Annotated in this window: 104 protein-coding genes (1 of these 104 only partly in view); 61 read left to right on the top strand and 43 right to left on the bottom strand. The window is 61.8% G+C overall.

All coding sequences use genetic code 11. From position 1 onward, the window contains the following. The 30 genes from ACHPFG_RS22895 to yegS form a co-directional block, all read left to right on the top strand. On the top strand, window positions 1-321 hold the 3' end of the coding sequence (locus ACHPFG_RS22895) for an ATP-binding SpoIIE family protein phosphatase (protein ID WP_431700500.1). 1,398 nt of this gene lie to the left of the window's left edge; the window shows 321 of its 1,719 coding nt (coding positions 1,399-1,719); its start codon lies off the left edge, out of view; it ends in the stop codon at window positions 319-321. Between the two features lie 30 nt (window positions 322-351). Beyond that, window positions 352-696, top strand: a complete 345-nt coding sequence (locus ACHPFG_RS22890) for an Hpt domain-containing protein (protein WP_131698569.1) — start codon at window positions 352-354, stop codon at window positions 694-696. A gap of 86 nt (window positions 697-782) precedes the next feature. Next, window positions 783-2,099, top strand: a complete 1,317-nt coding sequence (locus ACHPFG_RS22885; protein WP_431700499.1) for a flagellar hook-length control protein FliK — start codon at window positions 783-785, stop codon at window positions 2,097-2,099. Window positions 2,100-2,259: 160 nt separating this feature from the next. Next, a complete protein-coding gene (gene fliL, locus ACHPFG_RS22880) occupies window positions 2,260-2,766 on the top strand; it encodes a flagellar basal body-associated protein FliL (protein ID WP_131698567.1) in 507 nt (168 codons plus the stop codon). A gap of 9 nt (window positions 2,767-2,775) precedes the next feature. Then, a complete protein-coding gene (fliM, locus tag ACHPFG_RS22875) occupies window positions 2,776-3,744 on the top strand; it encodes a flagellar motor switch protein FliM (RefSeq protein WP_431700498.1) in 969 nt (322 codons plus the stop codon). Window positions 3,745-3,800: 56 nt separating this feature from the next. Then, complete coding sequence (fliN, locus tag ACHPFG_RS22870; protein WP_027603860.1) at window positions 3,801-4,268, top strand: flagellar motor switch protein FliN; 468 nt, start codon at window positions 3,801-3,803, stop codon at window positions 4,266-4,268. A gap of 1 nt (window position 4,269) precedes the next feature. Continuing rightward, window positions 4,270-4,704 carry a flagellar biosynthetic protein FliO gene (gene fliO, locus ACHPFG_RS22865; protein ID WP_131698565.1) on the top strand — a complete coding sequence of 145 codons (435 nt, stop codon included), beginning with the start codon at window positions 4,270-4,272 and terminating at the stop codon, window positions 4,702-4,704. After that, window positions 4,704-5,447, top strand: a complete 744-nt coding sequence (gene fliP / locus ACHPFG_RS22860; protein ID WP_053133261.1) for a flagellar type III secretion system pore protein FliP — start codon at window positions 4,704-4,706, stop codon at window positions 5,445-5,447. Before fliO ends, fliP begins: the two co-directional genes overlap by 1 nt. Before the next feature lie 18 nt (window positions 5,448-5,465). Next, entirely contained in the window at window positions 5,466-5,735 is a 270-nt protein-coding gene (gene fliQ, locus ACHPFG_RS22855) for a flagellar biosynthesis protein FliQ (RefSeq protein WP_027603863.1), read from the top strand. Between the two features lie 4 nt (window positions 5,736-5,739). Then, entirely contained in the window at window positions 5,740-6,525 is a 786-nt protein-coding gene (gene fliR / locus ACHPFG_RS22850; RefSeq protein WP_027603864.1) for a flagellar biosynthetic protein FliR, read from the top strand. 3 nt (window positions 6,526-6,528) lie between these two features. Beyond that, window positions 6,529-7,665, top strand: coding sequence for a flagellar biosynthesis protein FlhB (flhB, locus tag ACHPFG_RS22845; RefSeq protein WP_141155693.1), 1,137 nt, complete (start codon window positions 6,529-6,531; stop codon window positions 7,663-7,665). Between the two features lie 117 nt (window positions 7,666-7,782). Beyond that, a complete protein-coding gene (locus ACHPFG_RS22840) occupies window positions 7,783-7,989 on the top strand; it encodes a cold-shock protein (protein ID WP_131698563.1) in 207 nt (68 codons plus the stop codon). Between the two features lie 236 nt (window positions 7,990-8,225). After that, window positions 8,226-10,340: a flagellar biosynthesis protein FlhA gene (gene flhA / locus ACHPFG_RS22835; RefSeq protein WP_371856044.1), complete on the top strand. Its 2,115-nt coding sequence runs from the start codon at window positions 8,226-8,228 to the stop codon at window positions 10,338-10,340. 12 nt (window positions 10,341-10,352) lie between these two features. Beyond that, a complete protein-coding gene (gene flhF / locus ACHPFG_RS22830; protein WP_131698561.1) occupies window positions 10,353-11,669 on the top strand; it encodes a flagellar biosynthesis protein FlhF in 1,317 nt (438 codons plus the stop codon). A 105-nt stretch (window positions 11,670-11,774) separates the two neighbouring features. Continuing rightward, window positions 11,775-12,608, top strand: coding sequence for a flagellar synthesis regulator FleN (gene fleN, locus ACHPFG_RS22825; RefSeq protein ID WP_003192912.1), 834 nt, complete (start codon window positions 11,775-11,777; stop codon window positions 12,606-12,608). Next, window positions 12,605-13,345 carry an RNA polymerase sigma factor FliA gene (gene fliA, locus ACHPFG_RS22820; protein WP_065924972.1) on the top strand — a complete coding sequence of 247 codons (741 nt, stop codon included), beginning with the start codon at window positions 12,605-12,607 and terminating at the stop codon, window positions 13,343-13,345. The genes fleN and fliA overlap by 4 nt, the downstream gene beginning before the upstream one ends. A 169-nt stretch (window positions 13,346-13,514) precedes the next feature. Beyond that, window positions 13,515-13,889: a chemotaxis response regulator CheY gene (locus tag ACHPFG_RS22815; RefSeq protein WP_160385018.1), complete on the top strand. Its 375-nt coding sequence runs from the start codon at window positions 13,515-13,517 to the stop codon at window positions 13,887-13,889. An 18-nt stretch (window positions 13,890-13,907) separates the two neighbouring features. Continuing rightward, window positions 13,908-14,696: a protein phosphatase CheZ gene (locus ACHPFG_RS22810; protein WP_090399987.1), complete on the top strand. Its 789-nt coding sequence runs from the start codon at window positions 13,908-13,910 to the stop codon at window positions 14,694-14,696. Window positions 14,697-14,707: 11 nt separating this feature from the next. Beyond that, a complete protein-coding gene (locus ACHPFG_RS22805; protein ID WP_431700497.1) occupies window positions 14,708-16,915 on the top strand; it encodes a chemotaxis protein CheA in 2,208 nt (735 codons plus the stop codon). A gap of 48 nt (window positions 16,916-16,963) precedes the next feature. Further along, complete coding sequence (locus ACHPFG_RS22800) at window positions 16,964-18,097, top strand: protein-glutamate methylesterase/protein-glutamine glutaminase (RefSeq protein ID WP_145336967.1); 1,134 nt, start codon at window positions 16,964-16,966, stop codon at window positions 18,095-18,097. After that, window positions 18,097-18,837, top strand: coding sequence for a flagellar motor protein (locus ACHPFG_RS22795; RefSeq protein ID WP_027603872.1), 741 nt, complete (start codon window positions 18,097-18,099; stop codon window positions 18,835-18,837). Before ACHPFG_RS22800 ends, ACHPFG_RS22795 begins: the two co-directional genes overlap by 1 nt. Before the next feature lie 15 nt (window positions 18,838-18,852). Beyond that, window positions 18,853-19,740: a flagellar motor protein MotD gene (gene motD / locus ACHPFG_RS22790; protein WP_131698558.1), complete on the top strand. Its 888-nt coding sequence runs from the start codon at window positions 18,853-18,855 to the stop codon at window positions 19,738-19,740. Between the two features lie 51 nt (window positions 19,741-19,791). Beyond that, a complete protein-coding gene (locus ACHPFG_RS22785; RefSeq protein ID WP_065924144.1) occupies window positions 19,792-20,580 on the top strand; it encodes a ParA family protein in 789 nt (262 codons plus the stop codon). A 2-nt stretch (window positions 20,581-20,582) separates the two neighbouring features. Next, window positions 20,583-21,389: a CheW domain-containing protein gene (locus tag ACHPFG_RS22780; protein ID WP_431700496.1), complete on the top strand. Its 807-nt coding sequence runs from the start codon at window positions 20,583-20,585 to the stop codon at window positions 21,387-21,389. Window positions 21,390-21,470: 81 nt separating this feature from the next. Next, complete coding sequence (locus ACHPFG_RS22775) at window positions 21,471-21,953, top strand: chemotaxis protein CheW (protein ID WP_005790025.1); 483 nt, start codon at window positions 21,471-21,473, stop codon at window positions 21,951-21,953. Then, window positions 21,954-22,346 (top strand): DUF2802 domain-containing protein, encoded by a 393-nt coding sequence (locus ACHPFG_RS22770; RefSeq protein WP_431700495.1) that lies wholly within the window; start codon window positions 21,954-21,956, stop codon window positions 22,344-22,346. 464 nt (window positions 22,347-22,810) lie between these two features. Further along, the gene (locus tag ACHPFG_RS22765) at window positions 22,811-23,122 is read left to right on the top strand and encodes a hypothetical protein (protein WP_431700494.1); all 312 of its coding nucleotides are present in this window, start codon (window positions 22,811-22,813) and stop codon (window positions 23,120-23,122) included. Window positions 23,123-23,146: 24 nt separating this feature from the next. After that, window positions 23,147-23,473 (top strand): hypothetical protein, encoded by a 327-nt coding sequence (locus ACHPFG_RS22760; protein WP_065940546.1) that lies wholly within the window; start codon window positions 23,147-23,149, stop codon window positions 23,471-23,473. 33 nt (window positions 23,474-23,506) lie between these two features. Continuing rightward, window positions 23,507-24,052: a hypothetical protein gene (locus ACHPFG_RS22755; protein ID WP_431700493.1), complete on the top strand. Its 546-nt coding sequence runs from the start codon at window positions 23,507-23,509 to the stop codon at window positions 24,050-24,052. 96 nt (window positions 24,053-24,148) lie between these two features. Next, window positions 24,149-25,069, top strand: coding sequence for a lipid kinase YegS (gene yegS / locus ACHPFG_RS22750; protein ID WP_431700492.1), 921 nt, complete (start codon window positions 24,149-24,151; stop codon window positions 25,067-25,069). On the opposite strand, the gene ACHPFG_RS22745 is transcribed toward yegS, so the two are convergent. The 3 genes from ACHPFG_RS22745 to ACHPFG_RS22735 all read right to left on the bottom strand — a co-directional run bounded on the left by ACHPFG_RS22745 (window position 25,028) and on the right by ACHPFG_RS22735 (window position 27,383). Continuing rightward, on the bottom strand, window positions 25,028-25,687 hold the full coding sequence (locus ACHPFG_RS22745; RefSeq protein ID WP_431700491.1) for a response regulator: 660 nt from the start codon (window positions 25,685-25,687) through the stop codon (window positions 25,028-25,030). The two genes, yegS and ACHPFG_RS22745, sit on opposite strands and share 42 nt — an antisense overlap. Further along, window positions 25,684-26,577 carry a sensor histidine kinase gene (locus ACHPFG_RS22740; RefSeq protein ID WP_431703512.1) on the bottom strand — a complete coding sequence of 298 codons (894 nt, stop codon included), beginning with the start codon at window positions 26,575-26,577 and terminating at the stop codon, window positions 25,684-25,686. Before ACHPFG_RS22740 ends, ACHPFG_RS22745 begins: the two co-directional genes overlap by 4 nt. Before the next feature lie 356 nt (window positions 26,578-26,933). Then, window positions 26,934-27,383, bottom strand: a complete 450-nt coding sequence (locus ACHPFG_RS22735; protein ID WP_431700490.1) for a hypothetical protein — start codon at window positions 27,381-27,383, stop codon at window positions 26,934-26,936. Window positions 27,384-27,933: 550 nt separating this feature from the next. On the opposite strand from ACHPFG_RS22735, the gene ACHPFG_RS22730 reads away from it, so the two are divergent. Together ACHPFG_RS22730 and ACHPFG_RS22725 are read left to right on the top strand one after the other, a co-directional pair. After that, a complete protein-coding gene (locus ACHPFG_RS22730) occupies window positions 27,934-28,869 on the top strand; it encodes a chemotaxis protein CheV (protein ID WP_027603884.1) in 936 nt (311 codons plus the stop codon). A 39-nt stretch (window positions 28,870-28,908) separates the two neighbouring features. Further along, the gene (locus ACHPFG_RS22725; protein WP_145336963.1) at window positions 28,909-29,715 is read left to right on the top strand and encodes an MOSC domain-containing protein; all 807 of its coding nucleotides are present in this window, start codon (window positions 28,909-28,911) and stop codon (window positions 29,713-29,715) included. Window positions 29,716-29,777: 62 nt separating this feature from the next. Here ACHPFG_RS22725 and ACHPFG_RS22720 read toward each other — a convergent pair whose 3' ends face one another. The 7 genes from ACHPFG_RS22720 to ACHPFG_RS22690 all read right to left on the bottom strand — a co-directional run bounded on the left by ACHPFG_RS22720 (window position 29,778) and on the right by ACHPFG_RS22690 (window position 38,840). Next, window positions 29,778-30,062 (bottom strand): pyrimidine/purine nucleoside phosphorylase, encoded by a 285-nt coding sequence (locus ACHPFG_RS22720; RefSeq protein ID WP_131698550.1) that lies wholly within the window; start codon window positions 30,060-30,062, stop codon window positions 29,778-29,780. Window positions 30,063-30,126: 64 nt separating this feature from the next. Next, window positions 30,127-30,669 carry an exonuclease domain-containing protein gene (locus tag ACHPFG_RS22715; RefSeq protein ID WP_431700489.1) on the bottom strand — a complete coding sequence of 181 codons (543 nt, stop codon included), beginning with the start codon at window positions 30,667-30,669 and terminating at the stop codon, window positions 30,127-30,129. A 74-nt stretch (window positions 30,670-30,743) separates the two neighbouring features. Further along, complete coding sequence (locus ACHPFG_RS22710) at window positions 30,744-32,627, bottom strand: acetyl-CoA carboxylase biotin carboxylase subunit (RefSeq protein WP_431700488.1); 1,884 nt, start codon at window positions 32,625-32,627, stop codon at window positions 30,744-30,746. A gap of 788 nt (window positions 32,628-33,415) precedes the next feature. Continuing rightward, window positions 33,416-34,177, bottom strand: a complete 762-nt coding sequence (locus ACHPFG_RS22705) for an enoyl-CoA hydratase/isomerase family protein (protein ID WP_431700487.1) — start codon at window positions 34,175-34,177, stop codon at window positions 33,416-33,418. Further along, on the bottom strand, window positions 34,174-35,331 hold the full coding sequence (gene atuD / locus ACHPFG_RS22700) for a citronellyl-CoA dehydrogenase (RefSeq protein WP_431700486.1): 1,158 nt from the start codon (window positions 35,329-35,331) through the stop codon (window positions 34,174-34,176). Before atuD ends, ACHPFG_RS22705 begins: the two co-directional genes overlap by 4 nt. Before the next feature lie 16 nt (window positions 35,332-35,347). Next, window positions 35,348-36,964, bottom strand: coding sequence for an acyl-CoA carboxylase subunit beta (locus tag ACHPFG_RS22695; RefSeq protein ID WP_431700485.1), 1,617 nt, complete (start codon window positions 36,962-36,964; stop codon window positions 35,348-35,350). 97 nt (window positions 36,965-37,061) lie between these two features. Next, on the bottom strand, window positions 37,062-38,840 hold the full coding sequence (locus ACHPFG_RS22690) for an acyclic terpene utilization AtuA family protein (protein WP_431700484.1): 1,779 nt from the start codon (window positions 38,838-38,840) through the stop codon (window positions 37,062-37,064). Window positions 38,841-38,993: 153 nt separating this feature from the next. Here ACHPFG_RS22690 and ACHPFG_RS22685 point away from each other — a divergent pair, with 153 nt between their 5' ends. Both ACHPFG_RS22685 and ACHPFG_RS22680 read left to right on the top strand, forming a co-directional pair. Beyond that, the gene (locus ACHPFG_RS22685; RefSeq protein ID WP_431700483.1) at window positions 38,994-39,617 is read left to right on the top strand and encodes a TetR/AcrR family transcriptional regulator; all 624 of its coding nucleotides are present in this window, start codon (window positions 38,994-38,996) and stop codon (window positions 39,615-39,617) included. A 93-nt stretch (window positions 39,618-39,710) separates the two neighbouring features. Further along, the gene (locus ACHPFG_RS22680) at window positions 39,711-40,499 is read left to right on the top strand and encodes a substrate-binding periplasmic protein (protein WP_431700482.1); all 789 of its coding nucleotides are present in this window, start codon (window positions 39,711-39,713) and stop codon (window positions 40,497-40,499) included. 2 nt (window positions 40,500-40,501) lie between these two features. Here ACHPFG_RS22680 and ACHPFG_RS22675 read toward each other — a convergent pair whose 3' ends face one another. Beyond that, window positions 40,502-41,053 (bottom strand): RNA polymerase factor sigma-70, encoded by a 552-nt coding sequence (locus ACHPFG_RS22675; RefSeq protein WP_027603895.1) that lies wholly within the window; start codon window positions 41,051-41,053, stop codon window positions 40,502-40,504. A 302-nt stretch (window positions 41,054-41,355) separates the two neighbouring features. Between ACHPFG_RS22675 and ACHPFG_RS22670 the strand changes: the two genes are divergently transcribed. Both ACHPFG_RS22670 and ACHPFG_RS22665 read left to right on the top strand, forming a co-directional pair. Then, the gene (locus ACHPFG_RS22670; RefSeq protein WP_131698541.1) at window positions 41,356-42,108 is read left to right on the top strand and encodes a thioesterase II family protein; all 753 of its coding nucleotides are present in this window, start codon (window positions 41,356-41,358) and stop codon (window positions 42,106-42,108) included. 51 nt (window positions 42,109-42,159) lie between these two features. Then, a complete protein-coding gene (locus ACHPFG_RS22665; protein ID WP_431700481.1) occupies window positions 42,160-55,056 on the top strand; it encodes a non-ribosomal peptide synthetase in 12,897 nt (4,298 codons plus the stop codon). A 515-nt stretch (window positions 55,057-55,571) separates the two neighbouring features. Here the strand turns inward: ACHPFG_RS22665 and dsbG are convergent. The 3 genes from dsbG to dsbD are packed head-to-tail and all read right to left on the bottom strand — an operon-like array spanning window position 55,572 to window position 58,887. After that, complete coding sequence (dsbG, locus tag ACHPFG_RS22660; protein ID WP_431700480.1) at window positions 55,572-56,333, bottom strand: thiol:disulfide interchange protein DsbG; 762 nt, start codon at window positions 56,331-56,333, stop codon at window positions 55,572-55,574. Continuing rightward, window positions 56,309-57,160 carry a prolipoprotein diacylglyceryl transferase family protein gene (locus ACHPFG_RS22655; RefSeq protein ID WP_431700479.1) on the bottom strand — a complete coding sequence of 284 codons (852 nt, stop codon included), beginning with the start codon at window positions 57,158-57,160 and terminating at the stop codon, window positions 56,309-56,311. The genes dsbG and ACHPFG_RS22655 overlap by 25 nt, the downstream gene beginning before the upstream one ends. After that, window positions 57,160-58,887: a protein-disulfide reductase DsbD gene (gene dsbD, locus ACHPFG_RS22650; RefSeq protein WP_131700350.1), complete on the bottom strand. Its 1,728-nt coding sequence runs from the start codon at window positions 58,885-58,887 to the stop codon at window positions 57,160-57,162. The genes ACHPFG_RS22655 and dsbD overlap by 1 nt, the downstream gene beginning before the upstream one ends. A 176-nt stretch (window positions 58,888-59,063) precedes the next feature. Here dsbD and ACHPFG_RS22645 point away from each other — a divergent pair, with 176 nt between their 5' ends. The 5 genes from ACHPFG_RS22645 to ACHPFG_RS22625 all read left to right on the top strand — a co-directional run bounded on the left by ACHPFG_RS22645 (window position 59,064) and on the right by ACHPFG_RS22625 (window position 63,802). Further along, the gene (locus tag ACHPFG_RS22645) at window positions 59,064-59,744 is read left to right on the top strand and encodes a response regulator (RefSeq protein WP_065927228.1); all 681 of its coding nucleotides are present in this window, start codon (window positions 59,064-59,066) and stop codon (window positions 59,742-59,744) included. Then, the gene (locus tag ACHPFG_RS22640) at window positions 59,741-61,063 is read left to right on the top strand and encodes an ATP-binding protein (RefSeq protein WP_184743510.1); all 1,323 of its coding nucleotides are present in this window, start codon (window positions 59,741-59,743) and stop codon (window positions 61,061-61,063) included. Before ACHPFG_RS22645 ends, ACHPFG_RS22640 begins: the two co-directional genes overlap by 4 nt. A gap of 123 nt (window positions 61,064-61,186) precedes the next feature. Next, on the top strand, window positions 61,187-61,954 hold the full coding sequence (locus ACHPFG_RS22635) for an N-acetylmuramoyl-L-alanine amidase (RefSeq protein ID WP_259244229.1): 768 nt from the start codon (window positions 61,187-61,189) through the stop codon (window positions 61,952-61,954). Between the two features lie 149 nt (window positions 61,955-62,103). Then, the gene (locus ACHPFG_RS22630; RefSeq protein ID WP_431700478.1) at window positions 62,104-63,498 is read left to right on the top strand and encodes an aspartate aminotransferase family protein; all 1,395 of its coding nucleotides are present in this window, start codon (window positions 62,104-62,106) and stop codon (window positions 63,496-63,498) included. A gap of 82 nt (window positions 63,499-63,580) precedes the next feature. After that, the gene (locus tag ACHPFG_RS22625; RefSeq protein ID WP_017527671.1) at window positions 63,581-63,802 is read left to right on the top strand and encodes an MbtH family protein; all 222 of its coding nucleotides are present in this window, start codon (window positions 63,581-63,583) and stop codon (window positions 63,800-63,802) included. A 93-nt stretch (window positions 63,803-63,895) separates the two neighbouring features. Here ACHPFG_RS22625 and ACHPFG_RS22620 read toward each other — a convergent pair whose 3' ends face one another. The 7 genes from ACHPFG_RS22620 to minC all read right to left on the bottom strand — a co-directional run bounded on the left by ACHPFG_RS22620 (window position 63,896) and on the right by minC (window position 70,534). Continuing rightward, window positions 63,896-66,061, bottom strand: a complete 2,166-nt coding sequence (locus tag ACHPFG_RS22620; RefSeq protein WP_431700477.1) for a mechanosensitive ion channel family protein — start codon at window positions 66,059-66,061, stop codon at window positions 63,896-63,898. A 52-nt stretch (window positions 66,062-66,113) separates the two neighbouring features. Next, complete coding sequence (locus tag ACHPFG_RS22615) at window positions 66,114-66,281, bottom strand: hypothetical protein (protein WP_431703546.1); 168 nt, start codon at window positions 66,279-66,281, stop codon at window positions 66,114-66,116. A gap of 135 nt (window positions 66,282-66,416) precedes the next feature. Further along, window positions 66,417-67,706 carry a M18 family aminopeptidase gene (locus tag ACHPFG_RS22610; protein WP_431700476.1) on the bottom strand — a complete coding sequence of 430 codons (1,290 nt, stop codon included), beginning with the start codon at window positions 67,704-67,706 and terminating at the stop codon, window positions 66,417-66,419. 86 nt (window positions 67,707-67,792) lie between these two features. Continuing rightward, window positions 67,793-68,428 carry an RluA family pseudouridine synthase gene (locus ACHPFG_RS22605; protein ID WP_027603908.1) on the bottom strand — a complete coding sequence of 212 codons (636 nt, stop codon included), beginning with the start codon at window positions 68,426-68,428 and terminating at the stop codon, window positions 67,793-67,795. A 96-nt stretch (window positions 68,429-68,524) separates the two neighbouring features. Next, a complete protein-coding gene (gene minE / locus ACHPFG_RS22600; RefSeq protein ID WP_003175252.1) occupies window positions 68,525-68,779 on the bottom strand; it encodes a cell division topological specificity factor MinE in 255 nt (84 codons plus the stop codon). Between the two features lie 3 nt (window positions 68,780-68,782). Next, window positions 68,783-69,595: a septum site-determining protein MinD gene (gene minD, locus ACHPFG_RS22595; protein ID WP_092486440.1), complete on the bottom strand. Its 813-nt coding sequence runs from the start codon at window positions 69,593-69,595 to the stop codon at window positions 68,783-68,785. Window positions 69,596-69,796: 201 nt separating this feature from the next. Continuing rightward, complete coding sequence (gene minC, locus ACHPFG_RS22590) at window positions 69,797-70,534, bottom strand: septum site-determining protein MinC (RefSeq protein ID WP_131700405.1); 738 nt, start codon at window positions 70,532-70,534, stop codon at window positions 69,797-69,799. Between the two features lie 119 nt (window positions 70,535-70,653). On the opposite strand from minC, the gene ACHPFG_RS22585 reads away from it, so the two are divergent. Beyond that, on the top strand, window positions 70,654-71,589 hold the full coding sequence (locus ACHPFG_RS22585) for a lipid A biosynthesis lauroyl acyltransferase (RefSeq protein ID WP_131700356.1): 936 nt from the start codon (window positions 70,654-70,656) through the stop codon (window positions 71,587-71,589). A 30-nt stretch (window positions 71,590-71,619) separates the two neighbouring features. Next, complete coding sequence (locus ACHPFG_RS22580) at window positions 71,620-72,768, top strand: patatin-like phospholipase family protein (RefSeq protein ID WP_184743495.1); 1,149 nt, start codon at window positions 71,620-71,622, stop codon at window positions 72,766-72,768. 109 nt (window positions 72,769-72,877) lie between these two features. On the opposite strand, the gene ACHPFG_RS22575 is transcribed toward ACHPFG_RS22580, so the two are convergent. The 7 genes from ACHPFG_RS22575 to puuE all read right to left on the bottom strand — a co-directional run bounded on the left by ACHPFG_RS22575 (window position 72,878) and on the right by puuE (window position 79,823). Beyond that, a complete protein-coding gene (locus ACHPFG_RS22575; protein ID WP_431700475.1) occupies window positions 72,878-73,663 on the bottom strand; it encodes an outer membrane protein OmpK in 786 nt (261 codons plus the stop codon). 231 nt (window positions 73,664-73,894) lie between these two features. Continuing rightward, on the bottom strand, window positions 73,895-75,244 hold the full coding sequence (locus tag ACHPFG_RS22570; RefSeq protein WP_431700474.1) for a nucleobase:cation symporter-2 family protein: 1,350 nt from the start codon (window positions 75,242-75,244) through the stop codon (window positions 73,895-73,897). Window positions 75,245-75,417: 173 nt separating this feature from the next. Next, complete coding sequence (locus ACHPFG_RS22565; RefSeq protein WP_053129242.1) at window positions 75,418-76,707, bottom strand: urate hydroxylase PuuD; 1,290 nt, start codon at window positions 76,705-76,707, stop codon at window positions 75,418-75,420. A gap of 51 nt (window positions 76,708-76,758) precedes the next feature. Then, window positions 76,759-77,262: an ureidoglycolate lyase gene (locus ACHPFG_RS22560; protein WP_027603915.1), complete on the bottom strand. Its 504-nt coding sequence runs from the start codon at window positions 77,260-77,262 to the stop codon at window positions 76,759-76,761. An 85-nt stretch (window positions 77,263-77,347) separates the two neighbouring features. Continuing rightward, window positions 77,348-78,343, bottom strand: coding sequence for an allantoicase (alc, locus tag ACHPFG_RS22555; RefSeq protein ID WP_092486418.1), 996 nt, complete (start codon window positions 78,341-78,343; stop codon window positions 77,348-77,350). Between the two features lie 41 nt (window positions 78,344-78,384). Continuing rightward, window positions 78,385-78,900, bottom strand: coding sequence for a 2-oxo-4-hydroxy-4-carboxy-5-ureidoimidazoline decarboxylase (uraD, locus tag ACHPFG_RS22550; RefSeq protein ID WP_431700473.1), 516 nt, complete (start codon window positions 78,898-78,900; stop codon window positions 78,385-78,387). Next, entirely contained in the window at window positions 78,897-79,823 is a 927-nt protein-coding gene (puuE, locus tag ACHPFG_RS22545) for an allantoinase PuuE (protein ID WP_339542770.1), read from the bottom strand. Before puuE ends, uraD begins: the two co-directional genes overlap by 4 nt. Window positions 79,824-80,202: 379 nt before the next feature. Here puuE and uraH point away from each other — a divergent pair, with 379 nt between their 5' ends. Next, window positions 80,203-80,556, top strand: a complete 354-nt coding sequence (uraH, locus tag ACHPFG_RS22540) for a hydroxyisourate hydrolase (protein WP_131700362.1) — start codon at window positions 80,203-80,205, stop codon at window positions 80,554-80,556. Between the two features lie 156 nt (window positions 80,557-80,712). Further along, the gene (locus ACHPFG_RS22535) at window positions 80,713-85,929 is read left to right on the top strand and encodes a dermonecrotic toxin domain-containing protein (protein ID WP_431700472.1); all 5,217 of its coding nucleotides are present in this window, start codon (window positions 80,713-80,715) and stop codon (window positions 85,927-85,929) included. Here the strand turns inward: ACHPFG_RS22535 and ACHPFG_RS22530 are convergent. The 3 genes from ACHPFG_RS22530 to ACHPFG_RS22520 all read right to left on the bottom strand — a co-directional run bounded on the left by ACHPFG_RS22530 (window position 85,910) and on the right by ACHPFG_RS22520 (window position 88,537). Beyond that, entirely contained in the window at window positions 85,910-86,551 is a 642-nt protein-coding gene (locus ACHPFG_RS22530) for a LysE family translocator (protein WP_167656436.1), read from the bottom strand. The genes ACHPFG_RS22535 and ACHPFG_RS22530 overlap by 20 nt on opposite strands. Before the next feature lie 14 nt (window positions 86,552-86,565). Then, a complete protein-coding gene (locus ACHPFG_RS22525) occupies window positions 86,566-87,912 on the bottom strand; it encodes an NCS2 family permease (RefSeq protein WP_145336497.1) in 1,347 nt (448 codons plus the stop codon). Between the two features lie 190 nt (window positions 87,913-88,102). After that, on the bottom strand, window positions 88,103-88,537 hold the full coding sequence (locus ACHPFG_RS22520; protein WP_145336495.1) for a MarR family winged helix-turn-helix transcriptional regulator: 435 nt from the start codon (window positions 88,535-88,537) through the stop codon (window positions 88,103-88,105). 81 nt (window positions 88,538-88,618) lie between these two features. Between ACHPFG_RS22520 and ACHPFG_RS22515 the strand changes: the two genes are divergently transcribed. Then, on the top strand, window positions 88,619-89,785 hold the full coding sequence (locus ACHPFG_RS22515; protein ID WP_431700471.1) for a PLP-dependent aminotransferase family protein: 1,167 nt from the start codon (window positions 88,619-88,621) through the stop codon (window positions 89,783-89,785). 10 nt (window positions 89,786-89,795) lie between these two features. After that, window positions 89,796-90,398: a glutathione S-transferase family protein gene (locus ACHPFG_RS22510; RefSeq protein ID WP_131700368.1), complete on the top strand. Its 603-nt coding sequence runs from the start codon at window positions 89,796-89,798 to the stop codon at window positions 90,396-90,398. 60 nt (window positions 90,399-90,458) lie between these two features. Here the strand turns inward: ACHPFG_RS22510 and ACHPFG_RS22505 are convergent, their stop codons facing one another. After that, the gene (locus ACHPFG_RS22505; RefSeq protein WP_431700470.1) at window positions 90,459-91,355 is read right to left on the bottom strand and encodes a LysR family transcriptional regulator; all 897 of its coding nucleotides are present in this window, start codon (window positions 91,353-91,355) and stop codon (window positions 90,459-90,461) included. 130 nt (window positions 91,356-91,485) lie between these two features. Here ACHPFG_RS22505 and ACHPFG_RS22500 point away from each other — a divergent pair, with 130 nt between their 5' ends. From ACHPFG_RS22500 to ACHPFG_RS22490, 3 genes are read left to right on the top strand one after another with little or no spacing between them, the layout of a single operon-like run. Beyond that, window positions 91,486-92,778, top strand: a complete 1,293-nt coding sequence (locus ACHPFG_RS22500; protein ID WP_065948608.1) for a CitMHS family transporter — start codon at window positions 91,486-91,488, stop codon at window positions 92,776-92,778. A gap of 1 nt (window position 92,779) precedes the next feature. Then, a complete protein-coding gene (locus ACHPFG_RS22495; RefSeq protein WP_431700469.1) occupies window positions 92,780-94,105 on the top strand; it encodes an acyclic terpene utilization AtuA family protein in 1,326 nt (441 codons plus the stop codon). After that, window positions 94,102-94,428, top strand: coding sequence for an AtuA-related protein (locus ACHPFG_RS22490; protein ID WP_431700468.1), 327 nt, complete (start codon window positions 94,102-94,104; stop codon window positions 94,426-94,428). Before ACHPFG_RS22495 ends, ACHPFG_RS22490 begins: the two co-directional genes overlap by 4 nt. A 48-nt stretch (window positions 94,429-94,476) precedes the next feature. Here the strand turns inward: ACHPFG_RS22490 and ACHPFG_RS22485 are convergent, their stop codons facing one another. The 5 genes from ACHPFG_RS22485 to ACHPFG_RS22465 all read right to left on the bottom strand — a co-directional run bounded on the left by ACHPFG_RS22485 (window position 94,477) and on the right by ACHPFG_RS22465 (window position 97,259). Continuing rightward, entirely contained in the window at window positions 94,477-94,848 is a 372-nt protein-coding gene (locus ACHPFG_RS22485) for a glutathione S-transferase N-terminal domain-containing protein (RefSeq protein WP_065926614.1), read from the bottom strand. 101 nt (window positions 94,849-94,949) lie between these two features. Continuing rightward, window positions 94,950-95,495 (bottom strand): GTP cyclohydrolase I FolE, encoded by a 546-nt coding sequence (gene folE, locus ACHPFG_RS22480; RefSeq protein WP_003442011.1) that lies wholly within the window; start codon window positions 95,493-95,495, stop codon window positions 94,950-94,952. Between the two features lie 78 nt (window positions 95,496-95,573). Continuing rightward, the gene (locus ACHPFG_RS22475; protein ID WP_053129354.1) at window positions 95,574-96,131 is read right to left on the bottom strand and encodes a Smr/MutS family protein; all 558 of its coding nucleotides are present in this window, start codon (window positions 96,129-96,131) and stop codon (window positions 95,574-95,576) included. Window positions 96,132-96,206: 75 nt separating this feature from the next. Then, complete coding sequence (locus ACHPFG_RS22470; RefSeq protein WP_131700373.1) at window positions 96,207-96,527, bottom strand: hypothetical protein; 321 nt, start codon at window positions 96,525-96,527, stop codon at window positions 96,207-96,209. Window positions 96,528-96,668: 141 nt separating this feature from the next. Beyond that, the gene (locus tag ACHPFG_RS22465) at window positions 96,669-97,259 is read right to left on the bottom strand and encodes a cysteine hydrolase family protein (protein ID WP_065926616.1); all 591 of its coding nucleotides are present in this window, start codon (window positions 97,257-97,259) and stop codon (window positions 96,669-96,671) included. A gap of 239 nt (window positions 97,260-97,498) precedes the next feature. Between ACHPFG_RS22465 and prmB the strand changes: the two genes are divergently transcribed. Continuing rightward, window positions 97,499-98,407, top strand: a complete 909-nt coding sequence (gene prmB / locus ACHPFG_RS22460; protein WP_065926617.1) for a 50S ribosomal protein L3 N(5)-glutamine methyltransferase — start codon at window positions 97,499-97,501, stop codon at window positions 98,405-98,407. Between the two features lie 67 nt (window positions 98,408-98,474). On the opposite strand, the gene ACHPFG_RS22455 is transcribed toward prmB, so the two are convergent. Further along, window positions 98,475-99,284, bottom strand: coding sequence for a hypothetical protein (locus ACHPFG_RS22455; protein WP_065940505.1), 810 nt, complete (start codon window positions 99,282-99,284; stop codon window positions 98,475-98,477). Between the two features lie 99 nt (window positions 99,285-99,383). Next, on the bottom strand, window positions 99,384-100,346 hold the full coding sequence (locus ACHPFG_RS22450; RefSeq protein ID WP_431700467.1) for an alpha/beta hydrolase: 963 nt from the start codon (window positions 100,344-100,346) through the stop codon (window positions 99,384-99,386). A 143-nt stretch (window positions 100,347-100,489) separates the two neighbouring features. Here ACHPFG_RS22450 and aroC point away from each other — a divergent pair, with 143 nt between their 5' ends. The 4 genes from aroC to ACHPFG_RS22430 all read left to right on the top strand — a co-directional run bounded on the left by aroC (window position 100,490) and on the right by ACHPFG_RS22430 (window position 103,759). Next, window positions 100,490-101,581, top strand: coding sequence for a chorismate synthase (aroC, locus tag ACHPFG_RS22445; RefSeq protein WP_027603936.1), 1,092 nt, complete (start codon window positions 100,490-100,492; stop codon window positions 101,579-101,581). A gap of 10 nt (window positions 101,582-101,591) precedes the next feature. Further along, the gene (locus ACHPFG_RS22440; protein ID WP_131700376.1) at window positions 101,592-102,752 is read left to right on the top strand and encodes an MFS transporter; all 1,161 of its coding nucleotides are present in this window, start codon (window positions 101,592-101,594) and stop codon (window positions 102,750-102,752) included. Next, a complete protein-coding gene (locus tag ACHPFG_RS22435) occupies window positions 102,749-103,279 on the top strand; it encodes a 1,2-dihydroxy-3-keto-5-methylthiopentene dioxygenase (protein ID WP_431700466.1) in 531 nt (176 codons plus the stop codon). Before ACHPFG_RS22440 ends, ACHPFG_RS22435 begins: the two co-directional genes overlap by 4 nt. 210 nt (window positions 103,280-103,489) lie before the next feature. Continuing rightward, window positions 103,490-103,759, top strand: coding sequence for a response regulator transcription factor (locus ACHPFG_RS22430; protein WP_431700465.1), 270 nt, complete (start codon window positions 103,490-103,492; stop codon window positions 103,757-103,759). 328 nt (window positions 103,760-104,087) lie between these two features. On the opposite strand, the gene ACHPFG_RS22425 is transcribed toward ACHPFG_RS22430, so the two are convergent. Both ACHPFG_RS22425 and ACHPFG_RS22420 read right to left on the bottom strand, forming a co-directional pair. Further along, a complete protein-coding gene (locus ACHPFG_RS22425; RefSeq protein ID WP_431700464.1) occupies window positions 104,088-104,759 on the bottom strand; it encodes a glutathione S-transferase family protein in 672 nt (223 codons plus the stop codon). A gap of 178 nt (window positions 104,760-104,937) precedes the next feature. After that, window positions 104,938-105,690, bottom strand: coding sequence for an SDR family oxidoreductase (locus ACHPFG_RS22420; protein ID WP_431700463.1), 753 nt, complete (start codon window positions 105,688-105,690; stop codon window positions 104,938-104,940). Window positions 105,691-105,817: 127 nt separating this feature from the next. On the opposite strand from ACHPFG_RS22420, the gene ACHPFG_RS22415 reads away from it, so the two are divergent. Next, window positions 105,818-106,726 carry a LysR family transcriptional regulator gene (locus ACHPFG_RS22415; RefSeq protein ID WP_431700462.1) on the top strand — a complete coding sequence of 303 codons (909 nt, stop codon included), beginning with the start codon at window positions 105,818-105,820 and terminating at the stop codon, window positions 106,724-106,726. A 160-nt stretch (window positions 106,727-106,886) separates the two neighbouring features. Here the strand turns inward: ACHPFG_RS22415 and ACHPFG_RS22410 are convergent, their stop codons facing one another. Further along, window positions 106,887-107,165 (bottom strand): DUF3509 domain-containing protein, encoded by a 279-nt coding sequence (locus tag ACHPFG_RS22410; protein WP_131700382.1) that lies wholly within the window; start codon window positions 107,163-107,165, stop codon window positions 106,887-106,889. A gap of 394 nt (window positions 107,166-107,559) precedes the next feature. Here ACHPFG_RS22410 and ACHPFG_RS22405 point away from each other — a divergent pair, with 394 nt between their 5' ends. The 5 genes from ACHPFG_RS22405 to ACHPFG_RS22385 all read left to right on the top strand — a co-directional run bounded on the left by ACHPFG_RS22405 (window position 107,560) and on the right by ACHPFG_RS22385 (window position 113,295). Then, window positions 107,560-109,386 (top strand): long-chain-acyl-CoA synthetase, encoded by a 1,827-nt coding sequence (locus ACHPFG_RS22405; protein WP_431700461.1) that lies wholly within the window; start codon window positions 107,560-107,562, stop codon window positions 109,384-109,386. Window positions 109,387-109,483: 97 nt separating this feature from the next. Beyond that, complete coding sequence (locus ACHPFG_RS22400; protein WP_131700384.1) at window positions 109,484-109,999, top strand: ankyrin repeat domain-containing protein; 516 nt, start codon at window positions 109,484-109,486, stop codon at window positions 109,997-109,999. 41 nt (window positions 110,000-110,040) lie between these two features. Continuing rightward, window positions 110,041-110,571: a hypothetical protein gene (locus ACHPFG_RS22395; protein ID WP_431700460.1), complete on the top strand. Its 531-nt coding sequence runs from the start codon at window positions 110,041-110,043 to the stop codon at window positions 110,569-110,571. A 67-nt stretch (window positions 110,572-110,638) separates the two neighbouring features. Continuing rightward, on the top strand, window positions 110,639-110,830 hold the full coding sequence (locus ACHPFG_RS22390) for a PLDc N-terminal domain-containing protein (protein WP_003172956.1): 192 nt from the start codon (window positions 110,639-110,641) through the stop codon (window positions 110,828-110,830). Window positions 110,831-111,207: 377 nt separating this feature from the next. After that, entirely contained in the window at window positions 111,208-113,295 is a 2,088-nt protein-coding gene (locus ACHPFG_RS22385; protein ID WP_431700459.1) for an LTA synthase family protein, read from the top strand. 52 nt (window positions 113,296-113,347) lie between these two features. Here the strand turns inward: ACHPFG_RS22385 and ACHPFG_RS22380 are convergent, their stop codons facing one another. Then, a complete protein-coding gene (locus ACHPFG_RS22380; protein WP_015885095.1) occupies window positions 113,348-113,500 on the bottom strand; it encodes a DUF3309 family protein in 153 nt (50 codons plus the stop codon). Window positions 113,501-113,641 lie beyond the last annotated feature (141 nt).

The raw sequence follows: 113,641 nt of genomic DNA, 5'->3' as shown, positions 1-113,641 counted from the left end.
CTGGACTCGCGGCTCAAGCGCGATGCCCAGGGCTTTACCGAGTATTATCGCCAGCGCAATGACCGCCTGGCGCAGTTGAACAGTGGTTATGTGCGGGTGCATGTGCAGGTGGTACCCACCGAGGCGGGCGGCAAGATGACCCTGTGCCTTGAAGACAGTGGGCAAGGGTTCGACGTGGAGCAGGTGCTGGCCCGGCCGCTGGACATCGACTGTCTGTCTGGCCGAGGCTTGAGCCTGGTGCGTCAACTGAGCAGCGAGGTGCGCTGGTCCGACGGCGGGCGCAGTGTCTGCGTAGAGTTTTGCTGGGGGGCTCTGGCATAATCCGCCGATTCTTGATCAAGGAGCGAGCAAGTGGCTGAGATTCATATGGACCCGAACGTGTTGTCGGGTTTGCAGGAGGTCATGGAAGGCGAGTATCCCAAGTTACTCGATACCTTCCTCGATGACTCCCAAAAACGCGTCGAAGCGTTGCGCAAGGCGCGGGACGACGCCAAGGCTCTGGGGCGTATCGCCCATAGCTTCAAAGGCAGCAGTGGCAACCTCGGCGCAGTGCGGTTGGCGCATTTGTGCCAGCGGTTGGAGGCGGAGTCCGTTGAGGCCGCGGCAGACCTGGGGGCGCTGGTGGACCAGATTGATCATGAGTTTGCATTGGTGAAGCCGATGTATGAGTCGGAGCGGCAGCGGTTCCAGATTTGATTCCATTAGTTTGAAAACCTGGCCCGACTCTTGCTCTATCTCCTGATACTGCATCCCCGATCCCCATGCAGTGGAGACCTTTACCTATGCCAGTCGCCCCGAATTCGCTTCTTCAGGCTGCCCCTGCGGCCAAGCCTCAAGCGCCTGCCGTCAATCCACCGGCAGTGGCTGCGGACCCACGGGACAAGGGCCCTGGCTTCGCTCAAGTGTTCGCCAGCCAAGGTTCCAAACCCACGGTCAAGGCTGATGACAACTCGGCCAAGCCCACGCGGGACAAGCCTGCGGCGGGCAACGACAAACCTGCCGCCAGCACGCCAGTGGTTGCCGATAGCGGCAATACCTTGCCTGCCAAGCCTGCGGCATCGTCCGCCGACACTGCCAGCCAGGATGACGATGCACCTGTGGATCCGGCCCTGGCGCAGCAGCCTCCGGTGGACCCGGTGGTCGACCCGGCATTGATTGCCACGGTCACCCCGGTGGTGGTGCCAGTGCCGGTGGAAACCCCGGCACCCGTTGCCGCTGCCAAGGATGATAAGGCCGCACCCGTGGTTGCAGCGCCAATCGCAGCGACCGAGGAAGCCACGCCGGCCTTCGATCCTGAGGCTGATCCCCTGGACGCCATGCCGGCCGTACGCCTGGCAATGGAGCAGGGCGGACATGTGTCGGCCAGCAGCCAGGCGCCGGCCAAAACCGTCCCGCCGACCACCCAGGACCAGCCAACCGCCGCCCAGAACTTTGCTGCCGGCCTGGCCACCATGGTCGACCAGCAAGCCACCAAGGACAGTACGGACCAGGGCGGCGACAAGGCCTTCAGCGGCTTGATCGAAGGTGGCCTCAAGGACTTGAAGGAGGCCAGCAGCGACACCCGCGTCGATGACTTCGCCAACCGCCTGGCCGCGTTGACCCAGGCGGCCACGCCGAAAACCGCGAATGCCTTGCCGCCGGTGACGAATGCACCGCTGGCCATGCACCAGAGCGGCTGGACCGACGAGATCGTCAACCGCGTGATGTACCTCTCCAGCGCCAGCCTCAAGTCGGCGGAGATCCAGTTGCAACCGGCCGAACTCGGGCGCCTGGATATCAAGGTCAACATGACCGCCGACCAGCAGGCCCAGGTCAACTTCATGAGCGCCCACCCGGTGGTGCGCGAGGCGCTGGAAAGCCAGTCCGGCCGCTTGCGGGAGATGTTCGCCCAGCAGGGCATGGGGCAGGTGGACGTGAATGTCTCCGACCAGTCCCGTGGCCAGGAGCAGCAGCAACAGCAGGCCCAGACTGCTGGCGTTAGTCGTGGCGGGCGGGGTGGCGACAGCGGCGACAGCGGCAACCACATTGATGTGGCCGAAGCAGTGGCGCCTGTGACTTCGACGGTGATCGGCTCCAGCGCCGTCGACTACTACGCCTGACTTGAGTCGAGTACAGATCCAAAATGTGGGAGGGGGCTTGCCTCCTCCCACATTGTTTTGTGGTGTTCCTTCGTCTCCGCTTACCAGACAACTCTGGCATAACACTTGCTCTTGCCTTCCCGTAGATCTATGAATCCCCGAATAGTGACGGATTATTGGCATGGCGAAGAGCGACGACGCAGCAAAAGCACCCGCACCCGCAGGCAAAGGCAAGCTCAAGCTTATCCTGATGATTGTCGTGGGCCTGCTCCTGGCCATCGGCGCCTCGGTGGGCGGCACCTGGTACATCATGCACAGCAGTGCAAGCAAACCGGCACCTGCCGCCGAAACTGCCAGTAACGTCAAGCAACCGGCAATCTTCGAGCCGATGCTTCCGGCCTTTGTCGCCAACTTCAACCAGAACGGTCGCCAACGCTACCTGCAAGTGAGCATCACCTTGCTGGCGCGGAATGCCGCGGACCTGGAAGCGCTTAAGGAGCACATGCCAGTGATCCGCAACAACCTGGTGATGCTGTTCTCCGGGCAGAGTTTCGACGCCCTGGCCACCCCGGTGGGCCAGGAAATGCTGCGCCAGAAGGTCACTGCCAGCGTGCAGGAAGTGGCCCAGAAGGAGCTCGGCAAAGTCGTGATCGAGCAGGCGCTCTTCACTAATTTCGTATTGCAGTAGGATCACCACATGGCCGTGCAGGACCTGCTGTCCCAGGATGAAATCGACGCGCTGTTGCATGGCGTCGACGACGGTCTGGTACAGACTGAAATAGCTGCCGAGCCCGGCAGCGTCAAAAGTTATGACCTGACCAGCCAGGATCGCATCGTCCGTGGACGCATGCCGACCCTGGAGATGATCAATGAGCGCTTCGCCCGTTACACCCGGATCAGCATGTTCAACATGCTGCGCCGCTCGGCGGACGTGGCGGTGGGCGGCGTGCAGGTGATGAAGTTCGGCGAGTACGTGCACTCGCTGTACGTGCCCACCAGCCTCAACCTGGTCAAGATCAAGCCGCTGCGCGGTACCGCGCTGTTCATCCTCGACGCCAAGCTGGTGTTCAAGCTGGTGGACAACTTCTTCGGCGGTGACGGCCGCCACGCCAAGATCGAAGGCCGTGAATTCACCCCCACCGAGTTGCGCGTGGTGCGCATGGTGCTGGAACAGGCCTTCATTGACTTGAAGGAAGCCTGGCAGGCCATCATGGAAGTCAATTTCGAGTACATCAACTCGGAAGTGAACCCGGCCATGGCCAACATCGTCGGCCCCAGCGAAGCCATTGTGGTGTCCACGTTCCACATCGAACTCGATGGCGGTGGCGGCGACCTGCACGTGACCATGCCGTACTCGATGATCGAGCCGGTGCGCGAAATGCTCGACGCCGGCTTCCAGTCCGACCTGGACGACCAGGACGAACGCTGGGTCAAGGCCCTGCGCGAAGACCTGCTGGACGTCGACGTGCCCCTGAGCGCCACCGTCGCCCGTCGCCAATTGCGTCTGCGGGATATTTTGCATATGCAGCCGGGGGACATCATCCCCGTCGAATTGCCGGACGAAATGATCATGCGCGCCAACGGCGTGCCGTCGTTCAAGGTCAAGCTCGGTTCCCATAAGGGCAACCTTGCGCTGCAGGTGGTGGAGTCGATCACCCGTCGCTGAGCCACCGCTGTTGATGTATCCCTATTTATGAATGTTTGCTCCGCCGAGGACATGTAATGGCTACCGAACACGAAAACACTTCCGCCGAAGACCAGGCCCTGGCTGACGAATGGGCTGCGGCCCTGGAAGAAACCGGCGATGTTGGCCAGGACGATATCGACGCACTGCTGGCCGCGGATGCCGCCACAGCACCAGCGGGTAATCGCCTGCCCATGGAAGAATTCGGCAGCGTGCCGAAGAACAACGACCCAGTGACCCTCGATGGGCCGAACCTGGACGTGATCCTCGACATCCCGGTGTCGATCTCCATGGAAGTGGGCAGCACCGACATCAACATCCGCAACCTGCTGCAACTCAACCAGGGGTCGGTGATCGAGCTGGATCGCCTGGCCGGTGAGCCGCTGGATGTGCTGGTCAACGGCACCCTGATCGCCCATGGTGAAGTGGTGGTGGTCAACGAAAAGTTCGGCATCCGCCTGACCGACGTGATCAGCCCAAGCGAACGCATCAAGAAGTTGCGCTGATATGAAACGGCTGATGGTGGGACTGTTAGCCGCGCTGCCATTGGCGGCGTGGGCGGCGGAGCCGGTGGCCCAAGCTGCCGCTGCGCCCGTCGGCGGCAGTGTCGGCGGGCAACTGACGCAGTTGGTGCTGGGCCTGTTGCTGGTGGTCGGCTTGATCTTCGTGTTGGCCTGGTTGATGCGTCGCGTGCAGAGCATCGGTCCGGGCAATGCCCAGGTCATTGAAATGATCGGCTCGCGCGCCCTCGGCCCGCGTGACCGGTTGGTGCTGGTGCAAGTGGGCGAGGAGCAGATCCTGCTGGGCATTACCCCCGGCCGAATCACGCCGCTGCACGTGCTCAAGACCCCGGTGCAAACCACCCAATCCCAGCCCGCCACGCCAGAATTCGCCCAGCGCCTGATGGAGTTGCTGGGCAAGGATCAGAAGGATAAGAAGTAATGCGCGTTTTATTGACGCTCATGCTGTTGCTGGCTGCGCCGTTGGCGTTTGCCGCCGACCCGTTGTCGATCCCGGCGATTACGCTGGGTACCAACGCGGCGGGGGCCCAGGAGTATTCGGTCAGCCTGCAGATCCTGCTGATCATGACAGCGCTGAGCTTTATCCCGGCGTTTGTCATGCTGATGACCAGCTTCACGCGGATCATCATCGTGTTCTCGATCCTGCGTCAGGCCCTGGGCCTGCAGCAGACGCCGTCGAACCAGATCCTCACCGGCATGGCGTTGTTCTTGACGATGTTCATCATGGCGCCGGTGTTCGACAAGGTGAACCAGCAAGCCCTGCAACCGTACCTGGCCGAGACCATCACGGCCCAGGTCGCGATCGACAGGGCGCAAGGCCCGATCAAGGACTTCATGCTCTCGCAGACTCGCTCCAGCGACCTTGAGCTGTTCATGCGCCTGTCCAAGCGCACCGACATCGCGACTCCGGACCAGGCGCCGCTGACCATCCTGGTGCCGGCGTTCGTCACCTCTGAACTGAAGACGGCGTTCCAGATCGGCTTCATGATCTTTATCCCGTTCCTGATCATCGACCTGGTGGTGGCGAGCGTGCTGATGGCCATGGGTATGATGATGCTGTCGCCGCTGATTATTTCGTTGCCGTTCAAGATCATGCTGTTTGTGCTGGTGGACGGTTGGGCGCTGATTATCGGCACTTTGGCCGGCAGTTTCGGAGGGGTGTGATTTGTTAGGTGAAGCAGCATGACCCCAGAAGTCGCCGTTGACCTGTTCCGTGAAGCGCTGTGGCTGACCACCGTGATGGTTGCCGTGCTGGTGGTGCCGAGCCTGTTGGTGGGCTTGCTGGTGGCGATGTTCCAGGCCGCGACCCAGATCAACGAACAGACCTTGAGCTTCCTGCCGCGCCTGCTGGTGATGCTGATCACGCTGATTGTCGCTGGCCCGTGGCTGGTGCAAACCTTCATGGAATACATCCTGCAGCTGTACGGCAGTATTCCGCAGTTGATCGGCTGACCGCATGCAATCGCTGCTGGCATTGACCGACACCCAGATCAGCACTTGGGTGGCCTCGTTCATCCTGCCGTTGTTCCGAGTGACGGCGGTGCTGATGAGCATGCCGGTGTTCGGTACCACCCTGGTGCCGCGCCGCATCCGCCTGTATTTCGCGGTGGCGATTACCGTGGTGCTCGTGCCCGGCCTGCCGCCGATGCCCCCGGTCAACGCGCTCGACCTCAGTGCCCTGATGCTGATTGCCGAGCAGATCCTGATCGGCTCGCTGCTGGGCTTTTCGCTGCAACTGTTTTTCCAGGCGTTCGTGATCGCCGGGCAAATCATCTCGATCCAGATGGGCATGGGCTTCGCGTCCATGGTCGACCCCACCAATGGCGTGTCGGCGGCAGTGATCGGGCAATTCCTGACCATGCTGGTGACCTTGTTGTTCCTGGCCATGAACGGCCACTTGGTGGTGTTCGAGGTGCTGACCGAAAGCTTCACCACCTTGCCGGTGGGGTCGGGACTGGTGGTCAATCACTTCTGGGAGTTGGTGGGACGCCTCAGTTGGGTGCTCGGTGCCTCGCTGTTGCTGGTGCTGCCGGCGATCACGGCCTTGCTGGTGGTCAACATCGCGTTTGGCGTCATGACCCGCGCGGCGCCACAGCTGAACATCTTCTCCATTGGTTTTCCCCTGACCCTGGTGCTGGGCATGGGGATTTTCTGGGTCGGCCTGGCCGACATTCTCAATCAGTATCAACCGCTGGCGACGGACGCCTTGCAGTTCTTACGTGATCTGGCACGGGCGCGCTGAGCCATGGCCGAGAGCGAGAGTGGTCAGGACAAGACAGAAGACCCCACGGAGAAACGCAAAAAGGACTCCAGGGAAAAGGGCGAGATTGCCCGTTCCAAGGAGCTCAACACCGTTGCGACCATGATGGCCGGGTCCGGTGCCTTGCTGATCTACGGCGGCGGCTTGGCGCTGGACCTGATGGAGCTGATGAAGCACAACTTCACCTTGCCGCGCGATGTGCTGCTCAACCCCGGCTCGATGGGCCAATACCTGCTGCACTCGGGCAAGATCGCGATATTGGCGGTGCAGCCCATCTTGATCACCTTGCTGCTGGCCGCGCTGATCGGCCCGGTCGCCCTCGGTGGCTGGTTGTTCGCCGCCGGCAGCATGGCGCCCAAGTTCAGCCGCATGAACCCTGCGGCCGGTCTCAAGCGCATGTTTTCCGCCAAGGCACTGGTGGAGCTGCTCAAGGCCCTGGCCAAGTTCATCCTGATTCTGTTCGTGGCACTGATGGTGTTGTCGGCCGACATCGACGACCTGCTGCGCATCGCCCATGAACCCCTGGAGTCGGCAATTATCCACAGCGTGCAGGTGGTGGGCTGGAGTGCGCTGTGGATGGCAGCCGGGCTGATCATCATCGCGGCGGTGGACGCGCCGATTCAGTTGTGGGAAAGCCACAAGAAACTGCTGATGACCAAACAGGAAGTGCGCGATGAGCACAAGGACCAGGAAGGTCGCCCCGAGGTCAAGCAACGCATCCGCCAACTGCAGCGGGAAATGTCCCAGCGCAAGATGATGGCTTCGGTGCCCGACGCCGATGTGGTCATCACCAACCCGACCCACTACGCCGTGGCCCTCAAGTACGACCCGGAGAAGGGCGGCGCACCGATGCTGCTGGCCAAGGGCAGCGACTTTACCGCGTTGAAAATCCGCGAAATTGCCGTGGCCCACGACATCCTGCTGTTGGAATCACCGGAACTGGCGCGATCGATCTTCTACTCCACCGACCTCGACCAGGAGATCCCCGCAGGGTTGTACCTGGCCGTGGCCCAGGTGTTGGCGTATGTCTATCAGATCCGCCAATACCGCGCGGGCAAAGGCAAGCGCCCGGATCCGCTCAAGGACCTGCCGATTCCGCCGGAATTGCGTCGGGATTCCTGATCTCTTACCACTCGTCACTAACGGCCGTCTACCTGTCAACTTTGACAGTAGTCAATCTTATTTCCAGCGCGTTTGATAAGGCTCACGTCTTAAAAACAAGCAGGGTGGAGAAGGTTAATGGCAACCGGCATCGTAAAGTGGTTCAACGTAGATAAGGGGTTTGGTTTCATCAAGCCGGACGACGGCTCTGAGGATGTATTTGTGCATTACTCGGGGATCGTTTCCAGCGGTTTCAAAAGCCTGGATGAAAACCAAAAGGTCGAATACGTGCTTGCCAATGGTCCCAAGGGACTGCAGGCAACTGAAGTTAAGGCTGTGAACTAGCCGTGGGCGTTAGTTTCGCTGTCGGCAATGAATGTACACCGATCCAACTGTGGGAGGGGGCAAGCCTCCTCCCACAGTTGGATTGTTTACATCCGATAGAACTCGGGCGCCTGTAGCGATCCACCTCCTCAAAAGCAAAGTTGGAAGGCTTCTTGCAATACCGCCTCCAGGACGCCTCCCGGCGTCAAAAGTTTGCTTCAAGGAAACGAGGAATACCGGTGGTGGATCGCTCTCAAATGTTCAGCACGGCCCGTGGCACCCTGACTGACCTCTCCCGAGGCAATCTGGGTGTGCCGTTGTTGTTGCTGGTCATGCTGGCAATGATGATGTTGCCGATGCCGCCGTTCCTGCTGGACGTGTTCTTCACCTTCAACATCGCCCTGTCCGTCGTCGTGTTGCTGGTGTGCGTCTACGCCCTGCGGCCGCTGGATTTCGCGGTATTCCCCACGATCCTGCTGGTGGCAACCCTGTTGCGCCTGGCGCTGAACGTGGCGTCCACCCGCGTGGTGATGCTGCACGGTCAGGATGGCCACGCCGCCGCCGGTAAGGTGATCCAGGCCTTCGGTGAGGTGGTGATCGGCGGTAACTACGTGGTCGGTATCGTGGTGTTCGCGATCCTTATGATCATCAACTTCGTGGTGGTGACCAAGGGCGCCGGGCGGATTTCCGAGGTGAGCGCACGCTTTACCCTCGACGCCATGCCCGGCAAGCAGATGGCCATTGATGCCGACCTCAACGCCGGCCTGATCGACCAGAACCAGGCCAAGACGCGCCGCCTGGAAGTAGCCCAGGAAGCCGAGTTCTACGGTTCCATGGACGGTGCCAGCAAATTCGTGCGCGGTGATGCCATCGCGGGCCTGCTGATCCTGTTCATCAACCTGATCGGCGGCATGGCGGTCGGGATCTTCCAGCACGGCATGACTTTCGGCGATGCGGGCAAGGTATACGCCTTGCTGACCATCGGTGACGGTTTAGTGGCGCAATTGCCATCACTGTTGTTATCTACAGCTGCCGCCATCATGGTGACCCGTGCTTCGGGTTCCGAAGACATGGGCAAGCAGATCAGCCGGCAGATGTTTGCTTCGCCCAAGGCCCTGGCCGTGGCGGCGGGCATTATGGCGATCATGGGGATCGTGCCGGGCATGCCCCATGTGTCGTTCCTGAGCATGGCGGCCATGGCGGGCGGTGGTGCCTACCTGTTCTGGAAAAAGCAGAATGCGGTCAAGGTCCAGGCCCTGCAAGAAGTTGCGCGCCAGCAGGAACTGCTGCCATCGCCAGCCCGCGCCCAGGAAACCAAGGAGTTGGGCTGGGACGACGTGACCCCGATCGACATGATCGGCCTGGAAGTCGGCTACCGCCTGATTCCGCTGGTGGACCGCAACCAGGGTGGCCAGTTGCTCGCGCGGATCAAGGGCGTGCGCAAGAAGCTGTCCCAGGACCTGGGCTTCCTGATGCCCACCGTACATATCCGCGACAACCTCGACCTGGCCCCGAGTGCCTACCGCCTGACCCTGATGGGCGTGATCCTGGCCGAAGCCGAGATCTACCCGGACCGCGAGCTGGCGATCAACCCCGGCCAGGTGTTCGGCAGCCTCAACGGCATTACCGCCAAAGATCCGGCTTTTGGCCTGGAGGCGGTGTGGATCGAAATCAGCCAGCGCAGCCAGGCGCAGTCCCTGGGCTACACCGTGGTGGACGCCAGTACCGTGGTCGCCACTCACCTCAACCAGATTCTCTACAAGCACTCCCACGAGCTGATCGGCCACGAAGAAGTCCAGCAATTGATGGGCTTGCTCGGCAAGGCCTCGCCAAAACTGGCGGAAGAACTGGTGCCGGGCGTGCTGTCGTTGTCGCAACTGCTCAAGGTGCTGCAGGCGCTGCTGGCCGAACAGGTGCCGGTACGCGACATCCGCAGCATTGCCGAGGCTATCGCCAACAATGCCGCCAAGAGTCAAGATACCGCCGCGTTGGTGGCGGCGGTGCGTGTCGGATTGTCCCGCGCAATCGTGCAAAGCATTGTAGGGCTTGACTCCGAGCTGCCTGTGATCACCTTGGAACCAAGGTTGGAACAGATATTGCTCAATAGTATTCAGAAGGCAGGACAAGGCCAGGAAGAGGGCGTTCTGCTGGAACCAAGCATGGCTGAGAAACTGCAGCGTTCGTTGATCGACGCCGCACAGCGCCAGGAAATGCAGGGCCAGCCGGTGATTCTGCTGGTGGCGGGTCCGGTCCGGGCGATGTTGTCGCGGTTTGGACGTCTGGCAGTACCGAATTTGCACGTCTTGGCTTATCAGGAAATTCCTGACAACAAGCAAGTGACTATCGTCGCGACAGTAGGGCCCAACGGCTGAGGGTAGTGGGTTATGCAAGTTAAGCGTTTTTTCGCCGCCGATATGCGTCAGGCCATGAAACTGGTCCGCGATGAGCTGGGCGCCGATGCCGCGATTATCGGTAACCGTCGTATTGCCGGCGGTGTCGAGCTGACGGCTGCCCTGGACTACACCCCCTCGGCATTGGCGCCGCGTGTGCCGAACATGGAACTTGAAGACGAGCTGCGCAAGACCGCTTCGCGCATCGTCTCGGCCCAGGCTGAACTGAGCATGCGTGGCGACAGCGATGCCACCACCAATCGCCAGTTGTTTGCCGGCCTGCCGCTGACCGCCGCCGAGCCGCTGGTTGAGCCAACGTTCATCGAACCGCCGCGTCCTGCTGCGCCAGCCCCGGCCGCCGCAGTTGACCAGCGTGTCTTCGACTCGATGCGTTTTGAACTCAACGGCCTGCGCGAACTGCTGGAAGTGCAACTGGGTTCGCTGGCCTGGACCCAATTGCAAGGCAGCAAACCGCAACAGGCCAACCTGTGGCGCCGCCTGCAACGCATCGGCCTGTCCGGCCCGTTGTCCCGCGACCTGCTGGCCCTGACCACCGAAATCGAAGAGCCTCGCCAGGCCTGGCGCATGTTGCTGGCCCACCTGGCGCGGATGATCAGCACCCCGGAAATCGAACCCCTGGAAGAGGGCGGCGTGATTGCCATGGTCGGCCCTGCCGGCATGGGCAAGACCACCACCCTGGCCAAGCTGGCGGCGCGTTATGTGCTCAAGTACGGCGCGAATAACATCGCGCTGGTGAGCATGGACAGCTACCGCATCGGCGCCCAGGAACAGCTCAAGACCCTGGGCCGCATCCTCAATGTGCCGGTCACCCACGTCGACCCGGGCCAGTCTCTGGCCAACGCGCTCGATCCGCTGCTGCGCAAGCGTGTGGTGCTGATCGATACCGCCGGCCTGCAAGCCAGTGATCCGGCGTTGCGCATGCAACTGGAAAGCCTGGCCGGGCGTGGCATCAAATCGAAAAATTACCTGGTGCTTGCAACCACCAGCCAGAAACAGGTTCTTACCGCTGCGTACCATAGCTACAAGCGTTGCGGTCTGGCCGGTTGCATCCTGACTAAACTGGATGAAACCGCCAGCCTGGGCGAAGTGTTGAGCCTGGCTATCAGCCATGAACTACCGGTTGCCTATCTGACCGACGGGCCGCGCATCCCGGATGACTTGCATCTGCCGCGCCGTCATCAGTTGGTCAGCCGCGCCGTCAGCGTGCAAATGCAAGAAGAGCCTAGCGAGGAAGCGATGGCCGATATGTTCGCCGACCTTTACCACAACCCGGCAAAACGGGTGGGTTGAGGCGCGATGAACACCGTGAAATGTACCTACATCGATGGTCTGCAAGCGATTCACGCGGCCAAGCCATGTAGCCTGCGTCTAAGCAAGACAAGGTAAAGAAATAAAATGGGCAGCATGCATCCCGTACAGGTGATCGCGGTGACCGGCGGCAAAGGTGGCGTCGGAAAAACTAACGTGTCAGTGAATTTGTCCCTGGCCCTGGCAGAGCTTGGCCGTCGCGTCATGCTGCTGGATGCTGACCTGGGGCTGGCGAACGTCGACGTTCTGCTGGGACTGACGCCTAAACACACCCTTGCCGATGTGATCGAGGGGCGCTGTGAGCTGCGCGATGTGCTGCTCCAGGGCCCTGGCGGGATCCGTATCGTGCCGGCCGCCTCCGGCACCCAGAGCATGGTGCACCTGAGCCCGGCGCAGCATGCCGGCCTGATCCAGGCCTTCAGTGACATCGGCGACAACCTCGACGTGCTGGTGATCGACACCGCCGCCGGGATCGGCGAGTCCGTGGTCAGCTTCGTGCGCGCGGCGCAGGAAGTCTTGCTGGTGGTCTGCGATGAACCCACCTCGATCACCGACGCCTACGCCCTGATCAAACTACTTAACCGTGACTACGGCATGAACCGCTTCCGCGTCCTGGCCAACATGGCCCAGAGCCCGCAGGAAGGTCGCAACCTGTTCGCCAAGTTGACCAAGGTCACGGATCGCTTTCTCGATGTCGCCTTACAATACGTCGGTGCAGTTCCCTACGACGAGTGTGTGCGCAAGGCTGTGCAAAAGCAGCGTGCAGTCTACGAAGCGTTCCCTCGTTCCAAATGCGCATTGGCGTTCAAGGCTATTGCCCAGAAGGTCGATACCTGGCCGTTGCCTGCCAACCCTCGGGGGCATCTGGAGTTTTTCGTCGAGCGATTGGTGCATCAGACGAGCGCAGGACCGGTGCTATGACAGCGAACGGCTATAACGCATACAAGAAGTCTGCCCGTGACAGCCAGGGCGAGTTGATCGAGCGCTATGCGCCACTGGTCAAGCGGATTGCCTATCACCTGCTGGCACGCCTGCCCGCCAGTGTCCAGGTCGAAGACCTGATCCAGGCGGGCATGATCGGCCTGCTCGAAGTGTCGACCAAGTACGACGCGAGCAAGGGCGCGAGTTTCGAGACGTATGCGGGGATCCGCATCCGTGGTGCGATGCTCGACGAAGTGCGCAAAGGTGACTGGGCGCCGCGTTCGGTGCACCGCAATACACGCATGGTCAGTGACGCAATTCGTGCAATTGAAGCAAAAACCGGTCGCGACGCTAAAGATCACGAAGTTGCGGCCGAACTCCAATTGAGTCTCGACGATTATTACGGGATTTTGAACGATACCTTGGGCAGCCGCCTGTTCAGTTTCGACGACCTGTTGCAGGACGGCGAACACGAAGGGCTGCATGAGGACGGCGCGAGCACGCATATGGAGCCGTCGCGTGACCTGGAAGATGAGCGTTTCCAGGGGGCGTTGGCGGACGCCATTGCCAACTTGCCGGAGCGTGAGCGGTTGGTGTTGGCGCTGTACTACGACGAAGAGCTGAACCTCAAGGAAATCGGTGAGGTCCTGGGGGTCAGCGAATCGCGTGTCAGCCAGTTGCACAGCCAGTGCGCGGCCCGCTTGCGGGGGCGTTTGGGAGAGTGGCGAGCGCGCTGACAGGCAGTGTGGGGAGCACTGCAAAGCGATACCGCGAAGGTGATTGGCCTTCGCGGGTTCGACCCGTGGTGCCCCTGGCAGTCCTTGTTGTGTATGCCTGTTGATTGAAATGGCGCGTCCAGGTGCTGGGCGCGTTTAAGACTGCTTGGAGGTCGAATTGGACAAGAACATGAAAATCCTCATCGTTGATGACTTCTCAACGATGCGGCGGATCATAAAAAACCTGTTGCGTGACCTGGGGTTCACAAACACGGTCGAGGCGGATGATGGCCTTACGGCGATTCCGATCCTCAACAGCGGGAGCATCGACTTTCTGGTAACGGACTGGAACATGCCGGGCATGACCGGTATCGACTTGTTGCGCCACGTGCGTGCCGACGAAAAATTGCGCAGCCTTCCCGTGTTGATGGTGACCGCCGAAGCCAAGCGTGAACAGATCATCGAAGCCGCCCAAGCCGGGGTCAACGGTTACGTGGTTAAACCATTCACTGCACAGGCCTTGAAAGAGAAGATCGAAAAGATCTTCGAACGCATCCACGGCTGATGCCATCGCGGGGGAGCTATGGAGCATAAAGAAACGTCACAGGGCGACTTTGAGTCGACCCTGAAAAAGCATGCTCACCAGTTGGTCGACAGCCTTGAAAAAGGCCATTTCGGCGACGCGGTGCAGTTAATCCATGAGCTTAACCAGACCCGTGACCGCGGCCTGTACCAGGAAGTGGGCAAGCTCACACGCGAGCTGCACAGTGCAATCGTCAATTTCCAGATTGACCCGCACATGCCCCAGGCCGAAGAGATTTCGCAGATCACCGACGCCACCGAACGCCTGTCCTATGTGGTCAGGCTGACTGAGGCGGCGGCCAACCGCACCATGGACCTGGTGGAAAACGCCACGCCCCTGGTCAACGGCATGGCCACGGAAGCCCAGGCGCTCAGCGTTGACTGGGGCCGCTTCATGCGCCGTGAAGTCGGTGCAGAAGAGTTTCGTGAGCTGGCCCGTCGGGTTGAGGGTTTTTTGTCACGCAGTGAGCAGGAAAACCGCACGGTTTCCAGCAACCTCAATGACATTCTGCTGGCCCAGGATTACCAGGACCTGACCGGTCAGGTGATCAAGCGTGTGACCCAGTTGGTCACCGAAGTGGAAAGCAACCTGCTCAAATTGGTACTCATGGCCGGCCAGGTCGACCGTTTTGCCGGCATCGAACATGACCGCGAAGCGATCCTCTCTGAAAAAGATCCACAAAAACATCTCGCCAAGGGTGAAGGTCCGCAGATTCATGCCGATAAACGTGAAGACGTTGTGTCAGGTCAGGATGACGTAGATGACCTGTTATCCAGTTTAGGCTTCTAAGGAGCACCCACATGAGCTTCGGCGCCGATGAAGAGATCCTTCAGGATTTCCTTGTAGAGGCCGGCGAAATTTTAGAGCAACTGTCCGAACAACTGGTCGAGCTGGAAAGCCGCCCGGATGATGCGAACCTGCTCAATGCAATTTTTCGCGGTTTTCATACTGTAAAAGGGGGCGCCGGCTTCCTCCAGCTCCATGAGCTGGTGGAGTGCTGCCACATCGCCGAGAACGTGTTCGACATCCTGCGCAAGGGTGAGCGTCACGTTGATTCGGAGTTGATGGACGTGATTCTCGAAGCACTGGATGCGGTCAACGGGATGTTCAGCGAAGTGCGCGAACGTGCCCCGATCACCGCAGCCACCCCGGAACTGCTGGCCGCCCTGGCGCGCTATGCCGAGCCGGCCGATACCTCGGCAGCGCCGGTGGTCGAAGCCGCACCGGAACCGGTGGTGGAGCCTGAAGCGGATGTGACGGACAGCGAGTTCGAGCAACTGCTCAACTCCCTCAGTGCCGTCAAGGCCGAGGCCGAAGCGCCGGCTGCCGTTGCCCCGGCTGCCGCGCCGAGCAGCGAAGACATTACCGACGCTGAGTTCGAGTCTTTGCTCGACCAATTGCACGGCAAGGGCCAGTTCGCTGCCGATGCCGTGGCGCCTGCCGGTGCCGCCGCCGATGCTGCGGATGTGCCTGCCGCTTCTGCCAGCACCGACATCACTGACGATGAATTCGAAGCGTTGCTCGACCAGTTGCATGGCAAGGGCAACTTCGCGGCCGATGCCTTGCCGGCAGTCGCCGCTAAGGCCGCAACACCGGCTGCCGGTGCCAAGCCTGCGGACGATGGGTTGATCTCCGATCACGAATTCGAAGCACTGCTGGACGATCTGCACGGCAAGGGTAAGTTCACCGAAGTCGCCCCAGCCGCCGCTGCGGCCACGGCGGCACCGGTTGCCGCCAAAGCCGCCGCGCCCGCCGCCAAGCCTGCGCCTGCGCCGGCTGCTGCCCCGGCTCCAGCGCGTGCCGCAGCGGCCCCGGTCGCGGAAAAACCGGCCAGTGAAGCCGAAACCACCGTCCGGGTCGATACCGCGCGCCTGGACGACATCATGAACATGGTCGGCGAGCTGGTACTGGTGCGTAACCGCCTGGTGCGCCTGGGCCTGAGCAGTGGCGATGAAGCCATGCAGAAGGCCGTGTCGAACCTCGACGTGGTCACCGCCGACCTGCAAACCGCGGTGATGAAAACGCGGATGCAACCGATCAAGAAAGTCTTCGGCCGCTTCCCGCGCCTGGTTCGCGACCTCGCGCGCCAACTGAAGAAAGAGATCAACCTGGAACTGGTGGGTGAAGAAACCGACCTCGACAAAAACCTTGTCGAGGCCCTGGCCGACCCGCTGGTCCACTTGGTGCGCAACGCTGTCGACCACGGTGTCGAAACCCCGGAAGAACGCGAAGCCTCGGGCAAGTCCCGTGGTGGCAAGGTGATCCTGGCGGCAGAGCAGGAAGGCGACCACATCCTGCTGTCGATCACCGATGACGGCAAGGGCATGGACCCGACGATTCTGCGCAATATTGCCGTCAAGCGTGGCGTGATGGACAAGGACGCCGCCGACCGCCTGACCGACACCGAGTGCTACAACCTGATCTTCGCCCCTGGCTTCTCGACCAAAACCGAGATTTCCGACGTGTCGGGCCGTGGCGTGGGCATGGACGTGGTGAAGACCAAGATCAGCCAGCTCAACGGCTCGATCAACATCTACTCGACCAAGGGCCAGGGCTCCAAGATCGTCATCAAGGTGCCGTTGACCTTGGCGATCATGCCAACCCTGATGGTGATGCTGGGCAACCAGGCATTCGCCTTCCCGCTGGTCAACGTCAACGAGATCTTCCACCTCGATCTGTCGCGCACCAACGTGGTCGACGGCCAGGAAGTGGTGATCGTACGGGACAAGGCGTTGCCGCTGTTCTACCTCAAGCGCTGGTTGGTTGCTTCGGCTGCCCATGAAGAGCAGCGCGAAGGCCATGTGGTGATTCTCTCCGTGGGCACCCAGCGTATCGGCTTTGTCGTCGATCAACTGGTTGGCCAGGAAGAAGTGGTCATCAAGCCTTTGGGCAAAATGCTGCAGGGAACCCCGGGCATGTCGGGTGCGACCATCACCGGTGACGGTCGGATCGCGCTGATTCTCGATGTTCCGAGCATGCTCAAGCGTTACGCCGCTCGGCGTATTTGATTCTGGTGGGGCACGGCGGTATTGCCCACCCCACCTAACGGAGTGTTTATGGCAGTCAAGGTCCTGGTGGTGGACGATTCGGGTTTCTTCCGCCGCCGCGTCTCGGAAATTCTTTCCGCCGATCCAAGCATCCAGGTGGTCGGCACGGCCACCAACGGCAAAGAGGCGATTGATCAAGCCATTGCGTTGAAGCCGGACGTGATCACCATGGACTACGAGATGCCGATGATGGATGGCATCACGGCAGTTCGGCATATCATGCAACGCTGCCCGACCCCGGTATTGATGTTCTCCTCGCTGACCCACGAAGGCGCCCGAGTGACCCTCGACGCGTTGGATGCGGGTGCGGTGGACTTCCTGCCGAAGAATTTCGAAGACATCTCGCGTAATCCCGAGAAGGTCAAGCAACTGCTGTGCGAGAAAGTCCACAGTATTTCCCGCAGCAACCGCCGCAGCCTGTTCAGCGCGCCAGCCCCTGCGCCGGCACCGGTGGCTGCGCCGGCTGCACCGACCAGTTCCTCGTTCAGTCGCCCGGCGTCTGCGCCGGTTGCACGGCCTGCCGTGCCGCCGGTGCGGACGTCGGCACCGGCGGCTGCGCAGTCGCCTGCGCCCAAGCGCAAGGCTTATAAACTGGTCGCCATCGGCACCTCCACCGGCGGCCCGGTAGCCTTGCAGCGCGTGTTGACCCAATTGCCGGCCAACTTCCCGGCGCCGATCGTATTGATCCAGCATATGCCCGCTGCGTTCACCAAGGCCTTCGCCGAGCGCCTGGACAAGCTGTGCCGCATCAGCGTCAAGGAAGCCGAGGATGGCGACATCCTGCGGCCTGGCCTGGCGTTGCTGGCCCCAGGCGGCAAGCAGATGATGGTCGATGCCCGTGGCGCGATCAAAATCCTGCCGGGCGATGAGCGCCTCAACTACAAGCCGTGCGTGGACATCACCTTCGGTTCGGCGGCCAAGTCCTACGGCGACAAAGTTCTGGCGGTGGTGCTCACCGGCATGGGCGCCGATGGCCGTGAAGGCGCGCGCCTGCTCAAGCAGGGCGGCAGTGCGATCTGGGCCCAGGACGAAGCCAGCTGCGTGATCTATGGCATGCCCATGGCCATCGTCAAGGCTGACCTGGCCGACGCCGTCTACAGCCTGGACGACATCGGCAAGCATCTGGTGGAGGCCTGCCTCTGATGGATGTATTGAGCCTGATCGGCATCATCCTGGCGTTTGTCGCCATTATTGGCGGCAACTACCTCGAAGGCGGTCACCTTGGCGCCCTGGCCAATGGCCCGGCGGCGCTGATCGTGATTGGCGGCACGGTGGGCGCCGCGTTGCTGCAGTCACCGATGAGTTCGTTCAAGCGTGCAATGCAAATCCTCATCTGGATCATTTTTCCGCCGCGTGTCGACTTGGCCGGTGGCATCGATCGCGTGGTCAATTGGAGCCTTACCGCGCGCAAGGAAGGCCTGCTGGGCCTTGAGGGCGTGGCCGATGCCGAACCCGACAGCTACTCGCGCAAAGGCCTGCAGTTGCTGGTGGACGGCGCCGAGCCGGAAGCGATCCGCAGCATTCTCGAAGTGGATTTCTACACCCAGGAAAGCCGCGACATCAACGCCGCCAAAGTATTTGAAAGCATGGGCGGCTACGCGCCGACCATCGGCATCATCGGTGCGGTGATGGGCCTGATCCATGTGATGGGCAACCTGGCCGATCCGTCGCAACTGGGCAGCGGCATTGCCGTGGCGTTCGTCGCGACGATCTACGGCGTGGCCAGTGCCAACCTGGTGCTGTTGCCGGTGGCGAGCAAGCTCAAGTCGATCGCCATGCGCCAGTCCCGTTACCGCGAGATGCTGCTTGAAGGCATCCTGTCGATTGCCGAGGGCGAGAACCCACGCTCCATCGAATTGAAGCTCCAGGGCTTCATGGATTGATGGGGAGTATTGCCAATGAGCCGTCGCCGTCGCGAGCCTGAAGAACACGTCAACCACGAACGGTGGCTGGTGTCCTACGCGGACTTCATCACCTTGCTGTTCGCCTTTTTCGTGGTGATGTATTCCATCTCGTCGATCAACGAAGGCAAGTACAAGGTCATTTCCCAGGCGCTGATCGGTGTGTTCAATGACGCCGACCGCTCGCTCAAGCCGATCCCCATCGGCGAAGAGCGGCCCAAGACCGTGACCCCGGCCAAGCCGCTGGTCAACGACAGCGACGAAACCGCTGCCGGCGTGGGCGGCACCAGTGATCCGCTGAAAAGCATCGCCGACGACATCAGTGCCGCGTTTGGCGACCTGATCAGTTCCAACCAGATGACCGTGCGCGGCAATGAGTTGTGGGTGGAGATCGAACTCAATTCCAGCCTGCTGTTCGCCAGTGCCGATGCGTTGCCCAGCGACCAGGCGTTCACCATCATCGACAAGGTCGCGGCGATCCTCAAACCGTTTGAAAACCCGATCCACGTTGAAGGCTTTACCGACAATGTGCCGATCAGTAATGCTCAGTATCCGACCAACTGGGAGCTGTCATCGGCCCGTGCCGCGAGCATCGTACGCATGCTCGCGATGCAGGGCGTGAACCCTGGGCGCCTGGCGTCGGTGGGGTATGGCGAGTTCCAGCCGGTGGCCAATAACGCCACGCTCGAAGGCCGCGCACGCAACCGTCGGGTGGTCTTGGTGGTGTCCCGAAACCTGGAGGTGCGCCGTAGCCTGACCGGTACCGGTACCGCCAATGCAACACCGGATGCGGCCTTGAAGCGCGCTGGCACACAAACTGCACCGGCCCCTGCAAAGCCGCCGGTTCAGCAGAGTGCCGTCAATTCTCCGTCGCCGGCTCAATAACCTTATGCAATGTCTCGGTCGCGCGTGTGCCCACCGGGAGGAACCATCCGAATGAGAGTCTGGGCAGTTGCCAATCAAAAAGGTGGAGTCGGCAAGACCACCACCTCCATCGCTTTAGCCGGCTTGCTGGCCGAGGCGGGCAAGCGTGTGGTCGTGGTCGACCTTGACCCCCACGGCTCGATGACCAGCTATTTCGGCTACGACCCGGATGCGCTGGAGCACAGCAACTACGACCTGTTCCTGCACAAAGGCAACGTACCGGCCGACCTGCCCGGGCAATTGCTGTTGCCCACCAGTAACGAAAGCATTTCCCTGCTGCCGTCGAGTACCGCGCTGGCCACCCTGGAGCGCCAGTCGCCGGGGCAGAGCGGCCTGGGCCTGGTGATTGCCAAGACCCTGGCGCAACTGTGGCAGGACTTCGACTACGCCATCATCGACAGCCCGCCGTTGCTCGGCGTGCTGATGGTCAACGCCTTGGCGGCCAGCCAGCAACTGGTGATCCCGGTGCAGACCGAGCACCTGGCGGTCAAAGGCCTGGAGCGTATGGTCAGCACCCTGGCGATGATCAACCGTTCGCGCAAACAGGCGTTGCCCTACAGCATCGTGCCCACACTGTTCGACCGCCGCACCCAGGCGTCCCTGGGCACCTTGCGCGTACTGCGCGACGCCTACCCGGAGACCATCTGGAATGGCTACATCCCGGTGGACACGCGCCTGCGTGATGCCAGCCGTGCCGGGCTCACGCCGTCGCAGTTCGACGGTAAAAGCCGTGGCGTGCTGGCTTACCGTGCATTGCTCAAGCACCTGCTGTCCCAGCAGCTTGTGGCGCAGGTGGCCTGATGATGAACCGTCCCGTCGAATTCAAGGTCAAGACCCGCCCGCAACTGGCACTGGAATCCTATCTGGATGCCTTGCTGCAGGACGCGACCGCGGAAGAATTGCCGGAACCGATTCTGGTGCTGGAGCCGGTGGTCGAAGTGCCGTCGTCGAGCAGCCTGGATGAGTTCCAGTTGGCTGTATTGGAAGAACAGGCCCGTGATGCACTCGTCGCGCCTGTGAGCGTGCCGGTTGTCGTCCCGGTGGTCACGCCCGTCGCGCCTGTGGTGGTCGAGCCGGTCGTGGACGTGCACCTGCCGCCGAGCATCACGCCACCGCCGGTGAGCGGCGATGATCGCCCGGCCTGGGCTGCCGAGCCGTTCGAATGTTTGCTGTTTGACGTCGCCGGGTTGACCCTGGCGGTGCCGCTGGTGTGCCTGGGCTCGATCTATTCCCTGGAAGGCCAGGAATTGACGCCATTGTTCGGGCAGCCGGAGTGGTTCCTGGGCATCCTGCCGAGCCAGGCCGGTAACCTCAAGGTGCTGGACACCGCGCGCTGGGTGATGCCCGACCGCTACCGCGATGACTTCCGCCAAGGCTTGCAATACGTGATCTCGGTGCAGGGCTACGAATGGGGGCTGGCGGTGCATCAAGTCAGCCGCTCGCTGCGCCTGGACCCGAATGAAATCAAATGGCGCAGCCACCGCGGCCAGCGGCCTTGGCTGGCAGGTACCGTGATCGAACACATGTGCGCATTGCTGGACGTTGCCGAACTGGCCGAGTTGATCGCCAGCGGTGCCGTTAAAGCGATGCCGGTGAACAAACGCAGTTGATTGGACAATAAGGGCCGCACGCGCGTGCGGCCAAAAGAAGTACACACGCCGCCTACATCGGCATTTGAAGGGGTCAGAGATATGAACAAGTCAGCGTCCGCACAAGGTTTGGATGATCCGATCCTGCAATGGGTTACCTTCAAACTGGACAACGAAACCTACGGTATTAACGTGATGCGCGTGCAGGAAGTGCTGCGCTACACCGAGATCGCTCCGGTTCCTGGTGCGCCAAGCTATGTGCTGGGCATCATCAACCTGCGCGGCAACGTGGTGACGGTGATCGACACCCGCCAGCGGTTTGGCCTGGACACGGTCGAAGTCAGCGACAACACGCGTATCGTCATCATCGAAGCCGACAAGCAAGTGGTCGGGATCATGGTCGACAGCGTCGCGGAAGTGGTCTACCTGCGCCAATCGGAAGTGGAAACCGCGCCGAACGTGGGCAACGAGGAATCGGCCAAGTTCATTCAGGGCGTGTGCAACAAGAACAACGAACTGTTGATTCTGGTTGAGCTGGACAAAATGATGAGCGAAGAAGAATGGTCGGAACTGGAGAGCATCTGATTGTTCCTTGAGGTCGCGGTGATTGTCCTGGCCCTGTTGTGGGCCGGGACCCTGGGTTTTCTGCTGCGCTATATGAGCCAGCAGCGGGAATTGGCGATGCAGCAGGCCGAGCGTGATGCGGTGCGTGATCGGCGTGTGCTGGAGCTGGTCAAGCGGGTTGACCACTTCCAGCAGACGGCGGTGAAGGTCGGGGATGAGGTGCATGAACTGCGCGCCATTCTTGCACCGTTGCCGGACAAGCTGGCGCAGATCGAGCAGCGTGACCCTTCCAGCCTGTCATTTGCCCAGGCTGCGAAGCTGGTGGGCATGGGCGCTACCGTGGATGAACTGACCCAGTCGTGTGGTTTGACCCAGGCTGAGGCGCAGTTGATGAGTAAATTACACAAAAGCTGATTGCGCCGTGTATACCGTGCAAAACCTCTCTGTGCCCTGAGCTAGAGCCTTCAGGCTTGAAAGTCGAGGGTGTCGGCTGCGGCTGATTGTGTCGAATGTGTCACAGTGCCATGTTTGTCCATGGCACTTTTACGTCTTTGTGATGACCAACCTGCGCATGTAGGAAGTTTCATTCACAAGGATGCGAAATGTCTGTTGATCCCCCTCTCGAGCAAAACCCTCTGTTTTGCTGCCGTCTTGCGTCGCCACCTCCGCGCTTACCGCGCAATCAAACGCCGTGCTTCAAGATCGACCGCGTAGTGCTCAGTGGCAATCAGGCCGAAGATGTCCAATGAATCCTGTCGATGATCCGGTGCAAGGACGTTGCGTCCGTGCCAGCGGCATTAACCTGACGTTGGGCCATGGGCAATGCCAGGGACGTGCTGGCGCGTGAACGATCTACGTAACCCCTGAGGAAGAGCACGATGTTCAGGACGAGCCTGCTGCTGAGTGTTTACGCGGTGTTATTGATTGGCTGCACGGGCAGGGGCTTTCAGCCTCCGCCAGGGGACTATACCCAATGGAAAAAAAGCGGCGTGTCGCAACAGGGGGTCGACGATGCCATGCGCGCTTGCGGATATACGAATCTGGATGGGGTGGGAGACACGTCGCCAATTGATGTGGTCCTGACGCGGTTCTACTGCATGAAAGATGCGGGCTTCACGCGCAGGGATAACCTGGACCTGTGCAAGGAAGGCCGTATCGGCGAATCACCAGTGTGCGAAGGTCGCCGCTGATCCAACACTAAAAGGAAGCAAGGAATGAACGATCTACGCAATGGACTGTACGGCGTCGCGCTGGCATTGGCGGTGGCAGGGCTGGGCGGTTGCGCCTCGTCGATGACGGTCACCGGCGAGCCGGGAGTGAAGATGGGCCAGAGCTATGCCCAGGTGCTTGCGGTGGTCAGCCGCAATAACGCCGTGACCAAGCAGGTCGATGGCCAAGGCTTCCGGGCTGAGGGTTATTCGCCGATGTTCAAGGACTGCCGGATCAAGTACTTCATCTTCCAGGGCGCTGATGGCTTGCAGCAGGTGAAGTACGAGCCGGCGCCAGAGCTGTCGGTCAACCAGAATTGCCGTCAGCCGTAAGCGGCCCTTTATTCCTCTGCGAGTTGACTGCTGATGAACATTTTACGTGTGGTTCCCGTGGCGCTGCTGGTGCTGCTGACAGGCTGCGGCCAGGTGGCGAATATCCGTTCCCTGTCCACTGGCTACGTTGCACCGCAGACCGGCGAGACCGCCCGCGTGCGGTTGATCACCGATGGTCTGGTGCGCGCCGTGCCGGGGCGTGATTGCCTGGACTGGAACGTGCCGGGCGCCGGGGTGATGGCCTCGACGAAAGCGGGCTTCCCCGATCACAACGGTGAAAGCCTGGGCATGCCTGGGCCGATTTATTCGTGGGCGGCTGCGGTGTCGTCGGAATTGGTGGTGCCGGCGAACAAGCCGATCGCCTTTCATTACCTGGGGCAATTGCGGTATTCCCGGCAATGCTCCGCCAGCATGGCCTTCGTGCCTCGTCCCGGGGTGGATTACATGGTGCAGGCGTCCATGTATGCCAATTGTTCGATCCAGTTGCATGAACTGCCGGCGGGCGCCAAGCAGTGGGTCGCTGTGGAGCCTGCGTCCAAGGGCAAGCTGTCGATGTGCAGCGCGATGGATAACTTCTAATCAGTCGCGGGATTAATTTTCAATATTCATGGCTTTTTTTCGGTCGCCCAAGGTCCACATCCTTCAAGCACCTTTGAATCCAGGAGTAAGCCATCCATGACCACACCCAAGGCACTGTTGATCCTCCACGGCAAGCAAGCCCTCAACGAGGACGTGCGCAGCGCCGTGCTGGCCCGGCGCGAGCAGGGTTGGGAGCTGGCGGTGCGGGTGACCTGGGAGGGCGGTGATGCCCAGCGCTTGGTCAAGGAGGCCCTGGAGGGTGGTTACACCCACATCATTGCCGGCGGCGGCGACGGCACTTTGCGCGACGTGGCCGAGGCCATGGCCCAGGCCAAGGGCGACGCCAGCCTGGTGCTGATGCCCCTGGGGACCGCCAATGATTTCGCCAAGGCTGCCGGCGTGTCGTTGGAGCCCGCCCAGGCGCTGGCGTTGCTGGATGTGCCGCCCCGTGCGATCGACCTCGGCCAGGTCGGCGGGCAGATTTTCCTCAATATGGCCACCGGCGGCTTCGGCAGCCAGGTCACCGCCAATACCTCCGAAGACCTGAAGAAAGTCCTCGGCGGCGCCGCCTACCTGTTCACCGGCCTGACGCGCTTCAGCGAGTTGAAGGCCGCCTATGCCGAGCTGGACGGGCCGGATTTCCACTGGAAAGGCGAGCTGCTCGCGCTGGGCATCGGTAACGGTCGCCAGGCGGGCGGTGGGCATGTGCTGTGCCCTGGCGCATTGGCCGACGATGGCTTGCTCGATGTCAGCATCCTGCCGGCGCCCCAGGAAGTGGTCGGCACCTTGCGCGAGCTGATGGGCAACGGTTGGGAGCTGGACGCGATGTTCGTGCGGGCACGCCTGCCGTGGGTGAACATCAAGGTCGCACAGGGTTTGTACATAAACCTTGATGGCGAGCCGCTGGAAGGTGACGACCTGCACTTCGAGGCCTTGCCCAAGGCCCTGCGCGTGCATCTGCCGGTGGGTTCGCCCCTAGTCGTCCAGGCTGATGATCTGCTCGCGCACGGCGAATAACACCAGGCCCGCCACGTCGAATATCTGCAGGCGCTTCATGATTTGCGAACGGTGAGCTTCTACGGTCTTGATGCTCAGGCCCAGGCCGTGTGCGATCTCGCGGGTGGATTTACCGCGCACGATCAGGCGCAGGATTTCCAATTGACGGGCCGTGAGGTTATGGCTGTGGCCGGCGGGCGTGGCGGGCCCCTGGCTGCGCACCAGCGCCTGGTTGATCACGGTGTGGGCGATCGCGGGGCTCAGGTAGCGCTCGTTATTGCGCAAGGCCAGCAGCGCGTGCTCCAACTCGTTGGCGGTGGTGTCCTTGAGCAGGTAGCCGTGGGCGCCGGCCTCCAGCGCGCACATGATCAGCTCCGGGTCGGTGTGCATCGACAGGATCAGCACCTTGCTCTTGGGGTGCACGCGCTTGAGTTGCTGCAGAGCGTCCAGGCCACTGGTGTGCTTCATCGACAGGTCCAACAGCACGATATCCGGCAGCAAGGCGTTGAACTGCTCCAACAACTGCGCGCCATCGCTGGCTTCGCCGATCACCGTGTAGCCGGGAATATCCTGGACCAGCGCACGTACGCCGGCCCTGATCAGTGTATGGTCATCCACCAGGAGTAATGTACAGCTCACTCGATAACCTTAGGGGCGCTGGCCCGTTCTAGGGCGCGGGGCGCCCAGGGGAAAAGCGCTTCGATCCGTGTCCCGTTGCCTGGTTGGCTGCTGACGGATAATGAACCGCCAAGCTGATCAATGCGCTCGGACATGCCGGCCATGCCCCGTTGACCTTCCAGGCCGGGGTTGATGGCGGGCGAAAAGCCTTGGCCGTCATCGCAGATGGTCAGCGACAGGCCCTCGGGCAGGCGTTGCAGGCGCACCAGCAGATTGTGCGCCTGGGCGTGGCGCAGCATATTGGTCACGGCTTCCTGGGTAATACGAAAGGCCGCCACGGCCATTTCTTCAGGAATGCCGGTCAGCCGTTGCTGGCATTCAAGGCTCCAGTGCACGGGGGTGTTTTCCAGGGTCTTGAGCAGGTGTGCGCGCAGGCTGGCTTCCAGGCCCAGGCTGGCGAGCTGCCGGGGGTTGAGGATGGCGGACACGTCGCGCACCTTGGCCAGGGTCTCATTCAAGGTGTTGCACAGGACACTGCACTGGCTTTGCAGCTCATCCGGCAGGCGGCGCTTGAGCCATTCGCTTTGCAGCTTGGCAGCGGTCAGCAGTTGGCCGATATCGTCATGCAGTTCGCGGCTGAGGCGATGACGTTCGTTTTCCTGCACCTGCAACAGGCGATCGGCCAACTCCTGGGGCTGGAACTTGATGGATTTACGCGAGCGCCACTGTTGCAGGCCAACCACCACCAAAGTGGCCAGGTTGAGCAGCAGCACCATCAGTGGCAGCGGCGCAGAGCGGCTGTAGGCCCACAGGCTCAGCAGTAGCGAGCCAAGGCACAGGGCGAGGATCAAACGGCGTGCGTGACTGCGGGACGCGGACCTTGCGATGAATGTCTTGAGGCTGGCATGCATAGCGGATGGAGCCAATAAGGTTCGCTGCGAAAAGACCGGTCGCGACTGACCGGGCTCTGTTTGGAATACGTTCTTGAATCGTTTTCAAGCAGGTTGAAGTTGAGTCACTTCAAGCGGGGGCATAGTACCACCACTCTTACCGTTGGTCGCCAGGTGCCTTGCCTGGCGGGCCTATTTAAACGCGCAAAAACTCGGGGAATGATAATCCCAGAGTTGATGAAGTGAGGTTGTATTATTTTAAAGGGTTTGTATCGTTAATGGCACATTGATATTAGTGTGCGCCATTCTGTTTCAGCGGGTTAGTTGGAACCGTCGTTTTTAGATAACCCTGTGCTTGAATGCGACCTGATAACGCTTCAAGACAAATGATGCATACGTTGTTGCGGCTTGTAACTGAAACCCTTTTGCGGAATTTGTAAGGTGACCGTGTCAATCAACTTGGTCTGTTCTTCTTTATCCATGGTCAGTTGGCCAGTTTTTGCATCGATCAGTTCCAGCTGCCAGGCCAGCAACGTCAAGCAGTCATGCAGGGCCTCCAGGGCTTGATCATGTAACTGCAAAGGGTTCTCGGCGTTGGCGATCACGTCCTGGATATGCCGCGAGAACTCGCTGATCGCTTGCAGGGCCAGGCAATCGGCCTTTTCGGCAAGCTTGATCAGGCTGATTTTCATGCAGTCGATGGCGTCACTGTCGTTGCGGATCAAATGCAGGTGGCTCAGGCATTCTTCCGACTTGGTCAGCAGCTTTTCAGCCTCGCGCAGGAACTCAGGTAGTGCAACTTGCCACTCGTTACCGTCGTTCATCATGCAAGTCTCCACAACATAAGGTCGGGTGATGAGAAGTCGCACCGGGTGAATGGCGTAAAACTACCGCTGAAAGGTAACGGGAATATGTAGGTTGCTTCTGAGTTTTCAGTAGGACGTTTATTGGAATGGCGGCGACGGCTGTGCGTAGCCCCCATGAGTGGGCTCGATTGCACACCTTCAGTTGCCGCGACGTAAACGTCTGGAAGACCCATGGGACGAGGGCTTGGGATGGCAAACAAAAGCCTGACTCCATTCATGCAATGAGAATGGCGTCACATTAATGGCTATTAGATACTGCGAATATCAGGTTGGGCCTGATTGTGCATAGGGGAATCCCTTACACGGCGGAACCTTGCGTCGATTTGAGTGTCGCGCAACGTTGCTGTACCGCCGTATGAACAGGCTTCGGCAGTAAAGCATGATGTCAGTGTGACATCAATGGATTTACGTGGCATTTTACCGGGGTCAAGGTCCGGTACTTGCGGCCGATAACAAGCTAACTGCACAAACACTTCGCGCATTACTTTCCAGCGCACACCAGGAGCTCTTAATGGCCGGCATTCTCGACACGGTAGACCAACGCACGCAACTGGTGGGTGAGAATCGCCTGGAGATCCTCATGTTTCGCCTGGCCGGGCGGCAACTGTTTGCCATCAACGTGTTCAAGGTGCAGGAAGTCCTGCAACTGCCCAAGCTGACCCTGATGCCCCAGCGCCACCCCTTTGTTTGTGGCGTGGTCAACCTGCGTGGCCAGACCCTGCCGGTGATCGACCTGTCCCAGGCCATCGGCATGCGCCCGCTGGTCCCCGGCCCGAACAGCACCATCATCGTCACTGAGTACAACCGCTCGGTGCAGGCGTTCCTGGTGGGCGGCGTGGACCGCATCGTCAACATGAACTGGGAAGCCATCCTGCCGCCGCCGACCAGCGCCGGGCGCCAGCATTACCTCACCGCCATCAGCAAGGTCGATGACCAGTTGGTAGAAATCATCGATGTGGAAAAAGTCCTCGCCGAGATCGTGCCATACAACGCCAAGGTCTCCCGCGAAAAACTCGACGACCCGGTGCTGGAACGCGCCCGTGGCCGCGAAGTGCTGCTGGTGGACGACTCCAACGTGGCCCTGTCGCAATTGCGCGACACCCTCGGCCAACTGGGCGTGAAGATGCACATCGCCAGCGACGGTCTCAAGGCGCTGAACATGCTCAAGGCCTGGGCTGACGCCGGCCATGTCATGACCGACAAGCTGCTGATGATCTTCACCGACGCCGAAATGCCCGAGATGGACGGCTACCGCCTCACCACCGAAATCCGCAACGACCCGCGCCTGCGCAAGCTCTACGTGGTGCTGCATACCTCGCTGTCGGGCAGCTTCAACGACTCGATGGTGAAGAAGGTCGGGTGCGACAACTTCCTGTCCAAGTTCCAGCCGGACAAGCTGGTGGATGTGGTACGCCAGCGCCTGATGCTGGACGAAGCGTCCGCTTGACCTTAGGGTGACGGCTTTGCCCCTCAGGAATGCAGGCCCATGCTCCGTCTCAGCGCGTTGTACCGTTATCCCTTGAAGTCCGGCAGGGCCGAAATCCTGCAACAGATCGGCCTGGATAAACTCGGGTTGGACGGGGATCGACGCTGGATGCTGGTGGACGAGGCCAGTGGGCGTTTCCTCACCCAGCGCGCCGTGGCGAAGATGAGCCAACTGTCGGCGCTGTGGAACAGCAGCGGTGGCCTGACCCTCAGTTCGCCTGGCTACGCGCCGCTGGACGTGGCGCTGCCTGGCAACGAGGCCGAGTTGCGCGGCGTGACCATCTGGCGCGACACCTTGCGTGTGCCGGACGCCGGCGACGAAGCTGCCGCCTGGGTCAGCGACTTTATCGGCAAGCCCACGCGGCTGGTGCAAATCCCCCTGGAACGTGCCCGCACCACCCAAGCGGGTTACGGCCGCGATGATGACCAGGTAGCGTTTGCCGACGGTTATCCGTTGCTGGTGATCGGGCAAGCGTCCCTCGACGACCTCTCGCAGAAAGTCGGCCGTCCCATGGACATGCTGCGCTTTCGCCCCAACCTTGTGATCGAGGGCAGCGAAGCCTTCGCCGAAGACGGCTGGAAACGCCTGCGCATCGGTGATGTGGAGTTTCGCGCAGTCAAACCCTGCTCACGCTGCATTCTCACCACTATCGATCCGCACACCGGCGAGCGCAGCGCTGACCGTGAGCCTTTTGTGACGCTGGAGGCCTACCGCAAGACGGAGGACGGCGCGATTTTTGGCCAGAACCTGGTCAACGATGGCGTGGGCCGCCTGGAAGTGGGCATGCCGGTGATCATCCTCGAATAAGTCATGCGCCCATAAAAAATGCCCGTCTCGCAGGAGACGGGCATTTTTTTGCGGCGCAGCAATCAGCCGCGGTATTCGCACAGGTAAGCGGTGTCCACCGCGACCTTCAACTGGAACTTGCTGTTGGCCGGTACGTTGAACTGGCTGCCGGCGGCGAAGGTTTCCCAGGTGTTGGCGTCGGGCAGCTTGACGGTCAGGGCGCCGGACACCACGTGCATGATTTCACGCTGGGCGGTGCCGAATTCGTATTCACCCGGGGCCATTACGCCGATGGTCGCCGGACCTTCTGCGGTGCCGAAAGCGATCGACTTGACGGTGCCGTCGAAGTACTCGTTGACTTTGAACATGGGCGAATCCTCGGAAAAAGGGTCTGGAAAGGTCGGCCAGTATGCCCAAGGCCAGGGAAACTGCCTAGACCGGCAAAATCAGTGGCAGCAGGCGTGCGGTGTTGCGTGCATCTTCCAGCGCTCGATGTTGCTGGCCCTGGAACTGCATCCCCGCCAATTGCAGGGCGCCATTGAGCCCCAGGGGCTTGTCCAGGCGCCGTGCCTTGGCGAAGCGTTGCTTGAGATTTACATGGGCCGTTTGGGCGAGCGCACTGGCCAGGCTATGGCGCTGCCACTCCAGTTCCAGTTGCTGACGGTCGTAGTCGCCCCAACTGGCCCAGCCTTCCAGGCGCGCCTGATGCTGGCCCAGCCAGCGCTCGAACAGCGGCCACACTTCGGTCATCGGTGCGGCGGTGTCGATATTTGCCTGGGTGATATGGGTCAGTTTGCGACAAAAGGGCGTCAGCAATGGACGGCGCAGCGGCCGCACAAAACGCTGGAAGTGGTCGAGTTCGCGGCCCTGGCGGTTCACCAGGCTCGCGCCGATCTCGATGACTTCCATCTCCGTCACGGGCCAGCCGCCTTCATCCGTTGTGGCTTCAAGGTCAATAATCAGCCAATGAGGCATCGCGCAGGTTCCCGTACTCGTCCTTTCCCGTTGGGGATAGAGCGTAGCCCGGCCTTGTAGTTCCGACTAGGTGGTTATTCGATCTCCAGAAGAACCTGGCGATTGCGCACCTGATCGCCCGCCATCACCTGCACGCCCTTGACCACGCCGTCCCTGTCGGCCTTGAGTGGATGCTCCATTTTCATGGCTTCGAGCACCAGCAGCAGTTGGCCTTTGGTCACGTGTTCTCCGGCGCTGACGCGTACGTCGACGATGGCACCGTCCATCGGTGCCTTGACCTTGCCGCTGCCGGCGTCGGCCGGGGGGGCGACAACTTGCTGAGTGCGATTGGTCACGGTCAGGCCGGGCAGCCACAACCGGGTGCCCTCAAGGTGATAGGCGATGCGGCGGCGAATGCCGTTGAGCACCAGAGTGGCATGACGCCCATCGGTACTGAGTGGCAGAGGGGGAGCGGTGAGGGTGTGGATTTCGCCGTCGACCTCCAGGCGAAAGGTACAGGGCACACTGGCGTTGTTGCGCCATCCCGCCAGGCCGTGGGGATGCTGGTCAGCGCTGTGTTGGTAAAACAGCGCGGCGGCCAGGGCGAGCTGATCGCTCGTGGCGGTCTGGCGCGGTATTTCGCTGAAGTGCTCGGCGATAAATCCGGTGCTGAAATCACCGCCGATAAAGTCGGGGTGCTTGAGCAAATCCGCCAACAAGCGCTGATTGGTCGTCACCCCCAGCAGCAAGGTATCTTCCACCGCCCGCAGTAGTTTGCGCCGGGCCTCTTCGCGGGTGGCGCCATGGGCGATGAGCTTGCCGAGCATCGGGTCATAGAACGGGCCGATTTTTTCACCTTCGCACAGCCCATGGTCAACCCGTACGCCCACGGCCGGCGCCCAGCGCAGCACCTCACCGGTTTGCGGCAGGAAGCGCTGCGCCGGGTCTTCGGCGTACAGGCGCACTTCCATGGCGTAGCCGCCCAGGCTCACCTGCGCCTGCGCGAGCGGCAGCGGCTGGCCGGCGGCGACCAGCAGTTGCCAGGCCACCAGGTCGAGGCCGGTGATCAGCTCGGTGACCGGGTGCTCCACCTGCAGGCGGGTGTTCATCTCCAGGAAGTAGAACCGGCCGTTGCGGTCGAGCAGGAACTCCACGGTGCCGGCGCCGACGTAATTCACCGCGCGTGCGGCCTTGAGCGCGGCTTCGCCCATGGCCTGACGCAGTTCGGGCGTCATCACCGGGCAGGGCGCTTCCTCGATGACTTTTTGATGGCGGCGCTGGATCGAACAGTCGCGTTCGCCGAGGTAAATCAGGTTGCCGTGGCTGTCGCCGAACAGCTGAAACTCGACGTGGCGCGGCTCGATCAGTGCCTGTTCGAGGATCAGTTCGTCGCTGCCAAATGCGTTCTTCGCTTCCGAGCGCGCGCTGTGCAGGTTGTCCAGCAGCGCCTCTGGCCGGTGGACCAGGCGCATGCCACGACCACCGCCGCCGGCGCTGGCCTTGATCATCAACGGGTAGCCGATGCGCTCGGCTTCGCGCTGCAGGCAGGTGTCGTCCTGGGCGCTGCCCTGGTAGCCGGTGATGCAAGGCACGCCGGCCTCCAGCATGGCGAGTTTGGACAGGCGCTTGCTGCCCATCAGTTCGATGGCCTCGGCGCTGGGGCCGATGAAGGTCAGGCCGGCATGTTGGCAGGCGCGGGCGAAACCGGAGTTTTCCGAGAGGAAGCCGTAGCCGGGGTGGATGGCGTCGGCGCCGGTTTTTTCGGCGGCCTCGAGGATTGCCGGGATGTTGAGGTAGGACTGTTGTACCGGCGCAGGGCCGATGCACACGGCTTCGTCGGCCATCTGTACGTGCAGGGCCTGGGCGTCGGCGTCGCTGTAGACGGCGACGGTGCGGTAGCCCAATGCCTGGGCCGTGCGTTGGATGCGGCAGGCGATTTCGCCGCGGTTGGCGATCAGGATTTTTGTGAACTGCGGCATTTTTTGCTCCGTGTGTATATCCGTTAATTAGGTAACGGCCACTTAGGGTTCCGCTCTTACAGCGGGTCACTTTTGGAAGAGCGCCAAAAGTAACCAAAAACGCTTCGCCCCAACACTCGGCACCTCGCCTAGGCTCGGTGTGCCCTCACTCCGGCTTTGGAGCGTGGGCCGCCGCAATGGGCCATCCATGGCCCCGTGCGGCTAACCCGGCGTCCTGCCGGGTTACCCACGCTCCAAAGCCTGCGTTCGGCCAGCGTGTTTGACGGGGCGATCCCAAATCAAAAACAAGACGAGGCGGCCTTAAAGCCGACCTGATCTTTGAAGCGTACGCGGTGTGGCTTCTACTTCCTTACCGGCTGACGAAGTCAGCAATCTTTTGATCTGGCTCTGGCTCTGGCTCTGGCTCTGGCTTTTGATCTTGATCTCAGGCGCCCCGTTAACCACGCTGGCCGAACGCAGGCTTGAATCCGTGGGTAACCCGGCAGGACGCCGGGTTAGCCGTCCTGGGCCAAGGATGGCCCATGACGGCGGCCCACGGATTCAAGCCTTCGTTCGGGCATACCGAGCCTAGGCGAGGTACCGAGTGGTGGGGCAAGAGCCCTTTGGTTACTTTGGGGCTTTTCCAAAGTGACCCGCCGTAAGGGCGGAACCCATAGCCGCCGTTACCGCAGCAACGGATATACACTCACCCAAACCCCAAAAAGCGGTCGGCCCGAAGGCCGCCACGGAAACAAGCCCCCTCGCCACAGACCACTGAAAATTGTGTAGATACCCATGCTCAGCGGGCGTCACTTGCACCACCCAGGCTTTCTCTTCTGCACAAACGCCTGCGTCCCCTCAATCCCTTCTGCACTGGTCACCGCCTCGGCAAACCACTGCGCCGCCTGGTCCAGCAGCGGCCCCAATGGCTGCTCCACGCTGGCCAGCAACAGCGCCTTGGTACGCGCGTTGGCACCTGGTGCGCAGCGCAGCACCTGCCCCAGCACCTCATCCAGACGCTCCGCCAACGCCTGCGGGTCGGTCTCGGTAAAGTGCACCAGCCCCAGCCGTTCAGCTTCCCGTCCATCGAACCGCGCCGCCGTCAGCGCCAGCCGCCGTGCCTGGGCCAGGCCGATACGCTTGACCACAAACGGCGCAATCTGCGCCGGCAGCAACCCCAGGCTGGTCTCCGGTAACCCGAACTGCGCCTGGTGATCGGCAATCGCGATGTCGCTCACGCAGGCCAGGCCGAACCCACCGCCCAGTACCGCACCTTGCAGCACCACGATGACCACTTGCGACACGGCTTCCACCTCTTGCAGCAACGTGCCGAAGGCCCGGTTCAACGCCTGCAATTGTTCGCCTGCGCTGACCAGATCCTTCATATCGGCCCCGGCGCAAAAGTGCCCGCCTGCGCCGCTGATCACCACGGCGCGCACCTGGTTGTCCAATCCCGCCAGCACCGCGCGCAGTTCGTTGACCATCTCCAGGCTCATGGCATTACGGCATTCGGGCCGGTTGAGGGTGATGTGCAACACGCCGTTATGGGGTTCGAGCAGCAGGGTATTCATGGCTTTTTCCCAGGCAAAGTGCCCATCAGTTTGCAGATGATGCCCAGCATGATTTCATCGGCGCCGCCGCCAATCGACACCAGGCGCACGTCGCGATAAGCGCGGGCCACCGGGTTGTCCCACATGAAGCCCATGCCGCCCCAGTATTGCAGGCAACTGTCGCTGACTTCACGGCCGAGGCGCCCGGCCTTGAGCTTGGCCATGGAGGCCAGGCGGGTCACGTCCTGGCCCTTGATGTACTGCTCGGTGGCCTGGTAGACCAGCGCCCGCAGGCATTCGATTTCGGTGGCCAGTTCGGCCAGGCGAAAGTGAATCACCTGGTTGTCGATCAGCGCCTTGCCGAAGGTCTGGCGCTCCTTGCAGTAATCAATAGTGCTGTCGATGCAGTACTCCAGGCCCTTGATCATATTGGCCGCGCCAAACAGGCGTTCCTCCTGGAACTGCAGCATTTGCATCATGAAGCCCGCGCCTTCGTGGCCGATGCGGTTGCGTTGGGGGACGCGCACGTCGTCGAAGAACACCTGGGCGGTCTCGGAGCTGTGCATGCCGAGTTTTTCCAGGGGTGGGCTGACGCTGATACCGGGGGTGTTCATCGGCACCATGATCAGCGACTTGTTGATATGCGGCTTATCGTCGGAGGTGTTGGCCAACAGGCAGATAAAGTCAGCGCTGGGCGAGTTGGTGATCCACATTTTGCTGCCGTTGATGACGTAGTCGCCGCCGTCCTTGCGCGCATGGGTCTTGAGCCCGGCCACGTCGGAACCGGCGCCGGTTTCCGAGACGCCGATGCAACCGACCTGCTCACCGCTGATGGCCGGGCGCAGGAATTCGTCGCGCAATTCATCGGAACCGAAGCGGGCGAGGGCGGGGGTGCACATGTCGGTCTGCACGCCGATGGACATGGGGATGCCACCGCAGCGGATGGTGCCGAACTCTTCGGCGGCGACGATCGAGTAGCTGTAGTCCAGGCCCGCGCCGCCGAATTGTTCCGGTTTGGAAATGCCCAGCAAGCCGAGGTCGCCGGCCTTGTGGAAGACTTCGTGGATGGGGAAGCGCCCGGCCTTTTCCCATTCGTCCACATGGGGGTTGATCTCGCGGTCGACGAAGGCGCGGACGGTGCGGCGCAGTTCCTGGTGTTCCTGGGTGAAGATCATTGTTCTTGTTCTCCTGTTAGAAACGCGCGACACCGAAGCTGTTGGACTGCAACTCGCGGACTTCGGCCTCGTGACAGATATCCAGCAGAAAGCCGAGCAAGGTACGGGTATCCCGTGGATCTATCAGCCCGTCATCCCACAGATTCGCGCTGCCATAGAGTGCAGTGGACTGGCTGTCGAGTTTCTGCGCGGTGACCTGTTCGAGCGTATCCAGCACCTTGGGATCCGGCACCAGGCCGTCCTTCAACTGCTTGGCCTCGGTGACGATCCGCAGCACCTTGCCCGCCTGCGCACCGCCCATCACCGCTGTGCGGCTGTTGGGCCAGGCGAAGATAAAGCGCGGGTCCAGGCCGCGACCGCACATCGCATAGTTGCCGGCGCCGTACGAGCCGCCGACCACCACGGTGAGTTTAGGCACCCGCGCGTTAGCCACTGCCTGGATCATCTTCGCGCCGTGCTTGATCACCCCTTGCTGCTCCGCTTCGGTACCGACCATGAAACCGGTGGTGTTGTGCAGGAACAACAGCGGCGTGCGGCTCTGGTCGCACAGCTGGATAAACTGCGCCGCCTTGCTCGCGCCCTTGGGCGTGATCGGGCCGTTGTTGCCGATCACGCCGACCGTACGGCCTTGAATGTGCAGATGGCCGCAGACGGTATGGGCGTCGAACTCCCCCTTGAACTCGAGGAACTGCGAACCGTCGGCCAGGCGCGCAAGGATCTCGCGCACGTCGTAGGGTTTTTTAGCGTCATCGGGGATCAGCCCCAGCAGGTCGTCGATGGGGTACAACGGCTCGGCGTAAGTGCGTTTGGGCAGCAACGGCAGGCGATCATCCCAGGGCAACAGGCTGACGATTTCACGCACGATGCGCACGCCGTCGGCGTCATTTTCCGCCAGGTATTCAGCGGTGCCGGCGATTTGCGCATGCATCTCGGCGCCGCCCAGTTCCTCATCGGTGGCGATTTCGCCGGTGGCGGCCTTGAGCAGCGGCGGGCCGGCGAGGAACAGCTTGGCCTTGCCGCGCACCACCACCACGTAATCCGACAGCCCTGGCTGGTACGCACCCCCCGCCGTGGCCGAGCCGTGCACCACGGTGATCTGCGGCAAGCCCATGGCCGACATGCGCGCCTGGTTGGCAAAGCTGCGCGCGCCTTCGACGAAAATCTCTGCGGCGTAGTTGAGGTTGGCGCCACCGCTTTCGGCGAGGGTCACCACCGGCAGTTTGTTTTCCATGGCGATCTGTTGCAGGCGCAGGGATTTTTTCAGGCCGGAGGGCGAAAGGGTGCCGCCTTTGATCGCGCTGTTATTGGCCACCACCAGCATGCGCACGCCGCTGACGTAGCCGATGCCGGCGATCAACCCACCACCGGCAGCGCTGCCGTCCTTGTCGTCGTGCAGCTTGTAGCCCGCCAGGCCCGCCAGTTCCAGGAACGGCGCGCCAGGGTCCAGCAGCAGGTTGAGGCGCTCGCGCGGCAGCAGTTGGCCACGCTTGTCGAACTTGGGCCTGGCTTCCTCGGCCTTGGCGAGCAGGGTGTGTTCCAGCTGGCGCAGGTGCTGGATACCTTCGAGCATGGCCTGGCGGTTCTGCGCGAACTGCGGGCTGTGGGGATCGATCAGGCTGTCAATCAGCGGCATGGTTTATTGCTCCGCCTTGTGCAGCGGTGACGATCACGGTGCGGCCCTGGAACAGACCGGCTTTGAGGATCGAGTCGAAGGCCACGGCAACGCTCCTTTACGTGAGTTGATCGGCGATGTGTTGCGGCACGGCGATGGGGATTTCCAACAGTTGCTGGGCGAAGGCCTTGCCCTGGGGGTCGATGCGCAGGCTGGCGATGCCGCCACCGCCCAAGGCGTTTTCCAGCAGGAAATTGAGGCTGTGGCTGCCGGGCAAATACCAGCGTTCGACGCGGCCGTGCACGGGGTCGAGCACGTGGCCCATCCAGTCGACGAGCACCTCCGGCGTCAGTGCTTCGGCGATCCACGGCAGGTACTCGGGATCGCGAGCGATGACGCCGATATTGCTGTGGTTGCCCTTGTCGCCGGAGCGCGCCACCGCGAGTTTCACCAGCGCCACGCTGGCGTCGGCGTGGCCTTGGGGCTTGGGTGGATCCATCGGGGCGGCAGGCATGAGGGGGGCGTCGGCGACGGGCAGCGTGCAGACGTGGCGTTGGCCCTGGAAGTCGATCACCACCTCGCAGGCGGCCTTATCGATCAGGAACGAGAACAAGCGGATCAGCGGGTAGACCGTTGGCCGGCCACCGACAATCCCGGTCAACCCCGGCGCCATTCCGGTGGCGGCCTGGGCGATCTCGCGTGCGAACAGCACCAGCGCTTGCTTGCTCGGGTGTCGCACCGCCAGCTTGACCACCACCTCGCGGCAGTCGTGGCGCTGGGCGTGAGCGCCATACGTTGCTTCGCTGCCGAGCAGTTCGATATTCACTTCGGTGTAGGGCGCCCAGCCGCGCTGGCTGAACAGCTCCGAGGTCTTGTTGATGATCGCCTGGCTGACGCGCTCGGCCTTGGCCACCGCATCGATCCCGGCGATCAGGCAACTGGCGGTGCAGCGAAAGCCCTCCGGGTAGGTGGCGCTGACCTTGTATTGCGCGGTCGGCGGCAGGCCCTTGGCACCGTGCAGGCGTACGCAATGTTTGCCTTGTTGCTGCAACTTCACCTGGCTGAAATCGCAGATCACATCGGGCAGCAGATACGCGTGCGGGTCGCCGATTTCATACAGCAGCTGTTCGGCCACGCTCAGTTCGCTGATCAGTCCGCCGCTGCCCTCGACCTTGTTGACGGTGAATTGACCGTCGGCGCTGACTTCGACGATGGGAAAGCCGATGTGCTCGTAGTCCGGCACGTCGCGCCAATCGGTGAAGTTGCCACCGGTGCATTGAGCGCCGCATTCGATGATATGCCCAGCCAACGCAGCCTGGGCCAGGCGATCGTAATCCTGCCACGACCAACCGAACTCATGCACCAGTGCCGCGCTGACCACCGCGCTGTCGACCACCCGGCCGGTGATGACGATGTCCGCACCCAACTGCAGCGCCTGGGCAATGCCCGGTGCGCCGAGGTAGGCATTGGCGGAGACGCACAGGGGCGGCAGCGGCGCGCCGTTGAACATGTCGGTGATGCCGTGCAGGTGCTTGAGCTGGGGTTGCAGGTCGTCGCCCAGCAGCACGGCGATTTTCAGCGGGATCCGGGCTTTATCGCAGGCAGCTTGCAGGGCGGCGGCGCAGGCCTGGGGGTGGATGCCGCCGGCATTGCTGATCACGCGGATGCCCTGGTGCTGGATCTCGGCCAGCAGCGGCGTGAGCACCTCGACGAAATCCGTGGCGTAGCCGGCTTGAGGATCTTTCATTCGCGCACCGGCGAGAATCGACATCGTGACTTCCGCCAGGTAGTCGAACACCAGGTAATCCAGCTTGCCGCCGTGCACCAACTGCGCGGCAGCGGTGCAGGTGTCACCCCAGAACGCGCTGGCGCAGCCGATACGAACCGTCTTGCTCATGAGAAATCCTTCCTCGAATGGCTGGGATCGAGACTACCAAGCAAGCGCTTGGTTTGTAAACTCTGGACACAAGTTTTAGCCAAGCGCTTGCTTGGGTGGCTGGCACGGCCTAAATTGCCGGCCAAGACGTCAGTAGAAGTAGAGGAGAGCAGCATGGATGAGCACAAAGCCCTGCGGGTGATGCGCACCATGGTCGACGGCGGCCAATTGACCGACCCCGACAGTGCCCGTGGCAAGTTGCTGCAAACCGCGGCTCACCTGTTTCGCAACAAGGGCTTTGAGCGCACCACCGTACGCGACCTGGCCGGCGCCGTGGGCATCCAGTCCGGCAGCATCTTCCATCACTTCAAGAGCAAGGACGAGATCCTGCGTGCGGTGATGGAGGAAACCATCCACTACAACACCGCCTTGATGCGCGCCTCGCTCGAGGAGACGACCAACGTGCGCGAACGCGTGCTGGCGCTGATTCGCTGCGAGTTGCAATCGATCATGGGCGGCAGCGGCGAGGCCATGGCAGTGCTGGTGTATGAGTGGCGCTCGTTGTCGGCCGACGCCCAGGCCCAGGTACTGGCGCTGCGCGATGTGTACGAAGACATTTGGCTGCAGGTGTTGGGCGAGGCCAAGGCGGCGGGTTACATCAAGGGCGATGTGTTTATTGCGCGACGCTTCCTCACCGGAGCCTTGTCCTGGACCACCACCTGGTTTCGTGCCGAGGGCAACCTGACCCTGGAGCAATTGGCCGAAGAAGCCTTGTTGATGGTTTTGAAGGCCGATTGAGGCGCAAGCTCTTAATTTGTCGATGGAAAGTTGTCTAGCCGAACAAAAACGCCTAGCTTATCGACATCGATGTATTGAACGGTGTGTGCCTTGATGTTTTCGCCATGGCGGTTGGCTGCAGGACTTACTTTATGGGCACTCGGCACCGCAGCGTGGTTGCCGGCTTCGGCTGCGCAACTGGTGCGCATCGGCGCGGCGCATTTTCCACCCTACACCGTGCGTCCGGAGCAGGGCGCCGATACCGGTTTGTTGCCGCAACTGGTGGAGGTCCTGAACGCCTCGCAGACCGACTACCAGTTTGTGCTGGTGCCCACCTCCATCCCCAGGCGCTTCCGCGATTTCGAGCAGGGCCGGATTGACATGGCTATTTTCGAAAATCCCGACTGGGGCTGGCAGAAGGTTCCCCACACCAGCGTCGATATGGGCCTTGAAGATGCGGAAATCTTCGTTGCCCAGCATGATCCAGGCCGTGACCAAAGCTATTTCGCCGACCTGACCGGCAAGCGCCTGGCGGTGTTCAGCGGTTATCACTACGCCTTCGCCAACTTCAACCCCGACCCCAAGTACTTGGCCGAGCACTTCAACGCCACGTTGACCTACTCCCATGACAGCAACCTGCTGATGGTTGCGCGCGGGCGTGCGGACATCGCCTTGGTAACCCGTTCGTACTTGAGTGACTTCATGGTGCGCAATGCGGATATGGCCGGGCATTTCCTGGTCTCGGAGCGCATCGACCAGGTCTATCACCACTACGCGTTGCTGCGGCCCAAGGCGCCGATCACGGGCGAGGCGTTTTCGGCGTTGCTCAAGCGACTGCGCGACAGCGGCGAGATGCTGAAGATTTTCGAGCCGTATCGCATCGATGTGATGGCGGTGCCCTGAGGTCAAACCCGCCGCGCAAATGTATCGCTGTGGTTGCCCGACACTTTGCGGCAGTGCACCAGCGCATCGCGAATCATGAAGTTCACCAACGTCGGTGAAACCCCCAGTTCCTTGGCAATGTCCTTTTGCGGCACACCGTGCAGGCGGTACATCTCGAACGCGTAGCGGGTGCGCTGGGGCAACTCCGTCAGGGCGTCGGCGATGTTTTCCAGGGTGTTGAAATTGATGTGGGAGGTTTCCGGTGAAGCGCCGTGAATGACCACATTCAAGCCTTCCTCTTCCGTCCCGGAATATTTGAGTTCCAGGGCCTGCTTGCGATAGTGATCGATCGCAAGGTTGCGCACGATCTGGAACAGATAACTCAGTTGGGCCTTGAACGATGACGTGATCGTCGGCGCCGATTGCAGGCGGAAGTAGGCGTCCTGCACTACATCTTCAGCACGGGAGCGGCACCCGGTAATACGTGCCGCAATCTTCACCAGAATCAGTCGATTGTCGACAAATGCCTGGAGAAGCGGTGAGTCGCACCTGCCTGTGGATACTTGTTCCGTCATGGAAATCACCTTGTCGCAAAAGAGGTTAGGGGAGGGCGTCCTTGCTGAGGCCTCCTACACATCGGGCAACAAATTATGCTTAATGATAATGATTGTCAAATGAGAAGGCGAACTAATCTTATGCTTTCTTGTTTGGTGTGAACCACGTCTCGCAGGTACCCGGCGACTAATTATTTGCCGGTGCCGTCCGTTCTTCTGGGTGACAGGGCCGTTAGCCAAGCGGCCAGGGATCAGCACCCGCAGGAGGACGAAATGGGTTTTTATCGTGCACACAGCGTGTTTCAGTTTGGAGTCGTCGCGGGATGACTACGCCGACTCGACTGCGCCTGTTCTGTCTGCCCTATTCGGGCGCCAGCGCCATGGTTTACGCACGTTGGCGCCGCACGTTGCCGGAGTGGTTGCAGGTGTGCCCGCTGGAATTGCCCGGCCGTGGCATGCGCATGGACGAGCCCCTGCAGCGCGATATCAAGGCCTTGGCGGCGCAGCTCGCGGAGGAAATCAGTGGCGACTTGAGCGGCCCTTATGCGTTGTTCGGCCATAGTCTCGGCGGCCTGCTGGCCTTTGAATTGGCCCACGCGTTAAACGCACGAAATGTCCCTGCGCCGCTGGCGCTGTTCGCCTCCGGCACGGCCGGTCCGGCTCGGCGTGATGTCAGCGAATACGCCATCGAGAAGACCGACGCGCAACTGATCGTCCGCCTGCGCGAACTGCAAGGCACCGCCGAAGAAGCCCTGGCCAACCCCGAGTTGATGCAGTTGATGCTGCCGATCCTGCGCGCCGACTTCCTGCTGTGCGGCAGCTTCACCTACGGCGAGCGCGAGCCGCTGGGCATGCCGATCCATGTGTTTGGCGGCACGCAGGACAGCGTGCGCGCCGACCAGTTGCTCGACTGGCAACTCGATGCCGCCAGTGGCTTTTCCCTGGACATGTTCGACGGCCACCACTTCTTCCTTATCCAACACGAAAGCGCCGTACTGCGCTGCGTGCGTCGCTACGCCGACGAACACCTGGCCCGCTGGCGCAATGGCGCGGCGCGGCAACTGGCCGCCGGCTGATCGCTCTCCCATTCCCGAATTTCCCGTAAGCCGATTTCAGGCAGGAACCCCATGATGGACGCCTTCGAACTTCCCCGTACCCTGGTCGAGTCCCTTCAACGTCGCGCCGCGCAGACCCCGGACCAGGTCGCCCTGCGCTTCCTCGCCGAGTCGGCCGAGCACAACGTGGTGCTCAGTTACCGTGACCTGGACCAGCGCGCCCGCACCATCGCCGCCGCCTTGCAGGCCAACGCCGAGTTGGGCGACCGCGCGGTGCTGTTGTTCCCCAGTGGCCCGGACTACGTCGCGGCGTTCTTTGGCTGCCTGTACGCCGGGGTGATCGCGGTGCCGGCCTACCCGCCGGAGTCCACCCGCCGTCATCACCAGGAGCGCTTGCTGTCGATTATCGGTGACGCCGAACCACGCCTGCTGCTGACCATCGCCAGCCTGGCCGATGGCCTCGCGCAAATCGAAAACGCGCCGCCGGTGCTGAGTGTCGATACTCTCGACGCGCCGATCGCCAGCGCCTGGAGCGCCCCCGACCTGCAACCCGATGACATCGCCTTCCTGCAATACACCTCTGGCTCCACCGCGTTGCCCAAGGGCGTGCAAGTCAGCCACGGCAACCTGGTGGCCAACGAAGTGCTGATACGACGCGGCTTTGGCATCGACCTGAACCCTGACGATGTGATCGTCAGCTGGTTGCCGCTGTACCACGACATGGGCCTGATCGGCGGCCTGCTGCAACCGATCTTCAGCGGCGTGCCGTGTGTGTTGATGTCGCCGGCCTACTTCCTCGGCCGGCCGTTGCGCTGGCTCGAAGCGATCAGCGAATACCGTGGCACCATCAGCGGCGGGCCGGATTTCGCCTACCGCCTGTGCAGCGAGCGGGTCAGTGAGTCGGCCCTGGAACGCCTGGACTTGAGCCGCTGGCGCGTGGCCTATTCCGGCTCCGAACCGATCCGCCTCGACACCCTGGAGCGCTTCGCCGAGAAGTTCGCCGCCTGCGGGTTTACCCCGAATAATTTCTTCGCCTCCTACGGCCTGGCCGAAGCCACCCTGTTTGTCGCCGGCGGCCGGCGTGGCCATGGCATCCCCGCGCTACGTGTCGACGAGCAGGCCCTGGCCGCCAACCGCGCCGAGCCGGGGCAGGGCAGTGCGATCATGAGTTGCGGCACCCGCCAGCCAGAACACGCGGTACTGATCGCCGACCCGCACACACTGACCGAGCTGGCCGACAACTGCGTCGGCGAACTCTGGGCCAGCGGCCCGAGCATCGCCCACGGCTACTGGCGCAACCCGGAGGCCAGCGCCAAGACCTTCGTGCAGCATGCCGGCCGCACCTGGCTGCGCACCGGTGACCTGGGCTTTATCCGCGAGGGCGAGGTGTACATCACCGGCCGCCTGAAAGACCTGCTGATCGTGCGCGGCCACAACCTGTACCCCCAGGACATCGAGCAGACCATCGAGCGCGAAGTGGAACTGGTGCGCAAGGGCCGGGTCGCCGCGTTTGCGGTGAATGACAACGGCCTGGAAGGCATCGGCATCGCCGCAGAAATCAGCCGCAGCGTGCAGAAGATCCTGCCGCCTGAAGCGCTGATCAAAGCTATCCGCCAAGCCGTGGCCGAGGCCTACCAAGAGGCGCCGTGCGTGGTGGTGCTGCTCAACCCCGGCGCTTTGCCCAAGACCTCCAGCGGCAAGGTGCAGCGTGCGGCGTGTGCGCTTCGCCATGTGGATGGCAGCCTCGACAGCTACGCGCAGTTCCCTGGGCTGCATGCGCAGGCCAGCGATACCGCGCTGGAATCCGAACTGCAAAGCCAGATCGGGGCGATCTGGTGCGAGCAGTTGCAGGTCGCCACGGTGGCGGCCGACGATCACTTCTTCCTGCTTGGCGGCAACTCCATCACCGCCACCCAAGTGGTCGCGCGCCTGCGCGAAACCCTCGGCCTGGAGCTGAACCTGCGGCTGCTGTTCGAGGCGCCGACGCTGTCTGCATTTGCTGCCAACGTGGCGCAACTGCAACAGGACGGCGGCGTCGCCCAAGGTACGATCCGCCCGTTGTCACGCCACGACGAACTGCCGCAATCCCTGGCCCAGAACCGCCTGTGGATCACCTGGCAACTGGACCCGCAAAGCAGCGCCTACACCATCCCCGGCGCCCTGCGTTTGCGTGGCGAACTGGATGAAGACGCGCTGCGCTCAAGCTTCCAGCACCTGATCCAGCGTCACGAAGCCCTGCGCACGCGCTTCTATGAACGTGATGGCCAGGCCTTCCAGCGTGTGGATGCCCACCGCGATTTCGACCTGCAAATCATCGACCTCAGTGATTTGCCCGCCGCCGAGCGTGAAGCCCGCGCGCAACAGATCCGTGAAGACGAAGCCCGCACCCTGTTCGACCTGGAAAAAGGCCCGCTGCTGTGGGTGACCCTGGTGCGCCTGGACGATGAAGATCACCAGTTGCTGGTGACCCTGCACCACATCATCGCGGACGGCTGGTCGTTGAATATCCTCATCGACGAGTTCTCGCGTCTCTACGCCGCCGCACGCCAGGGCCAGGCCCTGACGTTGCCGCCACTGGCCTTGCAGTACGCCGACTACGGCAGCTGGCAGCGCCAATGGCTGGCCGACGGTGAAGGCCAGCGCCAACTGGCGTACTGGAAAGCCCAACTGGGGGAAGAGCACCCGACCCTGAGCCTGGCCACCGACCACCCGCGTGCGGCCCGGCAACGCCACAGTGCGTCGCGCCATAGTGCGCGCCTGAGTGTCAGCCTCAGCGAAGCGATTCGCCAGACCGCCCAGGCCAACGAGTCCACGCCGTTCATGCTGTTGCTGGCGGCGTTCCAGACCTTGCTCTACCGCTACAGCGGCCAGCGCGATATCCGCATCGGCGTGCCCAATGCCAACCGCCCGCGCCAGGAAACCCAGGGCCTGATCGGCTTCTTTATCAACACCCTGGTGCTGCGTGCCGAGCTGGACGGACGCTTGCCTTTCACTGAGCTGCTGGCCGCCACCCGCCAGACTGCACTGGGCGCCCAGGCCCACCAGGACCTGCCGTTCGAGCAACTGCTGGAAGCCTTCCCGCAAGCCCGCGAACAAGGCCTGTTCCAGGTCATGTTCAACCACCAGCAACGTGACCTCAGCGCCTTGCGCCGCCTGCCGGGCATGCTCGCCGATGAGCTGCCCTGGCACAGCCGCGAAGCCAAGTTCGACCTGCAACTGCACAGCGAAGAAGACCGCAACGGGCGTTTGAGCCTGTCCTTCGACTACGCCGATGAACTGTTCGACAGCGCGACCATCCAGCGCCTGGCCGAGCATTTCATTCACCTGCTGCAGGCCGTGTGCGAACAACCGCAACAGGCCATCGGCGACCTCCAGCTGATGCAGCAGGACGAACAGCCAGCGTGGAGCCAGGCGCCGTGCGCACCGGCTCAACACTGGCTGCCCGAACTGCTCAACCAACACACCTCGGACGCCACCGCGCTGGTCTGGCAGGACGGCAGCCTGACCTTCGCCCAACTGCACACCCAGGCCAACCGCCTGGCCCATTACCTGCGTGACAAAGGTGTCGGCCCGGACGTGTGCGTGGCCATCGCCGCCGAGCGTTCGCCGCAGTTGCTGGTCGGCCTGCTGGCGATCATCAAGGCCGGTGGCGCCTATGTGCCGCTGGACCCGGATTACCCTGCCGAGCGCCTGGCCTACATGCTCCAGGACAGCGGCGTGCACCTGCTGCTGACCCAGACCGCGTTGCTGGACCGCGTGCCGAGTGCCGAAGGCGTGTGCGTGATTGCCATGGACACCCTGCACCTCGACGGTTGGCCGACCCAGCCACCGGGCCTGCACCTGCACGGCGACAACCTCGCCTATGTGATCTACACCTCCGGCTCCACCGGCCAGCCCAAGGGCGTGGGCAATACCCATGCGGCCCTGGCCGAGCGCTTGCAGTGGATGCAGGCCACCTATCAACTCAATGACAGCGACGTGCTGATGCAAAAGGCACCGATCAGTTTCGACGTGTCGGTGTGGGAGTGCTTCTGGCCGCTGATCACCGGCTGCCGCCTGGTGCTGGCCGGTCCTGGCGAGCATCGCGACCCGCACCGCATTGCGCAGTTGGTGCAGGCGTACGGCGTGACCACGCTGCACTTTGTGCCGCCGCTGTTGCAGCTGTTTATCGACGAACCGCTGGTGGCCGAGTGCACCAGCCTGCGTCGCCTGTTCTCAGGTGGCGAGGCCTTGCCCGCCGAGTTGCGCAATCGCGTATTGGCGCAGTTGCCGGCGGTGCAATTGCACAACCGCTATGGCCCGACCGAGACCGCGATCAACGTTACCCACTGGCATTGCACTGCCGAGGATGGCGAGCGCTCGCCGATTGGCCGGCCGCTGGGCAATGTGATCTGCCGCGTGCTGGACGAGCAGCTCAACCCGTTGCCGGCCGGTGTGCCGGGTGAACTGTGCATTGGTGGCATCGGCCTGGCGCGCGGTTACCTTGGGCGTGCCGGTTTGACCGCCGAGCGCTTTGTTGCCGACCCGCTGGGCGAGGCCGGCGCGCGCCTGTATCGCAGCGGTGACCGCGCACGTTGGAGTGCAGAGGGCGTGCTTGAATACCTTGGCCGTCTCGACCAGCAGGTCAAGCTGCGCGGCTTCCGGGTGGAGCCGGAAGAAATCGAAGCGCGCCTGCTGGCCCTGGACGGTATCGCCCAGGCCGTGGTGCTGGTGCGTGACGCGCAGTTGATCGGTTACTACACCGCCCATACCGCGCTGGACGAACAGGACGTAAAAGCCGCTCTGGCCGCCGAGTTGCCGGAGTACATGGTGCCCGCGCAACTGATGCGCCTGGACGCGATGCCGCTGAGCCCCAGCGGCAAACTCGACCGTCGCGCATTGCCGGCGCCGGTGTGGCAAACCCGCGAACACATCGAACCCGAAACACCCTTGCAGCAGCAGATTGCAGCGATCTGGCGTGAAGTGCTGGGCGTGCCCCGTATCGGCCTGCGCGATGACTTTTTCGCCCTCGGCGGCCACTCGTTGCTGGCCACGCAAATCATCTCCCGCACCCGCCAGGCCTGCGACGTCGAGCTGCCGTTGCGGACCTTGTTCGAAGCCAGCGAGCTGGGCGCTTTTGCCGAGCAAGTCGGCCTGATCCAGGCCAGCGGCCAACGCAACCAGCAAACCGCAATCGCCACCGTCGACCGCAGCGTGCCGGTGCCGTTGTCGTATTCCCAGCAGCGCATGTGGTTCCTGTGGCAGATGGAACCGGACAGCCCGGCCTACAACGTCGGCGGCATGGCGCGCCTGCGCGGTGTGCTGGATGTGGCGCGTTTCGAAGCGGCGTTGCAGGCCTTGATCCTGCGCCACGAAACCCTGCGCACCACCTTTCCGAGCGTCGACGGCGTGGCCTGTCAAAAGGTCGCGGCGCAGACTGGCCTGCGCATGGATTGGCAGGATATTTCCGCACTGGACGAAAGCGCACGTGAGCAGCGTCTGCAGCAACTGGCCGATGTTGAAGCCCACACGCCGTTCAACATGGAAACCGGGCCGCTGCTGCGCGCCTGCCTGGTCAAGGCCGGTGAGCAGGAGCACTACCTGGTGCTGACCCTGCACCATATCGTCACTGAAGGCTGGGCCATGGACATCTTTGCCCGTGAACTCAGCGCGCTGTACGAAGCGTTTATCGATGAGCGCGTGTCTCCGCTGGCGCCGTTGCCGGTGCAGTACCTGGACTACAGCGTGTGGCAACGCCAATGGTTGGAGTCTGGCGAGCGCCAACGCCAGCTGGATTACTGGACCGCGCAACTGGGCAACGAACACCCGTTGCTCGAATTGCCCGGCGACCGTCCACGGCCACCGGTGCAAAGTCACCGGGGCGAGCTGTACCGCTTCGACCTCAGCGACGATCTCGCCGCTCGTGTGCGTGCCTTCAACGCCGAACGTGGCCTGACCCTGTTCATGACCATGACGGCCACCCTGGCCGTATTGCTCTACCGCTACAGCGGCCAGACCGACCTGCGCATCGGCGCGCCGGTGGCCAACCGCATTCGCCCGGAAAGCGAAGGGCTGATCGGAGCGTTCCTCAATACCCAGGTGCTGCGTTGCCAGCTCACTGGGCAGATGAATGTCGCCGAGCTGTTCGAGCAGGTGCGCCACACCGTGATCGAAGGCCAGTCCCATCAGGACCTGCCGTTCGACCATCTGGTGGAAGCCCTGCAACCGCCGCGCAGCGCGGCGTACAACCCGCTGTTCCAAGTGATGTGCAACGTGCAGCGCTGGGAATTCCAGCAGAGCCGCCAACTGGCCGGCATGACCGTCGACTACCTGGCCAACGATGCCCGCGCGACCAAGTTCGACCTCAACCTGGAAGTCACCGACCTCGATCATCGCCTGGGTTGCTGCCTGACCTACAGCACTGATTTGTTCGATGAGCCACGCATCGCGCGCATGGCCGAGCATTGGCGCAACTTGCTCGAAGCGTTGATCGCCAATCCGCAACAACGCCTCAGCGAATTGCCGTTGCTGAGCGCCACCGAGCAGCGTGCGTTGCAGGACAGCCTGGGCGTGGAAGCCGGCGAGCATCGCCTCGACCAGTGCATCCATCAACTGTTCAGCCAGCAGGCGCTCAAGCGCGCGCAGGCCCCGGCGCTGACCTTTGCCGGTGTCACTCTGACTTATGCCGAACTGGACGCCCGCGCCAACCGCCTGGCGTGGATGCTGCGCGAGCGCGGCGTCGGCCCGCAGGTGCGTGTCGGCCTGGCGCTGCCGCGCTCGCTGGAAATGGTCATCGGCCTGCTGGCGATCCTCAAGGCCGGTGGCGCCTATGTGCCGCTGGACCCGGAATACCCGCTGGACCGCCTGCACTACATGATCGAAGACAGTGGCATCGGCCTGTTGCTCAGCGATGCGGCGATGTTCGAAGCCCTCGGCGAATTGCCGGCGACTGTGGCCTGCTGGTGCCTGGAAGATGACTTGCCGGTGCTGGCGAATTACCCGGCCGGCGAGCTGCCGTTTATCAGCGTGCCGCAGCATCAGGCCTACCTGATCTACACCTCCGGCTCCACCGGTAAACCCAAGGGCGTGGTGGTGTCCCACGGTGAAATCGCCATGCATTGCCAGGCCGTGATCGAGCGCTTCGGCATGCGCCCGGACGATTGCGAGCTGCACTTTTATTCGATCAACTTCGACGCCGCCACCGAGCGTTTGCTGGTGCCGCTGCTCAGCGGCGCGCAGGTGGTCCTGCGCGCCCAGGGCCAGTGGGATGCCGAGGAAATCTGCGGGCTGATTCGTACCCATCGCATCAACATCCTCGGTTTTACCCCGAGCTACGGCAGCCAGTTGGCGCAGTGGCTGGCGACCCAGCAGCAGACCTTGCCGGTGCGCATGTGCATCACCGGCGGCGAAGCGCTGACCGGCGAACACGTGCAGCGTATCCGTGCGGCGTTCCAGCCCGAGGTGTTTTTCAACGCCTACGGCCCGACCGAAACCGTGGTCATGCCCCTGGCCAGTCTCGCGCCGCAGCAACTGGAGGAGGGCGCCGCCAGTGTGCCGATCGGCAGCATCATCGGCGACCGTGTGGCCTACATTCTCGACGCCGACCTGGCACTGGTGCCTCAAGGCGCGACCGGCGAGTTGTATGTCGGCGGCGCCGGTCTGGCCCAGGGTTACCACGAACGTCCGGGGATGACGGCCGAGCGGTTTGTCGCCGACCCGTTTGCCGCCGCTGGCGGTCGCCTGTATCGCACCGGCGACCTGGTGCGCCAACGCGCCGATGGCCTGGTGGAGTACCTGGGGCGTATCGACCATCAGGTGAAGATTCGCGGTTTCCGGATCGAGCTGGGCGAGATCGAAACCCGCCTGCTGGAGCACGCTGCCGTACGTGAAACGGTGGTGCTGGCGCTGGATTCGCCGAGTGGCAAACAGTTGGTGGCGTACCTGGTCAGCGACGCCGACCACGGCACCTTGCGTGACGCGCTCAAGGCCCATCTCAAGGCACAACTGCCGGACTACATGGTGCCCGCGCACCTGATCGTACTCGACAGCATGCCGCTCACCGCCAACGGCAAGCTCGACCGCCGCGCCTTGCCGCAACCCGACCCCGAGGCCAATCGCCAACACTACGTGGCGCCGCGCAACGAGCTGGAAAGCACCTTGGCGGCGATCTGGTGCGCGGTGTTGAACGTGCAGCAAGTCGGCCTCGACGATAACTTCTTTGAACTGGGCGGTGATTCGATCCTGTCGATCCAGGTGGTCAGCCGCGCACGGCAGGCGGGGATTCATTTCAGCCCCCGCGACCTGTTCCAGCACCAGACCGTGCAAACCCTGGCCGCGGTCGCCACGCGCGCCGAGCAGATCATCGCCGAGCAAGGCGTGCTCATCGGCCGCTCGGGCCTCACGCCGATCCAGCACTGGTTCTTCGACACCGATATTCCTGCGCGTCAGCACTGGAACCAGGCGCTGGTGCTCAAACCGCTGCAACTGCTCGAACCTCATCGCCTGGAGCAAGCGCTGCTGGCGGTACTCGAACACCACGACGCCCTGCGCCTGAGCTTCACCCGGCGCGATGCGCAATGGCATGCCGAACACTTGGCCGTGCCCCAGGGCGGCGTGCTGATGCAGGCGCAAGTGCGCGATATGGCGCAGTGCACCGCGCTGTTCACCGACACCCAGCGCAGCCTCGACCTGGAACACGGCCCGCTGTTGCGCGCCTTGCTGGTGGATGGGCCGCAAGGTCAGCAACGCTTGCTGATCGCGATCCATCACTTGGTGGTGGACGGTGTGTCGTGGCGCGTGTTGCTCGAAGACCTGCAAAACGTTTACCGCCAGCTCAGCGAGGGCCAATCCGTCAGCCTGCCGGCCAAGACCAGCGCCCTGCGTGACTGGGCCGCACGCTTGCAGGCGTATGCCGGCAGCGAATCCCTGCGTGAAGAGTTGAGCGTGTGGCAGGACCGGTTGGCCGGCCCTGACGCGGTATTACCCGTGGCCCGCCCGCACGGTTCGCGGCGCAATCGCGATGCCGATACGGTCAGCGTGCGCCTGGATGCCGAACACACTCGCCAGTTGCTGCAACAGGCACCGAGCGCCTACCGCACCCAGGTCAACGACCTGCTGCTGACTGCCTTGGCCCGTGTGTTGTGCCGCTGGACTGGGCACGCCTCGGCGCTGATCCAACTGGAAGGCCATGGCCGCGAAAGCCTGTTCGACGACATCGACCTGACCCGCAGCGTCGGCTGGTTCACCAGCGCTTACCCGCTGCGCTTGACCCCGCACGTCGGGCAGGGCGACTCGATCAAGGCGATCAAGGAACAGCTGCGTGCTGTGCCCCATAAAGGCTTGGGTTATGGCGTGCTGCGCTACCTGGCGGACGACGCGTGCAAACAAAGCCTGGCCGCGCTGCCAAGCGCGCAGATCACCTTCAACTACCTCGGCCAGTTCGACCAGAGCTTCGGCGCCGATGCGCTGTTCCATCCGCTGGACGAATCGGCGGGCCTGGCCCATGACCCGGACGCACCGCTGCCCAACGAGCTGAGCGTCGACAGCCAGGTGTTCGGCGGCGAACTGGTGCTGCGCTGGACCTTCAGCCGCGAACGCCACGACGCACAGACCATCCAGGACCTGGCGCAGGCCTACCTGGCCGAACTGCAAGCGTTGGTCGCCCATTGCCTGGAGGACAACGCCGGCGGCCTCACGCCGTCCGACTTCCCCCTGGCCCGCCTGACCCAGCCGCAACTGGATGCCTTGCCGGTACCGGCCAGCGCCATCGAAGACGTGTACCCGCTGACCCCGATGCAAGAGGGGCTGCTGCTGCACACCCTGCTCGAACCGGGCACCGGCCTCTACTACATGCAGGACCGCTACCGCATCAACAGCTCCCTCGACCCCGAGCGTTTCGCCCAGGCCTGGCAAGCGGTGATCGCCCGCCACGAAGCCTTGCGCGCCTCGTTCTGTTGGAACGTCGGCGAAGACATGCTGCAAGTGATCCACAAGCCGGGCAGCACGCCGATTGAGTACCTGGACTGGAGTGCCGATCCGGAAAGCGAACAGGAACCGCGCCTGCAAGCGCTGCTCAAGGCCGAGCGCGAAGCCGGTTTCGATCTGCTCAACCAGGCGCCGTTCCACCTGCGCCTGATCCGCGTCGGCGAAGCGCGCTACTGGTTCATGATGAGCAACCACCACATCCTGATCGATGCCTGGTGCCGTTCGCTGCTGATGAATGACTTCTTCGATATTTACATGGCCCTCGGCGAAGGCCGTGAGGCACAACTGGCTACGCCGCCGCGCTACCGCGACTACATCGCCTGGCTGCAACGCCAGAACCTCGCCGAAGCACGCCAGTGGTGGCAGCAGAACCTGCAAGGGTTCGAGCGCACCACGCCGATCCCGAGCGACCGGCCGTTCCTGCGCGAACATGCCGGTGGCAGCGGCGGCATGGTGGTGGGCGACTGCTACACCCGGCTCGACGCCCGTGACGGTGCGCAACTGCGCGAACTGGCCCAGGCCCATCAACTCACCGTCAACACCTTTGCCCAGGCGGCGTGGGCGCTGGTGCTGCGGCGCTTGAGCGGCGACCGTGACGTGCTGTTCGGCGTAACCGTGGCCGGGCGCCCGGTGGAAATGCCCGAGATGCAACGCACCGTCGGCCTGTTTATCAACAGCATCGCGCTGCGGGTGAAGCTGCCCGAGGACGATCAGCGCTGCAGCGTACGCCAGTGGTTGAACGCGTTGCTCGACAGCAATATGCAGCTGCGCGAGTACGAATACCTGCCGCTGGTGACGATCCAGGAACACAGCGAACTGCCCAAGGGCCAGCCGCTGTTCGACAGCCTGTTCGTGTTCGAAAATGCCCCGGTGGAAGTCTCGGTGCTGGACCGCGCCCACAGCCTGAATGCCACCTCGGACTCCGGTCGCACCCACACCAACTTCCCGCTGACTGCCGTGTGCTATCCGGGCGATGACCTCGGTCTGCACCTGTCCTACGACCAACGTTACTTCGACGAAACCACCGTGCAAGGCATGCTTGGCGAATTCAAGCGCCTGCTGCTGGCGCTGGTGCAGGGCTTCCACGGTGATATGGCCGACTTGCCGCTGATGGGCGAGCAGGAACGCGCGTTCCTGTTGGACGGCTGCAACCAGAGCGAGCACGCCTACCCGCTGGAGCGTAGCTATGTCGAGTTGTTCGAAGCCCAGGTGAGCGCGGATCCGCAGCGTATCGCCGCCAGCTGCCTGGACCAGCAATGGAGCTATGACGAGTTGAACCGCCGCAGTAACGGCCTGGGTCATGCGCTGATTGCGGCAGGCGTCGGCCTGGACCAACCGGTGGCGTTGCTGGCCGAGCGTAACCTGGACCTGCTGGGCATGATCATCGGCAGCTTCAAGGCCGGCGCCGGTTACCTGCCGTTGGACCCGGGCCTGCCGAGCCAGCGCCTGAGCCGCATCATCGACCTGAGTCGTACACCGTTGCTGGTATGCACCGAGGCGTGTCGCGAGCAGGCCATCGAGCTGCTGGACGGCGTCGACTGTCAGTTGCTGGTGTGGGAGGAAGTGCCTGCCCGTGGGGAAAATCCGGGCATCTACAGCGGCCCCGACAACCTTGCCTACGTGATCTACACCTCGGGCTCCACCGGCCTGCCCAAAGGCGTAATGGTCGAACAGCGCGGCATGCTCAACAACCAATTGAGCAAGGTGCCGTACCTGCAACTGAGCGCGACGGATGTGATCGCCCAGACCGCCTCGCAAAGCTTCGATATTTCCGTGTGGCAATTCCTCGCCGCGCCGCTGTTCGGTGCGCGGGTGGATATTGTGCCGAACAGCATCGCCCACGATCCCCAGGGCTTGCTGGCGCACGTCCAGGCACAAGGCATCACTGTGCTGGAAAGCGTGCCATCGCTGATCCAGGGCATGCTCGCCCAGGATCGCATCAGCCTGGACGGTTTGCGCTGGATGCTGCCGACCGGTGAAGCGATGCCGCCGGAGCTGGCGCACCAGTGGTTGTTGCGTTACCCGGATATCGGCCTGGTCAACGCCTACGGCCCGGCGGAATGTTCGGACGATGTGGCGTTCTTCCGCGTCGACCTGGCGTCTACCCGTGGCACTTACCTGCCGATTGGTACGCCGACGGACAATAACCGTTTGTACGTGGTGGATGGCGCGCTGGAATTGGTGCCTCAGGGGGCGGTCGGTGAGCTGTGCGTGGCCGGCACCGGTGTGGGCCGCGGGTATGTCAGCGATCCGCTGCGCACCGCCCAGGTGTTTGTGCCGAACCCGTTCGGCGCACCGGGTGAGCGCCTGTATCGCACCGGCGACCTGGCACGGCGGCGCAGCGATGGCGTGCTGGAGTACGTCGGACGTATCGACCATCAGGTGAAGATTCGCGGCTACCGCATTGAACTGGGTGAAATCGAAGCGCGCCTGCACGAACAACCGGAGCTTCGCGATGCGGCAGTGGGCGTGCACGAAGGCGCCAACGGCAAGCATCTGGTGGGTTACCTGGTGGCCGCCGATGAAGCCCTCAATACAAGCGAACGCCTGGACCGCATCAAGCAACGCCTGCGCGCCGAACTGCCGGAATACATGGTGCCGCTGCACTGGCTATGGCTCGAGCGCCTGCCGCTCAACGCCAACGGCAAACTCGACCGCAAGGCCCTGCCGGAACTGGAGATTGGTCAGTTGCACGGCCAGGACTACCTGGCGCCGCGCAACGAACTGGAAAACACCCTGGCCGCGATCTGGGCCGAGGTGCTCAAAGTCGAACGAGTAGGGGTACGGGACAACTTCTTCGAACTGGGCGGGCACTCGTTGTTGGCCACGCAGATTGCGTCGCGCGTGCAGAAGACCTTGCAACGGGACGTGCCGCTGCGGGCGATGTTCGAGTGCAGTACGGTGGCGGAATTGGCCGAGTACATCGAGGGGCTGGCGGCTAATGAGATCAGCGTGGAGAAGGTGGATCGGTTGAGTGATTTGATGGCGGAGCTGGAAGGGCTTTAATCTCCGCTGGGTTTGGGTGAGTACATATCCGTTGCTGCGGTCACGGCTACCTATGGTTCCGCCCTTACGGCGGGTCACTTTTGGAAGAGCGCCAAAAGTAACCAAAAACGCTTCGCCCAACACTCGGCACCTCGCTTAGGCTCGGTGTGCCCTCACTCCGGCTTTGGAGCGTGGGCCGCCGCAATGGGCCATCCCTGGCCCAGTGCGGCTAACCCGGCGTCCTGCCGGGTTACCCACGCTCCAAAGCCTTCGTTCGGGCATACCGAGCCTAGGCGAGGTACCGAGTGGTGGGGCAAGAGCCCTTTGGTTACTTTGGGGCTTTTCCAAAGTGACCCGCCGTAAGGGCGGAACCCATAGCCGCCGTGACCGCAGTAACGGATATGTACTCACCCAAACCCCAAAAAGCGGTCGGCCCGAAGGCCGCCACGGAAACAAGCTCCCTCACCACAAAGAGATTTTTCAGCCTGAAAGTTGTGTAGGTACCCATGCCCCGATGGCGTCAGACCAGGCGCCGCTTACTTCGGTCCCATAATCTTCACCAACTTATCCGGCGACGGCGCTCCTTGCTGTTGCTGCAAGCCACCCTTGTCATCCAGGTAGAAAATCGCCGGCGTGGCTGACAGTTCCAGCTCATCCATCAACTTCATATTGGCATCGAGCTTGGCTTCGATATCCGCCGGGATCTTGGCCAGCGCCTGCAATTTGCTGCTCTTGCCGGCAGCTTCGTGTTCTTCCAGGGCTTTTTGCGGGTCTTTGGCGGCGAACAGGGCGGCCGACTTGGCGGCGCTGTCTTCGCGGATGATGCCGACCATGATGTGGCGCAGTTGGACCTTGCCGGCTTTTACCCATGGCCGCGCCTGTTCCCAGAACATGTTGCAGTAAGGGCAGTTGGGGTCGCTGAACAGGTAGACGATGCGCGGTGCCTTAACGTCGCCGTCCTGGATCCAGCTGCTTTTTTCCATCTTGGCCCAGACTTCCTTGGCCATCGGCGCGTACACCAGTTTTTCCAGGGGCGCGCTGCTCAGGTCATTGCCTTGGGCGTCGTACAGGTTGCCGGCGATTACGCTCTTGCCGTCGGCGGTCAGGTACAGGGCCATGCCACGGTTCTGGTATTGCGCGGCGTAGCCGGTGAGGCCGCTGGGCGCGTCGAACTTGCCGAGGATTTTGGCGCCTTTGGCTTCGATCTGTTTGATCGGTGCCGGCCAGTCTTCGGCCTGGGCCAGGGTGGCCGCCAGTGTCAGCGGCAGCAGGGTCAGCAGGTGGCGGAGGCGAGGCATGTCGGTTTCCTTGTGGCGGCAGGGGCGGTGTCGAAGGTTTCCATGGCGCGGGCCAGGCTGGCCTGGGACAACTCACCCAGGTGGCTGTTGATCAGGCGTCCGTCGGCTTGGTAGAACAGCGTGGTTGGCAGGGCCATGGAGCCCACGGCCTGGCCGAGGCGGCCGCTGGCGTCGAACAATACGTTGTCCAGGTTCAGGCCCTGGGTGGCCAGGTAGGTGCTGACGCTTTGCATGCTCTCGGCCTGGTTGACGAACAGGAAGGTCACGTCCGGGCGCATGCGCTGGGCGCTTTCCAGCACCGGCATTTCACGGCGGCACGGCGGGCACCAGGTGGCCCACAGGTTGATCACCAGCGGACCGCCTTGGTAATCCGCCAGTTGCACGACCTCGCCATTGGCGTTGCGCAAGGTGATGTCCGGCAGGCGTGTGCCTTTTTCATACACGCTCAAGGACAGGCTGGTCATGCCCCAGAACACCAGCCCGGTGATGACCCCGGCGCTCAGCGGCTTGCGCAGCGCCGGGCGACGCCAGCCATAGAGCAGTGCACCGAGGATCAGCGCGACGATACCGGGCCAGGCGAGAAAACCGCCGTCGCGCAGGTCGACCATCTGCAGCCAGTCGTTGCTGTAGTAGCTCCAGTACATCAGTACAAAGCTGACGCGCGCCGCCAGCATGCCCAGCAGGAACAGGCTGAACAGCACCGATTCCGGATTCTCACCGCCACGCTTGGCCACGCGCCACCCCACCAGGGTGGCGAGAATCAACGCGCTGATCAGCAGGATGTGATTCAGGGCGATGGCGAAGGTGCCGATGGTCAGGGTCAGCATCAGAGGGCGTCCCGGGCTTGAGTCCAGCGTTGCAGGAAGGCGGCGGCATCCACTTCGCCGGTGATGCGCTGGGCGCGGCGTTCCTCACCGTCGGGGCCGATCCACACGAAGCTGGGCGGCCCCGGCACTTGGTAGCGGCCCAGCAGTGCGCGGCTGGCGGCATTGTCGGCGGTGACGTCGAGGCGCAGCAGGCGTACGTCCTTCAGCGCGTCGAGCACTTCGGGCTTGCCGAACACCTGTTTCTCCATGATCTTGCACGACACGCACCAGTCGGCGTAGTAATCCACCAGCACCCATTGGCCCTGGGCCTTGGCGCTGTCGAGCTGGCTTTGCAGCACGGCGGGGTCATTGAGGGTCATGAAGGCTTCGTGGGCGGTGGGGGCGGCAGTGGTCCGCGAGCCGCTGTAGACCTTCAACGGTTGCCACAGGTCATCGCTGCCACCCGCGGCACCCACCAGCAGCAGGCCGCCCCACAACCCCACGACCACGGAACCGGCGCCGAACAGCATGGCAACCCGCCCGAAATCCTGGGCCAGGCGCCAGCCGCAATAGGCCACGGAGATGGCCAGCGCACCCCACAGGCCGAGCCACAGGCTTTCGTCGATCACCGGGCGAATCATCAGTACGGCGGTAGCCAGGAACAGGAAGCCGAAGATGCCCTTGAGCACATTCATCCAGGTGCCCGGCTTGGGCAGGAAACGGTTGCCCACGGTGACCAGCAACAGCAGCGGCACGCCAATGCCGATGCCCATGGCGAACAGGATCAGGCCGCCATGCAGGGCATTGCCGCTCTGGGCGATATAGAGCAGTGCACCGGCCAGAGGGGCCGTCATGCACGGCCCCACCAGCAGGCCGGAGAGGGCGCCGAGCACCCCGGCGCCGACCAGGCTGCCGCCGCTTTGGTTGCGGCTGACGTTATCCAGACGGTCACGCAAGGCCACGGGCAGTTGCAGTTCAAAGAAGCCGAACATCGGCAGGGCGAGGATCACGAACAACGCGGCGAAACTGCCGAGGATCCATGGGGTTTGCAGCAGCGCGGCGAGGTTGCTGCCAAGCAACGCGGCCAATACGCCCAGTGCGGCATACACCAGCGCCATGCACACCACATAGCTGCTGGCCAGGGCAAAGCCGCGACGTGGGCTGGCGCCACTGCCCACCACCAGGCCGGCGAGAATCGGCAGCATCGGCAACGAACACGGTGCAAATGCCAACAGCAGGCCCAGGCCAAAGAACACCAGCAGGCTCCAGCCCAGGCTGCGCTGCTGCAAGCCGCTGGCCAGGCTCTGGTCCTGGGCTTGGGCGGTCGCGGCGACGGCCGGGTTGCCACCCAGGTCCACGGTGATCGACTGCGGCGGATAGCACAGGCCCGCATCGGCGCAGCCCTGCCAGCCCAGCTTGACCTGGCCGGTGGTACCGGCGGGAATCTTCACTTCCAGGCCCTGGCGATACACTTCCTGCTCGCCAAAGAACTCATCGCTATGGGCTTCGCCCTGGGGCAGCGCGGGTTTTTCGGCCAGGCCATCGAACTTCATGCGCTGCTTGTACAGGTAATAACCGTCGGCAATCTGCCAATACAGCTGGGTCTCGCCACTTTCAAGACGTTCGGAGGTAAAGGTGAAAGCCTTGCCCACCGGGAGGAAATCGGGTTTGGTCTCAAACGGATTGCCCGGCGCGGCCTGGGCGAACCCTGCGAATAACACCAGCAGAAAGGTAAACAGATGCCGCATGGTCAAGCCTTAGTTCGATGCAAGTGAGGCACACAATGTGTGGCGTTGATTAACCGATGATTAACCGGGCGCTATTCTAAAGTGTAGGGAATATCTGAGCTTGCATCTTTTCACGGCATAATCTGCGCTTAATCCGCTGCACTTTTAATCACCCCATCTTTCATGAAGGGTTCACCATGCACGTACTGGTCTGTGAAGACGACGAACTGATCGCCAGCGGCATCGTGGCCGGCCTCGGTGCCCAGGGCTTTACAGTCGAGCGCGTGGCCACGGCGGCGGCTGCACGGGCGATGCTCAAGGCGGCGACCTTCGACATCATGGTGCTCGACCTCGGACTGCCCGACGAAGACGGCCTCAAGCTGCTGCAACAGCTGCGCAGCCAGGGCCTGGAGATTCCGGTGCTGATCCTCACCGCGCGGGATTCGGTGACCAACCGCGTCGACGGCCTGCAAGCCGGTGCCGATGACTACCTGCTCAAACCCTTCGACCTGCGCGAATTGGCCGCACGCCTGCAAACCCTGTTGCGCCGGATGGCGGGGCGCAGCGTCAACCTGATCGAGCACGGCCGGTTGACCTACGACCCGAGCAGCCGCGAAACCCTGTTGGGAGGCCAGCCGGTGGACCTGTCCCGGCGTGAACAGGCGCTGTTGCAGGCCTTGCTGCACAACAAAGGCCGGGTGCTGTCCAGCGAGCAACTCAAGGACAGCGTCTACGGCTTCAACGATGAATTGGAAAGCAACGCCCTCAACGTGCATATCCATCACCTGCGGCGCAAATTGGGCAACGGCATCGTCGAGACCGTGCGCGGCCTGGGTTATCGTCTCGGCCCGGCAGATGATGGAGAGAATGCTTCGTGAAAAGCCTGCGCCTGCGCCTGACGTTCAAGCTCGGCGCCGCGTTTGTGCTGATCTGGGCCCTGGCGGCGGCCTGGATGCTCAACGACCTGCGCAACCAGATGATGTTCTCCCTCGACCAGCGTTTGGTGGCATCGGCGCGCATGGTGGCGGGCCTGACCGAGCAGATGCCGGGCCTGGCCAGTGTGAGCGGCGGCGCGCATTTCAGTGCCGAGCAACTCAATGTACCGGGGGGCATGGCGTGCCAGGTCAGCTCCTTGCGCGGGGAAATCCTCGCCCGCAGCCATACCACGCCGGATGAGGGCCTGGAGTCGCGCAAGAGCGGCTTTCGTGACCAGGTCATCGACGGTGTGGGCTGGCGCAGTTTTACCCTGTCCCGTGGCGACCTGTTGATCACCACCGCCGACCGCCAGGTGGAGCGCGAGGCGCTGAACCTGTCGATCCTGCTCGCCGCCTCGGTGCCGGTGGGCGTGGCGATGCTCGGTTGCCTGTGCCTGTTGTGGCTGGGCATCGGCCAGAGCCTGCTGCCGCTCAACCGCATGCGTGACGCGCTGATGCGCCGCAGTGCCGACTCCCTCGAACCGTTGCAGATCCACCCGCTGCCCAGTGAACTCAAGCCGCTGCTCGACACCCAGAACCAACTGTTGCAACGCATCGCCAAGACCATCGAACGCGAACGCCGCCTCACCGGTGACGCTGCCCACGAGCTGCGCAGCCCGCTGACGGCGATCAAGACCCACCTGCAAGTGGCGCGTATGACCGAGGGCGCGGCCCGCGACCAGTCCCTGGCCCATGCCGAGGAGGGCGCCGACCGCTTGCATCGGACCCTGGAGCAATTGCTGCTGCTGGCGCGGGTGGAAGGCAGCCTGTCGTTCGACGATGGCTTGCAGTCCAGCGCCGAGGAAGTGGCGCGGCTGGCGATCCAGGACGCGAATGCCGGCGACAATGCGCGTATCGACCTGAACCTGGCGGACAACCTCAGCGAAACCCCGGTGGACATGCCGGTGGGCCTGGCGGTCGCGGCCCTGCGCAACCTGCTGGACAACGCCCTGCGCCACACGCCCGCAGACACGCGGGTGGAACTCAGTGTGTTCACCGCCACCGATCAAGTGATCTTCCGCGTGCGCGACCACGGCAAGCAGATTTCCCCCGAAGACCTGCAATACCTCACCCAACGCTTCTGGCGCAATGGCAACAGCGAGGGCTGTGGCCTGGGCCTGGCGATCGTGCAGGCGATCGTGCAGCGCTGTTCCTGCTCGTTGACGTTCGACAGCCAGGTGGATGGCCTGCGCGTCGAGCTGGGTATGCCGTTGCGACGCTGACCGCGTTTTCTCATGTGCCAAATAGTTACCGCCCGCTTGACGTTCAACTCTTCAGGATGGCGGTAATTTTTTTGCGCTTGAACGGGCCGAAAGACTCGGCCTGTATTGAAAAGGACGGTTCTCATGTTGGTCATCGATACCAGTTTCCCAGCCAGGGATTTCAACGAACGTCACGGCGAACCCGTGCGGCAGGTGATCCTGCATTACACCGCGGCGCCTTTCGCCTCCTCCTTGCGCACCCTGACCCGGAACGGGGTCAGCGCGCATTACCTGCTGCCTGATCCCGATGAGTCCGGCTACCGTGCCGCCGGGTATGACGAGTTGCGCGTGTTTCGCCTGGTGCACGAAAACCAGCGCGCCTGGCATGCCGGAGCGAGTTATTGGGCCGGGCGCGATAACCTCAACAGTCGGGCGATCGGCATCGAAATCGTCAATCTGGCCCGGGATGACGGGGGCGTATTCACCTTTCCAGCGTACGGCCAGGAGCAGGTGGCGGTGTTGATTGCGTTGCTTCGCGACATCCTTGGGCGTTACCCGCAGATCGGCCCGGCCGATATTCTCGGGCATTCCGACGTGGCGTACTGGCGCAAGAGCGATCCGGGGCCGCGCCTGCCGTGGCGCGGTTTGTTCGAGGCGGGAGTGGGAGCGTGGTTCGATGAGTCGACGCGGGCCATGTACCAGCGCCGGTTCTGTGTCGGGTTGCCGCCTGAAGTGGAGGTGGAACGGGCATTTCAGCGCTATGGCTATAAGCCGGCGCAGAATCGCCAGGCGTTCGAGCAGCGTACCCGGGCGTTTCAGATGCACTTTCGGGCGCGGGATTATTCTGGCGTGTTGGATGCCGAGACCTGCGCGATCCTGTATGCCTTGAATGAAAAATACCGCGGACTTTGATCTCATCCATCAGCCAACAATCACTGCCCCCTAAATCCTCTTATCGCTGGTGCGTTTCCAGAACAGGAAATCCGTGCGCATGCCCTTGGGCCAGACGCCAACGGATCGGCAGTTTGGTCACCATTATCCGCGTATTGAGGGGTCGAGAGATGTCAGTCGCTACCAGCCGTATCGAAGATACCCAGGTGCATGAAACGCTTTATCAGTTCGACGAAAGCCCGCTGCTGGCCCGTCAGCGCCAGCAGGAATCCAACGCCCGCAGTTACCCGCGGCGCATCCCCCTGGCGCTCAAGCGCGCCAAGGGGATCTACGTGGAAGATGTGGAAGGCCGCAGTTTCATCGACTGCCTGGCCGGCGCCGGCACCCTGGCGTTGGGGCACAACCACCCGGTCGTGATCCAAGCCATCCAGCAAGTACTGAGCGACGAATTGCCGTTGCACACCCTGGACCTGACCACGCCGGTCAAGGACCAGTTCGTGCAGGACCTGTTCGGCCTGCTGCCGGCGGAGTTGGCGCGTGAAGCCAGGATCCAGTTCTGCGGCCCCACCGGTACCGACGCGGTGGAAGCGGCATTGAAACTGGTGCGCACCGCCACGGGCCGCAGCACGGTGCTGTCGTTCCAGGGCGGTTATCACGGCATGAGCCAGGGCGCGTTGAGCCTGATGGGCAGCCTGGGGCCGAAAAAACCCTTGGGCGCCTTGCTCGGCAATGGCGTGCAGTTTTTGCCATTTCCTTACGACTACCGGTGCCCGTTCGGTCTGGGCGGCGCAGAAGGCGTGCGGGTCAACCTGCATTACCTGGAAAACCTGCTCAACGATCCGGAAGCCGGGGTACTGCTGCCGGCGGCGGTGATTGTCGAAGTGGTGCAGGGCGAGGGCGGGGTGATCCCGGCCGATCTCGACTGGCTGCGCGGCCTGCGGCGCATCACCGAGCAGGCGGGTGTGGCCTTGATCGTCGATGAGATCCAGAGCGGTTTCGGCCGTACCGGCAAGATGTTTGCCTTCGAACACGCCGGCATCATCCCGGATGTGGTGGTCATGTCCAAGGCCATCGGCGGCAGCCTGCCGTTGGCGGTGGTGGTGTATCGCGACTGGCTCGACACCTGGCTGCCGGGCGCGCATGCCGGGACGTTCCGTGGTAATCAGATGGCGATGGCGGCCGGTTCGGCGGTGATGCGCTACCTCAAGGAGCACAACCTGGCCGGCCATGCGACAGCCATGGGCGAGCGCCTGGGCGAACACCTGCGCATCCTGCAGCGTGACTACCCGCACTTGGGGGATATTCGCGGGCGCGGGCTGATGCTCGGCGTGGAACTGGTGGACCCGGACGGCGCCCTGGACATTCAGGGCCACCCGCCGGTGCATCGCCATCTGGCGCCGCTGGTGCAGCGCGAATGCCTCAAGCGCGGCTTGATCCTCGAGCTGGGCGGGCGGCATGGCAGCGTGGTGCGCTTCCTGCCGCCGCTGGTGATCACCGCCGCAGAAATCGACCGCGTGGCCGAGATCTTCGGGCGCGCCCTGGCGGCAGCCGTCGCCAGCCTCTAATTTTTTCGCGTGTTGGTACGTTTCTACAGATATCAGCGCTGCGCGTGGTGCGCAGCCCGCCTTTGAACGATGGAGAACAGCAATGACCTCAGTATTCGACCGCGACGACATCCTGTTTCAGGTAGTGGTCAACCATGAAGAACAGTATTCCATCTGGCCCGACTACAAGGCCGTGCCGGAAGGCTGGCGCACCGTGGGCAAGAGCGGCCTGAAGAAAGAGTGCCTGGCCTACATCGAAGAAACCTGGACCGATATGCGTCCGTTGAGCCTGCGCCAGAAGATGGACGGCGCAGCGCTGGCGTGACGCAAAACCTGCAGTAGGCCGGCCTGTTGTGGTGGGCGGGCCTGTTGTGGCAAGCCCGCTCGCCACAACAAGCTCATCACATTCGTCATGACCTTACGCGTTCTTGCCCTTCTCCAATCCCCCCGCAGCCCCCGTTACCACCTGCACACTCAAGCGCGGCGTGGCCAGGTCCAGCCCGGCTTCATCCAGATGCCGTTTCAGTGACAAGTTGAACGCCCGCGACACTTCCCACTGCTTGATCGGCGCCGTCTTGAACCGCGCGCGCAGGATCGCGCTGCCGGATTCGAAGCTTTCCACGCCCTGGATCTCCAGCGGCGACCAGATGTTGCGGCGTTGCAGCGGGTCGTTGCGCATTTTCTGGCCGACATCGCGCATCAGCTTGATCGCGTCGTCGATTTCCATGTTGTAGGGGATTGCCACCCGGAAGATCGCGTAGCCGAACTCCCGCGAGTAGTTCTTGATGCTCTTGATCTCGCTGAACGGGATGGTGTGCACGATGCCGTCAATGTCGCGCAGGCGCACGGTGCGGATGGTCAGGCCTTCGACGGTGCCGAGGTGGCCGCCGACGTCCACGTAGTCATCAATCGCCAGGGAGTCTTCGATGATGATGAACAGGCCGGTGATCAAGTCGGCCACCAGCGACTGTGCGCCAAAACCGATAGCCAGGCCGATCACACCGGCACCGGCCAGCAGTGGCGTGACGTTCATGCCCATGTTCGCCAGGGCGACGATGGCGGCGATGATAAAAATGGTCACGAACAGGACGTTGCGGATCAACGGCATCATCGTCTGCGCCCGTGCATTGGCCAGGCCTTTGCGCGAGCGGGTCAGGGCGTGATGGATCGCGGTGTCGCTGAGGATCCAGATCAGCCAGGCAAATAGCAGCGTGCCGCCCAGGCCAAACAGCTTGACGCTGATTTCATGGCCATCACCTTCGGTAAAGCGAATCAGCGACAGGCCCCACACCCGCAGCCCCAGTTCGATAAACACCAGCCACACCGCCAGGTGGGCGAGGGTGTAGACGAAGCTTTTCAGGCGCTCGGAGTACAGCGCATGGCGCTTGTGCCCACGTTGCGGCTTGAGCGCATGGCGACGCACCAGGCCGTTGATCACCATGCACAACACCAGCAACACCGTGCACAACAGCGACTGGCGCAGGGCGGTGCTGGTGTCGCCGGCGGAAACGAAGGTGGCGAACAGCGAGATACCCACCAACAGCAAGGCCGGGATGTACCAGAAGGTGCCGATGATCTCGATCGTGTCGCTGAGGGCGCGGCGGGTCAGGCGGCGCGACAGCGGCTGGTTGCGGATCAGGTGGGCGATTGGCCGTCGGAAACGCAGGATAAACACGCCGGTGGACAGTGCGGCCATCACATTGGCGACCGTGGCCGCCGTGTGGGCCAGGTGCTGGCCGAGCGCAGTTACCAAGCGTGGATCACTCAAGGCTTCACCAAAGGCGGCAAAGCTGCCGATCCACCACAGCGGGCGGAACGCCTGGTGGCGCAGGATATACAGGGCGCGGTGGCGGTGCGGGCCGTCGAGCACCGAGAAGGCAATCACACAGATTGCCGAGAAACAGGTGCCGACCACCAAGGCATAAGCCAGCACCATTGCCAGGGATTTGCCCAGGGACGAGGGCAGGGCGTAGCTCAGGTAGACCGTGATCACCAGCGCGATCAGCCAGGGCCCCAGCTTACGCAGGGCGAAGCGCAGCATGTCCCAGGTGCGCGGATGCTGCGGCAACTCCTCGGGCAGGCCGAAGCGCTCGCGTACCCGGTGGCTCAGCCAGATCAACACAGCAGCCAGCAGGCTCCACACGGCGAGGATCATGGCAAAGCCGAAAATGATCGGCAGCCATTCGCTGGCCGGCAGCATCAACGCGCTGAGTTCATCCTTGGCCAGGTCGATTTCATTCGACCAGCGCCCCAGCGGGCTGTCGGCGCCGGAGAACTGCTGCTCCAGGCCCGACAGCGTGCTGCCGATCAGCCCGAGCACGCCTTGTTCGGCGGCGGGCTGGGCTTTCTGGGTGGCGGCCCGCAGCTTCTTCAAGTCGCTCAGCAACTGGGTGCGCTGCTGGTCGTTTTCCAGGGTCTTGATCACCTCGTCCAACGACTGCCCCAGCGGCACTTCGGCGTGAGGTTGGGTCTTGTTGGTGCTGAGCAGCCCGGGCAAGCCCACCGCTTGGGCGGGCGAGAGCGGCAGCAGCGTGAGCAGGGCGATCAGGAAACAGCAGGGCAGGGCAAACAGACGGGAAAGCACGAGGCGGTCAACCTTGAAAACGACGGGTTGAGCGAGTGTACGAGTGCAATCGTCATTCGGCCAGTTTGGCGAGGATCTTGTACACCACGGTGCCCAGGATCAGCAGCATACCGATCCACATGCCGAATACGCCCAGGGGCTTTTCGCGAAAATTGAAGCCGACCGCGAGCATGATCATGCCGATCAGAATAGGGATAAGCATGGCGTGGAAAGAAGACATGGAGATCATGGGGCGACGGCCTTGTCGGAGTGGGAATACTGACAAGTCTAGGTCGGATTACAGAAGGTGGCGTTGATATGTGTCAGGTTGGATTTCCTGTAGGCGCTGGCAAGCCAGCGCCTACAGGAGGTTTGATCAGGGCAGGTCGTGGCTGGCGTAGAACGCGCCCAACACCTTCACCAAATGCGCCAGGTCATGGCTGCCGCACAGTTCACGAATGGAGTGCATGGCAAACGTCGGCAAACCGATGTCCACCGTACGCACACCCAGGTGGCTGGCGGTGATCGGGCCGATGGTCGAGCCGCAGCCCATGTCGCTGCGCACCACAAAGCTCTGCACCGGCACTTCTTCGGCCATGCACAGGTGGCGGAAGAACCCGGCGGTTTCGCTGTTGGTGGCGTAGCGTTGGTTGCTGTTGACCTTGATCACCGGGCCGGCATTGAGCTTGGGGCCGTGGTTGGCGTCGTGCTTGTCGGCGTAGTTCGGGTGTACGCCGTGGGCATTGTCGGCCGACACCAGCAGGGATTTCTGGATGGTGCGTACGAATTCATCACCTTCGGGCAGCAGGCGACGCAGGGTCTGTTCCAGCATCGGGCCATCGGCACCGCAGGCCGAGCAGGAACCGACTTCCTCGTGGTCGTTGCACACCAGCACGCAGGTTTCGTCGCTCTCGCTGGTGAGCAGGGCTTGCAGACCGGCGTAGCACGACAGCAGGTTGTCGAGGCGTGCGCCGGCGATGAAGTCGCCATTGAGGCCGACCACGGCGGCGCCCTGGGTGTCGTAGAAGCTCAACTCGTAGTCGAGTACCACATCGGCGTTGAGCCCATGCTCCCGTGCAAGCTGCTCGGTGAGCACGGCACGGAAGTCCACGCGCTCATCACCGGCAAATTGCGCGAGGATCGGCGGCAACTCGGTCTGGGCATTGATCGCCCAGCCCTGGTTGGCTTCACGGTTCAGGTGAATGGCCAGGTTGGGGATGATGGCGATGGGCAGCTTGAAGTCGATCAGCTGGCTTTCGACCTTGCCGTCACGGCGGAAGGTGACGCGGCCGGCCAGGGACAGGTCGCGGTCGAACCACGGCGCCAGCAGCGCGCCGCCGTAGACTTCCACGCCCAGTTGCCAAAAACCCTGGCGCTGCAGCTCAGGCTGAGGCTTGACCCGCAGGCACGGGCTGTCGGTATGGGCGCCGACCAGGCGAATCCCGCCTTGCAGCGGCGAGTGGCGGCCGAGCTTGAAGGCGATGATCGAGGAGTCGTTGCGGGTCACGTAGTAGCGACCGTTGGCTTCGGTGGCCCAGGTCTCGCGCTCGTCGAGGCGCTGGAAACCGGCCGCTTCCAGGCGCTGGGCCAGGGCGGCTGTGGCATGAAAAGGAGTAGGGGAGGCCTTGAGGAAATCGATCAGGCCTTGATTCAACGCTTCGCGCATAAATAGCTCCAGACAGCAATGCGCGGAGTTTACCGTTCGAGGGCGAGAAGTGCACCGCCCCTCCCACATTTACTGTATTTACAACTTTAGAACGGTGCAGGGCACTCAAAGCGCAAGCGCTCGCCGCTTTGCGGGTGAGTGAAGCTCAGCATGCTCGCATGCAGGCACAGGCGCGGCCACGCAGCCAGGGCCTGTTCGTGGGCATACAAACCATCACCCAGCAACGGATGGCCGATGGATAGCATGTGCACACGCAACTGGTGCGAGCGTCCGGTGATCGGCGTCAGCTCGACGCGGCACCAGTCGCCACAGCGTTCCAGCACTTTCCAGAAGGTCAGCGCGTGCTTGCCGAACTCGTGGTCCACCACATGGCGCGGTTTGGTCGGCGGGTCATAGCGCAAGGGCAGGTCGATGCTGCCGCTGTCCAGTTCCGGCTGGCCCCAGGCCAAAGCGGTGTAGGCTTTTTCGGTTTCGCGGTCGTGAAACTGGCGGGACAGTTCGCGATGGGTATCGGCGTCACGGGCCAGCAGGATGATCCCCGAGGTTTCCCAGTCCAGGCGATGGACGATGCGGGCTTCGGGGTAGCCGTTTTCCTGCAGGCGGGTGATCAGGCAGTCCTTGTTGTCATCGGCGCGGCCAGGCACCGAGAGCAGCAGGGTCGGTTTGTTCACCACCAGGACAGCGTCGTCCTGATGCAGGATATGAATAGTGGACAGCGGCATTAAACAGCCTCGTAACAAACGCCAACGGCGGCTCGACCACCCGGTTCCCGCAAAGGGATCAAGGTGACCGAGCCGCCGTGGCGGCCGCCTGTTCGATCAACGATCAGGCAGGGTGATATTGAGTTCCAGAATCGAGCAGCTGCCGTCGTTTTCAAGGGCGACATGCACGTCATCGTTGCCGATATTGACGTACTTGCGGATCACCTCGACCAGTTCCTTCTGCAAGGCTGGCAGGTAATCCGGGGTGCTGCGTTGGCCGCGTTCGTGCGCCACGATGATCTGTAGACGCTCTTTCGCGACCGACGCGGTGCTTGGCTTTTTGTTGGCGCGAAAGAAGTCGAGAAATTTCATTGTTTAGTTGCCTCCAAAGATACGCTCGAAGAATCCCTTCTTCTTTACATCGAGGAAGCGATGTTCCACGGACTTGCCCAGCAAACGATCGACAGCATCGCTGTACGCCTGGCCGGCGTCGCTCTGGTCGTCGAGAATCACCGGCACGCCCTGGTTGGAAGCCTTCAGGACTGCCTGGGATTCCGGGATCACACCCAGCAGGGTCACGGCGAGGATGTCCTTGACGTCTTCAACACCGAGCATTTCGCCATTGCTGACGCGCTCAGGGTTGTAGCGGGTGAGCAGCAGGTGCTCCTTGATCGGGTCTTCACCTTTCTCGGCGCGCTGGGACTTGCTGGCCAACAGGCCGAGCATGCGGTCCGAGTCACGTACCGAAGACACTTCCGGGTTGGTCACGACGATGGCTTCATCGGCGAAGTACATCGCCAGGTGAGCACCGGTTTCGATACCGGCCGGCGAGTCGCACACTACGTACTCGAAGGTTTCCTTCAGTTCAGCGAGAACCTTGCCTACGCCTTCCTTGGTCAGCGCATCTTTGTCGCGGGTCTGGCTGGCGGCCAGTACATACAGGTTTTCAAGGCGCTTGTCCTTGATCAGGGCCTGTTGCAGGTTGGCTTCACCGTTCACCACGTTGACGAAGTCGTACACCACGCGGCGTTCGCAGCCCATGATCAGGTCGAGGTTCCGCAAACCGACGTCGAAGTCGACGATGACTGTTTTGTGGCCGCGCAGTGCGAGGCCGGTACCGATAGCGGCGCTGGTGGTGGTCTTACCCACACCACCCTTGCCGGATGTAACCACGAGAATCTTGGCCAAGGTGTTTCACCCCTAAGGAAAAAGGACCTTTCAGTCCCTGAAAAACATCTCTTGGAACTCGCTGCAGGCGGACAGCCCTTGTAGGAAAAAGATGTGGTTTCCGTAGGGGAAACGCCAGCTTTCAATCATTCCTACACAAGTATTGCCAGTTTCGCTGTGCTATCAGAGTCTAGAGATGCTTGGAAAATGCGGCAGTATCCGTTAAAGACGGATGATGTTCAACACATCGCCCGACAGGCTGACTTGCACTGCGGCGCCCCACAGCGGATCACGGCGCAAATCTTCTGAAACCTTGTACTGGCCCGCGATGGACACCAGCTCGGCGGTCAATTGCTGGCAAAAAATGCGGGCCTTGGTATCACCCTTGATGCCGGCGAGGGCTCGGCCGCGCATCGGGCCGTATACATGGATGTTGCCATCGGCGAGAAGTTCCGCGCCGGGACTGACCGAGGCGATCACCACCAGGTCGCCGCCCTGGGCGTAAATCTGCTGCCCACCGCGTACGGGTGCGGTGATTATCTTTGTAGGCTTGATCGTCGGTTCCGGTGGTTTTTCCGGTTTTTTCGTCACCTCTCCGACCAAAGGTTCAAGCGGACGCTCACGGGCGCCGGACGGCGGCAGTACTGGCAGTTCAATAGCGATGGCTGCGGCAATGTCTTCGATACGGCTGGCGCGAATCGCCAGGGTCCGCAGGCCATGGGAGCGGCACACGCGCATCAGGCCGGGCAGATCGATAGCGCCTTGGCCGGCCGGCAGTTTGTCCAGGGCCAGTACCAGCGGGGCGTTGTTGAAGAAATTCGGCGCCAGGGCAACCTTGGCGGCGAGTTGGCGGTCCAGGGCGTCGAGGTCGTTGCGGGCCAGTTCCAGCACGGTGATGGCGAGCATGCTGCCTTTCAGCTGGAACACGGGATCTTGGTCTAGCGGTTCGGTTTGGCTCATGGTCGGCAAAAAGCGGCTTGTCACGAAAAGTGTCGAGACTTATAACGAGAACACTCACTGGCCGCAAGCCGAGTCGAACCGTTGTAGAATGCGCGGCCCTGTCTTTCCCGGAATCTGTAATGGATCGCCCGCGTTTTCGAGCTGCATTTTTTCACCCGCGTTTTTGGCTGTTATGGCTGGGACTCGGCCTGCTGTGGCTGGTTACCCAACTGCCGTACCGCGTGCTGCTGACCATTGGTCGCCTGCTGGGTGCGGGTATGTACCGTGTGGCCGGCGAACGCCGCCGCATCGCCGCGCGAAACCTGGAACTGTGTTTCCCGGAAAAATCCGCCAAAGAGCGCAAGCGCCTGCTCAAGGAGAACTTTGCCTCCACCGGCATCGCCTTCTTTGAAATGGCCATGAGCTGGTGGTGGTCGCGCCAGCGCCTGGCGCGCCTGGCCCACGTCGAAGGCCTCGAACACCTCAAGCAGGCCCAACTGGACGGCAAGGGCGTGATCCTCATGGCCCTGCACTTCACCACCCTGGAAATCGGCGCCGCCTTGCTGGGGCAGAAGCACACCATCGATGGCATGTACCGCGAGCACGGTAACCCGCTGTTCGACTATATCCAGCGCCGTGGCCGCGAGCGGCATAACTTCGATTCCCTGGCGGTCGAGCGCGAAGACGTGCGCGGCATGCTCAAGCTGCTGCGTGCCGGTCGCGCCATCTGGTATGCACCGGACCAGGACTACGGCGCCAAGCAAAGTATCTTTGTGCCGCTGTTCGGCATCCAGGCCGCTACCGTGCCTGCTACCAGCAAGTTCGCCAAACTGGGCAAGGCGCTGGTGGTGCCGTTCACCCAGGAGCGCCTGGCGGACGGAAGCGGTTACCGCCTGGTGATCCACCCACCGTTGACCGACTTCCCGGGGGAAAGTGATGAGGTGGACTGCCTGCGGATCAACCAATGGGTCGAAGCCTCGGTGCGCGAGTGCCCCGAGCAATACCTGTGGACCCACCGCCGCTTCAAGAGCCGTCCCCCGGGCGAGCCCAAGCTGTACGAAAAACGCCGTCGCTGATACCGACTTTTTCCCATACGGAGTGACGCAATGCGCCCAGCTGAACCGGTTACAGGCTTGATTCTCTCCGGCGGCGGGGCGCGAGCGGCGTATCAGGTGGGGGTGTTGGCGGCGATTGCCGAGCTGTTGCCGCCGGGAGCAGCCAATCCCTTTCCTGTGATCGTCGGCACCTCGGCCGGCGCGATCAATGCGGTGACCCTGGCCAGCGGCGCCATGGACTTCACCGCCGCTATCGGGCGCCTCACGGCCTTCTGGCAGGGCTTTCGCAGCCACCTGGTGCTGCGCAGTGACTGGCCTGGGGTGATCCGCCAGGCCAGTCGCTTCCTCATCCACAGCCTGCTGGGCATCGGCGCCCAGGTACCGGTGGCGTTGCTCAACAGCTCACCGTTGCGCGACCTGCTGCACGAGCGGTTGAACCTGGACGGCATCGACGAGGCTATCCGCCACAAGCATTTGCACGCCGTGGCGGTGACGGCCTTCGGCTATGAGTCCGGGCAGGCGGTGACCTTCTATCAGGGTGGCGGCACCATCGATGCCTGGCTGCGCCATCGACGTATCGGCGTGCCGACGCAACTGACGGTTGATCACCTGCTGGCCAGTTCGGCGATCCCCTTGCTGTTCGCCCCGGTGAAACTCGACCAGGAATATTTCGGCGACGGCGCGGTGCGCCAATCCGCCCCCATCAGCCCGGCGCTGCACCTGGGGGCGACCCGTGTGCTGGTGGTGGGTGTCAGCGGTAACCCACGGGGCAATGAGCCGGCGGTGCAACGTACCTACACCGGCCAGGAGCCGACCCTGGCACAAATCGGTGGGCATATGCTCAACAGCACGTTCATCGACAGCCTGGAAAGTGATATCGAACTGCTGGAGCGTCTGAACCAGTTCAGTCATCACCAGCCCGCCGACAGCGCGGCCCGTGGCCTGGCACCGGTGGAAGTGCTGGTGATTGCGCCAAGCCAGCCGATCGATGAAATCGCGGCAAGGCATCGGCAGGAATTGCCGGCGGCGTTGCGGTTGTTCCTGCGTGGGCCGGGGGCGACCAAGACGAGCGGGGCGGGGGTGCTGAGTTACTTGCTGTTCGAGGCGGGGTATTGCAGCGAGTTGATTGAGTTGGGCAGGAAAGATGCGCTGGCCAAGCGCGAAGAGATCATGCGGTTTCTGCGCCTGCCGCCTATCTGAATGTGGGAGGGGGCTTGCTCCCGATAGCAGTGTGTCAGTCAACAAATATAGTGACTGACACTTCGCTATCGGGAGCAAGCCCCCTCCCACATTTGTCTTGCATTGGCTTTTAGAAGTGGTACTTGACCAGGAAGCTCGCCGTGTCCTGGTTCGTCTTGAACGCGCCCGAATCCTCGATCCCGTACTTGTTCTTCCAGTAGTCGTATTCAAAACCTACATACAACTGCTTGTCGCCCCAATGCAGCGCCTTGCCCAAGTCGTATTTGACCTGTGGGTTGAAGTGCAGGTTGGCGTGGTAAGTGCCACGGGCGTTCTTGTCGTTGTCCACCACCCAATCCATAAAGCCGTCGATCAGGATGTCGGAGTTGCCCACGGGGAGGGTGTACGCCCATACCGGGGTGATCTGCCACACACCGTCACCCGGGCGATTGCCTTCGGTCTGGCGCTGGTAGAAGTTCAACTGGAAGTAGTCGAAGCCAGGGACGTTCAGGTCAAAGCCAGGGCCGAGCAGGTACGACTCGTTGTCGCCTTCGCCGAACTCATACGTGAAGGCCAGCAACACATCCTTGATCGGGCCGAAGGACAGGTCCTGGTCGAAAATTTTACCGAACGACAGTCGCGGGCTGATCTCACCGTAATACGTGCTTGGGCCGACGTTGCCGTCTTCCTTGCCGTTGTAAAAGATGCGGTCGACGAAGACGAAGTTGTCGCCGTACTTCCAGGCATCGGCATGTTCGAACGTGACGGTTTGCTGGATCTGTGGGTTGACGGTAAAGCTCTTGCCCCACAGATACGTCAGGCTGTTGTTCTGCCACTGCAACAAGTCACCGGCCACGGCCTGGCCGCCGGCCAGCAGGGATCCCGCCAGCATCAGGCCTTTGAACAGAGGTTTCATTCGGTTGCTCCCGAGTTAAAGTTTTATGGTTTTTCTTCTACACAGGCGCTCTGGTGTGGCGCCTTTGGGTGGGTGTAAAAGTGGTCTGAATGGTCAGCTTTATTGCTACAGCAAGACCCGCGCCAAGGCGGTAAACAACCGTCGATTCAAGCGGGCGCGGAGAATACTGGCTCCCACGTCAGGGCTCAAGTGCGCCGTTACAGCGCGCACAGGGCGACAATGGGGCATGCCTCAGGTGTGGGCGGGGTCGACTACGGGGCGCTCAGCGCCGCCGAGAATGTTGAACAGGATATTCAGCGATAGCGCGCTGAGGGTGGCCATGGCAATTCCGCTGTGGGTAATCGGGCTCATCCACAGTGGCAACTGTGCGAAGAACTCCGGGCGCACCACCGGGATCAGGCCCATGCCGATGCTCACCGCCACCAGCAACTGGTTGCGCCGGTCGGCGATATCGGCCTCCTGGAGAATCTTGATACCGGTGGCCGCCACCATGCCGAACATGGCAATCGCCGCACCGCCGAGCACCGCCGGCGGAATCGACGCCACCAGGTACGCGGCCTTGGGCAGCAGGCTGAGCACGATCAGGAAGGCACCGGCCATGATCGTCACCGAGCGGCAACGCACGCCGGTCATTTGCACCAGGCCGATGTTCTGTGCGAAGGAGGAGTGAGTGAAGGTGTTGAAGAAACCGGCGAAGAACGACGCACCGGCATCACACAGCAAGCCACGGCGCAGCATTTTCGGCGTGACGTCCTGGCCGGTGATCTTGCCCAGCGCCAGGAACATCCCGGTGGATTCGACAAAGATGATCACCACCACCAGGCACATCGACAGGATCGGCGCCAACTCGAACTTCGGCATGCCGAAGTGCAGCGGCGTCACCACTTGCACCCAGGGCGCCTGGGCCAGGCCGCTGAGGTCGACCATGCCGATGGCCCCGCACAAGGCGTAACCCAGGCCCATGCCGATCAGCACCGAGATATTCACCCAGAAGCCGCGCATGAAGCGGTTGATCAGCAGAATGGTGGCCAGTACCAGGGCGGCAATCGCCAGGTAAATCGGAGAGCCGAAGGTGGCGGCTGCGCTGCCGCCACCGGCCCAGTTCACGGCCACCGGGAACAGCGACAGGCCGATGGCGGTGATCACGGTGCCGGTCACCAGCGGCGGAAAAAAGCGCACGACCCTGGACATGAACGGCGCGATCAGCATGCCGAAGAACCCGGCGGCGATGGTGGCGCCGAAGATGCCCTGCAAGCCGATACCGGGCATGCCGGCCATGGCGACCATGCTGCCGACGGCGGCGAAACTGGCGCCCATCATCACCGGCATGCGGATGCCCACCGGGCCGATGCCGAACGACTGCACCAGGGTGGCGATGCCGGCTACCAGCAGGTCGGCGTTGATCAGAAATGCGATTTCTTCACGGCTCAGGCCGGCGGCCTGGCCAATGATCAGGGGTACGGCGACGGCGCCGCCGTACATCAGCAAGACGTGTTGCAGGCCTACCAGAATCAGTTGCAAGAGGGGCAGCCGCACCATGGCGGGCGCGGCAGGAATCTGCGGTTCGACTAACTCGGTCATGCAACACCTCGGATCTTTTTATTGTTGTGTTGTGTGGAACGCAATCTCTAAATCACTGCAGTCCCCTGTGGGAGGGGGCTTGCTCCCGATTGCGGTGGTTCAGTCACTGATGTTTTAAATGACACACCGCTATCGGGGGCAAGCCCCTCCCACATTGGAACTATGTGAATCTGTTAGTTGGTACGCGCCCCCTGGTTGATCCAGGTGCCAATCAAATCCCGCTCCTGCTGGGTCATCTGGGTGATGTTGCCCAACGGCATGATCTGGCTGGCCACCGCCTGCGCCTGGATACGTGCCGCCTGTTGCTGGATCTGCGCCGGAGTGTCGAACATCACCCCGGCCGGCGCGGTGCTGAACAGCGGGCTGGTGGGCTTGGCCGAATGGCACACGGCGCAGCGTTCCTGGATCACTCCGTGGACCTTGTCGAAATCAATCGTCGCCTGGGCGGGCGCAGGTGCGGCAGCAGGTTCGGTCGCCGCAGGCGCGGCAGGTTTCAAGCCACCGCCCAATGCGGTTTCCGGCAACGGTTGGTACTCGATGGCCGCAGGTGCCTTGGCGATCGGTTCGGCCGGCTTGGGCCCGGTCACGTACGCCAGGCAAATCATGGCCAGCGCACCCACCGGCAAGGTCCACGCATACTTCTGGCTGTTATGCCGAGTGTTGAAGTAGTGCCGCACCAACACCGCCGCCACCGCAATACCCGCCAGGATCAGCCAGTTGTATTGGCTGCCGTAGGTGCTCGGGAAGTGGTTGCTGATCATGATGAACAGCACCGGCAGGGTGAAGTAGTTGTTGTGCCGTGAACGCAGCAGACCCTTGGCCGGCAGGGCCGGATCGGGTGTGCGGTTCTCGGCGATCGCCGCCACCAACGCGCGCTGCGCCGGCATGATGATGCGGAACACGTTACCGACCATGATGGTGCCGATCACCGCACCCACGTGCAGGTACGCCCCCCGGCCGCTGAACACTTTGCTGAAACCGTACGCGGCGGCAATCAACAGTACGAACAGGATCAAGCCGAGCAGGGCAGGGCGTTTGCCCAGGGCCGAGTCGCAGAGGAAGGAGTAGATGAACCAGCCGGCGAACAGTGAGCCGATGCCCAGCAATACGCCTTCGCTGCCACTGAGGCTGCTGCCGGGAGCGAGCAGGTACAGCGTCGGGTTGAGGTAGAACACCACGCACAGCAGCGCGACGCCCGACATCCAGGTGAAATAGGCCTCCCATTTGAACCAGTGCAGGTTGTCCGGCATGGTCGGCGGGGCCAGTTTGTATTTTTCCAGGTGGTAGATACCGCCACCGTGGATCGCCCACAAGTCACCGGACAGGCCGTCCTTGGGGTTGACACGGTTGAGGTTGTTTTCCAGCCAGACGAAGTAGAACGAAGCGCCGATCCAGGCGACGCCAGTGATCATGTGAACCCAGCGCACGCTGAGGTTCAGCCATTCCAACAGATGTGCTTCCACAGTCTTTACCTCTCGCCTGTCACCCTTGTTGTCGGGTGATCCGGCCTTCTCTTATTGGTGGGGGGCGAGGATCAACCGCTCATCCTCTTTGAAAAAATGCTCATCGCAGTTATTGCCTGTGCCACTGCGATCAACCACCAGGAAGTCATCCCGCTTTTCGATCGTCAGCACCGGGTGGTGCCAGACGCCGCGATGGTAATTAATGCCCTGCCTGCCGTTGGTGACGAAGGCGCGGACCAAGCCTGATACAGGTGCATCGCCAAGTGGCGCGACCACGATCAGAAAGGGGTTGCCGAGCAGCGGAATGAAGGCCTGGCTGCCCAGCGGGTGTCTCTCCAGCATGCACACGGTCAGCGGCATATCCAGCGCGTCGGCGCGGAAGATGCTGATGATCGCGTTGTCTTCAGGCTGTGCGGTTTCTACCGTTGCCAGCTTGTGAAAGCGCATGGTCGACCCGTTGTTGATCATGAAGTGATCGCTGCCGTCGGTTTCGATAACGTCTCCGAAAGGGGCGAAGGCTTCTTTGGTCAAGGGTTCGATCATCAGTGTGCGCATGGCTGTCTCTTATCCGAATTCTGTGTTGTGTCATTCAGTTCCTGTGGCGAGCGGGGCAAGCCCGCTCGCCACAGGGATTCACTGCTTACTTCGAAACTTTACCCAGTACACGCAGGCGGCTCACACCGCCATCCGGGAACACGTTCAAGCGGATGTGGGTAATCGGGCCCAGTGCCTTGATCTGCTCGGCGAAGGTGTGTTCGGCGTGCATCTCGAGTTTCTGCGCCGGCAGCAGTTCGCGCCAGAACAGCGATTGGGTTTCGATCTGGCTGTCGGTGCCGCCCTTCACGAAGGCTCCCTGGATCGAGCAGGTGTCCGGGTAGTTGCCCTTGAAGTGCAGGGTGTCGACGATGATCTTCTCGATTTCGCCGGGGTGGCCCAGGGCGACGATCACCCAGTCATTGCCTGGCGTGCGACGGCGGGCGGTTTCCCAGCCATCACCCATGTTGACGCCACGGCCGGGGTTGAGAATGTTGCTCATGCGCCCGAAGTGCTCGTCGGAACACGCCAGTGCGCGGCCACCGTTCAGTGCTGCCGCCAGGTCGATCTGTTCGTTGTCGCCCACTGCAGACCAGTCGCGGAACGGCACGCCGTACACACGCAGACGGGCCACGCCTCCATCCGGGTAGATGTTGAAACGCAGGTGGCTGAACGCCTGGTCGTTGCTGATCTCGTGGTAGTGGTGGCTGTTGCCTTGCAACTCGACGGCCGACAGGACTTCTACCCATTGGGTGTTGTCGTCAGGCTCGCCCGAGGCCAGGAAGCAGGCTTCCAGGGAGGCCGACGGCGGGTAGTTGCCGGTGAAGAATGAAGTGTCGATGTCCACGCCCTTGATCGAACCCGGTACGCCCAGGCGGATCACTGCGCTGTCGTAGCCTTCGAAGCGCTTGCGGCGTGACTCCCAGCCGTCCATCCACTTGCCGTTGTCATCGAAAACGCCCTCCTTCCACACGGCCGGGGTCGGCTGGAACAGGCGGTTGGCGTCGGCGAACCAGTCATCCGTCACGGAGATGATCTTGGTGCCCAGGCGGGCGTCGGCCAGGTTGACGAACTTCTCGAAAGGTACGGCGTAAGCTTTCATTCTTCTTGTCTGCCTTAAATAGAGTGGCTGGGGATGGTCGTTTAGAGGGTCAGTAAACGGAACAACGCGATCTTGTTGATCTCGGCCAGTGCGCAGTTGAACTCAGCGTCTACCGAGTTGTGAATGCGCGTTTCGAATGCGGCCAGGATCTGATGCCGGTTGCTGCCTTTTACCGCCATGATGAAGGGAAACTTGAACTTGGCCTTATAGGCATCGTTCAGCTCGGTGAAGCGTGAGAACTCTTCGGCCGTGCAGTGGTGAATCCCCGCGCCAGCTTGCTCATCGGTGCTGGCTTGGGTGAGTTGGCCCTGGACGGCAGCTTTGCCGGCCAGGTCCGGGTGAGCGTTGATCAACGCCAACTGACTGGCGTGATCCGCGCTCAACAGGATGTCGCTCATGCGCTGGTGCAGGGTTTCGATCTGGTCGATCGAGTCGTCCTGGCCCAGGTCGAAGGCCTTTTCGGCCACCCACGGCGAATGTTCGTAGATGTCGGCGAAGGCGTTGACGAAGGCGTCGCGGCTCAAGGTCGAGGGTTTCAGGGTCTGGAAGGTGCTCATTTGGCCGCTCCCTGAAAAGGGTGTACGTCATGCCAGTGGCGGGCGATGTCGACGCGGCGGGTGAACCACACCTGGTCGTGGCCTTTGGCGTATTCGATAAAGCGCTTCAACGCGGCCAGGCGCGCCGGACGGCCGATCAGGCGGCAGTGCAGGCCGATGGACAACATTTTCGGTGCCTCGCTGCCTTCGGCATACAGCACGTCGAAAGCGTCCTTGAGGTACTCGAAAAAGTCATCGCCCTTGTTGAAGCCCTGCACCTGGGTGAAGCGCATATCGTTGGTGTCCAGGGTGTAGGGGATCACCAGGTGCGGCTTGCCGTTGGGGGTGTTGGGTTCCCAGTAGGGCAGGTCGTCGTCGTAGGTGTCGCAGTCGTAGAGGAAGCCGCCTTCCTCCATCACCAGCCGCCGCGTGTTGGGGCCGGTGCGCCCGGTGTACCAGCCCAACGGGCGTTCGCCGGTCAGTTCGGTGAGGATACGGATGGCTTCGAGCATGTGCTCGCGCTCCTGGGCCTCGTCCATGTATTGGTAGTCGATCCAACGGTAGCCGTGGCTGCAGATCTCGTGGCCGGCTTCGACCATGGCGCGGATCACATCCGGATGGCGCTGGGCCGCCATGGCCACGGCGAAGATGGTCAGCGGAATGTCGAATTCCTTGAACAACTTGAGGATGCGCCACACGCCGGCACGGCTGCCGTATTCGTACAGCGACTCCATGCTCATGTTGCGCTCGCCTTGCAGCGGCTGGGCCGAGACCATTTCCGAAAGGAAGGCTTCGGACTCTTTGTCGCCATGCAAAATGTTGCGTTCGCCGCCTTCTTCGTAGTTGAGTACGAAAGACAGCGCAATGCGTGCGTTGCCCGGCCAGTGGGGGTGAGGAGGGTTACTGCCGTAACCGATCAGGTCGCGTGGGTAGTCAGCGCTCACTGCAGTCTTCCTTCTTGTTCGTGGTAGCAAGTGTGTGGCGGCCAGCGGAAAGACTGGGTGGCGTCACAGCGATGGGCTGATTGTATACAACTTAATGCTCACTTTGTAAGCCTGCATTTCCGCATTTTTTCCAGGTGCTTGGCTCAATTTAGTACTGCAAGAAACTTGCCCAGTTGGTCAGCAAACGGACAAAAGGTCTTTATAAAGCAAGGCTTGCTGGGAAATCGCGTAGAGGATCGAGCCGCCGTAGGGTGTGCAAAACTTTGTGATTTTTATTGTGTACAATTTTTGTTAAAAGTGTCTTAATCGATGCATCAACGGCTTTTCATGCCCCGTATAGGTGCAGCCTATTTCACTTCATGCAAGGGAGCCCCGCCCCATGGGACGACTGACCACACACGTGCTGGACGCAGCCCACGGCTGCCCCGGCAGCGCCATCCAGGTTGAGCTGTACCGCGTCGAAGGCGCGCAGTTGGAGCTTGTGAGTACCGCCGTGACCAACAGCGACGGGCGCTGTGACGCGCCGCTGTTGCAAGGCGAAGCGTACCGCAGTGGCGTGTACCAACTGCAATTCAGCGCCGGTGACTACTATCGCGCCCGTGGCGTGCAATTGCCGGAGCCGGCCTTCCTCGACGTCGTGGTGCTGCGCTTTGGCATCAGCGCCGAGCAGGATCACTACCACGTGCCCCTGCTGATTTCGCCTTACAGCTACTCCACCTATCGCGGTAGCTGAGTCGTCACCTCGCTTCACACCCCCAAAGCTCTTCGTTGGTTTTTCGCCCGCCCACACTGCGGGCTTTTTTTTGCATGTCAGAGCGTTCAATTATCTAGCGCCTCCTGGGGGGATGGGCTGCATAGGCTAGGTGTTTTCCACGATGAAGATACCGCCGTGACCTCACCTGACGATTCCGATGTACCTGACAACGATGCGTTGCAGGCCATGCGTACCGAACTGACACGGCGGATCAACGCCAGTCCTCATCCCAGCCTCTTGATCAATCGGCTCGTCGCCGTCGACCTGCGTTGTGCCGAATCGGCGAAATGCCAGGCGCGACTGATCCTTAGAGCCCCCAGGGTGCTGCGAGTAATCCGCGCCGAGTTGCGCCAGGCCTTTGATCTGGACCCCGATACCCTGCTGTTTACCGAACCCAAGCCGCCGGCCGCGGCACAAAAGATCGACAGTTTGACCGACCGGGCGTTACGGCTGCTGGTCTTGCCGTCGGTGCCGATCAACCTCAATCAGTTTACGGTCGTCAGCCTCAAGGCCGACCCGTCCCGCCGTTTGCCGTTTACCCCCCTGGAGGCGTTGCGGCGGGTCATTGCGTTGAATCTGCTGGCACGGCTTACCCAGGTGCAGGGCGCGTATTGGCAGGCATTGGAGCCGGGTTCCTGGCTGACCCGCAAAGAGCGCTGGGTTGAACTGCACAAGCAGCTGTTCGCCGACCAGGCCTTTGTGGCGCGGCAATTGAACGAGCTCTCGAGCGCCGGGGCACTAATGGTCCAGGCGGTGGTGGACGCGCCGACGGTCGAGGCCCGCCAGCGCGCGGGCGGGCCGTTGGCCAGCGTCCAGGCGTGTGAGCTGATGTGGCCCGGCATGGGGCCACGGCTGATGCCGATTCCCGGAGCGCTGCATATTTATCGTGAGGGCGACCCGACGGAGGCGCCCCATGTGATGTATCTACCGGGCGCAAATCGCACGTTCTACGAGTACCCATCCTTTGCTCGCATGCAGTGTGGCCTGGTGGCGCTGATCAATGGCGCGCTGTTCGACCATCTCTGGCAGTGCCTGCCACTGCGGCGTCGGCACGAGGTGTGCCGGCCCGCCGCTGTCCTCGCGGCTGCTCGCGGCTTGGCGTTGCGCGGCGATGCATTGACGTTCAGCGCGCAGGCGGTGCTGGAGGGGCAATGGGAAAATGAGTTGGCCTGTGCGGTGTCGGTCAACCTCGCGCAGGTGTTTTCCAGCGGGCACCTGCCACCGACGATCAACGCAGCCCCTTTCCTCACCTACATAGAACGCGGCAGGCAATACTGGGTGGGCAAGGCTCGCCTGGGAAATATTCGCCGTGAGTTGCAGGGCTGGGATGCGCATCGGCGACGTGAGGAAATCATTTTCGCCAGTACCGCACCCACGCTGGCGGTGAACACCGTGCTGCAACAGCTCAAGCGTTATGAACAAGGCCTGATGTCGCTGCTCGACCCGCAGGATCCCTTGGAAGACACGCAGGCCTTTCGAGACTTCGTGGCGCTTGAGGCGCAGTGCAAGGGGCCGGCGGACTCACTGCGCGCGCTGCTCAAGAATGCGCAGTTGCAACTGTTCCAGGCGGCCTTCTGGAAAGCGCGTCCCGACGGAAAACAGAGACGCCTGGGCACGGTTATCCGCGCGTGGACTGACACGCTGCGTTGCGCGATCCAGTTACAGCACCGACTCGGGTTGATTGGCATCGACGCTCTGAATCTGCTCGTCGAGGTGCTGGACAAGCCGCTGGCCAGCAGGCGCCAGGGCAGTGACTGCCGCGTGCTTGGCGTGCGGCTGGGCAATGGGACTGACGCCACGTACCCGCTGCACAGCGTGTTTGCGGTCACCCTGGCAACGGCGGTCCGTGATCACGGGCAGCGGGCTCCTGTGGTGCTCTGCGCGTTCGGACGGGAGGGCGGCGTGGCCACCTTTAGCCGCTTGGCGGCGTTATCCCGCAGCATCAAGGCCAGTCTCGGCAGTCGGGATGAGTCGATGTTATGGCGCTATGTCGATCGGCCGGATCGCAACGCGGTACGTGAGTATGTCGGCCGTCAAACCTTGGTGGTGGGGTACGAACCCATCGAGGGCAATCCCGTACTGCTTGCGCTCAAAAGGCTGGTCAAGGCCTATGTCAGCCTGCAACGCAGTATCAATGACCGCGCGAGTATTTTCAGTGAAACCCAGGATGCCCAACTGAGCCGCCTGTTGTTGGCGGTCGAGTTGGAGGAGGGCCTCAGCGCACCCGTCAACGCTGCGCTGATTCAAGCACGGGCGCATTTCGACCTGGTACGTAAAGCCGCAGGTGCGAGAAAAAAGTTGCCGCTGTGGCTGGCCAAGGCGGCAGTGGCCCAACGTAACCGCTTCAAACATTTGCAGAGCCGCTACCTGGGCAATACGTGGGCTTTTGAAGAGGGCCTTAGGCGGCGTTTGCCTGATCTGCAAACCTTTGCCCGCAGTGCCTTGGTCGCCCGCCTGCGCGAGGATGGCCTGTATCCGAAACTGGACATCGACACCCCCTTTATCGAGCTGCCGGACCAGGTCGATGGACGGTTCTGCGGATGGGATAGCGCCTGTCCGGTGGGGGACCGCAACGAGATCCTGACCCCCAGCACGCAGCGCAGATCCTTCAGCCTGCTGCAATTGGTGCTGCATAACCTGGACCCACAAATGATGCCCACCTGGTGGCGTTTCCGCTACGGGCGCTATCTGCAGGCGGCCTGGAAACAGCTGCTGGGCACACATTATCTGGTCAACATGGTGTCGTCGCTGGATGTAGGAGGCCGCTACGAGGCGTTGATCAACAAGGTCTTTTATCCGCCGCCTGCTGGTGAGTCCAGTGACGGTGACGCGCGTGTCCCGCAATTGCTCCAGCGCGCTTTGCTGACCGGCACCGATGTTCATCTGTATTCGGCGATTCAACAGGGGCTGACAGCGAATGCGCAGAGCCTTTTCAATACCGCGATGGCGGCGGAAACTCCCGAACACCTGCGTAAAAACGGCCATCAATTGCAACTCTACGTGGTTCATCTGGTGGGCCACACCCTGCAGCACGATCGCTACATCGGCGGAATCCTGGTGATCCACGACCTGTCTTCCCTGCTCTGCGTGGTCTACTGGCCGACTGCGCCGGATACCGTCAACCTCACGGAGCATGTCAGCCTGCAGCACGCCAGGGAGTACCTGAACAGCATGGGCGCGCGGCCTGATAATGTTGCGGCACTGGCCCGTCATGTCGCGCCCGGCTGGGCGTTTGAAGCCATTACTCATCATCCCGGCCCACTGGGCGGGGCGCCGGTATCGTTCGGCCTGGCCTTTCTAAGCCCTGAATATGCGATGTCGCACGGGGTCTGGCGCGGCGCCGAGTTCGTGCGCTCATTCACCATTAAACATCGGTTGCCCACTGCGCTTGTCGAGGAGATCGAAAAACAGATCCATGAGCAGATTGCCAGCGATTCCCTGAACTGGCTGGCCCTGGTGCCTACCTCACACTGCGATGCCAGGGCCTTGTTGTATCACGCACGGGTACTGGACCTGCACCATCAGGCCCAGGCCAACAGCAATTCCGGCAAGACCCTGGAAAAGTACCGAGAGCTGCGGCTGGAAGAGGAAAAGGATACCCGCCGGCGCGCATTGGTATCTGTTTTTTCCCCCCTGTTCGGGTTGGTTAACCAGTTGTATGAGTTGCTACTGACCTCGCGGCGTTATCACCACAGTGGTGAGGGGCGCGACGCGGTAGATGTGGTTTTCGGCACGCTGTTCTTGAGCATAGAGCTTTTGCTGACCTTCGTTCCCGGCCCCAAACCGAAGCCGGGCGCTGTGGTTCGTCCATGGCGGCGTTCGCTCGATGTCGGCTTGAATCGTATCCACCGCTCGGCGGCCATCCAGCCCGGCCGGGTTTCCCGCCTGCCCAAGTCGCCATCGATGGTAACCCGGCTCAAGACCGTGGAGGGCTTCAGGGGCCAGGGTGTGCCAGCGGACGCCGTCGCGTTGAGCGGGCTGGGCGAGCAGGGCATTTACGTTGCGCGCGGCGAGCATTTCATTGTCGAAGGTACGCATCACTTCCCCGTATACCGCCGTGGCGATGAGGGGTTCTTTCGCCTGAAGAACAAGACGACACCTGGGGCGGATGAGTTGATTCTGACGATTTATTCCCCCGGTGAATGGCTGCTTGGGGCAGATGCACCCGTGGCCGGACCGAGTTCGGGGGTACTGAGCCCGTTGCGAGCGCTCGCCCAGCCGGCTGACTGGCACCCCCCCATTGCGCGCAATGCGACGGAAAATCGCATTCGCCAGTCATCCGCGCCGGCCAATTATTGGTCCGACTGGCGAATCCGGGTGCCCGAGAATCAATCATTGGGTAGCTCGGCTTCCGGTGTGTTTCATCTTCATCAGGAAGCTCCAGGGTTTCCCTACGATGCCATCTACGTGGGGCCGAGGTATGACACGCCAACGCACTCGGGAATCGGCTATTACCGGTTGCTGCACCAAGGCGAGCATGCGCCATTGGACAACATCGCGTTTATCGCCAGGAACGAACCGCTGGTTTCAAAGGCTCACGTAGACATCGAGCGTTGGACAGGTACAGCGCTTCGTGAGCAGCCGATTCCGGTCTCGCGCACTTCATCGGGTCAATGGCAGTTGCATGCGCCGCTCTTCGATGGGCCGCTCGAGCCACTGATCGGCAGGGCTTTTCCGACCATGACCAGCAAGAGCCGGGAGTTTGCGCTCGCAAGGGTCATTGAGTTGGCAGACGCTTCTCGCTCGGTAACGGCCAGTCATTTGCTTAACCTGCGTGCAACGCTGGACGACTGGTTGACCCCAAACCCCGTGAGACTTGGCCAGACGGATGATTTACTGAAGTTGTTGCGGCCCACTGAAAGGAGGGGCGCCAATTTACTTATCGGTTACGAAGGCAAGGCGCCCGGCTTTACCCGTGTCGATTTCAGGCCGGATGCAACGTTGGAGCCGAGGCTCAGAACCGAGAGCAAGCAATTCGCGCCGCAGCGCAGTACCGCGCAGCAAGCGGCAGTCAAGGCCGTGCTGGAAGGGCAGGGCTTCAGTCTTCACGAATGGCAGGTGCGGCGCGGAACGATACGTCCGAATGAATTGATAGCGACTCATCCCCGTTCGAACCATCTGTACTACATGACGTACCAATGGCTTGAGCGAGGGGCCATTCAGTTGAAAACGAAACTCTCGGATAAGTGGCTCAACACGGCAATCCAATCCCATAAGGATTCCGTGCTGGCCGCGACGGTCCAGGGGGCTCTGGATGAACAACGCCTGGTCCGGATCGTCACCGGCGTTCAATGGCCCAGCCTGGGGAACGTGCTGCCCACGGTTTACTTTGTCAAAGTGAGCCCGCTCTGACTTTGATCAGCGAGGCGACGCCGGCACAGCCGAACAGGGCGGCACTGACACGGTTGAACCAGCTCTGGCCCGAACCGCTGCGCAGGTACCGCGCAGCCCCATGGGCGCCCAGGCCATAGGCCAGCTTGCACAGCAGGTCGAGCAGGGTCCAGGTGGCGATCATGATCAGCAATTGCGGCAGGAAGGGTTGCTGGCTACTGAGGAATTGCGGCAGGAAGGCGGCGAAAAACAGGATGTCCTTGGGATTGCTGGCCCCCAGTACAAAGGCGCGACCGAACAGCGCGCGAAAACGCGGCACCGGGGCCGCTTCCGGAACCTTCGCGCCCTGGGACGGCAGGCGCGATTGCTGCCAGCTCTGCCAGGCGAGGTAGAACAGGTACAGCGCACCGACAATCTTCAACGCGCTGAAGAGTTGTTCCGAAGCGAGCAGCAATGCGCCCAGGCCCAGGGCCGACGCGCTCAGCAGGCAGATCGAGGCGATCACTCCGCCGAGAAACGCCGGGTACGAGCGGCGCAGGCCGTAGTTCAGGCTGTTGCTGATCATCAGCAACGACAGCGGCCCCGGGATCAGGATCACCACCAGCGCAGCGCCGCTGAACAGCAGCCAGGTTTCCAGACTCATTGCATGCTCCTTTTCTATAGAAAGACGAACTTGGCGATAAAGATCGCGCACAACACCCACAGGCTTACGGAAATCTCGCGGTACTTGCCGGTACCGGCCTTGAGCGCCACATAGGTGATAAAGCCCAGGGCGATACCGTCGGCGACCGAGAAGGTCAGGGGCATCATGATCGCGGTCACGATGGCCGGGATGCTGTCGGTGGCCTCATCCCAATTGATGTGGGCCATGCTCGCCATCATCAGCATCGCCACGTAGATCAGCGCGCCTGCGGTGGCATAGGCCGGAATCATCCCCGCCAGCGGCGCGAAAAACATCGCCGCTACAAACAACACGCCGACGGTTACCGCCGTCAACCCGGTACGGCCCCCTGCGGCAACACCGGCAGCGCTTTCCACGTAGCTGGTCACCGGCGGCACGCCCACCATGGCGCCGAACACACTCGAAGCGCTGTCGGCCTTGAGGGCGCGGGACAGGTTATCGATCTTGCCGTCGGCATTCACCAGCCCGGCGCGTTGCGCAACGCCCATCAGTGTACCCGCAGTGTCAAACATGTGCACAAACAGGAAGGCAAATACCACGCTGATCATGCTGACATTGAATACACCTTTTATGTCCATGGCCATCCAGGTCGGCGCCAGGCTCGGTGGCGTGGAGAGAATGCCATTGTAATGCACCAGGTCGAGACCCCAACCAGCCAGGGTCACGGCGATGATGCTGATGAGGATCGCGCCGAACACCCGGTGGTAGCTGAGGATCGCGATCAACAGGAAACACACCGCCGCCAGCAGCGGCGCCGGCTCGTGCAGCGAACCGAGCTTGATCAGCGTGGCCGGGCTGTCGACGATAATGCCAGCGGTTTTCAGGCCGATCACCCCGAGGAACAACCCGACGCCGGCGCCCATGGCGTGGCGCAGGCTCACCGGAATGCTGTTGAGCAGCCATTCGCGCACCCGGGAGAGCGTCAGGCCCATGAACAGCACCCCGGAAATAAACACCGCACCCAGCGCGGTTTCCCAGTGGTAGCCCATGGTGCCGACCACGGTGTAGGTGAAAAACGCATTCAGCCCCATGCCCGGCGCCAGGCCCACCGGCCAGTTGGCGTACAGGCCCATCAACAGGCACCCCAGCGCGGCGGCGATGCAGGTGGCGACGAACGCAGCGCCGTGATCGATGCCGGCGTCGGCCATGATATTGGGGTTGACGAAGATGATGTAGGCCATGGTGATGAAGGTGGTGAGGCCGGCGATCAGCTCGGTCTTCACTGTGGTGCCATGCAAGCGCAGTTTGAACAGGCGTTCCAGCCAGCCGTTCTGTGAGGGGGCAAGGTCCAGCGTCGGGGCTTCGGATTTGCGGCTATCCACAGCGAGTACTCCTCAAGCATTTTATTGTTATGTCCAGCGCGGTGCGCTGTGAGGTACCGGCGGGTTTTGTTGACTGAAAGGTCAGGAACTCGCACGAAGCGAATTATGCTTTTGTATACAAAGAAAGCAAATAATGTTTTCTATTTTCTGTATGAAAAGGATGAAAGGCAACGCTCACTCGCCACCGGGATCAAGGCTGGCCTGCAAGTGCCTGATTTACCGCCAGCCAGCCCGTCACCGCTTCTTCCCCAGCTTCGGCGAAGGCGCGTCGCAACAACTTCACCTGTTCACGGCGCAGCGACTGCTCGAAACGCAGGCCTTCCTCGGTCAATTCCAGCAGGCGTTTGCGCTTGTCGGTCTCCGACGCAACGCTGTCCACCAAGTGCATTTCCTGCAATTGGCGTAGCGGCATATTCAGCGCCTGCTTGCTCACACCGAGCAATTCCAGCAGTTCCTTGACGCTCAACGCCGGGTAGCGCGCGATAAAAAACACGATGCGCTGGTGCACCCGGCTCAGCCCACGGCGCTCAAGCATTTCATCGGCCTTGGCAGTGAACGCCTGGTAACCGAAGAAGAACGCTTCCATGGCTTGTTGCTGGCTGTTTTGGTTTTTAAGGTCAAGCATGTTGACGTATCCACTCAAGCTGACGTAATTTCGGTCAACCAGTTTGACGTATTTCCCACAGGCTTCGCTAGCGGTGACCTTATGGCCTTCTCTGAACGTGTTACGCGCCTCAAAAGCTCCTTGATCCGTGAAATCCTCGCGGCCGCCCAGCGCCCGGAAGTGATGTCGTTTGCCGGTGGCCTGCCGGCCGAAGCCATGCTGCCGGCGCTGGACTGGGATGATATGCCGCTGAATATCGGCCAATACGGCATGAGCGAAGGTGAGCCGCAGTTGCGCGAACTGCTCGCCGCCGAGGCGCGTGCGTTGGGTGTGCCGTGCCAGGCCAGCCAGGTACTGGTGGTCAGCGGTTCCCAGCAAACCCTGGACCTGGCGGCCAAGCTGTATATCGACAAAGGCACCCAAATCCTGCTGGAAGGCCCGACTTACCTCGCTGCGTTGCAGATCTTCCAGCTGTTCGGCGCCGACTGTCTCACCGTGCAACTGGAAGCCGATGGCCCCAACCTGCCCAGCCTGCGCGCCAACCTTGAGCGCCATCGCCCGGCGTTCATCTACCTGATCCCGACGTTCCAGAACCCTTCGGCCGTGCGCTACAGCGAAGCCAAGCGCGAGGCCGTCGCCGCCTTGCTCGACGAGTTCGGCGTGACCCTGATCGAAGACGAACCCTATCGCGAGCTGACCTTCGACGGCGGCAGTGCGCAGCCCATCGTCGGCCGCTTGAAAAAAGCCAGCTGGATCTACACCGGCACGGTCTCCAAGACCCTGCTGCCCGGCCTGCGCGTGGGCTACCTGATCGCCAGCCCCGACCTGTTCCCGCACTTGCTCAAGCTCAAGCAGTCGGCGGACCTGCACACCAATCGCGTCGGCCAGTGGCAGGCCATGCAGTGGATCGCCACGCAGAAATACCAGCAGCACCTGGTGGAACTGCGCAGTTTCTACCGCGAGCGCCGCGATGCATTCCAGGTTGCACTGGCGCGTCACTTCGCCGATCTGGCCGACTGGCAAGTGCCCCAGGGCGGATTATTCTTCTGGCTGACCTTGAAACAGCCGCTCGATACCCGCACCTTGTTGGCTCCTGCGCTCGATCAGGACGTCGCGTTCATGCCCGGTGAACCGTTCTTTTCCGAGCCGGACCAGCATTTAGGCTCACTGCGACTCAACTTCAGCCACATCGACCCGGCCCGCCTGGACGAAGGGCTCAAACGCCTGGCCGCAGTGGTCCGTCAAGCACAGCACGCGCAAGCGGCATAAGGGGAGCCCCATGTACAAGGTTTATGGCGATTACAAGTCGGGCAACTGCTACAAGGTCAAATTGATGCTCAACCTGCTGGGCATCCCGTATCAATGGGTGGATATCGACATCCTCAACGGCGATACCGAGACCCCTGAATTCCTGGCCAAGAACCCCAACGGTAAGATCCCGGTGCTGGAACTGGAAGACGGCACCTGCCTGTGGGAGTCCAACGCGATCCTCAACTTCCTTGCCGATGGCAGCGAGTTCCTGCCTACCGAGCCGCGCCTGCGCACCCAAGTGCTGCAATGGCAGTTCTTCGAGCAGTACAGCCACGAGCCGTACATTGCAGTGGCGCGGTTTATCCAGTTTTACCTGAACATGCCGGAAGATCGCCTGGAGGAATACAAGACCACCCACAAGGGCGGTTACAAGGCCTTGCGGGTGATGGAGCGTCAGTTGCAGGCCACGCCTTACCTGGTGGGCGACCAGTATTCGATTGCCGATATTGCGCTGTATGCCTACACCCATGTGGCCCATGAAGGGGGGTTTGACCTGGCGCCTTACCCGGCGGTGCAGGCGTGGTTGAAGCGTGTGGCCAGCCATCCCAAGCATGTGGCGATGCTCGACTGATCACCGCGGTCAAAAAATGTGGGAGGGCGGTGCGACGATTCGACTTGCCCCCTCCCACATTCAGCTCGATGGCGTGTTAGATAATTCATCATTCAGCAGGTCAAAACAGCGCTGCGCCGCCGGGCTCAGGCCCATGCCGCTGCGACTGATCAACCCGATCTCCCGGTTCACCCCAGGATGGTCAATGTCGATGCGCTTCAACCCCGCCAGGCTGTCCGCCGCCGACTCCGGCAGCACACTGATCCCCAGGCCCTGGCGCACCAACGCCAGCACCGTCGACATGTAGTTGGCCTCCATCCCGGCATTCATCGTCAGCCGCGTTTCGTCAAACAACGCGTCCACCTGCTCGCGCACGCTGCTGTCGCGGCCGGTGAGGATGATCGGTTGGTCCGCCAGTTGCTCCAGGGTCAATTGGCGATGATGGGCGAGGGGGTGGTCCAGGGGCACAAATGCACACAATCGATCGTTCAGCACCGGCACGAACTCCAGGCCATGGCTTAGCCGCGCCCGTACGCCAATACCAAAATCCACTTCGCCTGCGCGCACCTGGGCATGAATACGGTGGGCCACCAGGTCCTGCAAACGCACCTCGATCCCGGCAAAACGCTCGCGAAACCGGCGCAGGGCCGGGGGCAGGGCGCCTGCGCAGACCGAAGGCAGGGCCGCGAGGGTGACCACGCCACGGCGCAAGGCCGCGAGGTCGCGGGAGCCGGTGACGATGTTGTCCAGGTCCAGCAGCAGCTTTTCCATCGGCCCGCGCGCGTCCTGACCGGCAGCGGTGATGCTCACATGCCGGGGGCTGCGGTCGAGCAGGGCGACGCCGAGCCAGTCTTCGAGTTGTTGCACCTGCACGGTGAGTGCCGAAGGAGAAAGATGCAGCTCATGGGCGGCCTTGGTAAAGCTGCCGGTACGGGCCACCGCAAGGAACGCTTGAATATGCTGGATCGAATTTTTCATTGTTGTTTTTCTCGAGCGTTTTGTTTTTACGAATATGACTGGCTGAACATTCCAATTTACAAAGACTAACGCGCTTCCAATACTCCAGGGAAAACAATAACCGGCCACCAAGGCCGCTCTGGAGTAACCCATGCTCGCTACCCTGGGTGTCATTACCATCCTGTGCCTGCTCGCTGCCGTCATGAGCAAACGCCTCTCGCCACTGGTGGCCCTGATCGCCTTGCCGATCATCGCCGCGCTGCTCGGTGGGTTCGGCCTGCAAACCAGTGCCTTCATCATTACCGGCATCAAGAACGTCGCCCCTGTGGTGGGCATGTTTGTGTTCGCGATCCTGTTTTTCGGGATCATGACCGATGCCGGGATGCTCGACCCCATCATTGATCGCATCCTGCGCACGGTAGGGACACGTCCTACACGGATTGTCGTCGGTACCGCGACCCTCGCCCTGCTGGTGCACCTGGACGGTTCCGGCGCGGTGACCTTTCTGGTGACGGTGCCGGCGATGCTGCCGTTGTATACGCGGCTGGGCATCGACAAACGCATCCTCGCCTGTGTTTGCGCGATGGCGGCCGGGGTCAACTTCCTGCCGTGGACCGGCCCGGTGCTGCGCTCTTCGGCGGCCTTGCATGTACCGGTGGCGGACCTGTTCCAGCCGCTGATCCCGGTGCAGATCGTCGGCCTGATCTTTGTTTTTGCCTGCGCCTGGTGGCTCGGTCGGCGTGAAGAAAAACGCCTGGGCCTGGGCGCCGGCTCCAGCGTGGATGCCGTGCCGCAACGGGTGCTCAGCGACGACGACATCAAGCTGCGCCGCCCACGCCTGTTCTGGGTCAACCTGATCCTGACCGTGCTGGTCATGGTGGTGATGATCGCCGGCTGGGTCGACCCGGTGGTGATGTTCATGCTTGGCACCGTGGTAGCGCTGTGCATCAACTACCCGAACGTGGACGCCCAGCGCGCACGCATCGATGCCCATGCGAAAACCGCCCTGACCATGGCCAGTATCCTGCTCGCCGCCGGGGTGTTCACCGGCATCATGCAAGGCACGGGCATGCTCAAGGCCATCGCTGAAGTGGCGGTGGCGCAGATTCCGGCCGGCCACGGCAAGCTGATCCCGGCGGTGGTGGGCTTCCTGTCCATGCCGCTGAGCATGCTGTTCGACCCCGACTCTTACTATTTCGGCGTGATGCCGGTGATCGCCGAAGTCGGCAAGGCGCTGGGCGTCGACCCACTGCAAGTGGCCCAGGCCTCGTTGCTGGGTGTACACACCACCGGTTTCCCGGTCAGCCCGCTGACCCCGGCGACCTTCCTGTTGGTGGGCCTGTGCAAGATCGAATTGGCCGATCACCAGCGCTTCACCATCCCTTTTCTGTTTGCCGCGTCGGTGTTGATGACCCTGACCGCGTTGCTCCTGGGAGTGATTTGAGATGAAAACCTTGCGCATCGGTTCCGGCGCCGGCTATTCCGGCGACCGTATCGAACCTGCCGTGGAATTGGCCGAGCGGGGCGACCTGGATTACCTGGTGTTCGAGTGCCTGGCCGAACGCACCATCGCCCTGGCGCAGCAGGCGCGAATCAGCGACCCACAGGGTGGTTATGACCCGCTGCTCAGTGAGCGCATGCAGCGTGTGCTGCCTTACGTCGGCCGCCATGAAGGGCGCCGCCGCCTGCGGGTGATCACCAATATGGGCGCGGCCAACCCGGTGTCGGCCGCCGTTGAAGTGCGCCGTATCGCCACGGAGCTGGGCCTGCACCTCAAGGTTGTGGCCGTGGTGGGCGATGATGTGTTGGCGGTCTTGCGGCCCGAGCAATTGCTGAATAACGGCCAGACCGTGGGGTCACTCGGCAAGCGCCTGATTTCCGCGAATGCCTACCTGGGCGTCGACGGCATTCTTGATGCCTTGCGCGCCGACGCCGATGTGGTGATCACCGGGCGGGTGGCCGACCCGTCGCTGTTCCTCGCCCCGCAGATGTTTGAGTTCGGCTGGGCGGCGGACGACTGGCAGCGCCTGGGGCGCGGCACGTTGGTCGGGCATTTGCTGGAGTGTGCCGGGCAGGTCAGCGGTGGTTATTTTGCCGATCCCGGTTTCAAGGACGTGGACGATCTTGCGCGCCTGGGTTTCCCGTTGGCCGAGATCGATGCTGCCGGTGAGGCCGTGATTACCAAGGTTGCGGGCTCCGGCGGGCGGGTCAGCCGTGCTACTTGCACAGAACAACTGATCTACGAAGTGCATGACCCCTCTGCGTATTTGACGCCTGACGTGACGGCCGACTTCTCCCAGGTGGGGTTCGTCGAAGAGGCTGTTGATCGCGTTCGCGCCCAGGGGGCGAGTGGTCGCGCACGGCCTGAGCAGTTGAAGGTGAGCGTTGGTTACCTGGATGGCTGGATTGGCGAAGGGCAGATGTCCTACGGCGGCCCCGGCGCGGTCGCACGGGCACAGCTGGCGCGGGATGTCGTACTCAAGCGTTTGGAACTGATGGGCGTGAAGATGCAGGACGTACGCGCCGAACTGATCGGCATGGACTCGCTGCACGGTCCACGCAGCAGCGTAGAGCCCTGGGAAGTACGCCTGCGTGTGGCTGCCCGCTGTGAAGACCGCAGCGAAGCGGTGCGGGTCGGCAATGAAGTGGAAACCCTTTACACCAACGGCCCGTCCGGTGGCGGTGGTGCGAGTAAAAGCGTACGGCAGGTGGTGGCGGTGGCGTCGTTGCTGCTGCCCCGTGCCGCGGTCAACCCGAGGATCGAAGCATGAAACTGCACACGCTGGCCCATTCCCGTACCGGCGATAAGGGCGACACCTCGAACATCTCGATCATCGCCTATCGCGTCGAGGATTATCCGTTGCTGCGTGAGCAGCTCACGGTCGAGCGCGTGGCCGAGTTTTTTGCAGGCTTGCTGGAGCCTGGCGCTGCGCCGGTACGGCGTTATGAACTGCCCAACGTGCAAGCGCTGAACTTCGTACTGCCGGGGATATTGCGCGGCGGCGTAACCCGTTCGCTGGCGCTGGATGCTCATGGCAAGTGCCTCGGCTCGGCGCTGCTTGAGTTGGACCTGGATTTGCCAACACCGAACTGAATGTGGGAGGTGGCAAGCTCCCTCCCACATTGGATCTCAGCAGGTCTGTCAGACCGCAGCGAAACGCTTGTCCAGGTAATCGATGATCACCTTGGAGTCATACATCCAGGTGGTCTGGCCATTCTCTTCGATGCGCAGGCACGGCACCTTGATCTTGCCACCTTGCTCCAGCAGGGTCTGGCGGTCCTGCTCGTTGTTCTTCGCATCCTTCAGCGCCACCGGCACATTCAGGCGGTGCAGGGTGCGGCGGGTCTTCACGCAGAACGGGCAGGCGTGGAATTGATACAGGGTCAGGTCCTTGGCCGCTGCGTTCACCTGCGCCTGTTGTTCGGCAGGGCGCTGCTTTTTGCGCGGACGGGTAAGTAAGTCGCCGGCGATGATGACGTGGCCGAGGCCCACTCGAAGTGCTTTGACGAACATGGCTGAAACCTCTTGCCCATGAAGAAGGGGCCGCAGCTTACCTTAATTCTGCAGGCGAAAAAAAACCGGCGATGAACGCCGGTGTTTTTCTACGCAGCCTATTACTTGATCAGGCTGAGGAATTCGCTGCGGGTGGCCGCATTTTCGCGGAACTCACCCAGCATCACCGACGTGATCATCGACGAATTCTGTTTCTCCACACCGCGCATCATCATGCACATGTGCTTGGCTTCGATCACCACGGCCACGCCCAGGGCGCCGGTCACTTGCATCACCGCGTCGGCGATCTGGCGGCTGAGGTTTTCCTGGATCTGCAGGCGGCGCGCATACATGTCGACAATCCGCGCGACCTTCGACAGGCCCAGCACTTTGCCGCTCGGGATATACGCCACATGCGCCTTGCCGATAAACGGCAGCAGGTGATGTTCGCACAACGAGTACAACTCGATGTCCTTGACCAGCACCATTTCGCTGTTGTCGGAGCTGAACAAGGCACCGTTGGTGACTTCTTCGAGCGTCTGTTCATAGCCGCGGCAAAGGTACTGCATCGCCTTGGCGGCACGCTTAGGCGTGTCGAGCAGGCCCTCGCGGGAAACGTCCTCGCCGAGTTGGCCGAGAATCGCGGTGTAATTCTGTTCCAGGGACATGAAACTACCTGTGGGATTTTCGCAAAGCGCAAGGTTACGGTGGCCGACACATCGCTGCAAGCCTGACGATGGCACTTGTTACTCGTCGCGCCCTTCCATCATCGTGCGCTTGAGCATCACATACACCGCCCCCGCCCCACCGTGGCGTGCCTGGCACGAGGTAAAGCCGAGCACCTGGGCATGCTGGCGCAGCCAGGTGTTGACGTGACTCTTGATCATGGGCTTCTTGCCGTCCAACCGCACCGCCTTGCCGTGGGTGACGCGCACGCAGCGGATTTCGAATTTGGTGGCTTCGGCGAGGAAGGCCCACAGGGTTTCCCGGGCTTTCTCCACGTTCATGCCGTGCAGGTCGAGGCTGCCTTCGAACGGGATCTGACCGACCTTGAGCTTGCGCATCTGGCTTTCCTGTACGCCGTCGCGGGCCCACATCAGCTCATCTTCGGGGCCGACGTCAATCACGAACTGGTCCGACAGGCCATCGACGGTAGTGGCGTCGGTGCGCACGGTCGCGGCCTGGCGCAACTTGGCGATCTGCGCGCGGTCGGCCTTGGGTTTGCCGGTGTCGGCGCGGTCGTGCTTGATCGGCTTGACGCCGCGCAGCTCGTTTTTGAACAGGGAAAAATCGTCGTCTTGCATGTCAGCCTCCGCGAAGGGCGGGCAGTTTACCTAAATCGCGGCGGCCGGGGCGCAGGAAACGCTATCCAAGCGCCATCAGTCATGCTTTTTCATCAGGTGCGAGGCGATATTCAGTGACAACGGCTGGCGCATCTTCCGACGGCTGCGTCGCCATAACCAGACGCCCAGCCACAGCACCAGCAACCCGATCACCGCCAGGAGCGCCGAACCGCCGGGGCTGGCATTCAGTTCACCAAGGGCCGGCGAGTGGCCAAACAAACCGGCGCCACCAGCGCCGGTCAACAGCAAACCTACTACCGCCAGCAGCGCGGCAATGCCGGCCACCAAGCGCAGACGCCAGTTGCTCGGGCCCTTGGGGCGCAAGCGACGAGCGTCAAAACCATCGGATATCTTCATTCCGACCTTTCCTCCAGGGTATCGGCCCTTCGACCGGAAGTTACACAGGTTGTTCCTGTGCCAGAGGTAATTGCAGCAAATGACAGGCATTTGCAGATGAGCGGGGCCATCAACAGGCCGCACCGCTCATCAGAAGCACGATCAGATCAGATCTTTAGTCAGGGCGAGGGTGGCGAAGTTGTCAGCCATGATGGCCATTTCGGTTTGCTGCACATGCTCGGCGCTCAGGATGCCGCCCTTGTAGGGCAGGTCGCGGGTGGCGCAGGCGTCTTCCACCAGGGTGCAGCGAAAGCCCAGGTTCTTGGCGGCGCGTACGGTGGTGCTGACGCTGGAATGGCTCATGAAGCCGCAGACGATCAGGTCCAGGGAGCCGAGGTCCTGCAGGTGTTTTTCCAGGCCGGTGCCGTGGAAGGCGCTGGGCAGCAGCTTGCCGATGATGGTTTCGTCACCTTGAGGTTCGAGGCCGGGGATGAACTCACCACGCTCGCCCTGCGGGTCAAACAGGCCGCCCACGGTACCGAGGTGACGCACATGCACGATCGGGCGTCCGGCGTTGCGTGCAGCGGCGACCAGTTGCTTGATATTGCCGACCGCCGCGTCCATGCCGGAGAGGGCGAGCGGGCCACTGAGGTATTCCTTTTGGGCGTCGATGATCACGAGGGTCGCATGGCCAAGGTTGGCAGCTGCGTAACCACGACCGCTGAGTTGAAACATCGTCTTTGGAACGGACATTCTGGGGCTCCTGTGAGGGGGGCTTTTGCGTCATTGTCCACTGGCTGAGCGGTTCTGTGAATCGCTACTATTGTAAGGTACGCCGTTGCTGGCGTGCAGCCATGTCAAGTGGCGGTGATGTTTAACCGAATGATGGCGATTTGGATGAAATCCGACGTACGGCGACAGGTTTTCGTACATCGTCGGCACAGGCGAAGGCTGTTAGAATCGCCAGTCGTTTTTTCCAGGAGTCTGCCCCCGTGATCACATCCCGCCTGCGCACCTTGCGCGACCACATCCGTTGGGCTGTCAGCCGTTTCCATGGGGAAGACCTGTTTTTTGGCCACGGTACCGACAATGCCTGGGACGAAGCCCGGCAGTTGGTGCTCGGCGCTTTGCACCTGCCATGGGAAATTGCCGACAGCTACCTGGATTGCAACCTGGAAGAAGAGGAAATCTCCCACGTACAACGCTTGCTGCATCGCCGTATCCACGAGCGCGTGCCTACCGCCTATCTGTTGAAAGAGGCGTGGTTCTGCGGCATGTCGTTTATCGTTGACGAGCGCGTGCTGATCCCGCGTTCACCCATCGGCGAGTTGATCGAAAACCGCTTCGAGCCTTGGCTGGCCCAACCGCCGGCGCGCATCCTCGACCTGTGCACCGGCTCCGGTTGCATCGGCATTGCCTGCGCTTACGAGTTCCAGGACGCCGAAGTGGTACTCGGTGACTTGTCCTTCGAAGCCCTGGAAGTAGCCAACCAGAATATCGAGCGCCATGGTGTCGACGAGCGCGTGTACACCGTGCAGGGCGATGGCTTCGACGGCCTGCCGGGCCAGCGCTTTGACCTGATTGTGTCCAACCCACCGTATGTGGATGCCGAAGACTTTGCCGACATGCCGGACGAATACCAGCACGAGCCGGAGCTGGGCCTGGCCTGTGGCGACGATGGCTTGAACCTGGTGCGGCGCATGCTGGCCGAGGCGGCGGACCACCTGACCGAGAAGGGTTTGCTGATCGTCGAGGTGGGTAACAGCCAGGTGCATGTTGACGCGCTGTACCCGGAAGTGGACTTCGCCTGGCTGGACTTCCAGCGGGGTGGGCATGGGGTGTTCATGCTCACGGCCGAACAGTGCCGGGAACATCAGGCAATCTTCGCCGCTCGGGTTTAACCAACCTTATCAGTAGAAAATGTGGGAGGGGGAAAGCCCCCCCACATTTTGATTGCTTTCCAGCCGGCTAGCGGTGCGTGGCAATCCAGATCAACAGCCCCGCCTGAAACACGGTGAACGCCACCAGGCAGGTGATGGTGAACCGCAACCCGCTGTCCTCACGCTTGAACTTGGTGACCTTTTCTTCTTCCTTGCGCAGCTTCACTTCCTGCTCCAACAGGTTGTGCTCGGCCTGTTGCAGCATCTGCGCGGCTTCAAGGATCTCCACGAACTGCACCTTCTCGGTGTTCCAACTGTCGAGCACGTCGCTGACCTTGCCCGGCTGCACGTTGCCTTTGAGGTGCTGCACATCGGCGTAGGCCACATCGAAACCCTGGACGCGCAGGAAGTGATCGCGGCGCAGGCGTGTGGCTTCGTTGAGTGCATCCTTGTTGGCCAGGTCCACGCCGTCGACGCGGTAGTGCGACCATTTCTTCTTCGCCCACGCGGCGCCCTGGGCCACCAGGAAGCGACCGATGCCGCGGTTGGCCGGTTCGATTTCCAGGCTGTTGCCCGGGCCGAAGTGCACGCGGTGTTTATCGTGATCCACCCAGATATCCAGATGGTTCTGCTCACGGCGCACCCGCTGCCCCGGCAATTGGATGACCATGCGCAACAGGCTGTGGTGTTTGTCATGGCGCTCGGCATAGCCGAACTGTACGAACCTTAGCGGCCGCAGGCCGGTGGCGCGGTCGGTGGCCAGCGGGGCCAGGCGCAGCATCTTGAAATGCTCGGCCTGAACATCCGCCCACGGCAGGGGAGCCGCCGTGTCGATGGCCTCGGTTTTTTCAGCCGGGGTGTCGGCGGTCGGTTCCGGTGTTGCTTCAGTGGTTGTCATGCGGTGCGATCCTGTCCAAGCCCTGCAAGTCGACCGTCTTTTTGCCGTCGACCCTGGGCTTATCGGCCGATTTCTGCAGGACTGGAGGCAAATTGTCGCTTAACGGGGTTGAAGTCCGTCGATAAAGCGCACCACACGGTTGCCCAGCTCGGCGGCGAGGGGTAATTGCGGGTCATTGTAGGAGGCCAATTGTTGCTTTACGTCGTTGGGCACGATGCGCATCACGTGGTTCATGCCTTCGATCACCGTCAGTTCGGCATCGGGCTTGGCCCTTTTGAGTTGCTGGGCGTCGCCGACACCTACCTGAATATCGTTGGTGCCCTGGATGATCAACGCCGGCATGCGCAGTTTCGCAAAGGCCGCCGAAGGGTCGGCGCGAAACAGGCTGATCAGATACGGCTGCACGCTGGGTCGGAAAATGCCCTCCAACGGGCCAGGCACATCGGCATCCACCTGACCGGCCTTGAGGTGATCAAGGATTTCATTGCTGCGCAGCAGCAGGGCAGGGGGCAGGTGATCGGCCAGTTGCTGGCGGATGACCTGATCCACCGGGCGGGCGCTGCCGGACAGGGATATCACCCCGGCCGGGTCGAGTTGCGGTGCAGCCAGTGCGGCCACCAGAGCGCCTTCGCTGTGGCCCAGCACAATCAGCGGGCCCATGCGTTTGTCGGCTTTGAGCAATTTACCCCAGGCCACCGCGTCGGCCACATAGGCGTCGAGGGTCAGGTTGCGTTCGTTGGGCGTGGCGGCCAGGCTGGCGGCTACACCGCGCTTGTCGTAGCGCACGCTGGCGATGTTGTGCCGGGCCAGCACCCAGGCCAGGCGCTTGAGGCTGTCATTGCGTGCGCCGTCGGCGCTGTTGCCGTTGCGGTCGGTGGGGCCGGAGCCGGCGATGATCAACACCACCGGGACCGGCTTGTCGGACTGGGGCAGCAGCAGCGAGCCAAACAGTTCGCCGCTGCCGGTGTCCAGGCTGATCGGGCGTTGCAGTACGACAGGGGAGGCGGCGTGGGCCACGGCGGTAAACAGGGTCAGGGTAAACAGAAGAACTCGCAGCATCATCGCGCCATCATGAGGAAGGTGCCGGTTGGACCAAGGTCTACCGGTAAGGTTTCGAGGATGAACTAGTCGGTTAGCCTGCGTATACTGGCCGCCTTAAGTTATTACGGTTGACTTGATTCAACTGATTTCACGGAGCGCCCTGCATGTCCGGCAATACCTTCGGCAAGCTGTTCACTGTCACCACCGCGGGCGAAAGCCATGGCCCGGCGTTGGTCGCCATTGTCGACGGCTGCCCGCCCGGCCTCGAGCTGTCCCTGGAAGACCTGCAGCGTGACCTCGACCGCCGCAAGCCCGGCACCAGCCGCCACACCACCCAGCGCCAGGAGCCCGACGAAGTCGAGATCCTCTCCGGGGTGTTCGAAGGCCGCACCACCGGGTGCGCCATCGGCCTGCTGATTCGCAACACCGACCAGAAGTCCAAGGACTACTCGGCGATCAAGGATCTGTTCCGCCCGGCTCACGCCGACTACACCTACCACCATAAATACGGCGAACGTGACTACCGTGGCGGCGGCCGCAGCTCGGCGCGCGAAACCGCGATGCGTGTGGCTGCCGGCGCCATCGCCAAGAAATACCTGGCGACCCAGGGCATCGTCATCCGTGGCTACATGAGCCAGTTGGGCCCGATTGAAATCCCGTTCAAGACCTGGGACAGCGTGGAAGACAACGCCTTTTTCTGCCCTGACCCGGACAAAGTGCCGGAACTGGAAGCCTACATGGACCAGCTGCGCCGCGACCAGGATTCGGTCGGCGCCAAGATCACCGTGGTCGCCGAAGGCGTCAAGCCGGGCCTGGGCGAGCCGATCTTCGACCGCCTCGACGCCGAACTGGCCCATGCGCTGATGAGCATCAATGCGGTGAAAGGTGTGGAAATCGGCGCCGGTTTCGCCTGCGTGTCCCAGCGTGGCACCGAGCACCGCGATGAACTGACCCCGGAAGGCTTCCTCAGCAACAACGCGGGCGGCATCCTCGGCGGTATTTCCTCCGGCCAACCGATTGTTGCGCACCTGGCACTCAAGGCCACCTCGAGCATCACTACCCCCGGCCGTTCCATCGATGTGCACGGCAACCCGGTGGACGTGATCACCAAGGGCCGTCACGACCCGTGCGTGGGCATCCGTGCCACGCCGATTGCCGAAGCGATGATGGCCATCGTGTTGATGGACCACCTGTTGCGCAATCGCGGGCAAAACGCCGATGTGCGCGTGAGTACCCCGGTGCTGGGCCAACTGTGACGGCGCGGCGGTGACAGCCCTCCCATACTGGCGTCTCTCCAGCTTCTACCTGTTCTACTTCGCCCTGCTCGGGGCGACGGCGCCGTTCCTGGCGCTGTACTTCGACCACCTGGGGTTCTCCAGCGCGCGTATCGGCGAGCTGGTGGCCATCCCCATGCTGATGCGCTGCGTGGCCCCCAACCTGTGGGGCTGGCTGGGCGACTACACCGGCCGACGTCTGGCCATCGTGCGCTTCGGCGCGGTGTGCACCCTGTTGAGTTTTTCCCTGATCTTCATCAGCCACACCTACGCCTGGCTGGCCCTGGTGATGGCCCTGCATGCGTTCTTCTGGCACGCGGTGCTGCCGCAGTTCGAAGTGATCACACTGGCCCACCTGCAAAAACAGACCTCGCGCTATAGCCAGGTACGCCTGTGGGGCTCCATCGGTTTTATCCTCACCGTGGTGATCATGGGTCGCCTGTTCGACTGGCTGAGCCTGGACATCTACCCGGTGGTGGTCGTGGTGATCATGGCTGGCATCATCGGCGCCAGCCTGTGGGTGCCGAATGCGCAGCCCGCCAGCCACGGTAATCGCCTGGCGGCTGATGGATTCCTCAAGCAATTGCGCAGCCCCGGCGTACTGGCGTTTTACGCCTGTGTGGCGCTGATGCAAATGAGCCATGGCCCGTATTACACCTTCCTGACCCTGCACCTCGAACACCTCGGCTACAGCCGTGGCGTGATCGGCACGCTGTGGGCCCTGGGTGTGGTGGCGGAAGTGCTGATGTTCCTGGGCATGAGCCGCATCCTTGCGCGTTTTTCGGTACGCCGGGTGCTGCTGGCCAGTTTCCTGCTGGCAGCACTGCGCTGGTTGCTGCTGGGCTCGTTTGCCGAACTCCCGTGGGTGCTGTTGCTGGCGCAGGTCATGCACGCTGCCACGTTCGGCAGTTTTCACGCGGCGGCGATTGCCTTTGTGCAGCGCAGCTTTGGCGATAAGCAACAAGGCCAGGGCCAGGCGCTGTACGCCGCCCTGGCCGGCACCGGCGGTGCGCTGGGTGCGCTGTATTCCGGCTACAGCTGGAACCTGCTGGGGCCGACCGTCACCTTTAGTATTGCCAGCGTCGCAGCCCTGGCCGCGGCCGTTATCATCGGTTTTCGATTGCAAGAGCAGAACCAAGGAACCCTTCAATGAGTTATGTCGCCGTCTACCCCGTTGCTTCACCGGATACCCCGAACAAGGTCCTGAGCCATGTCGACGACATCGCTGCCACCCTGGCCGAGCACGGTGTGCGGTTCGAGCGCTGGCAGCCAGGCCTGATCGAGAGGGACGCCAGCGACGCTGAAATGATTGCCGCCTATCAGCCGCAGATCGATGCACTAGGCTATGGTGCGGTGGCGGTGCTCCGTGTCACGAGCGACCACCCGCAGAAAGCCGAATGGCGTGCCCGGTTCCTGGATGAGCGCCGCTACAACGAAGACGAAGTGCGTTTTTTCATCGCCGGCCAGGGTTTGTTCAACCTGCATGTTGGCGACTACGTGTATGCCGTGCGTTGTGAGAAAAACGACCTGCTGGGGGTGCCGGCCGGTATGGCGCACTGGTTTGATATGGGGGAGAACCCGCACTGTATAACGCTGCGACTCTTCAATAATGCGCAAAGCCCAGTGCCGGAGTTGACGGGCGACGATATCGCCCGACGCTTTCCGGGTCTGGATGACTAATTACGGTGTATCGAAAACTTCAACCCCCGCATGTTGGAAGTTGTTGTGGGAATAAACTCTTATTCTTGTAAGGCCCGGCTGTTTATCGCGGGGCCTGCGCCTTAGTGCCATTGGTTATGTAACTCTTTGCGGCATCAACGTTTATATCACCTGTCAATAGGAGGAATCCGAAGGTGATAGGGCGATAGCCAACAAAAGGGAGTGAAACTAATGAGAGGCCCCAGGGAATTGTTTCCAACGCCAAACTCCGTGCCCAGCACTGTCAGAAGGCGTTTGAGTTTGTCCGGAAAACCACTGACGCCTACGGAACTGGAAATCCTGCGTTGGGCCTCCGAAGGCAAGACCGTCTGGGAAATCAGCCAGATTCGCGCCACGTCCGAAGCGACGGTGAAATTCCACCTGCGCAATATCTACGGCAAACTTGGAGTGACCAACCGCGTGCAGGCGATGAATGAGGCGGCACGCCAAGGTTTATGCTGACCCAAGCGAGCCTTGGATGAGGACTTTCGGCCACCGAAGCAATCGGTTTGAAGCGTCATAGTCCAGCCACAACGAAGCCGTGCTTCGGCCTGTCAAGGCATTCGTGCGGCGCTCCAGCAACGCCTGGTCGATCTTGATGCGCAAAAGGGCATCCCATGCTCGGTCGAACTCTCGAATGAACATGCGCAATAACGGTAATCCCATGACCTCGACCTTGCACCTAATTGACCTCATCATCGTGTCGCCCATTCACATTCGGGGGGCTCGATGTCTAACGTCGCATTGGTGGCGCTAAGCTCGACGTCAGTCTTTTGATTGATCGCGTCGGCTAAGCGGCAGCGATCAGCGCTCCTTGTTGGCGCAGATGCGTCTGGAAACGATCGGCATAGTCTTCGACAACGGCATCCCTTACGCTGGAGCGCGCCTCAAGCGCCTCACGCCAAGCCGAAATGCGCGGAAGACCGTCGAAAATCTGGTGTGCGACAGTTGCGTCGATACTCTCGAAGTAACGGAAAAGCGGGGCATAAACCGCATCAACCATTCCAAAGGCCGAGCCATCGAAGAACGGCCCCACGCCTATTTCTGACTCCAGTTTGCCGAGCCGTTCGCGAAATGCGGTGCGCTTGGCATCTGCGGTCGCAGAGTCACGAGCGTGGAGAAACTGCCAGGCTTCAGCTTGAGTCTGCGACGCGAACTCGATCCATGCGCGATTCCGTGCGCGAGCTAACGCATCAACGGGGTACATCGGCGCGCCACCTTGGGTTTCGTCGAGGTACTCGCAGATGACCATGCTTTCGAATAGGATCGCATCTTGCGCATTGTCCTGACGCACCTTGAGCACGGGGACCTTGCCGGTTGGCGAAACGGCCAGGAACCAGTCTGGCTTGGCTGATAAATCGACATCTATCCGATCGAATTGGATACCCTTTTCAAGAAGCACAATCGCGGCGCGCTGTACGAATGGGCATAGTGGGTGGCTTATTAGCGTAAGAGCGTTCATTGCTTTTAGTGGCCCTGGATGGTTTATCAAGCGGAAACAGCGGCAGAGGTTTCCCGCGTGCCGCTGTGTGCGCAGTCTGGATTGGACTGGTTCGTCGCTGAGTGCTGGGGCGGGCGTTCAGTACCCGATTAACTCAGCCCGGACGATGTGGCATTCGCATAATTCTTGAGCTGCGCGCTTAGCCATTCAGCAGGCGGCCGCCGTCAAGGACGATTTCAGAGCCGACCGTCCAGCGTGACTCGTCGGATGCCAGATACAGCACTGCTTTGGCCACCTCGTCGGAGGTACCGAAGCGCCCAAGCGGAATGGTTGCCGCGATCTCTTTGTTAAGCTGCGCGCGATAAGCTTCCGGAATACCCAGCTTGTCGTAAAGCGGAGTCTCGACGGGGCCAGGGCTCACTGCGTTGACACGGATGCCACGGCCCAGCAATTCGGTCGAGAGCGTCTTCGACATGTTCAGCAGTGCGGCCTTCGTTGCGGCATACACGGACGAGCGATCTGCGCCTGCATGCGCGCTTACGGAAGTCGTCAACACTACGGAAGCAGGGTTGGCGAAGACCGGCAACAGCGCCTGCATCAGGAAGTACGGCCCTTTGACGTTGATGTCGAAAGAGCGGTCGAACATATCTTCCGTCCATTCCTCAATGGGCAGCCAGACGGATACGCCGGCATTGAGGAAGGCAACGTCGAGTTGGCCGTAGTGTTCCTTGATGACTTGTGCCAGCTCCTTTTGTGCTGCAACGCTGGCCGAGTCGGCGCGCAGCACCGGCACTTCCGGGCCTAATTCGGCCTGGGCCTTTGCAATCGAATCGGGGTTGACACCCGTTACTATCACGCGAGCACCCTCCGCCAGGAACTGCTTTGCCGTTTCCAGCCCGATGCCACTGGTGCCGCCAGTGATGAGCGTACGTTTACCTTGCAAGCGCGACATTTGAATTCTCCGGTGAATGACGACCACTGCGGTCGACACGGAGAACTATGCGCTCATGCTCCATAGCATATAAGACTGCTTATTCGCATATAATTCATGCAAATTGAGCATGAATTGAGGTGGAGAAGTGGACCGATTTCTTTTGATGACATGCTTCGCGCGTGCGGTAGAAACCGGGAGCTTTTCGGCGGCAGGGCGGGATCTAGGGCTGGGGCAACCCAATGTAAGCCGTTATGTAGCGGCTCTGGAGGATCATTTGCAGACGCGTTTGCTCCACCGGTCTACGCGCAAGCTGTCGTTGACACCGGAGGGCGAACGCTACTATGCGGACATCCGGCGCATCCTGGATGCTGTGGATGAATCCGAATCGTCCTTCAGAAACAACGTCGATCCATCGGGACTCTTGCGCGTAGCCTGTCCGACAGCTCTCGCACACGCGTTTGTGCTGCCGCATGTGCCGGCCTTTTTGGAACGCTACCCTCAATTGATCTTGGATCTCCAGCTCAACGATCGATACGTAGACCTGGTCAATGAAGGCACCGAACTCGCCATTCGCATAGGACAGATGGAGGACAGCACATTGCGCGCCCGGCCTCTTGGATGGTACGACCGGGTCTTCGTCGCCAGCAAGGACTACTTGGCTAAACGCGGCGTTCCGCAGACCCCGGAGGATCTACGCGACCACGATTGCATCATCTACACCTTACTGTCGTCCGGGGCGACCTGGCGATTCCGAGACGCGAACATTCCGATTACCGGTAGGCTCAGGGTCAACTCTCCCGACGCTGTGAGTGCGGCGGTCGTGGCGGGCCTGGGTGTGGCGCATGGACCTGCGTGGCTGTTTGAGGGCGGGCTGAACAGCGGGAGATTACAGTTCATTCTCGCCAACCATGGGGCTCCCCCTGTCCCCGTGCAGATGGTTTATGTCGCCAATAGACTGCTCCCCACGCGGGCTATCGTGTTCATGGATTTTATGGCTGAGGTGTTTTCAAAGATTCCAGCCTTGAACGGCGGCACCCCTGTGCCGACTCTATAGGACGAGACGGCACCGGCCTATGTTGAACTCGCCTAAGTGTTTGATAAACACGCTGTATCGGGGTTAGGCGCAGTCCGGCGAAGTGCCGGGCTGGAGTCATCGTCAAACAAAAAAGGCCGCGACGCTCAAGAGCGTCGCGGCCTTGTTATGACTGCGGTATTTACGCCGAGTGGTAGGTCGGCAGGGCAAAGCGGTTCTGACTTTGCAGCATCGAAATGTGCGGCAATTCACTGGCTTGTTCGGCCAGGTCGCGGCGAATCGCGCTGATCACCCAAGTCAATTGATCGGCAGTATGCAGCTGCTGGTAAGAGATCGAACGCTTGACCTGTTTGCCGTCACTGTTGCGCAGGGTCAAAAGGATGCCGCCGTCGGGACGTGGCTGGGTGGTGACGTCGTAGTTGGAGAATACTGAAGCGAATTTATCTTGGATCAGGCTCATGTCTATCAGCTCCGTTGGCTCAAGTTGGCAAGCATGGAGTGATAGGTGCAGTGATTGTGCCATCTTATGATTTATAAAATATCGTTATAAATCAGTAGTTTGAAAAATCAGAAGATTTTCGGTTTCGTGCAGATTGCATGAATGGCCATCATGCATCCTGCATTTTGCGTTACTCAATGGGGTGGGATGGACGCGCCTGTATGGATAAAGACTACCCGCGGGCAGCTAAATTCCTTTTTTGAGCGCGCACCCGACGGGATACAAAACTTTTCAAATCCCGCATGTACAGCCGAAGAACGGCTGACGTATTTTCCTGCAATGCATTCGGCCTTCCTCTTACGGAGGTGTCGGCGTTTCGGGATCAGACGAAGAATAAGAAAAAGGACGTTCCTCCATGAGCCACCCGCACAACGACATGATCACCTGGGGCAAGCTGCTGAGTAAGGTGCCGGCCATCGTTCGCGCCCTGCCGCGCGTAGTGCGCGGCATGCGTGCCGCCAATGTCACCGACCCCGCGCAGCCTTGCGGGTTGGGCTGGCACTTTGAGCAAGCCACCCTGCGCAACCCCGACGGCAACGCGCTGCTTTACGGCGACCGTGTGCTCAGCTACACCGACGCCAACCAGTGCGCCAACCGTATCGCCCACCACTTGCAAGCCCAAGGCATCGGCAAGGGTGACGTGGTGGCGCTGTTTATCGAAAACCGCCCCGAATTACTCTTGAACGTGCTGGCCGTGGCCAAGCTGGGGGGCATCTGCGCGATGCTCAATACCGCACAAACCCAGGCGGCGTTGGTGCACAGCCTGAACCTGGTGAGTCCGGCAGCCATTATTGTCGGCGCGGAATTGGTCGCCCCCTATGACGCGGTGCGCGATCAGGTGGCCATCGCGGCTGATCGAACCTGGTTCGTCGCCGATCAGCCGTCCAGCCTGGTGCCGCAGGGGTATATCGACCTGTTGGCTGCGAGCGGCGAGTGCCCGGTGGACAACCCGGCCAGCACCGCGCAGATCTTCTTCAGCGACCCTTGCTTCTATATCTACACCTCCGGCACCACCGGCCTGCCCAAGGCCGGCATCATGAAACATGGTCGCTGGACCAAAACCGCCGTCAGCTTCGGCAGCATCGCCTTGGACATGGGCCCTGACGACGTCCTGTATTGCACGTTGCCGCTGTACCACGCCACCGGCCTTTGTGTGTGCTGGGGCTCGGCAATTGTCGGGGCGTCGGGCTTCGCCATCCGCCGCAAGTTCAGCGCCAGCCAGTTCTGGGACGATGCGCGCAGATTCAAGGCGACCACCCTCGGCTACGTCGGTGAGTTGTGTCGTTACCTGCTCGACCAGCCACCCGGCGAAAACGACCGTGATAACCGCGTGACCAAGATGGTCGGCAATGGCTTGCGCCCCGGCGTGTGGGCGCAGTTCAAGGCACGCTATGGCGTGGAGCATATCTGTGAGCTGTACGCGGCCAGTGACGGCAATATCGGTTTTACCAACGTACTGAATTTCGACAACACCATCGGTTTCTGCCTCCAGCACTGGGCGCTGGTGGACTACGCCCACGACAACGGCGAGCCGTTGCGTGGCAGCGATGGTTTTATGCGTAAAGTCCCCACGGGCGGGCAAGGCCTGTTACTGGCCAGGATCGATGAAAAATCGCCCTTCGACGGCTACACCGACCCGGAAAAGAATCGCAGGGTGGTACTCACCGACGTGTTTGAAAAAGGTGACCGCTACTTCAATACCGGCGATGTGTTGCGCAGCATCGGCTTCGGTCATGCGCAGTTCGTGGATCGCCTGGGGGATACCTATCGCTGGAAAGGTGAAAACGTGTCCACCACCGAGGTCGAAAACGTCCTGCTGCAACACCCGCAGATCGCCGAAGCAGTGGCCTATGGCGTCGAGATCGAAAACACCAATGGCCGCGCGGGCATGGTCGCCATCACCCCGAGTGAATCCCTGGCCTCACTGGACATGCGCGAGCTGCTGCAATTCGCCCACGGCCAGTTGCCGCACTATGCGGTGCCGCTCTTCCTGCGGATCAAGGTCAAGATGGAAACCACCGGTACCTTTAAGTACCAGAAGGTCAAGCTCAAGGAAGAAGCCTTTGATCCGGACAAGGCCGGCAACGACCCGGTGTATGCCTGGCTGCCGGGTTCGGACTGCTATGTGCCGGTTACCGGGCAACTGTTGGCGCAGATCCAGGGCGGCCAGTTCCGCTATTGATTCTGTCTATGGCCGCTTTTGCTAAAAAGGGCATGACAGTGGGGAACTCCCTCGCGACACTGGCGGCCTATAAAGCACCAGACAAGGAGCCCCCCACATGTCAGACCAAGCCAAACAGATGACCGAAGACGAAGCCGCCGAATTTGCCGAGCAGGTCTTCGACGTGGCCCGCAAAGGTGACGCCGCTATGCTCGCCGCGCTGCTGGCCAAAGGCTTGCCGGCCAACTTTCGCAACCACAACGGCGACACCTTGTTGATGCTCTCGGCCTACCACGGCCATGCCGAAGCGGTAAAAGTGCTGCTGGAATTCAAGGCCGACCCGCTGATCGCCAATGACAAAAACCAGCTGCCCATCGCCGGCGCGGCGTTCAAGGGTAATTTGCCGGTGGTCAAGGCGCTGATTGAAGGGGGCACGCCGATCGAGGCCGCCTCGTCCGACGGTCGTACCGCGCTGATGATGGCCGCCATGTTCAACCGCGTCGAGATGGTCGACTACCTGCTCAGCCAGGGCGCCAACCCCAAGGCCACCGATGCCCAAGGCGCGACTGCGCTGGCGGCGGCGCAGACCATGGGGGCGAAGGACACGGCGGCGCAGCTGGAGAAACTGGTGTAGGCTGTGCGCCCTCAAAAACCAGCCCGCTACAGGATCACCCCATGAAAACCAGCCTCGTCGAACTTATCAGCAAAATCAGCGCCGGGGTCATGGGCGAGGACGAGGTGGCACGCATCGCCGAAGAGGCCGCCCAGGCCTACGCCGACCCGGCGGCTTTCCTGGCGGCCAACCCGGATATCAACTACGACGACAGCTTTCCGATCCCGCTGGGGGAGTGGGTGGTGGTCGGCAGCCTGCCGGACACCGTGCTGTTCCAGGCCGATACCTATGGCGACCTGTTTGCGCAGATCGTCGCATCGTTCGGCCCGGGTGTGGCGTTCAACCTCAAGCCCAAGCAACTGGCCAAGACTGAAGACCTCACCGCGTTGAACCGTATCCAGATCCAGATGAGTGCCCTGAGCCCGGAAGACGGCGGTTATGTGCTGCTCAATTTCAGCCAGCCACTGGATGACGAGATCCAGGCCGTCCTGGTGTTCGGCAATGACCTGCCGCGCGTGCTGGCGTTGTGCGCCGAAGTCGGCATCAAGGCCGAGCCGTCCCTGGAAGCGCTGAAAGTCGCCGTGCACGTCTGAAATAAAACGGAACCCCTACCAGGGCTGGCTATCCTACAAGGGCATGCCCTCACTTAGGAGCGACACCATGGGTTCCACTTTTAATGGCTTGATCGGGCTGATCATCCTGGCGCTGGATATCTGGGCGATCATCAACGTGTTCAAAAGCGGCGCGAGTACCGGCGCCAAGGTCTTGTGGATCCTGTTGATCCTGCTCTTGCCGGTACTGGGCCTGATCATCTGGGCCATTGCAGGGCCGCGCGGTAACGTGCGGATCTGACACCCGCACTCAATTTGGAGTGGGCACAGTAAATGTGGGAGGGGGCTTGCTCCCGATAGCGGTGGGTCAGCCAACTCATGTGGCACTGCCACATCGCTATCGGGAGCAAGTCGAATCGTCGCACCGCCCCTCCCACATTGGTCTTCAGTGCGCTCCTGAGATTTGTGTATCGAAATATTCGCTGCACAAAATTTTCACATCTTATCCAAGACAATCCGCCGGCTGTATCTCCCTGCCAAGGCCCTGCCTCAGGTGCTTTTTAAAGGCGGCGTAGCAGTGCTCGCTCAGTAATTAATAGCCTTGATGCCATTGATCGGGCACCATTCGCGCCACCGTAATACTTCGTCACTTAAACTTCCAATGGGTCCTGAAACGACATGGCAAACCCGGACGCCCTGAGTCAGCAGCGAGCTTCTAATCGCCTGCTGCAACCGACCGTCAAATCCCATCTGGCGTACACGCTGCTCTGCGCACTGGTCATGATGGTGATGTTCTCCCTGCTGCGCCTGGCGCTGCTGGTTTACAACCGTGAGATGATCCTCGACACGCCGGCCTCGACCTTCCTTGAAGCGTTCGCCAACGGCCTGCGTTTTGACATCCGCCTGGTGGTCTACCTGCTGATCCCGCTGCTGCTGGCCCTGTTCAGCGTACGGGCCATGGCCGCGCGTGGGTTTTTCCGCTTCTGGCTGACCATTGCGTCCAGCATCGCCCTGTTCCTGGGCTTGATGGAGATGGACTTCTATCGCGAGTTCCACCAGCGTCTCAACGGCCTGGTCTTCCAGTACGTGAAGGAAGACCCGAAAACCGTGATGAGCATGCTCTGGTACGGTTTCCCGGTGGTGCGTTACCTGCTGGCCTGGGCCGTGGGCACGTTGATCCTGAGCATGGCGTTCAAGGGCGCTGATCGCGCCACGCGCCCACGTGGCCCGTTCAGTGGCGGCAGCATTGGTACGCGGCAAGTGGCGCCGTGGTACAGCCGCATCGCGGTGTTCGTGGTGTGCCTGCTGATCGCCGTGGTTGCCGCCCGTGGCACCCTGCGCCAGGGCCCGCCGCTGCGTTGGGGTGATGTCTACACCACCGATTCGAACTTCGCCAACCAGTTGGGCCTCAATGGCACCTTGTCGCTGATCGCGGCGGCCAAGGCCCGGTTCGGTGAAGACCGCTCCAATATCTGGAAGGCGACCCTCGACCAACCGCTGGCGACCCAGACCGTGCGTGACATGCTGGTGCTGCCGCAAGAGAAACTGGTCGATACCGACATCGCCGCCGTGCGCCGTGACTACATGCCACCGGCCGAGAAGACCCTGCCGATCAAGAACGTAGTCGTAATCCTGATGGAAAGCTTCGCCGGTCATTCGGTAGGCGCCCTGGGTCGTCCGGGCAACATCACGCCGTCCTTCGACAAACTGTCCAAAGAAGGCCTGCTGTTCGATCGCTTCTTCTCCAACGGTACCCACACCCACCAGGGTATGTTCGCCACCATGGCCTGCTTCCCGAACCTGCCGGGCTTTGAATACCTGATGCAGACGCCGGAAGGCAGCCACAAGCTGTCGGGCCTGCCGCAGTTGCTCAGCGCGCGGGATTTCAACGACGTGTATGTCTACAACGGCGACTTTGCCTGGGACAACCAGTCGGGCTTCTTCAGCAACCAGGGCATGACCAACTTCATCGGCCGCAACGACTTCGTCGACCCGGTGTTCTCCGACCCGACGTGGGGCGTGTCCGACCAGGATATGTTCAACCGTGGCCTGGAAGAGTTGAAGGCCCGTGAAGGCGGCAAGCCGTTCTACGCACTGCTGCAAACCCTGTCCAACCACACGCCGTACGCATTGCCAACGCCATTGCCGGTGGAGAAAGTCACTGACCGTGGCAGCCTCAACGAGCATTTGACGGCCATGCGTTACTCCGACTGGGCCCTGGGCCAGTTCTTTGAAAAGGCCCGCAAGGAGCCGTACTTCAAGGAAACCCTGTTCGTGATCGTGGGCGACCACGGCTTCGGCAACGAACAGCAGATCACCGAGATGGACCTGGGCCGCTTCAACGTACCGATGCTGATGATTGCACCGGGCATACAGGAGAAGTTCGGCGAACGTGACCACACCGTGGGCACCCAGATCGACATCGTGCCGACCATCATGGGCCGCCTGGGTGGCGACACCCTGCACCAATGCTGGGGGCGCGACCTGCTGAACCTGCCGGAAGGCGACAAGGGCTTTGGCGTGATCAAGCCATCGGGCAGCGACCAGACCGTGGCCTTGGTCACCGGAGACCGCATTCTGGTACTGCCCAAGGAAATGCCACCGAAGCTGTGGGAATACGAACTGGGTGCAAACCCGACCGGGAAAGTGATTGCCGAGTCGCCGGACGAGGCTGCCTTGAAGCAGAAACTTGAGTCGTTCCTGCAAACGGCGACCAAGAGCCTGCTGGATAACACTGCCGGCGTGGTTAACGGCAAGCCGGACTAACTAACCGGCAATAAAAAAGAGGCCTTAACAGGCCTCTTTTTTTATCCGGATTTTATATCCGGCCGAGTAACAACAACACCAGCAGGACAACCAGCACGACACCGAGGATACCCGACGGGCCATAACCCCAGTTACGCGAGTGCGGGAATACCGGCAGGCCGCCGACCAGCAGGAGGATCAAGATAATGATCAGAATGAGGCTCATGGTTTTTTTTCCCTTGTTGTCTTTCTGCAAAGACCGGTTGTTTAACGATAGGCCTGCAGAGTTAATTACAGACGCCTTAACAACTCCGACTCTGGCGCTTCGCAGAAAATTCCATGTTTTTTTAAAGCATTTCGATCAGTC

The organism is Pseudomonas sp. BR20, assembly GCF_050780135.1.
Taxonomy (GTDB): domain Bacteria; phylum Pseudomonadota; class Gammaproteobacteria; order Pseudomonadales; family Pseudomonadaceae; genus Aquipseudomonas.
This window is presented reverse-complemented; position numbering and strand designations above follow the sequence as displayed.

Bases quoted from the DNA above. Each gene is read 5' to 3' on its own strand.
- ACHPFG_RS22780 (WP_431700496.1), top strand. From the start codon at position 20,583: ATGAACCGTCCCGTCGAATTCAAGGTCAAGACCCGCCCGCAACTGGCA.
- folE (WP_003442011.1), bottom strand. From the start codon at position 95,495: ATGTCCCTGGAACAGAATTACACCGCGATTCTCGGCCAACTCGGCGAG.
- ACHPFG_RS22495 (WP_431700469.1), top strand. From the start codon at position 92,780: ATGAAAACCTTGCGCATCGGTTCCGGCGCCGGCTATTCCGGCGACCGT.
- ACHPFG_RS22610 (WP_431700476.1), bottom strand. From the start codon at position 67,706: ATGCGCGAAGCGTTGAATCAAGGCCTGATCGATTTCCTCAAGGCCTCC.
- dsbG (WP_431700480.1), bottom strand. From the start codon at position 56,333: ATGCCTCGCCTCCGCCACCTGCTGACCCTGCTGCCGCTGACACTGGCG.
- ACHPFG_RS22615 (WP_431703546.1), bottom strand. From the start codon at position 66,281: ATGTCTTCTTTCCACGCCATGCTTATCCCTATTCTGATCGGCATGATC.
- ACHPFG_RS22485 (WP_065926614.1), bottom strand. From the start codon at position 94,848: ATGTTCGTCAAAGCACTTCGAGTGGGCCTCGGCCACGTCATCATCGCC.
- ACHPFG_RS22560 (WP_027603915.1), bottom strand. From the start codon at position 77,262: ATGCGCACACTGATGATCGAACCCTTGACCAAAGAAGCCTTCGCCCCT.
- ACHPFG_RS22810 (WP_090399987.1), top strand. From the start codon at position 13,908: ATGGAGCATAAAGAAACGTCACAGGGCGACTTTGAGTCGACCCTGAAA.
- ACHPFG_RS22690 (WP_431700484.1), bottom strand. From the start codon at position 38,840: ATGAGCAAGACGGTTCGTATCGGCTGCGCCAGCGCGTTCTGGGGTGAC.
- ACHPFG_RS22705 (WP_431700487.1), bottom strand. From the start codon at position 34,177: ATGAATACCCTGCTGCTCGAACCCCATAACGGCGTGTTGCACATCACC.
- aroC (WP_027603936.1), top strand. From the start codon at position 100,490: ATGTCCGGCAATACCTTCGGCAAGCTGTTCACTGTCACCACCGCGGGC.
- ACHPFG_RS22680 (WP_431700482.1), top strand. From the start codon at position 39,711: ATGTTTTCGCCATGGCGGTTGGCTGCAGGACTTACTTTATGGGCACTC.
- ACHPFG_RS22515 (WP_431700471.1), top strand. From the start codon at position 88,619: ATGGCCTTCTCTGAACGTGTTACGCGCCTCAAAAGCTCCTTGATCCGT.
- ACHPFG_RS22380 (WP_015885095.1), bottom strand. From the start codon at position 113,500: ATGAGCCTCATTCTGATCATTATCTTGATCCTCCTGCTGGTCGGCGGC.
- ACHPFG_RS22800 (WP_145336967.1), top strand. From the start codon at position 16,964: ATGGCAGTCAAGGTCCTGGTGGTGGACGATTCGGGTTTCTTCCGCCGC.
- fliR (WP_027603864.1), top strand. From the start codon at position 5,740: ATGCAATCGCTGCTGGCATTGACCGACACCCAGATCAGCACTTGGGTG.
- ACHPFG_RS22400 (WP_131700384.1), top strand. From the start codon at position 109,484: ATGTCAGACCAAGCCAAACAGATGACCGAAGACGAAGCCGCCGAATTT.
- ACHPFG_RS22385 (WP_431700459.1), top strand. From the start codon at position 111,208: ATGGCAAACCCGGACGCCCTGAGTCAGCAGCGAGCTTCTAATCGCCTG.
- ACHPFG_RS22645 (WP_065927228.1), top strand. From the start codon at position 59,064: ATGCACGTACTGGTCTGTGAAGACGACGAACTGATCGCCAGCGGCATC.
- ACHPFG_RS22805 (WP_431700497.1), top strand. From the start codon at position 14,708: ATGAGCTTCGGCGCCGATGAAGAGATCCTTCAGGATTTCCTTGTAGAG.
- ACHPFG_RS22405 (WP_431700461.1), top strand. From the start codon at position 107,560: ATGAGCCACCCGCACAACGACATGATCACCTGGGGCAAGCTGCTGAGT.
- ACHPFG_RS22685 (WP_431700483.1), top strand. From the start codon at position 38,994: ATGGATGAGCACAAAGCCCTGCGGGTGATGCGCACCATGGTCGACGGC.
- ACHPFG_RS22635 (WP_259244229.1), top strand. From the start codon at position 61,187: ATGTTGGTCATCGATACCAGTTTCCCAGCCAGGGATTTCAACGAACGT.
- flhA (WP_371856044.1), top strand. From the start codon at position 8,226: ATGTTCAGCACGGCCCGTGGCACCCTGACTGACCTCTCCCGAGGCAAT.
- flhB (WP_141155693.1), top strand. From the start codon at position 6,529: ATGGCCGAGAGCGAGAGTGGTCAGGACAAGACAGAAGACCCCACGGAG.
- ACHPFG_RS22695 (WP_431700485.1), bottom strand. From the start codon at position 36,964: ATGCCGCTGATTGACAGCCTGATCGATCCCCACAGCCCGCAGTTCGCG.
- ACHPFG_RS22410 (WP_131700382.1), bottom strand. From the start codon at position 107,165: ATGAGCCTGATCCAAGATAAATTCGCTTCAGTATTCTCCAACTACGAC.
- ACHPFG_RS22425 (WP_431700464.1), bottom strand. From the start codon at position 104,759: ATGAACGCTCTTACGCTAATAAGCCACCCACTATGCCCATTCGTACAG.
- ACHPFG_RS22755 (WP_431700493.1), top strand. From the start codon at position 23,507: ATGAACATTTTACGTGTGGTTCCCGTGGCGCTGCTGGTGCTGCTGACA.
- ACHPFG_RS22490 (WP_431700468.1), top strand. From the start codon at position 94,102: ATGAAACTGCACACGCTGGCCCATTCCCGTACCGGCGATAAGGGCGAC.
- ACHPFG_RS22655 (WP_431700479.1), bottom strand. From the start codon at position 57,160: ATGCTGACCCTGACCATCGGCACCTTCGCCATCGCCCTGAATCACATC.
- alc (WP_092486418.1), bottom strand. From the start codon at position 78,343: ATGAAAGCTTACGCCGTACCTTTCGAGAAGTTCGTCAACCTGGCCGAC.
- ACHPFG_RS22505 (WP_431700470.1), bottom strand. From the start codon at position 91,355: ATGAAAAATTCGATCCAGCATATTCAAGCGTTCCTTGCGGTGGCCCGT.
- ACHPFG_RS22775 (WP_005790025.1), top strand. From the start codon at position 21,471: ATGAACAAGTCAGCGTCCGCACAAGGTTTGGATGATCCGATCCTGCAA.
- ACHPFG_RS22395 (WP_431700460.1), top strand. From the start codon at position 110,041: ATGAAAACCAGCCTCGTCGAACTTATCAGCAAAATCAGCGCCGGGGTC.
- flhF (WP_131698561.1), top strand. From the start codon at position 10,353: ATGCAAGTTAAGCGTTTTTTCGCCGCCGATATGCGTCAGGCCATGAAA.
- ACHPFG_RS22785 (WP_065924144.1), top strand. From the start codon at position 19,792: ATGAGAGTCTGGGCAGTTGCCAATCAAAAAGGTGGAGTCGGCAAGACC.
- ACHPFG_RS22530 (WP_167656436.1), bottom strand. From the start codon at position 86,551: ATGAGTCTGGAAACCTGGCTGCTGTTCAGCGGCGCTGCGCTGGTGGTG.
- ACHPFG_RS22840 (WP_131698563.1), top strand. From the start codon at position 7,783: ATGGCAACCGGCATCGTAAAGTGGTTCAACGTAGATAAGGGGTTTGGT.
- ACHPFG_RS22575 (WP_431700475.1), bottom strand. From the start codon at position 73,663: ATGAAACCTCTGTTCAAAGGCCTGATGCTGGCGGGATCCCTGCTGGCC.
- ACHPFG_RS22465 (WP_065926616.1), bottom strand. From the start codon at position 97,259: ATGTCCGTTCCAAAGACGATGTTTCAACTCAGCGGTCGTGGTTACGCA.
- ACHPFG_RS22435 (WP_431700466.1), top strand. From the start codon at position 102,749: ATGAGTTATGTCGCCGTCTACCCCGTTGCTTCACCGGATACCCCGAAC.
- ACHPFG_RS22735 (WP_431700490.1), bottom strand. From the start codon at position 27,383: ATGATGAACGACGGTAACGAGTGGCAAGTTGCACTACCTGAGTTCCTG.
- ACHPFG_RS22740 (WP_431703512.1), bottom strand. From the start codon at position 26,577: ATGCATGCCAGCCTCAAGACATTCATCGCAAGGTCCGCGTCCCGCAGT.
- ACHPFG_RS22500 (WP_065948608.1), top strand. From the start codon at position 91,486: ATGCTCGCTACCCTGGGTGTCATTACCATCCTGTGCCTGCTCGCTGCC.
- uraD (WP_431700473.1), bottom strand. From the start codon at position 78,900: ATGAGCACCTTCCAGACCCTGAAACCCTCGACCTTGAGCCGCGACGCC.
- fleN (WP_003192912.1), top strand. From the start codon at position 11,775: ATGGGCAGCATGCATCCCGTACAGGTGATCGCGGTGACCGGCGGCAAA.
- uraH (WP_131700362.1), top strand. From the start codon at position 80,203: ATGGGACGACTGACCACACACGTGCTGGACGCAGCCCACGGCTGCCCC.
- ACHPFG_RS22390 (WP_003172956.1), top strand. From the start codon at position 110,639: ATGGGTTCCACTTTTAATGGCTTGATCGGGCTGATCATCCTGGCGCTG.
- ACHPFG_RS22455 (WP_065940505.1), bottom strand. From the start codon at position 99,284: ATGACAACCACTGAAGCAACACCGGAACCGACCGCCGACACCCCGGCT.
- ACHPFG_RS22665 (WP_431700481.1), top strand. From the start codon at position 42,160: ATGATGGACGCCTTCGAACTTCCCCGTACCCTGGTCGAGTCCCTTCAA.
- ACHPFG_RS22585 (WP_131700356.1), top strand. From the start codon at position 70,654: ATGGATCGCCCGCGTTTTCGAGCTGCATTTTTTCACCCGCGTTTTTGG.
- ACHPFG_RS22630 (WP_431700478.1), top strand. From the start codon at position 62,104: ATGTCAGTCGCTACCAGCCGTATCGAAGATACCCAGGTGCATGAAACG.
- ACHPFG_RS22885 (WP_431700499.1), top strand. From the start codon at position 783: ATGCCAGTCGCCCCGAATTCGCTTCTTCAGGCTGCCCCTGCGGCCAAG.
- ACHPFG_RS22730 (WP_027603884.1), top strand. From the start codon at position 27,934: ATGGCCGGCATTCTCGACACGGTAGACCAACGCACGCAACTGGTGGGT.
- fliP (WP_053133261.1), top strand. From the start codon at position 4,704: ATGCGCGTTTTATTGACGCTCATGCTGTTGCTGGCTGCGCCGTTGGCG.
- fliL (WP_131698567.1), top strand. From the start codon at position 2,260: ATGGCGAAGAGCGACGACGCAGCAAAAGCACCCGCACCCGCAGGCAAA.
- ACHPFG_RS22580 (WP_184743495.1), top strand. From the start codon at position 71,620: ATGCGCCCAGCTGAACCGGTTACAGGCTTGATTCTCTCCGGCGGCGGG.
- ACHPFG_RS22710 (WP_431700488.1), bottom strand. From the start codon at position 32,627: ATGCCGCAGTTCACAAAAATCCTGATCGCCAACCGCGGCGAAATCGCC.
- ACHPFG_RS22420 (WP_431700463.1), bottom strand. From the start codon at position 105,690: ATGTCGCGCTTGCAAGGTAAACGTACGCTCATCACTGGCGGCACCAGT.
- yegS (WP_431700492.1), top strand. From the start codon at position 24,149: ATGACCACACCCAAGGCACTGTTGATCCTCCACGGCAAGCAAGCCCTC.
- ACHPFG_RS22430 (WP_431700465.1), top strand. From the start codon at position 103,490: ATGAGAGGCCCCAGGGAATTGTTTCCAACGCCAAACTCCGTGCCCAGC.
- ACHPFG_RS22725 (WP_145336963.1), top strand. From the start codon at position 28,909: ATGCTCCGTCTCAGCGCGTTGTACCGTTATCCCTTGAAGTCCGGCAGG.
- fliO (WP_131698565.1), top strand. From the start codon at position 4,270: ATGAAACGGCTGATGGTGGGACTGTTAGCCGCGCTGCCATTGGCGGCG.
- ACHPFG_RS22605 (WP_027603908.1), bottom strand. From the start codon at position 68,428: ATGCCGCTGTCCACTATTCATATCCTGCATCAGGACGACGCTGTCCTG.
- ACHPFG_RS22450 (WP_431700467.1), bottom strand. From the start codon at position 100,346: ATGATGCTGCGAGTTCTTCTGTTTACCCTGACCCTGTTTACCGCCGTG.
- minC (WP_131700405.1), bottom strand. From the start codon at position 70,534: ATGAGCCAAACCGAACCGCTAGACCAAGATCCCGTGTTCCAGCTGAAA.
- ACHPFG_RS22570 (WP_431700474.1), bottom strand. From the start codon at position 75,244: ATGACCGAGTTAGTCGAACCGCAGATTCCTGCCGCGCCCGCCATGGTG.
- ACHPFG_RS22510 (WP_131700368.1), top strand. From the start codon at position 89,796: ATGTACAAGGTTTATGGCGATTACAAGTCGGGCAACTGCTACAAGGTC.
- ACHPFG_RS22475 (WP_053129354.1), bottom strand. From the start codon at position 96,131: ATGCAAGACGACGATTTTTCCCTGTTCAAAAACGAGCTGCGCGGCGTC.
- fliN (WP_027603860.1), top strand. From the start codon at position 3,801: ATGGCTACCGAACACGAAAACACTTCCGCCGAAGACCAGGCCCTGGCT.
- fliM (WP_431700498.1), top strand. From the start codon at position 2,776: ATGGCCGTGCAGGACCTGCTGTCCCAGGATGAAATCGACGCGCTGTTG.
- dsbD (WP_131700350.1), bottom strand. From the start codon at position 58,887: ATGCGGCATCTGTTTACCTTTCTGCTGGTGTTATTCGCAGGGTTCGCC.
- ACHPFG_RS22760 (WP_065940546.1), top strand. From the start codon at position 23,147: ATGAACGATCTACGCAATGGACTGTACGGCGTCGCGCTGGCATTGGCG.
- ACHPFG_RS22625 (WP_017527671.1), top strand. From the start codon at position 63,581: ATGACCTCAGTATTCGACCGCGACGACATCCTGTTTCAGGTAGTGGTC.
- ACHPFG_RS22715 (WP_431700489.1), bottom strand. From the start codon at position 30,669: ATGCCTCATTGGCTGATTATTGACCTTGAAGCCACAACGGATGAAGGC.
- ACHPFG_RS22795 (WP_027603872.1), top strand. From the start codon at position 18,097: ATGGATGTATTGAGCCTGATCGGCATCATCCTGGCGTTTGTCGCCATT.
- atuD (WP_431700486.1), bottom strand. From the start codon at position 35,331: ATGATCTTCACCCAGGAACACCAGGAACTGCGCCGCACCGTCCGCGCC.
- ACHPFG_RS22765 (WP_431700494.1), top strand. From the start codon at position 22,811: ATGTTCAGGACGAGCCTGCTGCTGAGTGTTTACGCGGTGTTATTGATT.
- ACHPFG_RS22675 (WP_027603895.1), bottom strand. From the start codon at position 41,053: ATGACGGAACAAGTATCCACAGGCAGGTGCGACTCACCGCTTCTCCAG.
- ACHPFG_RS22670 (WP_131698541.1), top strand. From the start codon at position 41,356: ATGACTACGCCGACTCGACTGCGCCTGTTCTGTCTGCCCTATTCGGGC.
- fliQ (WP_027603863.1), top strand. From the start codon at position 5,466: ATGACCCCAGAAGTCGCCGTTGACCTGTTCCGTGAAGCGCTGTGGCTG.
- fliA (WP_065924972.1), top strand. From the start codon at position 12,605: ATGACAGCGAACGGCTATAACGCATACAAGAAGTCTGCCCGTGACAGC.
- ACHPFG_RS22720 (WP_131698550.1), bottom strand. From the start codon at position 30,062: ATGTTCAAAGTCAACGAGTACTTCGACGGCACCGTCAAGTCGATCGCT.
- ACHPFG_RS22520 (WP_145336495.1), bottom strand. From the start codon at position 88,537: ATGCTTGACCTTAAAAACCAAAACAGCCAGCAACAAGCCATGGAAGCG.
- ACHPFG_RS22470 (WP_131700373.1), bottom strand. From the start codon at position 96,527: ATGAAGATATCCGATGGTTTTGACGCTCGTCGCTTGCGCCCCAAGGGC.
- ACHPFG_RS22815 (WP_160385018.1), top strand. From the start codon at position 13,515: ATGAAAATCCTCATCGTTGATGACTTCTCAACGATGCGGCGGATCATA.
- motD (WP_131698558.1), top strand. From the start codon at position 18,853: ATGAGCCGTCGCCGTCGCGAGCCTGAAGAACACGTCAACCACGAACGG.
- minE (WP_003175252.1), bottom strand. From the start codon at position 68,779: ATGAAATTTCTCGACTTCTTTCGCGCCAACAAAAAGCCAAGCACCGCG.